The following is a 115343-nucleotide window of genomic DNA, read 5'->3' as shown; positions in this document are numbered from 1 at the left end:
ATTATAGAAGAGGTGTGACCATTTTGAGCTAACCACTCGTCATCTCTTAGCTTTTCTACTGGTGTAGCAGAAGAAGCTCCCATGTTATGTCTCAAACCCAAAGTATGGCCTACCTCGTGAGAAGAAACGAAGCGAATTAATTCTCCCATTAAATCATCATCAAACTCCATTTCTCTCGCCCTAGGGTCTACTGCTGCGGTCTGAACAAAGTACCAATTTCTGAGTAACCTCATGACGTTATGATACCAGCCAATATGGCTTTCTAATATCTCGCCACTTCGAGGGTCATGAACATTTGGTCCATAGGCATTTGAAATAGGTGAAGCAAAGTATCTGACCACCGAAAAACGAGCATCTTCCAAACTCATGGTAGTATCTTCTTCTGGCCAATATTCCCCGCTAATTGCATTCTTCCAGCCCGCCTCTTCAAAAGCCACATTCCAGTCATCAATTCCAGCTTTGATATACGACTTCCATTTTACAGGGGTCGCAGGGTCTACATAATACAAAATGGGCTTAGCTGGTTCTATCAATTCTCCGTTCTTCTGTCTTTCAGCATCTTCTGCATTTTTGGGCTCTAACCTCCACCTCACCGCAAAAACATCGGCATCAGACTTTTGGGACTCTTCTTTAAAAACTCCGTATTGATTAGCAAAGTATCCTACCCTTGCGTCAAAAAGTCGCTTTCTCATAGGTGTCTTTGGTAGCACCAAAAATGAAGTGTTAAACTCCATGGTCACCACCCCGGCATCTTTAGAAGCGGGCAAATAATTACCAACAGAAGGTGTTGGCCTTAATTCAACACGTTCTGGCGAAACGCCAAAAGTTTTAACCGTTCTAATTTCCGTATTAATAGGATACGTTTTAATGCTCTTAATGAAAGATCTATCCTTTTTAATGCTGGTAATATTTAATCTTTGCTTATCAACAGAGCCCAAAGAAAAAATCTGCTCGTCTCCATCAAAAGTAGATGTCATGTCAATCACATAGGATTTAAAACCCGTTAAAGTATCATTCTTTATCGCCTTAATTTCAAAAGCTGCAATGATAGGGTCGGCACTTGAATTTCGCACCGCTGTGGCGATAGGCTTAGTGCTATCTGGACTCATGATGATATATGAAATAGACTTAAGAAAAAGTTGGTCTTTAGGCCCTTTTTCAAATTTTACTACCTGCCTATTGACCAATTCTCCTCCATAAATGGACCCTCCTGCTGCCGTTTGAGAATATCTAGAAACGGTCATAATTTCTCTACCCAACAAGGTATCAGCAACCTCAAAATACCACTTGTCATCTTTTAAATGAACGTTAAAAAGACCTACTTGGCTAATGGCTGTGCTATCAATAAAGTCTGAGAATTTTTTGGGACCCTTTTTCTCTTCTTTTTTCTTTTCAGGCTCCTTTGCTTTTGATAAGCTATCGGAAAGGGCTTGAGCGGCTTGCTCTTTTTTCTTTTTCCTTTGGGCGTCAGCCGCAAAAAATACAAAGAAGCACATGACAAAGAGCACTACTTTTTTAATTTTCATTATTATCTGGTTCTAGATTTGTTAGATTTTTTATTGACACATTATCCATACCTTTTGCTGCGTCATTCATTAATTTTCGCAATATAATTTACTGCCTTCACGCTTTCAATATTCTCATAATTTTATAACGCATTATTTATCAAGAAAACGGAATATGAGAATTAATCGTTATCTAATATCAAGCTTCAGGTTTGGTTTTTTTAATTTTTTTAAAGCATATTGCTTTTTCAATTAATCGACCCTATACAATCTCGTTTTCTATGAATGATCTTTTAGCCAAAAGTAAAACAAGTGCCCTTTCTCTGATTGACAAAAATCGTATTCATTCTGAGCAGACATTGAGCTATCTGGATAAATACAATTTAAATACTTTTGGAGATCTGGATTGCGTCAATTCTAAATGCTACTTTGAAGGAATCGACAAAGACTTTTATTTACACTCAAAAGCTTATGAACTGGATTACGATCTAGAAAAAACATGGAATGGATACCTTAGTATTCCTCCAAACAAATCTTGGTGCGGAAGCAATCTCACCTTCTCTTTCGCCTACGACAATGACCCCAGAAAAGTATCTTATGCCGATGATACGTATTCTGGCATGAAAGATAATCAACTGATTTTTATTGTAATAAGATTAGTATTTGGATTATTTAAACTTGCTGTCACCCATTACGTGAGTAAAGTTTCCCATGAGAATAAAACCGTAAAACTGTGTTATGTAGATGGCGGAAAATCATCGGGCTCGCAGATCATAAAGTTTGAAAAGATATCTGAAAACAAAACACGTGTGACGCATAATACGCACTATAAAAGCGACTCAAAGTTTAGGGATGAAAAGCTTTACCCATTTCTTCACGAAATGATCATCAATCAGTTTCATAAAAACGTAAAAAAATATTTAGATTCTAAATAACGGAGCCGAGCTGGTCAGCAAGTTTTTGAACCAGCTTTTTCACTTTCATAGCATCCAAAATAAGAGACTCCTGTTCATCGGCATCATCTGAATTTATCATTTTCTCTGTGATGGCCATGTACTCACCCTCAAAACGTTCCTTTTTAATTCTCAGAATATTCTTATAGCTGAGTTCATCAAGACGTTCTACATAGGGTGGCACAAAAATCTCGAACTTTTGCCAGCTCTCACTTAATTCGTATAAGGGAGAGAGCCAGTTTACGACTTGTTGCTGTATCTGCTCGTCGGGATGAGAGGTAAAAAAAGACGTCGATGGAAGTCTTCCAGCATCATATTCCGCTCTATATAATTCTAATATTTTATTGAGTTTGGCAGACTGAAACTTAGTATCACCAATCTCATGCAGCACGTAATCTGCCAAACAAACCTCCTCGCCCGATTCTAAATCCTTTTCAATCACCTCTGTACCATGACATACCAAATCTTTAACAAATAACTCTTCTTTAAAAGAAATAGCGGTGAGTATATTGGCTTGCTCGGCAACAGCGGTAGATGGGGACTCGTCTGGAGAGCCCATAAAAAATTCTGGAGGAGGAAAATCGTTCTCATCAATTGGAGGCGGAAGGCTGTTATTCCTACTTTTCTGAGCGTCATTACTCCTTTTCCTGCCGATTTTATTTCCTTCCGTAATTAGAATTTCTTCGTCAATCTGAAGTAATGCAGCCACCTCCTGATAAAAAACTGCCCTTTTTATGGCATCAGGAATCTTGGTGATGGTACCTACCAAATCGCTTATTAAACCTGCCTTAAGAACGGGGTCATTCCCTACTTTCTCTAGACTTAATTCTGTCTTAAACCTGATAAAGTCTTTAGATGTTGTCTCTACATATTCCTTAAATTCCTCGTAGCCGACTTTTTGAACAAAGCTATCGGGATCTTCTCCATCTGGGAAAACCACAACCCTTACATTCATATCTTCCTCTAAAATGAGGTCTGTCCCTCTTAAAGAAGCGTTTATTCCAGCAGCATCTCCATCATAAAGTACGGTAATATTATTACTAAACCTCCTAATCAGCTGAATTTGCTCTTTGGTAAGAGATGTACCAGAAGAAGCTACCACATTCTCAATACCCGCCTGATTCAAGGAAACGACATCTGTATAACCCTCCACCAAATAACAGTTATCCTCCTGGCGAATGCTATTCTTTGCCGTATAAATACCATATACTATTCGGCTTTTATGATAGATATCAGTCTCTGGAGAATTGAGGTATTTAGGAGACTTGGGATTAACTTTTAAGATTCTAGCCCCAAAAGCGATCGGCTTGCCTGCTACATTATTAATAGGAAAAATTACACGTCCTCTAAACCTATCTATGGGGTCTTTATCTTCTCTAACAATGGTAAGACCAGCCTTTTCTAAAATAGAAAGTGTAAATCCATGCTTTATCGCATGATTTGTAAAACCATCCCAAGCTTCTAAACTGTAACCTAGGTTAAATTTGGCAATAGTGGCGTCATTATATCCTCGCTCCTTAAAATAACTATAACCAATGCTTTTTCCTTCTGAAGAGCTTAACTGATCCACATAATATTTCTGAGCGAACTCAGAAACTATAAAAAGACTATCTCGCTCGTTTTGAGCTAAAAGATCTTCATCAGTGTATTCTTTTTCCTGAATTTCAATGCCGTACCTTTTCGCCAACCATTTTAAGGCTTCTGGATAACTAAGTCCCTCCAAGTCCATTATAAAACGAACGGCGTCACCTCCTTTACCACATCCAAAACACTTATAAATCTGTTTTGTAGCAGATACAGAAAAAGAAGGGGTTTTCTCATTATGAAAAGGACAGCATGCTATCATATTGGCACCTCGTTTCTTTAACGAAACGAAATCTCCAACGACATCCACCACATCTGTGGCTTGAAGAATCTGCTGTATAGTCTCCTGAGGAATCATACCCAAAATTAATGCTTCCAAAACTATTTAGACCATATCAAATCTATAAAGTTATTCGTATAGCACCAATTGAAGTTAGCTTTAGCTCAATTTGGCAAGGTTATTGAATTATTATAGGTGAATTAAAACGGTAGTCTAATGACTAAAATATTATCAATCCTTATCATAGGGCTGACAGCAGTGCTTACAATCTCCTGTAGTAAAGGCACAGACGAAGTAAACCCTACACAGGAAGAACTATCCACAGAGGTTTCTAAATATACAGCAGGAATCTTAAACGATTACGCAGGTTTACAATTAGAACTTATTAAAGCGACTCCAGGCTACGAAGGTCCTGTAGCCGCCAGGTCCATGGCATATTTAGCCCTAGCGGCATACGAAACCGCCGTATCTGGCATGCCAACAAGCCAAAGCTTAAAAGCAAGCATTGAGGGTTTGGACAACTTACCAGAAATAGATAAAAGTCTGGAATACAACTGGCCACTTGCCATTAATTCCTCTCAACATACATTGATGAAAAACCTTTACGGAACCACCAGTGATGTTTATAAAACAAAAATGGATACGCTTAAAAAGAAATATGAGCAAATCTATAAAGTCGGTGTAGGAAGCGATGCCGTAGAAAGATCTATCAGATATGGAGCGGAGGTGGCTCAAGTCATTTGGACGCTATCTCAAAAAGACGGCGGCCATAAAGCATACGATAATAATTATCCTTTAAGTAATTCTGTTTTTAATTCGGCGGCATCTTGGAAACCTACAGGTGAGAAAACGAGACCGCTATTACCCAAATGGGGAGAAGTGAAAACCTTTACTTCGGCCAATAAATCACTCAAAGCCGCCGCACCAGAACCCTTTTCTTTTAAAGAACATTCTACCTTTTTTGATGAAGCTTATGAAGTTTATTTAACGTCTTCAAACTTAAATGATGCTCAAAAAGAAATAATGAATTTCTGGGAAATGCCTCCAAGCTCTGTAACGCAGGCTGGTAACCAGCTGGCCTTGGTGTCGAATCTTATTACAAAAGAGAACTACAAACTGGACCAAGCTCTAAAATTATACCTTAAGGTTACATTTGCCATGCACGAATCATACATCAGTTCTTGGAAAAGTAAGTTCAGCAATAATCTTATGAGACCTGTAACCTATATTAATCAGGCGATAGATCCACATTGGGTCGCTAGGCAAGTAGAGAATGCGGTCCCAGACTATACCTCAGAACAGGCCGCCGTAGTATCGGCCGTGGCTACTATTCTTGCGAACGAATTTGGCGAAGTGTATACTTTTGAAATTACTTCTCAGCACAATAAAGCCTTAAAAAGAGCCTATAAAAACTTTACCAACTACGCAAAAGAAGCAGAAGTGTCACCTGTATATGCGGGTATACATTATAGAATGTCTGTTAAAAATGGTGCTAGCACTGGCAAGGAGATTGCTAATAATGTTTTAAAATTAGATTTAAAAGCCCCAATTTCTGACAGTACCACTGTTTCTATAATGCGGTACTAAGCTTTCTCTGTAAATCAAAAACCTTTGGAAGCAAGACTTCATCTTCAATGATGGCGTGCTTCTTTAGTTCAGTTTCAAACTGAGATATTTGATTTAGAAAAATACGGAACGGCATCGGTAATTCGCTTTGGCTTGAATGTTTAAAAAGAATCTCATTCACCTCTGAAAGTTCATCTTCAATGGCATCATGATTTTCTTCAAAATGCTGAAGCGTATTTTTAGCTAATACTTGTTTAATTTTTTCTTCCGAATTTTCTGGTTCTATCAGCTCCTCTATATAAGGAAAGAGTATGTCATCTTCCATCCTCATGTGTTTAACGAGCTTATTTTTATACCCACTAAAAAAGTAGGCTAGACTGGATAGTACAACATGAGATTCACTATATCTAGAAGTGATATGAAGTAGAGATTGCTCAATTTCCGGCAATTTCTTCTTCAAATAATATTGATGAGAAACTTTCAAGAAACTGAGCAATTCTTTTATGGAAAAGCCCTCCATCTGGGCTATGATATCCGATTTTTCAAAATACTCGTGGAGTACTTCCTTTTTTTGAACACCCGTTTTATAGAAAGAAAGCTGGTCTGAATAAAAACTTTGTGAAATCATAACGCTGTTATTTTTTTACAAATATCCCCAGCCTTTCAAACTATAAATATGACGGTGAATAGGTTTTAGTTATAATTTACCCCAAACCTAAAAGCAGCAGGTCTGGAATTGTAACCATATATCTCCGTATACTTTTTATTAAAAACGTTTGTTGCAGATGCAAAAACACTCCATTTTTTTGTAAACTGGTATCTAGCGTTAATATCAATTAAAGAATAAGAATCTAGCGTAACATCCACTGTTTGATAAAGCTCAGAATCAAAGAACCCATCAGTTCTTTCTCCTATAAACTGATAATCTACCCCAAGAGTCAATTTCTTAGTTACCGTTACACCTGCACCTAAATTTATGGCGTGTTTCGGAATCCTGTTCAAATTATACTTTTGCTCTTCTTTGGATAACATGCTGTTATAACCATCTAAATAGGTATAGTTGCCCGTAATATTCACTATACTTATTTTCTGACCAATAGATACTTCCAAACCACTCGTTTGCTGCTCGTCAATGTTGTTATATTGACCATAAGGTGGTTCCTGTAGACTTAAATAGGTGACCTTATTTTTGTTCTTTCGATCAAACCAAGCCAACTGTGCAGACGATCCTGTGCTGGTATTATTGACTTTTAAACCTATCTCCAAATTTCTTGAAGTTTCTGGCTTTAAATCTAAATTTCCGTATGGTGAGTAAAGCTGATAAAGTGTTGGATTTTTATAACTTGTAGCTAAAACTCCATAGACAGTCATTACTTCATTAGGCCTATAAAATGGATTCAGTGAGTATGAAAAATTGCTTTTATACTCCGAGTGAATGTTTAGTCTTCCACCAATCTCAATACCAAGTTTATCGTTTGCCGCAAGTTCCACCGCTGAATAAGCACTGAAATTATTAATGCTAGCGTCGTCATGTAATAAAGGGACGTCCTCAAACGGCCCATAAGAACTTACAGAATAGTAAGTCTGAGCAATACTTTGGGCTCGGTAGTCTATTCCTAGCAATACCTTAATATTGTCGGATGGAAATAACTGAGAATACAGATCAAAAAAGGAAGATTTACTTTCGTAAGTGGAAAAAGAGTATTTAGCAAAAGCGGAGGCAGGAACATCTGTGGAGTCATCTTCAAACTCTCGTTTAACATTAGAAGCGTTGATATTTAAATGAACTTGAAATTTCTCTTTAATCCAGTCTGCTCCAGTTCCTAATTGAAAGTTTTTTGAATCAAAAACATAATCCTTATCATCTACAAAGGCTCCTGCATCTAAATCGGCCGTGTAATTTGTTTGTCTAGCAAAGGCTCTAATATTAAAATCTCCAAACTTTTTAGACAGCTGAGCGTCAAAATTAGTTTTGTCAAAACCATCATTTTCGGGATCTGGCGAATCCGAATTAGCTGAAGAAAAACCGTCGCTTTTTATTTTAGTAAGGCCGATATTGTATCCAATGCCAGCCAACTCTCCTCTAGATCCTACCCCCAAGTCTAGGGTATTGAAACTACCATAACTAAGTTTACCATAAAGAGATACTTTCTCTGTAGATTGTTTTTTGGATATGAAATTTATGACACCAGCCACAGCATCTGACCCATAAAGTGTGGACTGTCCGCCCTTTAAAATTTCTATCCTTTCAATATTTTGAAGATTGATTAGGTTTAGATCAAAGTTTCCTTCTGTAGATGAAGGGTCATAAAGCGGTGCTCCATCCATTAGAATAAGTGTTTTACCTGAACTGGCCCCTCTTAAAAAGATACTCTGAATACTTCCGAGAGTTTGGCCTGCACCTACTACATTTAGTCCCACTTGTTTTTGTAGTAAATCTGAAACAGACCAGCCAGCATGAGCTTTTATGAGAGAATCGTTTATTATGACCATTGACTTGGTCAATTGGGAGGTTTTCTGCGGCAACTTTGTAGTAGTCACAGTGATTTGTTCCAGCGTTTCCTGTGCCATCACAGAGCTAGAAATTAAGCATACGATAAGTACGCTTTTCTTTAAGAATTTAAACATTGATAAAAGTTTTGCTCAATCTATCGATTGAAATAAAAAATTGACTTCCGCTCATCAACAGCTATCTACCGTAGCAGTATTGAAAAGAATAATTTTAGGCAGGTCTCCTGGCTCGGGGTCACTTGATTTTTCCTTCCCAATACGCCATTTTGGTATCAGTGGATAGTGGTCTCAAGTATTGACTCCTTACAGTTGCGGTAACAGCTCATGCATTGAACATGATTCCCTATTAAGCGTCTTGAACTTTGGATTCAAAAGCACCAAAAACTGCCGCAAAACTACGCTAATTAATATCAATGCTCTCAATAAATTCTAAATGTTTTGTAATAGCAAAAACCCTTGTATATCTTGTTCATTATTTTCATTAAAACGCCAATTAGAAATGCTCGAAGAACTAAGTTTAGACAAAACCGCAGAAAAAAACATCAAAAAGTGGCTGAAAGGAAAGTATGACGACGAAACTAAGGCCACTATTCAAAAATGGATTGAAGAGAAAAACATCAATCAACTGACAGATTCTTTTTATAAGAATTTAGAATTTGGAACAGGTGGAATGCGAGGCGAAATTGGCGTAGGATCAAACAGGATGAATAAATATACTGTAGGTGCTGCCACTCAAGGATTAGCAAATTACCTCAACCAATGCTATCCTGAAGGTGATATTAAAGCCGCTATTGCTTTTGACAGTAGAAACTTTTCGCCTGAGTTTGCTCAAATAGCCGCCGACATATTTTCTGCAAACGGCATCACGGCATATCTCTTTCCAGAACTAAGACCTACGCCGCAGCTGTCTTTCACTGTGCGTGAACTAGGCTGCCAAGCAGGATTGGTAATTACGGCTTCTCATAACCCTCGAGAATATAACGGTTATAAAGTATATTGGAATGATGGCTCTCAAGTAGTGGCTCCACATGATAAGAGCATTGTGGAAGAAGTAAATAACATCACGACCGTTAGCAAAATTAAATTCCGAGGGGTAAAAAAACGCATTAAAATTATTAAACCTGCCTTAGACAAAAAATATCTTAAAGCCGTAAAAAGTATAAGCGTCTCTCCTGGCATTAACAGAAAACAATCTGACCTTAAAATTGTTTTCTCTTCTATCCATGGCACTGGAATTACCATGGTACCAGCGGCATTAAAACAACTGGGTTTTGAGAATGTCCACATTGTGGAAGAACAAGCAAAGCCTGATGGTAACTTTCCAACAGTAGTTTATCCAAACCCTGAGGAGCAAGAAGCCATGAGCCTATCCCTGAAAAAAGCGAAAGAAATAGATGCCGATTTGGTTATGGCAACTGACCCAGACGCTGATAGAGTAGGAATGGCTGTGAAAGACCCTAGCGGTGAATGGCAATTATTAAATGGTAATCAGGCAGCTAGCTTAATTATTTACTACTTACTAAAAGCATGGAAGAAAGCTAAAAAACTGACTGGAAATGAATTTGTGGCTAAAACCATAGTGACCACGGAACTAATTGATGCCATGGCTGCCAAGTCTGGCGTTAAATGCTATAACACCCTAACCGGATTTAAGTATATCGCTCAGGTTATAAGAGAGACTGAAGGTAAGGAAACGTTCATTGGCGGTGGTGAAGAGAGCTATGGTTATCTCATTGGAGACAAAGTAAGAGATAAAGACGCGGTGGCTTCTTGTGCTATTATAGCAGAGTTAACGGCTTATGCCAAACACAATGGCAACAGCTTATTTGACTTCCTTTCAGAAATGTATTTGCAATACGGATTCTTCTACGAAGGTCTTATTTCTGTTACAAAAAAAGGTAAATCTGGAGCTGAAGAAATCCAGCAAATGATGGCTGATTTTAGAGCTAATCCTCCGAAAGAATTAGCTGGTTCTCCAGTTATCAGGATGGATGATTATAAAGCTTTAACCAGAACTAATTTTGTAACCAAAGGAATTGAAAATATACAAACGGGTCTTGGAATTGAGAGCTCTAATGTACTTCAATTCTTTACAGAAGATGGCACTAAATTTACCTGTAGGCCGTCTGGAACGGAGCCCAAAATTAAATTTTATGTGGGCGTAAGAACAGAGCTAAAGCGTAAAGAACTTTATAATGAAACGCTTGAGTCCTTAAAAAAGAAAGTCAACGACATTAAAGAAGAACTTTCTCTAAACTAAAATGACTAAATGGCTTCTTAGTATTTTCTTTTTATGGCCTTGTGTAAAATTGGTCGCACAGGAATCTAAGAAGCCTCCTAGTTTTTATATTGCAAAAATAGAAATATCAGGAGAAGCAGTCTTTCTGGACTCTATCCTCAATACCGATTATTACCACAACAACCTAAAAGTTATTTTTCAGGATAACAACCTTAATTCAGACTGGAAATATCGTCTTTTTAATATGGAGGTGGTCAGTGCCCAAAGCACGGAATGGAAAGCCATCAAGGACTCTGAAGTCAACATTCTCAACCTTTATCCTGGAAAATATGAATTTCAAATATCAAAACTATCTGATGGTATCCTTAAAAAGGAAATGAGTCTTAAAATCATTGTTGACAAGCCGTGGTACAGAACTTGGTGGTTTTGGGCTTTAGGTTTTTTTTGCGTTTTTGCTATTTTATATAGTCGAGAAAAAGCCATTAAGAGTCAAGAAGAGGAAGAACAGGAACAGCAAAAAAGAATTATTGAACTAGAATTAAGGACACTCCAGCTACAAATGAATCCTCATTTCATATTTAACGCACTGAATTCTATTCAGAGTTATATTATGAAAAAAAACACTTTTCTAGCCAACGACTACTTGACAAAATTTGCTCTTCTTATTAGGATGTTTTTAGACTCCTCTAGAAACAAATATATAACCATTTCTGAAGAGCTTCATCTTCTCCAACTTTATATAGAAATGGAGAAACTTAGATTCGAGAATAGTTTCGAGTATCATATTTATGTAGACCCCGATTTAGATAAACTTATAGAAATACCGACCATGGTACTTCAGCCCTTTGTAGAAAATAGTATCAATCATGGACTTAGATATAAGAAAAAAAAGGGTACCTTAGAAATACGCTTTGAAGAGTCTGAAAATATCATTACCTGTACCATAAAAGACGATGGCGTGGGAAGAAAAAGATCCAAAGAAATACAAACAACATCAAGAAAAGGCTATATTTCTCAAGGCCTAAAAATTACAGAAGAGCGTTTGGAAACCTACAACAGAATTAATGAAACGAATATTGAATTTTCATTAAACGACGTAGAAATACCAGATGGATTAACAGATATAGACCTCGGCACAATAGTTACTATAAGATTTCCTAAAACAATGGAATAATGCACACTTGCGTACTTATTGATGATGAAAACAGGAGCTTAGACACCTTAAAAACTATTATTGATAATTACCTTGAAGATAATTTAAAGATTCTAGGCACTGCCAATTCTGCAGAAGAAGGATTTAAACTCATTTCTGAAACCAATCCACAAATAGTTTTTCTAGATATAGAAATGCCTCATAATACTGGCTTTGATATGCTAGAAATGTTTGACGAAACCAATTTCGAAGTCATTTTCACAACTGGTTTTGACCAATACGCCATTACAGCCATAAAATTTAACGCACTAGACTATCTTTTAAAGCCTATAAACATCACAGAGTTACAGATGGCTGTAAAAAAAGCCATTGAAAGAATTAATACCATCTCCAGTGCCAGTCAAATTCAAAATTTACTGAGCAACATGAAAACACCTAAAGATCTTACCAATAAAATCCCTTTGCCTATAACTAACGGTCTTGAACTGGTACAGGTAGGTCACATTATACATTGCGAAGCGGCCCAGGACTACACTATAGTTTCTTTGGTTGACAAAAGAACCGTTTTAGTTTCTAAAAGCATCAAGTATTTTGAAGAATTATTAAGCGAGTATAACTTCTTTCGAATCCATCATTCCCATCTTATAAATAAAATATATATAAAGAAATACATTAGAGGAGATGGTGGGCTTATCCTTACAGATTCGGGAAAAGAACTACCGGTATCTCGAAGAAAAAAAGCCGAATTTCTGGAATGGCTTAGTACTTAAAAAAAACAAAAAGGCAAATAAGTCCACCACTTATTGTTCAGACACTACCAGTTATCGAATCACCCTTGATTTAGTCGATGTTCCGCAATATATTGGAGACGTATTATAAAAACACGTCTCACAAACTTGAAGATTAAAAGTTCAGGAAATAAATTGCTACCTAATGAATAGGCTCTTACAAATAAAAAAAATTTCACCGACAACAAGCAAAAGTACTAATCCTCTAAATACTAAGGATAAAGGTACTTTATCATCACAGAATGATATGCATATAAGAGTGGCTGGTCGTAAAAAAATCGTCAATCTTAATGACATTATCTATTTACAAAGTGCTAAAAACTATACGGTTTTTAGGCTAAAAAATGGAAATGAAATAATTAGTAGTAAAACGCTAAGAATTTTCGAAGAAGAATTAGAAAATGTGGTAAACTTTGTAAGACCACACCGATCATTTATGGTAAATTTTGATCATGTAAAAGATTTAAGATTTAACTGTCGAGGAGGAGAAATATACTTGAAAGACGAAGTCATAGAAATATCAAGAAGAAAGGCTGCGGATTTCAGAAAACAATATAGGAGATTTTTATCTGCCAGCGGTTTAAATGCAGGCTCTACTATAAGAATGAAAACGAAGAGAAAGATCTCCGTTTAAAAAATCATTAAAGACAATTTTTACTTTTTGGGTTACGAATAATGAAGTACTGTATAATTCAGTACTTTATTTTTTTTATAATAGTAAAAACTTATTGAGTGGCATTACCAGCTGAAAAACAGTGATTCCACAACAATTTTTCATATCTATCAAAGCCTCTTTAATACGCTTATTTAGGGGAAATCATTGCTATATTCAATTCATTCGCTTATTTTCGTAGTCTAATTTAGAATTTAACTAATAGTTTATAAAGATTTTTTTCCTGACAAATTTAGCGAACAAATAGACCCGACAGCTTGTTGGGTTTTATTTTGTCAGAGGAAGTTTTTTTTATATTATTCCAAGAAGCTCGTTGGTCTAATTGTCTATTGCTATAGATTCCTCTAATTTTGAATATCTCAGAAAAAATATGTCAGAAGTAAGTATCATTAAATACAATGCTGGAAATGTTATGTCTGTAATGTACGCCCTTGATAGAATAGGAGTATCTTACAGATTGACAGACAACCCAGAAGAACTTTCCTCAGCAGAAAGAATTATCTTTCCTGGTGTAGGCGAAGCGTCAACGGCTATGAAAAGTTTAGTTGACAATGGATTAGACAAACTAATACCTACACTTAAACAACCATTCTTAGGAACATGCGTGGGCATGCAACTACTCTGCAACTACTCAGAAGAAGGAGACACTAACTGTCTTGGAGTTTTTGATGTAGACATTATAAAGTTCCCTAAAAAAGAGCATCATAAAATTCCCCAAACCGGCTGGAATAATATTTTTGATTTTAAATCTGAATTGCTTTCTGGCATAGAAGAGCATAAACATGTTTACTACAATCACTCTTTTTATGCTCCTTTATGTAAAGATACGGTAGCTACTACTGACTATATTTTGCCTTACTCTGCCATTTTACAAAAAGATAACTTTTATGCCTGTCAATTTCACTCTGAAATAAGTGGAGATGTAGGTGAGCAGATTTTTCGAAATTTTTTAAACATAAAGAAATAAATGTTTCAGATAATTCCTGCCATTGATATTATAGATGCCAAGTGTGTCAGACTGACCAAAGGAGATTATGGCACAAAAAAAATATATAACGAGAATCCTTTAGAAGTAGCCAAAGAATTTGAAGACAATGGCATTACCCGCTTGCATCTTGTAGACCTAGACGGAGCTAAACTAAAGAAAGTTGTTAACTATAAAGTTCTAGATCAAATAGCCACTCATACCAAGCTAACCATTGATTTTGGTGGCGGGGTGCAGTCAGACGCTGACCTAAAAATGGTTTTTGATTATGGAGCAGCTCAAGTTACTGGAGGCAGCATTGCGGTTAAAGACCCCGACTTGTTTAGCTCTTGGTTAGAAACTTATGGAGGAGATAAGATTATTCTTGGTGCTGACGCTAAAAACGAAAAAATAGCCATAAGTGGTTGGGAAGAAGACACACAGATGGATATATATAAATTTGTTAAAAGCTATATCTCTTTAGGTGCGAAATACATTATAAGTACAGATGTAGATAAGGATGGTCTTTTGGAAGGGCCTTCCTACCAACTATACAAGAACCTTAAACAGCAATTTTCTGAGACTCTTATAATTGCTAGTGGTGGTGTTGCAAATTTCGATGACATTGAAAAACTAGCAGCTCAAAACCTGTATGGAGTCATCGTTGGTAAAGCCATCTATGAAAACCGTATTTCGCTCGCCCAGATTAAGTCTTTTATTCTTCGAAAACATGATACAGTTTGAAAAAAGGAAGAATGATTTATTGTTAAGTAGCCAAAAAGACTTGCTTGATATTGATTTAATTCATGACTTTCTAAGCAAATCCTACTGGTCGCCAGAAATTCCTAAAAAAACTGTTTTAAAAGGGATAGAAAACAGTCTTTCTTTAGGATTATACAAATCTGAGATGCAGATTGGATTCTGCAGAATAATAACTGATTATACTACGTTTGCATATTTAGCAGACGTATTTATACTTGAATCTGAAAGAGGGAAAAGATACGCCAGATGGATGATGGAAAGCATTTTGGAAATTCCAGAATTAAATGGATTAAGAAGATGGTTACTGGCCACTAAAGACGCCCACAAACTTTATCATAAAGTGGGTTGGAATGAGGTAGAACATCCTGATTTCTTCATGGAAATAGTTAACAAAAACGTCTATAAAAACAAAGATTAGAAGATGCTCACCAAAAGAATAATACCTTGTTTAGATATTAAAGAAGGACGGACCGTTAAAGGAACTAACTTCGTAAACCTAAGGGATGCTGGAGACGCAGTGGAACTGGCAGATATGTATGCCAAAAGCGGTGCTGACGAACTTGTTTTTTTAGATATTACCGCCACTGTAGACGGAAGAAAAACGCTTTTAGACTTGGTAAAAAAAGTGGCACATACTATCAACATCCCATTTACTGTAGGCGGTGGTATTAGCTCAGTAGCCGATGTTTCTGCACTTCTTAATGCTGGTGCAGATAAAATTTCAATAAATTCTTCCGCTGTAAAAAACCCTACGCTTATCGGAGAATTGGCACAGGAATTTGGTTCTCAGTGTATCGTTGTGGCTATTGACACAAGACATGTAGATAAAACCAGACATGTGGTTCACACTCATGGTGGCAGAACTCCTACAGACCTTGAAACCATTTCATGGGCTAAAGAGGTGGAAGAAAGAGGGGCAGGAGAAATACTTTTAACCTCAATGGATGCAGATGGCACAAAAGATGGTTTTGCCATAGCACTGACTTCTACTATTTCTAGAAATGCAGGAATCCCCATAATAGCATCTGGAGGTGCGGGTAATATGGAACACTTCTACGACGTTTTTACAGCAGGATATGCGGATGCCGGCCTAGCCGCCTCCATTTTTCACTTTAAGGAAATTGGGATTCCAGAACTTAAATCATATTTAGATACTAAAGGTATATCTATGAGGCTTTAAGTATGACAAAATAGCCGATACATATAGCTTGGCATTAAGCTTGACCTTTTAAGAGTCCATAAGATATTTGAATATCAATTGCTTTTTTGTACATTAATTAATGACAGAGTGGCATGTGAGGCATAAGAAAAATTACTGAATGAATAAAGATTTTGAACTATTGGAACAATTTGCCAATCGTGATACGGATTTGGAAAACGTAGAGATGATTGAGATAGCTTCACCAGACGAAGTGATGGAAAGTGATGAAAACCTTCCAGAGAACCTGCCTTTATTACCCTTAAGAAATACCGTACTGTTTCCTGGCATTGTTATTCCAGTTACAGTTACTCGAACAAAGGCCATAAGGCTTGTTAAAAAAGCATATAGGGGGGATAGAACCCTCGGGATAGTATCTCAAGTTAAACAAACCAAAGATGAGCCTACCGGAGACGATCTTTATAAAATCGGCACAGTAGGAAATATCCTTAAAATGATAGTGTTGCCAGATGGCAATGTGACCATTATAGTACAAGGACGAAGAAGGTTTAAGATTACAGAAATCCTAAAGACCAACCCGTTCTTAACAGCCTCTGTAGCATATATAACTGACACATTTCCGAATGCTAAAAAGAAAGAGACCAAGGCATTGATCTCTACTTTGAAAGATACTGCAGCCAACATCCTAAATCTTAATCCAGAGATTCCTAGAGATGCCCAAATGGCTATTAATAATATAGAATCGCCTATTTTTTTAACTCACTTCCTATCTTCAAATCTAAATATTAGTATTGCTGAAAAGCAGCTTCTATTAGAAACATATGATGGCGGAGAGCAAGCTCATAAACTTTTAGAGCACATGCTCAAAGAAGTAGAAGTTCTTGAAATAAAGAAAGACATTCAATCAAAGGCTAGTTCAGATATAGACCAACAGCAGCGGGAATATTATTTAAGACAACAAATCAAAGTACTTCAGGAAGAACTAGGTTCGGATTCTCCCGATCAGGAGATTGAAAGACTTAGAATGAAAGGAGCCAAGAAAAAATGGCGTCCAGAAATCAACGAGCATTTTAATAAAGAACTTAATAAAATTCAAAGGCTAAACTCCATGGCTCCAGAATATAGCATGTCTGTAGGATATGCTGAACTTCTATCAGACTTGCCTTGGAATGAAACCAGTGGAGACAACTTTAACCTTAAAAGAGCGTCTAAAATTCTTGATGATGACCATTATGGACTAAAGAAAGTTAAAGAGCGTATTATTGAATACTTAGCTGTATTGAAGTTAAGAAATGACATGAAGGCTCCTATTCTTTGTTTTTATGGCCCTCCTGGTGTTGGAAAAACCTCTTTGGGTAAATCTATAGCAAAAGCACTTGGGAGAGAATACGTAAGAATGGCACTCGGTGGTATTCATGACGAATCAGAGATTAGAGGACATAGAAAGACTTATATCGGAGCTATGCCTGGTAAAGTCATTCAGAACATCAATAAAGCGAAAAAATCAAATCCGGTTTTTGTTTTAGATGAAATTGATAAAATTTCCAGGGACCACAGAGGTGACCCTTCCAGTGCATTACTAGAAGTGTTAGATCCTGAGCAAAACAGTGCTTTCAAAGACAACTATCTAGAAGTAGATTTCGATCTTTCTAAGGTGTTATTCATTGCCACAGCCAATTCTCTTGACACCATTCAGTCTGCTTTGAGAGACCGAATGGAAATCATTGAATTAACCGGTTATACAGTCGCAGAAAAGGTAGAAATAGCTAAGAGACATTTACTTCCTAAGCAGTTAGAAGAGCATGGCTTAACGTCAAAAGATTTGAAGCTCAATAAAGATGCTTTTGTAACACTAGTAGAAGGTTATACTAGAGAGTCGGGTGTAAGAGCCTTGGAGCAGAAAGTTGGAACGGTAGTTAGAAAAATAGCTAAAGCCATAGCTCTGGATGAAGAATACAAAACCAACTTAAAAGGTGACGACATCATTGAGCTACTAGGACAGCCTATTTTTGACACAGACCTCTACGAAGGAAACGAAATGGCGGGTGTAGTAACAGGTTTGGCTTGGACTCCGGTAGGTGGAGACATTTTATTCATAGAATCCAATTTAAGCCGAGGTAAAGGAACGCTAACCCTTTCTGGTCAGCTAGGTGATGTCATGAAGGAATCTGCTATGACAGCCCTGTCTTATCTTAAGGCTAACTCTGAAGAACTTAAAATAGATTACAGAACTTTCCAACATTACGACCTCCACATACATGTCCCTCAAGGTGCAGTTCCTAAAGACGGGCCTTCTGCTGGAATTACGATTTTAACGTCAATGGCTTCCATTTTTACGCAAAGGAAAATAAAAAATAACTTAGCCATGACGGGAGAAATTACCCTTAGAGGCAAAGTGCTTCCTGTGGGTGGTATTAAGGAAAAAATCTTAGCGGCCAAAAGAGCCAATATTAAGGAGATAATACTTTGTTATAAAAACAGAAAGGATGTAGAAGAAATTGGTGAGGAATATACTACAGGTCTAACTTTCCATTATGTAGACATCGTGGATGATGTTCTAGAAATAGCTCTGTTAAAAACCAAGGTTAAAAATCCAATCCATTTTATATTACCTGCCGAAAAGCAAGAGAAGTAATTTTAGCAAAAGATTAAAACAAAAAAATAGACTTCTCATTAAATGAGAAGTCTATTTTTTTTAATCGGATTAGGCTATCTTTTATTCTTGAAAAGCTATCAAATCCATTAGGATTTTTTGTGCCTCCACAAGGTATAGATCATTCGATCTGTCGTCGCCTTCTTTCGTTTTTCTTAATTTCTTGATGGCCGAAATCACTTCTTCGTTATCTGTCTTTTCTTTGAGCCTTACTTCATAATTAAGGGAATACTCTTTTATTTCTCTTTGCCTTTTATAAATCTCTATATCCTCTATAAGAAGTTTCATATCTTCATCATTTGCCAGCCTACTATTATATTTCTCCAACACCGCTGCCAAGACCTTATTCGTTATCACGTTCTGATTCATAAATGTAGAACTCGAAATCTGATCATATGGAAGAGCACTTTCCATGCTACTTTCACCCATTTCATCAGCGTTCCATGGAGTTGGTAAGGCGATGTCTGGAACAACCCCCTTGTTTTGGGTGCTATTTCCAGTAATTCTATAGAATTTCTCCGTAGTTAATTTTAACTGCCCATATCGTTCCTCTTCCTCTAGACCGTTAGTAGAAGCACCTTTTCTAGAAGCTACTTTTGGCGATAATAAAAATTGATCAAGATTTACCAATTGCTGTACAGTTCCTTTTCCGAAAGATTGCTCTCCCACAATCAAACCTCTATTATAGTCTTGAATAGCACCTGCAAAAATCTCAGATGCCGAAGCAGAGCCTCTGTTTTGGAGGACAAGTAATGGTCCAGCATAAGAGACCGCTGAATTTTTATCTTCTTCCACATCTATGCGTCCTCTACCGGTTCTTCTCTGCACTACTGGACCATTCGTGATAAAAAGTCCTGTGAGCTCAATAGCCTCTGTTAATGAACCTCCTCCATTATTTCTAAGGTCAATAATAACACCATCTAACCCTTCTTTGTTAAAGTCATGAAGAAAAGCATCTACATCCTTTGTGGTACTCTGAAAATCAGACCCGCTTCTTGCTCCATCAAAATCTCTATAAAACATAGGGATATCAATGAGTCCCATTTTAAATTTCTTGCCATTCTGCTCTAGCTCTAGAATTTCAGAAGAAGCCACAGCCTCTTCCAATTTAATTTTATCTCTTACTATTCTTACCTCTCTAGGTTCAGAGTTTACAGGAGCATTCTTGGCTTTTAAGAGCAATCTTACGACAGTTCCTTTTTTCCCTCTGATAAGATTTACGGCGTCGTCTGTTAACCAACCTACGATATCCTGAAAGTCACCATCATCTCCTTGTGCCACTGCAAGTATGTAATCATCCTTATTAGACTCTTGAGTTTTAAATAACGGTCCTCCAGGAATGATATCCATTATCATGACATAATCATCACTATTTTGAAGTCTCGCTCCAATTCCTTCTAAAGACTGGCTCATATCAATGTTAAACTGGGCAGCAGTACTTGGAATCATATAACTCGTATGAGGGTCAATAACTCTTGTAAAAGAATTCATGTAGGTCTGGAAAACGTCTTCTGACCTCCATTTACCTACTCTAGACTCATATCTTTCAAACCTCTTCTTAAGCGTACTTACTATCGCACTATCAGAACTACCACTCAATTTTAAGCTCAAAGCCTGACTTGTAATGATCTTGTCCCATTCCGCATTCAATTCCTCTTTAGAAGAGGCCCAGGTTTTGCCTTCTTCGTCTACATTATAAGTAGCGTTTGATGTAAAGTCAAAAGGTTTATCTAGGTAAGTCATCACATAGTCAAACCGCTCTTTATATACTTTCCTATAGCTATTAAATACCGTAAATGGAATATCAAGATCACCAGATAGAAGTGCATCATCAATGAGGTATCTATATTTCTCAAATTCATCCATCTCTGACTGTGTAAAGTAAGAATGTCCACCATCTATACTTTCAATCATGTTATCAAAAACCTTAGAAGACAATTCATCGTCTACCTTAAATTTCTGATAGTGGTAATTATTTAAAAATTGTGTAACAAACTGCTCTACCTTATGCTGCGTTTCCGAAGGTGTTAAATCTTCATATCCATACTTATGGGAAGTTTCTTGACCAAAAACAAAAGCACCTAAAAGAAGCACTCCGCATGTTAAAAAAATCTTTTTCATTCTTTTTCTTAATAGGTTGAATAAGAAAACATCATCTCTTATTTAATAATTTCTAATAACTCCACTTCAAAAATCAAAGCAGAATTAGGGCCAATTTTTCCTTGCCCTCTTGGACCATAAGCTAAATCCGAAGGAATAAATAGTTTCCATTTAGAGCCTTCTGGCATTAATTGTAGTCCTTCTACCCATCCTTGTATGACCTGAGTCACACCAAATGTAGCAGGAGAACCTCTCTCCACCGAACTATCAAAGACCGTACCGTCAATAAGCGTTCCGTGATAGTGTACTTTGACCTTTTCCGTACTTAAAGGTTTCATGCCTACTCCTGCAGTAATAATCTCATACTGGAGCCCGCTAGGTGTAGTAACCACTCCTGCCCTAGCTTTATTTTTTTCTAAAAAGGAATTTCCACTTGCTAAGTTTTCATTTCCAATTTTAGAAGCGGCGTTTTGAAAATAATTCTGAATAAATGCTCCGCAATCTGGAGATGGTATCATTAATTCATTTGATTTCAACACATCCTCTATCGCTTTTGATAAGAACGCCATATTAGGTTGTAAGTTCTGAGATTTTAAGCTTTCTCCAATATTAACACCTATGGCATAACTCAAAGAATCTAATTCTGAATTTAATTTAACCTGTGCGTTAGAAAACACGCTTTGAAATAAAAAGAATGTTACTAATAGAACTACGAGTGGTTTACTCATTTTAATAATTGAATTGGTTTATTTTATTTTTTGAATCTATAGATTTACTATTACTTAACACAATAAATGGCCTAAAAATTACGCTATCACAAAAATACTTTTAAGGTATTCATTAACATTTTGGTACAGTTTTTGAATTTTCTTAATCAATACAAATGCAAATTCATGATAAAATCAATTTTAAGTTTTCCTGTGCAAGTGTTTCAGTATATCTCAAATACTTTAACTAAAATTAAAACGACTAGCAAGAACCCCTTACAGCTAAATGTTCTTTCTTTCAGGAGTTTAATTAACGCTGTAATAGTAGCTTCTGTTATATATGCCTTGTACTACTTCATGGAGCCATTTGGCATAAAAGAGTATGCATCGCAAAATAAAACATTGCTCCTTATCATCTCTGCTTCCGCTGGGTTTTTAGGCTTTCTAATTGCAGATTTCTTCCTTCCAGCCATATTTAGGAGCTATTTTAAGATTTCAAAATGGGATATTTCAAAAGAAATATCACTCCATATATTGAGGTTTTTCTTTGTGGGCTTGCTCGTAATGGTTATAGGAAATCAAACAGGATTAACAAATTTTAACTTACCACTCTTTCTTTTGCAGTTTACTGGCATTGGTGGACTTATAGGAATTGTTCTTGCTTTCACCAGAGAAAAATTCCTCAGAAATCTTTTCCAGACCAAAGCTGATGCCGTGAATGAAAGAATTCAAAACTATACCCCAATACAAAACAATGGAAATGCATTTCCAGTTATGGTATTCTCAGGGTCAAATGATAAAGTTAGTTTAGTACCAAATCAGCTTATTTCTGTTAAAATGGATAAGTATAAATCTGATTTAGTTTATCAAAATATTATTGGGACAGTAAGCAAAACATTAGATATAGCCTCTACCGATGTTCTAAAAGAAATATCTTCTTATGGTCAATTTATACAGTTAAGACAAAATCACTTTGTGAACGCTCAAGCTGTTTATAGAGCAGAAGCCAATGCGGCAGGATATTTTGTGCATATAGCCAAGTACGCTCACCCTATGAGCATTCCTAAAAAGTATCAAAAAGTGTTAGAAAAAATATAATTTCTTGTTGTCACAGTAGAAAGAGGCTGTCTCATAAATATGAGATAGCCTCTTTCTTTTGTTTAAAACACTTTCATCCACTTTCCTTGTACCTTCATTACCAATTTTATTACGTCGCGTACCGCTCCGGCTCCTCCATTAAATGGTGATATGTAGTCTGCTATTTCTATTACCTCAGGCTCCGCATCTGAAGGACAGGCCTTGAGTACGTTCCATCCTTTCATTAAAAGTAAATCTGGAATATCATCTCCTATGTATAAGATTTCTTCAGGCTTTAAAGACCAATCCTTTAATAGTTTTTCAAAAACCAAAGGCTTGCCGTCTGTATTTACAGAAAGATGTATTTCATGAATACCCAAGCCCCCTAACCTTGTTCTAATATTTTCTTGCTTGCCGCCAGAAATTACGGCTGTTTTATATCCCGCTTTAATGGCCATTTGAACGGCATAGCCGTCTCTAACATTAAATACCCTGTCCACACCCAAATCTGTAACAATAAGCCTAGCGTCAGTGAATACACCATCCACATCAAAGACAAAGGTCTTTATTTTAGAAATCTTACTTCTTAGTTTTATATCCATAGCCACAAATATGACATTTTAATCGCTTATTCTTAAATTACATTTCACACTCATATACAAAAAAAGGTCGCCTCAATCGTGAAGCGACCTTTCTTTAAAATAACATTAATATTAATCTTCCAAAGCTGGGATTCTTAACACTTGACCTGGATATATTTTATCTGGATGTGACAACATTGGCTTATTAGCTTCAAATATCACAGGGTATTTCATGGCGTTGCCATAAAAAACTTTAGCAATTTTACTCAAAGAATCTCCCGAAACTACCGTATGAAACTTAGCTTCTTCTTTTGGCACTTCAACTTCAAGTAAATTATTCACAGAAGCTACTCCTTCTACGTTTCCAACCGCAATAGCGATCTTCTCAGCATCCACTTGCTCTGCCACCAAGCCCTCCAGAGTTACTACATCATCAGAAACTTTTACACTTAATTTCTTAAAAGGTAATGCTAAACCTTGAACGTGTGCTAGCAAAGCAGCCGCCTTTACTTCAGGTTCTTTCGCAGTTGAAGGAAATATTTTTTCACCTACGCCTTTAAAAAATGACATCAATCCCATAGTTTTTTGAATTTAGATTTATTAGTTTGAATATTACAAATATAAACTATTAGACGACAAAAAAAAGTTTGGTCACTGTAATCTCAATTGAAATATCGAAGTTTAACAATTCGTTATAATCCTTATAAAAAGAAAGAATATGAAAAACCTTAAATTCCTCATTGTATTACTATGCTGCTCTACACTTTCTTATGCCCAAAGCGATGAAGAAGGTATTCTAACTGCTGTCAACGATTACCTTAATGGCGGCACGAATGGAGACGTTTCACAATTTAAAAATGCCTTTGTTTCAGATGCTATCCAGCGTTCTATAGGTAAGAATGGAGCTGTCATAGGTATGTCCGTAGAAAATTTAGCTTCTAAGATTACACCGGGAAAAGCCATGTCTAGAGAAACGAGCATCCTTTCTTGGAGCTATGCTGGAATCGCTGCTACAGCCATCACTGAAACGGTATATCCATCTTCTAAAATCATTGACTTATTGAATCTTTTAAAGATAAACGATGAATGGAAAATAGTCAGTAGGGTATATTCTAGAATTGAATCTGATGAGGATCTAATTTCTTCTGCCGCAAACAACAAACCATCAAAAACTACAGCTACTGCAGCCAAACCTGCTGTTAAGAAGAAAGTTCAGGCTGTAGTAGATGATGGATGGTGAGAAATTACTTCAGAATATTCAGAAGATATTGTCCATAACCGGACTTCACTAAAGGTTGAGCAATATCTTCTAATTGTTCTTTAGAAATAAAACCCATTCTATAAGCCACCTCCTCTATACTTCCTATTTTTACTCCTTGGCGTTCTTCTATTACCTGAACAAACTGTCCAGCCTGCATTAAAGAGTTAAAAGTGCCTGTATCTAACCATGCGGTACCTCTATTCATAACACCTACATTAAGCTTACCTTTTTCTAAATAAACCCTATTAATGTCTGTAATTTCTAGCTCGCCTCTTGGAGAAGGTTCTATGTTTTTTGCAATTTCCACCACACTATTGTCGTAGAAATACAGCCCAGGCACGGCATAATTACTCTTAGGCTTTTCTGGTTTTTCCTCAATAGATACCGCTCTGAATTCTTTATCAAACTCCACTACACCATATCTTTCAGGATCATGCACTCTGTAGGCGAAAACAGTCCCTCCATCTGGTTCTGCACAAGATTGTAAGAGTTTGCTTAAACCGGAACCATAAAATATATTATCCCCAAGAATAAGAGCTACGCTATCCGTACCAATAAAATCTTCACCAATAATAAACGCTTGGGCCAAACCATCTGGACTAGGCTGGTCTGCATAGCTTAGCTTGCAACCAATCTGAGAGCCATCGCCCAATAATTTCTCAAAATGTGGGAGGTCATGAGGTGTAGATATAATCAAAATTTCCCTTATGCCAGAAAGCATCAAAATAGACAAAGGATAATAAATCATTGGTTTATCATACACTGGCATGAGTTGTTTACTCACAGCTAGTGTTAAAGGGTGCAAACGTGTTCCAGAACCTCCTGCTAATATTATTCCTTTCATTATTTCAATTTAATAGTGTTGATGAATTAGTTATACATTTCTTCATAATACTTCTGATAGTCACCAGAGGTAATATTTGAAATCCAATCCCAGTTATTTAAATACCATTCTACCGTTTTATCCAGCCCTTCTTCAAAGGTAACAGAAGGTTCCCAGCCTAATGTATTCATCAGCTTGGTGGCGTCTATGGCATACCTTAGATCATGACCAGCTCTATCTGTCACATAAGTTATTAATGCTCTAGAACTGCCCATTTCCTGTCCTAATTTCTTATCCATGGTGTCACACAAAAGATGTACTAAATCAATATTAGTCCACTCGTTATTCCCACCTATGTTAAAGGTCTCTCCCACTGCACCATTATGATAAATCATATCAATGGCTCTAGCATGATCTAAGACATAAAGCCAGTCTCTCACGTTTTCACCTTTTCCATAAACAGGTAAAGGCTTCTTATTTTTAATGTTATTAATCATCAGCGGAATCAATTTCTCAGGAAAATGATTTGGCCCATAATTATTAGAGCAATTTGAAATGACTACTGGTAAACCATAAGTACTGTTATACGCTCTTACAAAGTGGTCAGAACTTGCTTTTGAAGCAGAATATGGAGACCGAGGGTCATAGCTGGTATCTTCAAGGAAAAATGTTTCAGGGTCATGCAATTCACCATAAACTTCATCTGTAGAAACATGGTAGAACAACTTATCCTCAAAATTACCTTTCCAACTATTCTTTGCCGCGTTTAGAAGATTAACTGTACCAATGACATTAGTCATCACGAAAGCCATTGGGTCCGTTATAGACCTATCTACGTGAGATTCTGCCGCTAAATGGACCACTCCGTCAAAGGCATACTTTTCAAAAAGACTATCGATGTAACTCGCATCCACAATATCTCCCTTTTCAAAAATATAGTTTGGAGCATCTTTCAAATCTTTCAAATTCTCAAGATTACCAGCATAGGTCAACTTATCAAGATTAACAATGGTATAATCTGAATATTTATTCACAAATAATCTGACTACATGGCTACCAATAAAACCAGCTCCTCCGGTTATTAAAATACTTTTACTCATTTTTGTTTAGCTAGTTTGCACTCCCACCTCCATGCATCTCTTAATGCATCTTCAAGAGTTTTTTCAGTTTTCCAGTTTAATACTTTATTAGCCTTAGAGACATCACCGTAGATTTTAACGGTATCACCGTCTCTTCTATTTCCGATCGTATAATTAAGTTTTAAATCATTAACTTTTTCAAAAGTCTTAACCAATTCTAAAACGGAATTGCCTTCTCCTGTTCCGATATTAAAAAAGTCGAAGAAGTTATCCGGAGCAACATTTAAATATTCAAATGCTGCTACATGGGCTTTCGCCAAATCCACCACATGAATAAAATCTCTTACATTCGTTCCATCAATGGTATCGTAATCATCTCCAAAAATTGTCAAACTTTCTCTCAAACCTATAGCTGTCTGAGTGATATATGGCACTAAGTTTCCAGGAACACCACTTGGCAACTCCCCTATCTCGGCAGATTCGTGTGCTCCTACAGGATTAAAATACCTCAAAGCTACAAATTGAAAGTTTCCACCTGAAATTACGGCATCTTTTAAAATATCTTCTCCTATTGATTTAGTATTACCATATGGCGAGGTGGCAGGCTTTCTTGGAGTTAATTCTGTAACTGGCACTTCATCTGGCTCACCATAAACAGTACAAGAAGATGAAAACACCAACTTAGAAACCTTATGAGATTCCATAACCCTAATCAACTTGATGAGAGAGCCTAAGTTCATTTCATAATACTTTAAGGGGTTTTGAACAGATTCTCCCACAGCCTTAGCGGCCGCAAAATGAATTACGCCATCAATCTTATGTTGTTCAAAAACATTATTTAAGAAGGATTCTTCATTACAGTCTCCTTGTATAAAATCCACATCATAGCCGATAATATTCTTCAAACCAGCCAACACAGACTTATTTGAATTACTAAAATCATCAATAATAATGGGCTTGTGACCAGCAGCCACTAATTCAACAACAGTATGAGAGCCAATAAAACCAGTACCACCAGTTACGAGTATATTCATTAAAAAAACGTTTTGGCAAAAATAGGAAAGTTTTGAAATTAAGTTTGTTGTTTTCCGAAGACTTACTAAATTTCATCATCTAATAATCAGCTTATGTCAGAAAATGAAATCAACGCCCTAGTATCTCTCCTAGAAGACTCCGACGAAGAAGTTTCTTATCTAGTTGAAAAAGAGATCAAAAACCTCGGAGACGAAATTATTCCTTTTTTGGAAGAACATTGGGAAAAGAATACGCTTGACTCCCCAATTCAAAAAAAAATTGAGGACTTAATTCATGAATTGCAGTATGAGAATTTCTCTAGCCAATTATTGGAATGGAAAAAGTTCAGAAAGCATGATTTGCTAGAAGGGATGTGGCTAGTAGCCAAATATCAATACCCTGACCTTCAGTTTGAATCTTTAAAAATGGAAATAAATCAAATATACTTTGAAGCTTGGCTCCAACTTAGAGATGAAATGCATCCCGACGATTCCATTAAAATTCTTAATCATATTTTCTTTGAGAAATATAAATTCTCTGCCAATACCAAAAACTTTCATTCCCCATCCAACTCCTTAATAAATCAAGTTTTGGAGACAAGGAAAGGCAATCCTATTTCTTTATGCGTAATATACCTTTTGGTGGCTCAGAGGCTAGGCTTACCAATTTTCGGTGTCAACCTGCCTAGCTTGTTCATTTTAACATATAAGTCTTCCAACCTTAAATTCTACATCAATGTATTCAATAAAGGGCTAATTTTCTCAAAGGAGGATATTTCAGCTTACCTAAAACAAATGAAAATTGAAGAACAAGAAATGTTTTACGAACCTTGCTCAAATATTGAGATTGTTCGCCGTTCATTGCTAAACTTAATGGTGTCGTTTAAAAAGAATGCAGAATCTCAAAAAGTAGAGGAGATTAAGAACGTGTATGATCAACTGTTGGATTAAAATTCTAATTCAGAATTTCTTTAACCTTTACGATATTAAAAACAGGATGACTCTTTAGAAGATCTGTAAGGATTTGGGCATGTGCCGCACCAAAAATTATCAAAATCTTCTTATCTGTCCTTTCTAGTTTACTGTAAAGGTTTTGAAGAATTTTAAGATTTCGATGGTATTCCATAGATGTTAATTCTGCTCCTACACCATTGACGTCATTATCCATCCATGCCAGTACGTTAAAATATTGAAGAGCCCTTAAGCTTTCCTCTTCATTCATTTTAATCAAATGTTCATTAAGAGATAATTTCTTCCAAGAATCGTGTTCTTCAAGAAAGCCATGGAACGTAGCGGAAGCCAAAGTATTTGACTTGAAGAATTCCTCAAACTCTGGTTTTTTTAGGTTGACTTGGTTAGCATACTCCTTCCATTTACGCTCTACCATATCTGATGGCCACTGACCCAAAGCATCTGGATTAATGTAATTTATACAAATAACCCCATGTTCATTCTTTAATAAACTGGCGGTTCTTATACCAATTTGAAAAATCTCATTTTGAAGTATTGAAAGGCTTGAAGGAAAAACTTTCCGCTGATAATCCGTATAGACCTTATCCCAAAAATCTTGTGCCTCCGGAGTATTTTCAACAAAAATCTTGTCCGGTCTATAATCCGCTAACTTTTTCACCAAAGCTTTTAATTCCCGCTGCCGTTTGGGTTTTAGAATGTCATCATACTCACTGCTTTTAAAATCTGGGGTTTCTCCAAAGTGAAAGGTACCTAGTATCACAGCATCAATCTTGTTATGAGACTGAGCGTTCAAGAACTTAGGCACTGTCATTAAAAGAATAAAAATAATTCTTGTCATGGACATGAATTAACGTAAAAAAGCTGCCAAATGACAGCTTTTTTAAAATTTATGATTTGAATTTTTTAACCTACTGAACCTTCTAAAGAAATCTCAAGAAGTTTTTGAGCTTCAACAGCAAATTCCATTGGTAACTGGTTCAATACTTCTTTGGCATAACCATTGACAATTAATGCCACAGCAGCCTCTGTATCAATACCTCTTTGGTTACAATAAAAAAGCTGGTCTTCACCAATCTTAGATGTGGTAGCCTCATGCTCTACAGATGCCGTTGAGTTTTTAACCTCAATATATGGGAAGGTATGTGCTCCACACTGATCTCCTAGCAACATAGAATCACATTGAGAGTAATTTCTAGAATTGATAGCTCGTTTTGATATTTCTACCAAACCTCTATATGAATTTTGGCTTTTTCCAGCTGATATTCCTTTAGATACAATCCTACTCTTGGTATTTTTTCCTAGGTGAATCATTTTCGTCCCAGTATCCGCTTGCTGATAATTATTGGTAACGGCTACGGAATAAAATTCTCCAATAGAGTTATCACCTTTTAATATAACAGAAGGGTATTTCCAAGTAATAGCGGAACCCGTCTCTACTTGAGTCCATGAGATTTTGGAATTATTCCCAAAACACAGCCCTCTCTTCGTTACAAAATTAAAGACACCGCCAAGACCATTTTTATCTCCAGGATACCAGTTCTGAACCGTAGAATATTTCACTTCTGCGTTCTCTCCCGTGAAAATTTCTACCACAGCTGCATGAAGCTGATTTTCGTCTCTTTGAGGAGCAGTACAGCCTTCCAGATAACTAACATAAGAATTGTCATCTGCCACTATAAGCGTCCTCTCAAACTGACCCGTTCCCGCCGCATTTATCCTAAAATAAGTAGATAGCTCCATAGGGCATCTCACACCTTTAGGTATGTAACAGAAAGAACCGTCAGAAAAAACAGCCGCATTTAAAGCTGCATAAAAATTATCTTTAACAGGAACCACAGATCCTAAATACTTCTTTACCAATTCAGGGTGATCTTGGATCGCCTCTGACATGGAACAGAAAATAATACCTTTCTCTCCTAACTCTTTTTTGAAAGTTGTGGCTACAGAAACTGAGTCTATAACAGCATCCACCGCTACACCAGAAAGTCTCTTCTGCTCGTTTAAAGAAATCCCTAATCTTTCAAAAGTTTTTCTTAATTCAGGATCTACCTCATCCAAGCTATCAAGCGTCTTTATCTGTTTAGGAGCGGAATAGTACTTTATGGCCTGAAAATCAGGTTTTGTATAAGTTACATTAGCCCAATTAGGCTCAGTCATTTGTTTCCAAATTTCAAAGGCCTTCAAACGCCAATCTAACATCCATTCTGGCTCGTTTTTCTTCGCAGAAATAAACCTCACAATACTCTCATCAAGCCCTGGAGGAGCTTCATCTGCCTCTATATCCGTATAAAAACCGTACTTATAATCCGTGCCGGTAATCTCTTCCAGTAACTCTAAATCTTTTCTCATTCTTACTTGCTTAATGATATCACTCAGCAACTTAACATAAGCTTCGAGTAATATGTTCTCTAAATTAGAATTATTCTAACTAGAAATTTAAATTACTTGTCCAAATATCACATTGAGGTTAAATACCTCTCCTTCAAAGGTAATGGTAGTGGTTCCAGAAAAAGTTGCTTCTGTAACTTCCGTCAACACAAAAGATGGCTTATCAATAGTTCTACCTAGAAATATGAACTTATCAATCGTGATACTAGAATTATCTTGTGATAAGCTCCAAGTTGCTGCCAATATCTGATCAGGGTCACTTGGGTTACACTTTGTGGCTCCTTCCAAAAATTTATACGAAAAATCAGCCGATAAAACGATAACATTGTCCGTTATACAAGGGTTTTGGGAGGCTATAAGGTTTACTTCCAAACCACTTTGAGATTTCGCCGTCCCATCCTTTACCTTCCAAGATTTAGAACTATTATTGGTTAATAATTCAATTGTAGGTCTAGTCTCGGCAGGAACATCCGAATCTTTTTTACAACCCAAAATGAAAAGACCAACTAACAATAAAGCAAAAAATGTAGTTCTCATTATTTTAATTTAAGATATTCTAAAATATTATTGACAGCCACTTTTGAAGCATTTTCATCTCCAATAAGCAGCTTAAGTTTCTGATAATACTCCAACTGTTTTTCTTTCTTTTTAGTATCAAAAAGCAGCTCTTTTAAGTGACTTTTTATCATTCCAGAATTAAAGTTATCCTGAATTAACTCCGGCACAGCAGGCTTATCCAAAATAAGATTCACCAATGATATATACTTTATTTTTACCATCCTGCTTCCAATAAAATAAGTCAGTTTGTCAGCTTTATACACCACTATTTGAGGCACTCCAAACAATGCGGTTTCTAGTGTTGCCGTTCCGGATGTGACTATGGCAGCATCCGCATTTTGAAGAATCGAATATGTTTTATCGTAAACCAAAATTGAATTTGGGATGCAATCAAAGCATTTATAAAGCTCTTCATCAATCTCAGAAATAGCGGCCACCACAAAAAGCGTATGCTTAAACTGCCTTGCCACTTTCTTTAGTTCTGCGGATACCCTTTCAATCTCCTTTCTTCTACTCCCTGGCAAAAGTGCAACAATAGAATTATAACCTTCAGGAAGCTCATTTTTGAAATTCTCCTCAGACACAAAAGCATTTATTCTTTCAATCAAAGGGTTTCCTACATACTTTGTATTGATTTCCCTTTCGCTAAAATAGGTCTCTTCAAATGGCAAAATCACCAAAAGCCTATCCACATATTTCTTTATAGACTTATTTCTAGAAGCATTCCAAGCCCAGGTCTTAGGAGCAATATAATATATGACTTTAAAACCTTGTTTCTTAGCCCATTTAGCTATTCTAAGATTAAATCCACTGTAATCTATGAGTATCAAAACGTCCGGAGAAAAATCTAATATTTGCTCTTTGCAACCCTTAAATAGATTTCTAATCCGTCCAAAATGCATTAAGAAATCAAGTCCCATATAGGCTAGTTCGGCGTAGTTTTGGGTAACCTCTACCCCGGCATCTTGCATATCTGAGCCACCCCACCCTCTTATTAAAGCAGTGGCATCCTTACGCTTAAGCTCCTTTGCCAAATTGCCGCCATGGAGGTCTCCAGATTTTTCTCCCGCAATTATGAAATATTTCATAATACTACTCGCCAAAATATTGAGCGTAGTGATTTTCTGTTTCGTGAAGCTTAACTTCAAATAGTTTCACACCATACTTTTCTGAGAGTATGGGTTCTAATTGAGCCCAAATTTCTCTCGAAAATATTTCTGTGCTCGGCAGCTTGCCTTTTAAGAAATCGACATCCTCATTGAGATAGCTGTGATCTACCTTGTCTATAACCACTTCCCTCACAAGATCTTTTAGTTTCTTGAGATCCATTACGAAACCAGTATCTTCATCAATTTCACCAGTAACGGTTACATAAAGCGTCCAGTTATGACCATGAAGTCTACTACAAGGTCCAAAGACCTCGAAATTCTTCTCTTCCGACCACTTAGGATTAAAAAGCCTATGTGCCGCATTAAAATTCTCACGTCTTGTAATTCGAATCATTTCCACCTGAATTTCTGCAAAAGTAGCACTATTTTCCTATAACCCTTTTCACTATCGTATGTCAAAAAGACATTTTTATTCCAGCACTTGCCCATCTCCCCGGCTGTTCCACAAAACCAAACTCATAGTATTGATAATTGAGAATGTTATTTATGTCCATAAAAGCACTAAACCATTTCCTTTTATAATCAATTCTTGTATCCAAAAGATTTACTGGTTTGTAGCTCTGCACCTCTGATTTAGCATCCAAAGCAAAATCCCCCTCTCTCATTTTATAGGTATAATAAAGAGAAACATTTATGGATTTTGAAATACGATAAAAGGTACCAACTCCAAACTTATGTTTAAGAAAATTCAAGGTATAAAAAGATTGAAAGTTATCCTCTTTTCTATCCGCCACAAGATAAGCATAGTTTAATTGAACCTTCTGGAACCAGTTATTAGTATCCCCAAGCCTTTTAGCCACATTAAATTGACTTACCAATTCCAAACCGGCCATATTGATATTATCGATATTCTCCATGGTTGGCACATCTACATTTGGCCTTTTTATTTTATCAATAGCGTCCGTGGTTTTTTTATAAAAAACGGAGGCTGTCAAATTACTCCAACTATTAAACCTTTTAATTCCTAGTTCATAGTTAATCGCTTTTTCTGGAAGTAAATCTGGATCTGCTTTAACGGTAGATGTATTCAAGTAAAGCTCCGTAAACGTGGGGAAGCGTAACGATTTATTTGCCGTTCCATAAATGGAGACATTATCGAAAAGGGCGTAAGAAACATCAATTCCCGGATATATTTCAGTACCAAACTGCGAGTTGAAATTTATCAATGCACCACCCGAAACCAATAATTTATCCCAAGACTTTTGTTGCTCAAAATAACCACTGACATTTCGACGTGTCTTGGATTTAGAATAGAATATACCCGAATAATTTTTCACTTCTTTTGGGTTGGATAATTCATCGCCTAATCTATTACTTAAAATACCTTCCTCTCTCCATTCTACCCCTACTGAAGTGGCTCCAAAGTCAGACAAGTACCTCATTTTCCATTCCAAATCTATAACATTAGATTTATGAAAATTTACACTGTTTAGGGTCGTTGGGTCATCTAAATAATTATTGAAATCATATAGATCCTTCAGGTCTCTAATGGACACTATCAATGTCCCTGCTAAATTGTTTGAGAAATTATGTGTTTTGGTCAAGGCCAAAAATTTCGTATTGGTCTCTTCATATTGATCGTAAAACTTAGGGTGATAAAAGTTAGAAGCTCCAAACTCATTACCCATTATACCACCTTGTAAGGTCAAAAACCCATATTTATCCTGAATACTCGTTTTTGCATAAAGCGTGTTTCGGTTAAAAGCGGTATTATGTATAAATCCATCCGAATGAATTTTGGAAACAGAAATAAAGCTATCCATCCTCTTGCCTGAAAACCCTAGATTAGCATCCAATTTATACAATCCATTTTCGCCTCCAGCAATACCGACGCTAGAGACATTTTTCGCTGATTCTTTGGTAATGATATTTATAAGACCAGAAAAAGCATTGGGTCCATAAACCCTAGAAGCCCCACCTTGAACCACCTCTATTCTTTCAATCAACTCTATTGGGATTGGCAAATTAAGTGCATGATGGCCCGTTTGCGGGTCATTCATTTTAACGCCATCTATCAAAACCAAAGTTTGATCAAAGTGACCACCTCTGATACTTACATCGGACTGAACCCCAAAAGGAGACCTAGATCTTACATCTACATTAAGAGCATATTGTAGAATGCCATCTATCGTTTTCACAGGTGAATGTGATATTTCTTCAGCTGAAATGATAGAAACATTCCTAGCCGTTTTAATTATTTCAGACTGATGTATATTGGCAGAAACTTTTATTTCGGATAGATCAAGTGTTAAACTATCCTGACTAAAAGCATATTGACTCAAGAGAGTCATAAAAAGTATTTTACGAATCATAAAAATGTATTAAGTGAAATTTTAAAATCAAGAAACAACGTCTCGATTCCTTTCTTCACTACACATTTTACTCAATGCACGAAAATCAACCTTACCCGCCTCTGAATGCGGGATTTCATCCAACTCCTTAACAAAATTTGGAACCTTTGAACTTGGCAAGCATTCCCTAAGAAAAGCCGTCAATTCCTCCTCATTATTCCCTAAAGCAAATTTATTGGCCGTAAAATATAAGCTGAGCCTTCTATTTATCTCATCCTCCACCAATACCGCTAACTCTACAGAACTAAACGATAGGGCTATATTTTCAATCTCTTGGGCATAAATATTTAGAGCCCGCCTATTGAACATTCTACCAGCTCTACCTTTTAATATTAGTCTATCTCCCTCGTCAAAGTATCCTAAATCATCTACAGTACCTTTGTTTTTATATTGTCCAGATACATAAGGACTTTCTACTGTAACCTTTTCATCCTTAACGCTCACTTTCACTTGAGGAAATGGCTTACCTACCGAATGGGGATAATTATAAATATCACTACCTTGATGATAAGTAATATGACCTAACTCGGCAGCACCATAATATTCCGTCAATTTGGCATTTGGAAAAACATCTACTAGTTCCATAGCGGTTGTAGAATTCAGTTTTTCGCCAGCGGTAACAATAGATTTTATACCATTATTTGCTCCGCTATCTTTTACCAATAGCCTGCAGTGAGAAGGAACAAGAAAACAGGAAGTAACGCCCTCATTTAAAAATTGGTTACGCCATTTTTTTGCACATTTTAACTGGCCCAAAACCAGCGTACCCCCCAACCACAAAATATGCAAAGCAGCGTTAAGATTAGCAGAATAGGACAAAGCATCCAACACAAATACTTTATCTGAAGCTGAAATCCCAAATACCGAACTTTGATATTCAAATGCTTTCTCCCAATTATCGTTGGTCTTCCAAACTCCTTTTGATTTACCTGTACTACCTGAAGTTAGTATTCCTATAAAGGATTTTTCGGGGATATCTTGGTCTCTAATTTCCGAAACTCTGCTTTCTGGAAAATCGTAAGGCATGACTAAAACTGGTTCATTAGAAAGGTTTTTAGCCAATACCTGAACTATCGTTTCAACTGGATTATCATTAAAAATAAAAGTGGCGTTTTCTGAGCCACTTTCATTACTCCTTCTTCTTATGGCCATCGCAAGTTCCCGATAAGACAGAGCTATCCCATTAAAGATGATCGCATCTTTTTCTGGGAATAAATCTGAAACTTTTAAGACCTTGTCTACTATCACATTACATTCTCTATCAAAACTGCGGCACCGTATCCTCCGGCTATTCCAGCAGAAACTAAACCATATTTCTTTCCTGTAAGTTTCAAACCGCCTATTAAATTAATGATATTCAATGCACCTGAAGCTGCAAAAGGGTGTCCCATTGCTAAATTCCCACCCATAATATTTACTCGATTAGGATCCAAACCAAAATGGCTTATTAAAGATAATGGCTTACATGCAAAAGACTCATTAATTTCAAAGAGGTCTATATCGCTGGAACTCAAAGCATTTTCATTCATTAAATTTTCTGCCGCTAAGATACATCCTTCTGGTGCCATATTAGGATCAAGTCCTATGATATGAACGTCCATAACTTTTGCCAAAGGTTTCTTTCCTGTGCTTTGGTCTATTCCCCCTAAAAGTAATATGCCAGCCCCGTCATGATAATCTGCGGTATTTGTTCTGTCTATTAACTTATGGGTTTCCAAAGTCTTAAAAAAGGACAAATCCAATCCCTTCTTTATGGTTTGATCTATTTCCAAACATTCTTTAAAGGGAAGAACATGTGCTTTATAAAAATTTGATTCACTAAACTTAAGGCTCTTTAAATGACTCTCTACGGTCCATTTCGTCATGTCATCCTTACCAATATGGTATTTTCTCGCCAGGTTCTCAGCTGCCTTTCTAAGCCCTATTTCGTTTCTTGGAGAAAAATTAGCCGTACCTATATGCTTTTCTTCTATGAATCGAGGATCTCTATGATGATATGTTCTAAATGGCATAAGAGAATTGCTCTCTATTCCGCCCACTAAAACCATGCTATCTGAAGAACTTAACATAATCTTTCCCAAACCCTGTTTAAGGGCTTGATATGAACCGCCACATTGTAAGTCCACTGTAGAGGCTAGCACGGAGTCTGGCAACAAACTTTCCAATGCCGCGTATCTGGCCATATTACCCATGGTACCAATACTGTTCCCCAAAATCAGTTCTAATTCTATATTCCTAAGACTATTTCTTTCAATCAAGTTGTCAATTAGAAAAGCAGCCAAACTTTCACTTAAAACATTTTTATACATCCCCCCCTTTTTTCCAGAGGGGACTCTTACTGCATCATAAATGAAAAAATCTCTTTGCATATTTCAAGCGAATATAGGGCATAAAAAAAGGCCGACCATTTGGTCGACCTTGATTTTCTTTAAGTACAATTAATACTTGTAAATCTTTTTAGATATTTTTTGGTCCCCCGTAAATATCACTACTTGGTAAGCACCAGGTGCAAATCCAGACACATCTAAAGTTAATTCTCCATTTTGGAAATCAACACTTTTGCTAAGGATTCTTCTGTTGCTCTGGTTATAAATAGAAACTGTTCCCTGCTTAGCGTTATCTACTCTTAAATTAATAGCGTCAACAGTAGGGTTAGGATAAACATTAACCACACCTACAGTACCACCATCAGTTGCTGCAGCTATTTTGAAAGAAGCCTTAGCTAAATCTGAGTTTCCAGCACTATTTACAGATCTTACTCCGTACCAATACGTTTTACCTGCTACCACACTAGCGTCAGTAAACATAGTTACATTCATTCCTGTCTCACCTATTTTAACCCAAGTAACACCTGCGTCTTCAGATTTTTGAACCTCAAAACCACTCTCATTATTAGAATCATCTAACCATGTTAAATACGCTGCTCCATCTTTATTTACAGCATTTAGGTTAGAGGGTGCATTAGGTTCAGAAGTAAAACCTGGAGTTACCGTAGCAGACTCAGAATAATCAGAATCACCATAAACATTAAAAGCTTTTACTCTGAAAACATACGTTACGCCAGCTTGAGTGGGCTTGTAATAAAATATAGCAATGTTTGGTTTTATTTTACCAATAATTTTATAATCACCAGCACCTACTTTCACTTCTACTATACTTCCATCTTCGTCATTAGCATACTCATTCCAAGTCACTAAGATTTCATCCAATCCTAAATGGTCTTTCTGTGCTTTAGCTCCTAAGTCTACAGGTGTAATAGGAGGTCCTAAAGTGGTTGCTGAAACTTGTCTTTCACCATAACCACGAAGCTTATGAAAATCATTATAAGCCGACAGTGTAATCGTCACTTTGGCCTTCATAGGAAGTCCCGTAATGGTGTAAGAAGTGGCATCTTTATAAGTGGCAAATATTTTATTCTCAACGGTACCGTCTCTTTTCTCGATTTGAACGAAAAGATTAATTTCATTACGAATCTTATTCAAACAAGGATAATCTTCTTGACCATTCAGCCATGACACCGTCATAGAGCTAGAAGTAATATCGTAAGGATCTGTAATATTATAAGGACCATCAGGAGCTAGATAAGCAGGTGTTCTGATGTTTAATGCCTCAGAATTTCTTATTCCAGTCTCATTTCTAGTAAGAATTACGAAACTATAATTTACGCCTGGATTTAATCCAGTTATTGTAAAAGTTCCTGTACCTGGTAATCCCGTTCTTATTATAACACCGTTCATCTTTAACTCTAATTCGTCAAATTGACTTATATCAGCAAAAGTAAAATCGACAGTCACTTTTTCAGGACAAAGATCTCTGTAAGTAAAACTTGTTGGTTGTGGCGGTAAAGCTCTATTCGTTTTAACGGTAATCGTATTACTTACTTTGTTATTATCTCCATTATATGCTTGTACGTAAATCTGATAAAATGAATTAGCATCCAGACCTAAAATATTAACCACTTGTTCTGGAGACGACAATGTCAACGTTCTATTAAGTGTAAAAGAACTAGCTCCAACTTTTTTAATGTAAATTTTATATCCATCTTCTCCTGTTACAGCATCAACAATATTAATGGTAATAGAACTTTGAGTCTTATTTTGCTCTGTTATTGAAGTTGATCCTGTTAATGCAGTATATGTATATGTAGAACTCATTGCAAATGGCGACTCTTCTACAGTAGATATAATCTTGACCCTATATTTATAGGTAGAGCCATCAACTAAACCTGTAACAGCTAGCGTATAATCCGTTTGACCTGTTGTAGCATAAGCCACATCAGCTCCCGCTGACACCCAGCCACCTCCATTAACACTTACCTCTATAACAAATTTAGCAGTCCCTTCACTTAGCAGTAAGGACGATTTACCGTACACCCACGATACTTTTCCATCCACACCAGTTCCATTTGTTTGGAAACCAATCTGAGTCGGGGGATCAGCAAAAGTAGCTGCAGCCAAGGCAAGTGAGCTTGACCAAGCAAAAAGAGCAAGGAAAACCAAGGTTATTCTCTTGGTTAACACGTAAGTATAATTTTTCATTTAAGAGCTTTTTATTTTATGGATATTGTAAAGATATATGTTTTAAATGGGCTTGTAAAAGCTTTTCTCACTAAAAGTACGGAAAATTATTTTACGGTTTAAACCGCAACTTCAATTCATCCAGCCATCAGTAGTTTACGTGACTCTACGGCGGCTCTTACATCATGCACCCTAAGTATACTAGTACCACTTAATAACGCAACTGTATTTAGAATGGTGGTACCATTTAAGGCTTCTTCTTGAGTTATGCCTAACTTCTTCCAAATCATACTTTTTCTTGACAAGCCGATTAAAATTGGAAGTTCTAGTACTTTAAAAATATCTAATTCATCCAATAAATCATAATTCTGACGTACTGTTTTTGCAAAACCAAGGCCAGGGTCTATAATAATATCTTTAATGCCTAAACGGTTTAATTGAACGCACTTCTTTTGCAATTCTAAAAGAACCTCCTTGGTGAGGTTGTGGTATTGGGTTAAATTATTCATGGTTTGTGGGGTTCCTCTCATATGCATTAATATGTAGGGCACATTTAAAGCGGCCACTGTTTCAAACATATTTTCGTCCAAGTTCCCTCCCGAAACATCATTAATAATGTGAGCACCTGCCTTTACCGCTACCTTCGCCACTTCAGCCCTAAATGTATCTATTGAGATAATAATGTTTGGGGCAACGGATCTTATGTTTTCAATAACAGGTAAAACCCTATCAATTTCTTCCTGAACACTCACTTCTAAAGCCCCTGGACGAGTAGAATACCCCCCAACATCCAGCATGTCGGCCCCTTCTTCATACATTTTAGAAATTAAGTGGTCTAAAGCATCCTTAGAAGACACCCTGCTCTTTTCATAAAAAGAATCTGGCGTTGCATTTATTATCCCCATTATTTTAGGAATACTAAGGTCTATGATACGATCTCCCGCATTTATCCAGTTTTTCATTTTGATAAAGAAAATGGCTTCGCAATATTCAATTTAGAGACATTTATTTGCCTTATTTTTATAGCTTTGCAAAGCAACAAAAAAACGCTCCAATACCAAAACATGCAAGAAACTCAGAAAGAATACAAAAGCATTATTACCAAATGCCAAGATATATTTTCAAAGAAAAACCTTGATTATGGTACTTCATGGAGAATACTCCGACTGCCTTCCATAACCGACCAGATTTTCATTAAAGCACAAAGAATTAGGACGCTTCAAGAAAATGGGTTCTCAAAAGTAGACGAAGACCAGGTTTCTGAGTTTATCGGAATCATAAACTACTGTGTTATGGCTTTAATTTTGATAGAAGAAAATGGGACTAGCTCTTCGGACTTGCCATCTGCCTATCAGAAGGAGATAGATCAAGTTATGGAGCTTTTATTTAACAAGAATCATGACTACGGCGAAGCTTGGAGAGATATGCGTGTAAGTAGTATGACCGACATCATTTTGATGAAACTTTTAAGAATAAAGCAAATTGAAGACAATGAAGGTAAAACCTTGATTTCTGAGGGCGTTAAAGCCGGCTATCAAGATATTATCAACTATGCCGTTTTCTGTTTAATACACTTACAGAACAAAACAAACAAAGCATGAAATTAATTGCAAACATTGCAAGAGTCCTTGTGGGCTTAGAATTTATATTTTCCGGATTCGTAAAGGTGGTAGACCCCTATGGCACCGGCCTTAAATTTCAAGAGTATTTTGAAGTATTTGCTGCAGATTTACCGGCATTCTCTGGTTTGTTTGAAATCTTAGCCAGCCAAAGTCAAATACTATCCCTTATTTTCTGTGCATCAGAGTTGGTGCTTGGGGTTGCTCTTTTGTTTTCATTCAAAATGAGAAAAACAGCTTGGATAGTGTTGGCACTCATGGCATTTTTCACATTCCTTACATTCTATTCTGCTTTTTTCAATAAAGTAACCGACTGTGGTTGTTTTGGAGATTTCTTAAAGCTGAAACCATGGCATTCTTTCTATAAGGATATTATAAGCTTAGCGGTTATTTTGGTTATCTTTTTTAATCGTAAGCGTTATAGAACAGCACCTTTTGCCAAAACCGCTACGATAGTTGCCACAGTTGTGGCGTTCGGAATAGGACTTTATGCCAAAAGATATCTTCCGCTCTTAGATTTCCTTCCTTATGCTAAAGGCTTAAGCCTTCCTGAGCAAATGAAACCTACTGGAGTAAAACCAATCATTTCCTACAAGTTTTATGACAAGGTAAATGACGAAAAAGTGGAATCTCTTGAATATATTATGGATACCACTCGGTATAAATATGTCTCTTCTGATGTTCTTAATGAAGATCAATTGAGGCCCAAAATCACAGATTTTGGCGTTACCGATATGGATGGAAATGAGTTTACAGAAGATGCTTTTATGGGTAAAAAGCTTTTTATTATCATTAAGAAATTTGACAAAATCAGTACCGAAGAACTTAAGGAAGCCAAAATGTTGAGTGAAAAACTCAAAGAAAATGACATCCAAAGCATGCTGTTAACTTCAGCAATTATATCGGACATAAAAAGTAGCTTTAAGGAAAACCTCCTTCCTGCTAAACTTTTTAATACGGATGAGAAGGTTTTAAAAGCTATGGCCAGAACAAATTCCGTTTTGATTTTGTTGGAAGATGGCGTGGTAAAAGGAAAGTGGAGCAGCCACAATATTCCTAACCAAAACAAGGTTTTAGAATTATTAAACCATTAATCAAGTACAACGACAAAGATTTAAAGAATGACCACTAATATTTATATGTTAGGAATGCCTTCGTCAGGCAAAAGTACCTTAGGAAGAAATTTAGCGAAAGAACTCGATTACGATTTTGTAGATTTAGATCGAAAGATAGAGGTAAGTGAAGGAAAACTAATTGAAGAAATCTTCAGACTAGAAAGTGAGGAGTATTTCAGAAAAAAGGAATCGGAGCAGCTAAAAAAAATTCCCCGAGATAGCAAATTAGTTATAGCCTTAGGAGGTGGCACTCCTTGTTACTTCGACAACATGGCTTATATAAAAGAAAGTGGTATAAGCATATTTCTTAATGTATCTCCTGACAAACTAGAGGAAAGAATACGTACTTCCAGAAGAAATAACAGACCCATGTTTAAGCTGGAGAATGAGAATCTTCTGGATACTTTAACAGCAACCTATAACGACCGGATAGACATCTATAAGTCTGCTTCCATCATCATAGAAGGCGATACAGATGCCCATACTATTCTTTGGATACTGGAAGCCCAGTTTCCAAGAAATCAAAACTAGATCGGGTTTCAAAAAAAGAGCCGTTTTCATTGAATGAAAACGGCTCTTTTGCTTTTATATTCTATTGAACTCACTGACGACCTTTATTTAACTCGTCTTGCCAATTTTTCAATTCATCCCATTTTCCATCCCGAGCCAAAGCTGCTTGAGTTGGCCAAGTAGTAGGATCATGCATCTGAAACCTAGAACCTGCTTCTGAAAGGATATTTCTCAAAGTATCTGACGAGGCCGCAGCCAGATCCGCAAACGTATAAATGCCTGCATTATGACACAAGCCTTCTATTTTAGGGCCAATACCTTCAACCACTTTAAGATCATCTTTCTTAGTAGGCTTAGGAGCCATTGAGGCCACTGGCGTGCTTACACCCACCGCTGCCGCGGCACCTGCCGCAACTCCAGCAGTAGCCGCTGCAATTTTAGCTTTTTTGCAGTCTGCCAAATCTGTTTCTAACTTAGCTATCGTAGTTTTATAACCATCTACATTAGCACTTCCAGAAACCTTGCTTTTCCTGCATGCTTCAAGCTCTCCTTCCAAGAAATTTATTCTATCTTGAAGTTCTGAGGCATGTGATTTATATCTGTTTATCTGATTCTGAAGCCACCACCATAATAACAATAATGGTATTATACAAAGTAAAAATATATCCCAAGGGAAATTTGTAATTAAACATTCAATATTTTCCATCTCTTTATTCTGATTTTTAATTCGTGATTATTCTGCCAATCTGATGGTGGCTCTTCTATTTTGTGCTCTACCCTCAGGAGAATCATTAGAGGCTATTGGGCTTTTCTCTCCCATTCCAGAGGTAATGATCTGCGATGCCTTAAAGCCTTCTGAGACCAACATTGTCTTCAGTAGTTCTGCTCTTTGTACAGAAACACGTTGATTGGTTTCATCGCTACCTTCACTGTCGCTATGTCCAACAATACTCAGGCGTTTATCGGGGTAAGATGCCAAATACTTTTTAGACGTGGCTAGAAAATTATCAATTTCCGCCGTTCGAGAAATGCTTGATTTTGCAGTTTCGAAATAAACGTCTAGCGGAGTAAAAAGAAGTTTTTCTTCTTCTGTCATCTTCATCTGTACAGTATCTTCTGCCAATTGGGCAGTATCATCATCAGTCAAGCCATCGGATGATTCCATGGGAATCACTATCGCGGTACTATGACCGTCATAATCTCCTACAGAACAATGGGGTTTACGCTGACAATTCCAAAACCAACTATACAGAAGAGCCCACAACAAAATAAGAAGTGGAATCAAGAATCTGTTCATGATTGTCAAGGGGTTTAAGGTTTTAAAAAAAAGCCAATGGTGAAAGCTTCACTATCAGGCTTATAAATATACAATTATCACGGACAAAATGACACCCACCTAAAAAAAAACAGGTCAAATTCTCGTGAATGGAGAATTCGACCTATAAATTTTATGAATAAGATAATACTTATCTATTCATTGTCAACAAAAACTCTTCGTTGCTCCTTGTTCCTCTCATTTTACCTAAGAGAAACTCCATAGCCTCCATAGCATTCATGTCTGCAACATATTTTCTTAGCAACCAAACCTTATTCATTTCATCTTTATGCATCAGAAGGTCTTCTCTTCTAGTACCAGATGTCATAATATCAATAGATGGGAAAACACGCTTATTAGCCAATCTCCTATCTAATTGAAGCTCCATATTACCAGTACCTTTAAATTCTTCAAAGATAACTTCATCCATTTTTGACCCAGTATCTATAAGAGCCGTAGCTATAATAGTTAATGAACCTCCATTTTCAATATTTCTGGCAGCACCAAAAAATCGTTTCGGCTTGTGAAGTGCTTTAGCATCTACCCCTCCAGATAATATTTTTCCAGAAGATGGCACCACTGTATTATGGGCTCTAGCCAGTCTTGTGATAGAGTCAAGAAGAATAACCACATCATGACCAGACTCTGTCAATCTTTTGGCTTTTTCGAGCACCATTCCTGAGACTTTAACGTGCTTATCCGCAGTTTCGTCAAAAGTAGAAGAAATAACCTCCGCTCTTACGCTTCTAGCCATATCTGTTACCTCTTCAGGACGCTCGTCTATTAATAAAATAATAAGATATATTTCTGGATGGTTTCTTGTTATGGCATTGGCTATCTCTTTTAAAAGTACCGTTTTACCAGTCTTAGGCTGTGCCACAATCATTCCTCTTTGTCCTTTCCCAATTGGAGCAAAAAGATCCAACACCCTCGTAGACATAATATCTGGCTTGGTGCTCAACTTAATTTGTTCCTCAGGAAACAAAGGTGTTAAATACTCAAAAGGAACTCTATCTCTTATTTCTTCAGAAGTTTTTCCGTTTACAGAAATGACTTTCAACAGAGCAAAATACTTCTCACCATCTTTCGGAGGTCTTACGGTTCCATTAATGGTGTCTCCAGTTTTAAGGCCAAACAATTTTATCTGAGATGGAGAGACATAAATATCATCTGGGCTAGCCAAATAATCGTAGTCTGGAGATCTTAAGAAACCGTAGCTCCCTTCAGACATTATTTCTAATACCCCTTCATTATCTATAAGACCGTCAAATTCTTTAATCAAATTATTGAACTGACGTTTTATTCCTTTAGAATAGTCATCTCTCTTTTTCTTTTCTACAGGATCTATTTCTTCCTCTTCCTCATCGTCGTTAGATAACCCTAGATCCTCATCTGTAATATCTGGAATTTCTTCCTCTAAATCCGAAAGGTCTATATCATCATAATCATCGTTAGAGCTCGAGTTAGAAATATCAGACTGGTGGTCTCTTGAGTCTTTCTCTGAGGGAGCAGAAACAGGAGCTTTTCTATCCGAAACGGGTCTATCTGAAACAGGATTCTTATCTGGGGTTGGCCCATCACTCCCCCCTCTCTGAATTCTTTTTCTAGTTCGTGGCCTCTTTTCAGATGTAGCTTCTTCACTAGATCCATCGTTAGACGCTGGAGTAGCTTTTGAATCCGAGGAATTGCTTTCTAGAATTTTATCAACTAAACTTTTTTTATTTAAGCCCTTGATATCTATTTTCAACTCCGTGGCAATAGTCTTAAGCTCTGGCAAAAGCTTCACCTTTAATTCCGATTCTTGGTACATGTAAATGATTTTAAAATAAGACGGGATGGTATATCAGTACAAACTGACCCAAACACATTCTTTGAAACTTAAGTTAAATTTGATTTCAAATTAATTTGATGATATCGGTTATTGCTGAAATTGATTTTAAGAAAAAATAGCAACTCCCTAATTCTTGAGACGAAACCTCCGAGGTCTTTTGGATTCCGTTGCAATGTTAAAACGAAAAAAAATAGAAGTCAATATATTTCTATAAAGATTTTCATTAATATCCATAAAAATCATAAAATTCCCTCAAAAACTCTTTTTGCAGGACCTTTTAAGAAAATCTCACTGAAGCTCTCATCATCATTAATGCTAAAAGATACATTTAGCTCCCCTCCTAGAGTAAGGATATTAATAGGTGAAGAACACCCATCTTTCACATATCTGTCTAACGCACATGCCGTAACTCCAGTACCGCAGGAGTAAGTTTCTGCCTCTACTCCTCTTTCGTATGTACGTACTTTGATACTATTCTCGTCCAGCACTTCCACAAAATTCACGTTAGTGCCTCCTTCCGAAGTCCAAAAAGTATTATTCCTTATGGCCGCACCTTCCATGTCTACATTATAAGCATCTAGCTGGTCTATATATTTTACGACATGCGGAGAGCCTGTATTATAAAAACGAAGTCCATCCTTTAAAGTTACCTTCATGGTATCGGTCATTTTTAATGATACCACTTCCTCCTCCACAGAAGCTTCATGCACACCATCCACTGCCATAAAAGTAGTTTGTTCCTCAAAAACACCTAAATCATGAGCAAATTTAACAATGCACCTTCCGCCATTACCACACATACTTCCTTCTCCTCCATCTGCATTATAATAGACCATTTTGAAGTCATAGCCTTCTTGGTTCTGTAACAAAATCAAACCGTCTGCTCCAATACCGAACCTTCTATGGCAAAACTTTTCAATTTCCGCTTTAGAGAAGTTAAATGTCTGCTCTCTATCATCTATTAAAATGAAGTCATTTCCAGTACCCTGATATTTATAAAATTTCATAATGCTAAATTACGATTCTCCCCTAAATAAATTACAAAAAAAGCCGCCTTATCAAGGCGGCATTTTCCAACACAAATTATGAAAAAGCTATTACTTATATTCTTAAATATTTTATTTCTGTTCTCTAATTTTAGCCGCTTTACCATGCTTACCTCTTAGGTAATAAAGCTTAGCTCTTCTCACTTTACCTCTTCTTAGTACCTCAACTTTCTCGATACTAGGTGACAAGATAGGGAAAATTCTTTCAACACCAATGCCATTAGAAATTTTTCTAACAGTAAAAGTTTCACCATTTGTTCCGTAATTCTTTCTCTGAATTACAGCACCTTGGAATACCTGAATACGCTCCTTGTTACCTTCTGTGATACGTACGTGAACATTAACTGTATCTCCTGCTTTGAATTTTGGGTGCTCAGTTTGTTCTCCGGCGAGCTCCTGCTCAACCATTTTAATTAAATCGCTCATTGTAATCTTTTATTATTAAATTTTTACATCTAAAGAAAGAGGCTGTTGATCAGGAATAATTACAGCGTAACTAGAAATAGGCTGCAAAGGTAATCTTATTTTCGATATTTTCAAACGCCTAACTCAAAGAATATTAAGCTTTTCACGATAAACAAGGGAAGAATTACTTCAATTATCTAATAACATCAAACTATCCTTAATTTTACGGTTTCATAAACCATAAAGTATGATAAGTTTCCCGAATGCCAAAATCAACATCGGACTGCATATTACCGAAAAAAGAGATGATGGCTTTCATAATATTGAATCTATTTTTTATCCTATCGACTGGAAAGACGCCCTGGAGGCCACTCCTGCCCCAAGTATAAAACTTGACAGTTCAGGTTTAGCTATTCCCGGAGCTGAAGAAAACAACCTTATCATCAAGGCTTTTCATATATTAAAACCATTGATAAAGACGGGTACCGAAGTTCATTTTCATTTACATAAGGTCATTCCTATGGGAGCTGGCCTAGGTGGTGGTTCGTCCGATGGAGCATTCGCTTTGAAGTTATTAAATAACATTTTTGAATTAGGTCTAAGCGTTGAAGATCTAGAGCATAAAGCAAGTCTATTGGGCAGCGACTGCCCATTTTTCATAAAAAACAAACCTGTTTATTGTTACGACAGAGGTATAAAGTTCAAAGACATTGATCTTAAGCTATCCGATTACCACATTTACGTAATCAACCCAAACATTCATATTAGCACCGCAGAAGCATATAGCTCCATTACTCCTTCTAAGCCTCAACATCATTTGATGGATTCCATAAATCTGCCTATATGTGAATGGAAGCATATCATTCAAAATGACTTTGAAATCCCATTGGCGAAAAAATATCCTAAAATAAAGGATATAAAAAAAGAACTTTACGAGATGGGAGCTGCTTATGCCGCTATGACCGGGAGTGGTTCTACCGTTTATGGGATTTTCAAAAACGAAATAATAGCCAACTCTTCTTTCAAAAACTTTAATACCTGGCAGGGTAAAATGCTCTAATGCTTCATAAAACCAAAGGTATTGTTATAGGTTATATTCCTTATCGGGAGACCTCCATCATTGTCAAGCTTTATACAGAACTGTTTGGTATACAGAGCTATATTGAAAACGGTGTAAGAACCGCAAAGGGAAAAAACAAGGTAGCCTTATTTCAACCCATGACTTTGCTAGACTTGGTGGTTTACCATAACGACAAAAAAGACCTTCATAGAATTTCTGAAATCAAATGCCACACCCCCTTACTCTCCATCCCATATGACATCAGGAAGTCCAGTATTGCTATATTTTTGAATGAAGTGCTGCATAAAACACTCAAAGAACATATTGACAATGAGTCTATGTTCTTCTTCTTGTATCAGGCCATCTTAACACTAGATTCCCTTGAAAAAGGCATAGATTCCTTTCACCTCACTTTCTTGGCAAAGTACTCGTATCATTTAGGGTTTGCTCCGCAAGATTCCGCCGAAATAGAAAGGCAGTTTAAAGAGTTTGATATTCACATTCCGGTGGAAACGGAGACAAAAAAGTATTTGAATCAGCTTTTCAAGTCCGAATTAACTGACCCTATTTTTGTCAATAAAGCATTTAGAAACCATCTATTAGATGTGCTTTTGGCATTCTACAGGATTCACCAAGAGGAATTTGGAGAACTTAAATCACTCCAAGTTTTAAGGCAACTGGTAAGTTAAAGCCTTTGTTTTAAAAGAAGAGAAACGTATTTCTTGGTATTTCTTACCTTTTCACCTGACTCGTAAAAGGAAATATACCCTGAGCCAGCTTCCTTCAAACACCCCTCTTGCTCTAATACTCTTTTTACCTGACTTGCTGTTCCTTTATTCCCGTCAATCGTTTTGAGGTACCCAAACATCTTTTCAATGAGGCTCTCATAAAAAGTAAAATGGGTACAACCCAAAACCATGAAATGAAATTCTGGTGTATTAAAAGGACCTATCTTCTCCTTTAGATAAGCTTCTACCTCCACCCCTTCGAAAACGCCACGCTCGGCAAATTCTACAAGCTTTGGAAGAGCTACATTAGTTATCCTGTCTCCAATCCCCAATTGATTAATCAGCCTTTTATATCTATCGGCTGCTAAAGTTATGGGGGTGGCTGCCGCCAAAATTCGCTTTGTATTTTCACTGAAATCAGCAGCCACTTTCACAGCAGGCTGGATGGCCACTATTGGGAAATCATATTTTTCTCTAAGATATTCCACAGCCACATTGGTAGCGGTATTGCAAGCCAAAACTATCATTTTGGCTCCTTTTTCCCTTAAATAGAGTACGGCATTTTCTACAAAAACTAGGATTTCCTCAGGCGTTTTATACGAATAAGGCACATTTTTAACATCTGCATAATATGCAAAATCTTCATTGGGCAACTTTTTAGTCAGCTCATGAAGTAATGTTAATCCGCCAATTCCTGAATCAAAAACACCTATCAATTTTTATGGGTTTAGACAATTTTAAAATGATATGAATCGGCTCAAAAATAAACCATCAATTTTCATCTTCCAATTGATGGCTTAAATTTGAAAAAAATTATCCCATTTTAGCCAAGGCTTCTTCTAAGGCTTTAATCTTAGATTCGGCATCTGCCAATTTATCCCTTTCTCTTTGAACCACGTCTGCTTGGGCATTATTCACAAATCGCTCATTGCTCAATTTCTTTTCTACTGACATTTTGAAACCACGGGCATATTCCAGCTCTTTAAGCATGTTTTCCTTCTCCGCTTCTTCGTCTAGGTTATCTCCTAGGTCTAAACCATACTCATCTGCCTTTAGCACCATGGTTAGTCCTGTGGCTTCTGTGACGTAACTAATCTCTGAAAGGTTACCCAACTTTATCAAAAGGCCTGCTAACAATTCAAATTTTGCTTTGTCTTCCGTTTTAATATTTAAATCCAAAACTTCTTTAGGCGATATCTGCTTCGATTGGCGAGTGTTTCTAATCCAAGAAACCACTTCAAAAAGTTCTTCAAATTGACCCAACAAAGTTTGGTTTACATCGCCACCTTCTGGGAAGCTCGCTAAACATATTGATTCCTTTTCTCCCCTTTCCTGTAAGTTCTGCCAAATTTCCTCTGAAATAAAAGGCGTCCAAGGGTGAACCAAACGCATCAATTCATCAAAGAAAGTAATGGTAGCCTCAAAGGTACCTTTGTCTATTGGCAAGCTTTTACCATCTACATATGCTGGCTTAGCCATCTCTAGATACTGCGAACAGAAGTCGTTCCAGATAAGATTATAAGTACTTAAAAGAGCATCAGACATACGATATTTATCGTAATGGTCTTTCACTTCGGCGATGGTTTGATTGAGTTTTGACCTAAACCATTTAATAGCTGGATTTTCAACTGCTGTAGCAGTATCTGTCACCTCCCAACCCTTCACCAACCTAAATGCATTCCACATTTTGTTAGAGAAATTACGGCCTTGTTCACAAAGTTTTTCGTCAAATGGTAAATCGTTTCCGGCTGGCGAACTGAAAAGCATTCCTGTTCTTACGCCATCGGCACCATATTTTTCCATCAACTCAATAGGGTCTGGAGAGTTCCCTAAAGATTTTGACATTTTACGCCCTTGCTTATCTCTTACAATACCTGTCAAATAAACATTCTCAAAGGGTTTGTCTCCTCTATATTCATAACCTGCTATAATCATTCTAGCTACCCAAAAGAATAATATTTCAGGGGCTGTAACCAGATCATTGGTTGGATAATAGTAATTAACGTCTTCGTTTTCTGGCTTTCTAATGCCGTCAAAAACGCTGATAGGCCATAGCCAAGAGCTAAACCATGTATCTAAAACATCCTCGTCTTGTGTCAAATCTTTCTCGCTAAGAGCAAACAGCTGATACTTATCTCTGGCTATCCTTAAAGCTTCTGTTTTGGTTTTGGCTACAATACACGTTCCATCTTCCATGTAGAAAGCTGGGATTCGGTGTCCCCACCAAAGCTGGCGACTGATACACCAGTCACGCACATTCTCCATCCAGTGACTGTAAGTGTTTTTAAACTTACCAGGAATAAGTTTGATGGTATCGTCCATCACGTTTTTCAAAGCAGGGTCACTTAATCGCTCCATTTTCAGGAACCATTGAAGAGATATTTTAGGTTCTATCACTGCACCCGTTCTTTCAGAAGTACCCACATTAGAAGTGTATTCTTCTACTTTTACCAAATGCCCAGATTCCTCAAGCATCTTCATGATCTTCTTTCTCGCCACAAACCTATCCTCCCCTACTAAAATCTGAGCATTCTCATTGAGTTTAGCGTCATCCGTCAGTAAGTCTATAACTTCTAAGTCATGCTTTTTCCCTAGTTCAAAATCATTTTGATCATGAGCTGGCGTTACTTTTAAGCAACCCGTTCCAAACTCCATCTCTACGTATTCGTCGGCTATTACTTTTATCTCTCTATTGATAACCGGAATCTTAACCGTTTTCCCAATCAGTTTTTGGTAACGTTCATCTTCAGGATGAACACAGATAGCAGCATCTGCCATGATAGTTTCGGGTCTTGTGGTTGCTATTACCACATCGCCATCAGCACCTTCATATCTAATATAGACCAGCTTCTGCGGTTTTTCTACCGTGATTACCTCCTCGTCCGAAACCGTAGTTTGAGCTTGTGGATCCCAGTTTACCATTCGGTAGCCTCTGTAAATATCTCCTTTTTGATGAAGGTCCACGAAAACGTCCATCACAGACTCATACAGAGCCTCTTCCATGGTGAAACGGGTTCTATCCCAGTCGCATGAAGCTCCTAGTTTTCTCAACTGACTAAGAATGATTCCGCCATATTTTTCGGTCCACTCCCAACAATACCCTATAAACTCTTCTCTGCTAAGGTCTGCTTTGTTTATGCCTTTTTCTTTAAGCATGGCCACCACTTTGGCTTCTGTAGCTATAGAGGCATGGTCTGTTCCAGGTACCCAGCAGGCTTCTTTCCCTTCCATTCTGGCCTTACGAATAAGCACATCTTGAATGGTGTTATTCAGCATATGTCCCATATGAAGCACTCCTGTGACGTTTGGCGGAGGAATTACAATGCTGTAAGGTTCCTTGTCCGGATTAGGTTTTGAAGAGAAAAACTTGTTTTCAATCCAATACTCATACCACTTGTCCTCAATTTCTTTGGGATTATACGTCTTTGAAATTTCCATTCCTGCTGCTTATTTATAAGACCGATTAAAGGGTCATTAAATGAAGCCGCAAAATTAGGGAATTTGGATTGCTTAGGAAGCAGAATTTTCAATGTGTATAAATTTTTCTACTTTTGGTGTATAGATTATCATATTATGAGAACCAACATAGAAATAGACGAAAAAAAAATAGATGCCTTGAGAGAACTCACTCATTTAAAAACAAAGAAAGAGATTGTTGACGTCGCTTTGGAATCCTATATCGCCAAAATGTCAAAAATGGCTTTATTAGACATGAAAGGAAAGATAGATTGGGAAGGAGACCTAGCGGAATGGCGAACGCCAAAACAAGAACGAGAGCTAAATGACTGAGCCAATTTTAGTAGACACATCTGTTTGGATAAACTTCTTCCAGGGTAAAGAAAATGCATCCACCAAGACGCTGGAACATTATTTAGCCCATGATGGGGTAATATGCTACTGCCCTACAACACTTCAAGAAATACTACAAGGCTGTAAAAACCAGAAACAAATGGCAGCTATTTATGAACAATTCGTGAGATTAACTTGTCTTGAATGCCGCCATTATGAAGCTAGCGTGGGAGCTGCTCAAATGTACTTTAAGCTAAAGAAAAAAGGAATTAGCATTAGAAAACCAAACGACTGCCTGATAGCGTGGTATGCCATTAAAAACAATGTCACCTTAATTCATAACGACAAAGACTTTGAGATGATTAAACGAGAAGAACCTTTGAAAACGTCAATTGGAATAAAATAATCATTTGTCACAATTTTGGTTTCAATGGCCCAAATCTCACAAATGCACCCATGACACTACTTCTGTTTCACTAGTTCTACCAATATTTCGTCCCAAAAGGGACTTTTCTTAATGGAAATAGCCAAAAAACTTTTTCAACCCACTTCCACAGCCCAGTTTCTTTCAAAACTTTGACCTGCATCCAATTCATTTATGCCTTCTTTATCGGAAAGCTCTTGGTTATGGCTCACGCTGTCTGCAATACCGCACCATGGTTCCAAGCAAACGAATTTGGCATTCTTTGCCGCCCAAATACCAAAGAAAGGGAAATCGCTAAAAGTAAACCTAAGGTAATGCTCCGACCTGTCGGATTTTAGCAGAATGGCCTCCGATTTAAGATTTTTAAAAACCAAAGCGTCTTCATTAAAAAGCTCTTTGGTGAGCGGCAGTTTGTTGTCCTCAAGCGGTAAATCTGCAGGTTCTGTTTTTATTAAACCCTCTGAGCTCAGTGGCCAGCGTTTCAAATCTTCTTGCGTATCAAATTGAAGTGCGTAATTTTGATAAGACTCTCCCTCTATAAACGGAACCGCAAAAGCCGGATGAGCCCCTAATGAAAATAGCATCTTCTTTTCTCCCTTATTTGACACCTTATAATTAACGCTTAAAGACGCTCCTTTTAAAACGTAGGTGATGAAGAAATCAAAATGAAAAGGATATACCGCTAAAGTATCTGCCGATGAAGAAAACCTAAAAGTAACCTTCTCCTTATCTTTACTTACCGCCTCAAACATATAATCTCTAGCAAAACCATGCCGTGGCAAAGTGTAAGACGTTCCCTCATATAGATAGGTATTATCCTTTAAACCACCCACTATCGGAAAAAGAACAGGAGAACTTTTTGCCCAGTAGGCTGGGTCCGAATCCCACATATGATCAATCCCTGTTTTTTTATTAACAAGACTTTTCAACTCTGCACCTTTAGGTTTTATCCAAACTTTGAGGTAGTCGTTTTCTAGTGAAATCATCTTTGGGATTTTATTTTGACTCGAAATAACCTGATAATTGTTCATTTAACCATAACAATTTTTGCTTTTCATCATCATAATATCAAAACTTCAAAGAGTCACATTGTTTAATTATAATTTTAGAAGTACTTTTGCAGCCCAATTATACCGAGCTGGAGTGAATGGTTCTTTCGGCGGCGGCATTTGTAACAAACAAAAAAGCAGAACCTGATGGCACAAAAAATCAGAATTAAACTTAAGTCATTCGACCACAATTTGTTGGACGGATCGGCTGAGAAGATTGTAAAGGCAGTTAAATCAACTGGAGCAGTTGTTAGCGGTCCTATTCCTTTACCAACACGTAAAGAGAAATTCACAGTACTTCGTTCTCCACACGTTTCTAAGAAATCTAGAGAGCAGTTCCAATTATGTACTTACAAGAGATTGATTGATATCTTCTCTGCAAGTCCTAAAACGGTAGATGCTTTAATGAAACTTGAACTTCCTTCTGGAGTTGATGTTGAGATCAAAGTATAATCTTCTTTAAGAAAGATATTGAAAAGCCTTTTAGAGAAATCTGAAAGGCTTTTTCATTTTATACCTTTTTACTTTCCACCAATTCTCTAAACGATTTCTTATACGAATCGCTTATTGGAAAATACTGATCTTGAATTTTTACTTTATCTCGCTCTATTTCTTCTATCGCATCAAAAGCAATGATGGTAGAGTTATGGATTCTTATAAACATATTGGAGGGTAAAGACTCCTCCAAAGACTTCATGGTTTGAAGACTCACTATCTGTTTAGTATCCGTTTTTATTTTGACGTAGTCTTTTAAGCTCTGGATATATAGAATATCCTTTAATCTAAGTTTCAGCAGCTTGGTTCCGTCTTTTATGAAAATAAACTCATTAACAGGAGGAACTGGAGCTTGCTCTATTTTCGTCGTTATTATTTGTTCTTTTTCTTTAAATCGCTGACTCACCTTTTCTACCGCCTTTAAAAAACGTTCAAACGTGATGGGTTTTAGCAGATAGTCTGTTACATCTAAATCAAAACCCTCTAAAGCATACTCCGAATAAGCCGTAGTAAGCACTACCATCGGTTTTACTTGTAGAAGTTTTAGAAGCGTTAATCCGGTAATTTCTTTCATCTGAATATCAGAAAAGAGCAAATCCACTTTTTCTTCCCTCAGAAACTCCAAAGCCAAAAGAGGGTTACCAAAAGATTTTAGCAACTGAAGAGATGGCGTACTACTCACGTAATCTTCCATTAACTTTCTAGCAAGAGGCTCATCCTCTACAATGACGCATTTGATTTTCATAAATCAATCTCTAGTTTGACTTGATAGGTATTATCATCTTCCAAAATATCTAAACTATGTTGATTTTCATAACTAAGACTTAATCTCCTCCTAGTATTTCTAAGTCCAATACCAGATTTCTCGTTGTCTATCAACTTATCGCTCTTACTATTGGTCACTTCATAATAACAATGGTTACCCTCAAATTTAAAAACAACCTTCACCCAAGACTTATCAACGGAATGATTGGTGCCATGCTTAAATGCATTCTCTAGGAAAGTAATGAAAATAAGAGGGGCAATTTGTAGCCTGCTATAATCACCTTCAATGCTTATTTCTAAAGGGAAATTATCTTCTAATCTTAATTTTTCTAAATCTATATAATTTTGAATGTATTCAATTTCCTTCTCAACAGGAACTTTCTCATGATTGGCTTCATAAATCATGTACCGCATCATTTGCGACAGTTTGGCTATCACCTCTTTGGTATTGGGCGAATTACTATGAGCCAAGTAATACAGATTATTAAGGGTATTAAAAAGAAAATGTGGGTTAATCTGTTCTTTCAAAAACCTGAGCTCTGTGGTCAGTTTTTCATTCTCAATTTCCTTCCTTTTCGCTTCCAGCTCAAACCAATCTTTAAGAAAACGCAATAAGGACACGAAGGAAACAATAACCAAGGTGCTGAAAATATGCTGAATGATAAACCTATTGGATTGTAAGAATGAATAGCTTTTTTCGTAGCTGTCTTTGTAAATTGCTCTTTTAAACAAGATTTGAATAGATACAACTAGGGCCAAACTTAAAACCAATGCCAGAATATATCTCGTTACTTTTTTCTCCTTTAGCAATCGCGGTAAAAGGATAAAATAATTAAAATAACTAATAATGGCCATGGTAGACACCTGCATGATGGCATCTATAAAAGCTCTGGCATAGTTAGGCTCAGTTCCCCTTTTAGGCCAAGAAATAACATAAAAAAAGAAAGAAAAATATACACACCAAAACACTAAGTGTAATAGGAATAATCTGTTCTTTCTGAATACTTGCCCTGTCATAGTCTATTAATATTAGAATGCAATGTAAACTAGTTTTTAAATACCAAACCCCTTAACTCTACTTCTCCTTTCTAATTAACGATAGATCCCTACATATTTTCGATAAGTGCAATAAGTTCATAAAATGCCCGATTGTCGATTTTTTAAGCCTAAGTATATAATTAAAAATATGAAGTGATAAATGTGCTATTGTTTTGTATAGTCAAAAACAAATAAAACATGAAACAGCAAGTATTACTTTTGAGTTTTTTAACGCTATTAGGTTTGAATAGTGTTTATGCACAGTTTTCGGGTGGTAGGCCACAGGGAGACGGTAATGGTAGAGCCTCGCGAACCACAGAGCAAACACAATCTTTCGACCTAGAAGACGGTCCAAAGGGAAATTCAAAAATCTTTGGTTACGTGATAGACTCCACGGTAACACTGGCTGTAGAATATGCTAACATCGCTCTTATAAATGAGCTTACTTCAAAAGTAGTAGATGGCACCATGGCGGACGAAAACGGTAAATTCCAATTCAATAAAATTGCCCCTGGTACATACTCGCTTAAAGTTAGTTTCATCGGTTATACTGAAAGCTTGATTCAAAAAGTTAAAGTAAAAAAAGGCGATGATGTCGATTTAGGTATTATTAAGCTGGCCATTTCTTCAAAAGTACTTGATGAGGTTACCGTTACAGGTTTAAAATCACTCATTGAAGAAAAGGTTGATAGATTGATTTATAACGCAGAAAATGACCTTACTTCAAAAGGTGGTGACGGTGCAGATATTCTAAGAAAAGTACCGATGCTTTCTGTTGACCTAGACGGAAACGTATCTTTAAGAGGAAGCACAAATATCAAAGTTTTGATTAACAATAGACCTTCTACGATTGTCGCTAGTTCTGTAGCTGATGCCCTGAAGATGATTCCAGCAGAACTCATAAAAAGTGTAGAAGTTATTACTTCTCCTTCTGCCAAATACGATGCGGAAGGGACTTCTGGAATTATAAACATTATTACCAAAAAATCTAGTATTCAAGGGTTCAACTTAAGCTTAAACTCTGGTGTTGGCGTTAGAGGTTCTAACCTAGGTTTGAACGGAAACTTACGTGTTGGTAAAGTAGGGTTTTCTCTTGGTGGTTTTGGAAGATCATTTTATAACAAAGCAAGTAACACGCTAGACCAAACTACAATTGCGGGCTTAAATACCTTTAAAACAACGCAAACAGGTGACTCTAAAGACTTCGGAATGTTTGGAAGGTATAATTTAGGTATGGATGTAGAATTGAGCAAATCTGAATTCCTTAATGGTTCTGTGTCTTTTGGTACAAGGAATTTCAATAAAGACCAAGATATGATTATCTCTTCGTTTCAAAATTCTAGTTTAATTTCTGAACAGAATAGATTAGTAAACACCATTGACAGATCAAACAACGTGGATGTAAACCTTGACTATATCAAGATATTTAAACCAAGCCATGAATTGTCTGTTTCTACCCAGTACTCTCAAAACAACTTGACCAATAACTTTGATGCCGACATTTATTCATCTTTAAATGAAATCATTAATGGTCAAAAAAACATAAACGAAAACGTTAATAGAGAAGTCACTTTACAAACCGACTACATGGTTCCTATTAGTACCAACCAGCTTTTTGAGGTTGGTGTAAAGGGTATCTTTAGAGCAGTTAATAGCGATTATCAGTACCTATTCGGAACCTCTGGAAATTTAGCTGAAAGTGCCAATCAGCCATCTGGATTTCTTAACTACGACCAAAACATAAAAGCAGGTTACCTTTCTTATACCTACTCTACCAAGAGCAAGTGGTCTGTTAAAGCTGGTGTAAGATATGAGCATACCAGTATAGATGCCATTGACAATAATTTACCACTAGAAATCTCTAGTTACCAGAATTTTGTTCCTAGTATAAACATCTCCAAAATATTAGGAAATGGTTTAACCATGAAGGTGGCTTATAATAATAGAATTCAGCGTCCTGGGTTGCAACAGCTTAACCCAAATTATAATGCTGCTAACCCTCAAAGTATTACCATTGGTAACCCTAACTTAGAGCCAGAGGTTTCCAATAATGTAGAATTCAGCTTAAGTAAAGCTATCAAAAAGAGTTATGTAAACGTTTCGTTCTTTGCCAGACAGACCAATAATTCTATCTTGAAATTAACTTCGCCTTCTGACACCGTTGCAGGTGCCTTGATTACGACTTATCAGAATATTGGTAAGCAGCAGGTTTCTGGAATAAACTTCTTTGGAAATCTTTTCCTAACACAGAAATGGAGCTTGAATGGTGGATTTGATGCCTATCTTAATTACCTAGAAGGTCAGGTTCAGACCACAGAAGGTTTTGCCTTGACAAGCAATAGCGGTATAGTAATAGGTGGTAGAATGATGTCACAATTATCTCTAAACAAAGGTTGGGGCTTACAGGCTTTTGCTGGATTTAGAGGAAACGACGTTTCTTTACAAGGAAACACCTCGGGCATGGGCTTCTACTCTTTGGGTGTTAAGAAAGACATCAATGACAAAAAAGGTAGTATAGGTATCGCCTTTGACAACTTCGTAAACGGGATGACCAGAACGTCTACAACCAGCTCTGAGCTCTTCAACCAAAGAAGTGTAAACTATATCTACAATCAGAACGTCAAATTGACCTTCTCTTATAAATTAGGAAACATGAGGTTGGTAGAGAAAAAGAAAACGAAATCTGTCAATAACACGGACCAAAAAAGTGGTGGTGGAGACGCTCAACAAACGGGATTTAATTAAGAACTGAATGAAGAAAAAAGCAAAAGGAACCCAAATGCGAATTATCCATAGATATTTGGGTTTCTTCTTAGCTGGAATAATGGCCATGTACGCTTTAAGCGGCGTGGTACTTATTTTTAGAAATACAGACTTCCTGAAAAAGGAAACGAAGGTGGAAGCCGTTATAAAGCCAGGTCTATCTGAAGATGCCCTTGGGAAGGAATTGCATATAAAAGGTCTAAAAGTAACATCCACAGAAGGTGCTGTTTTGAGCTTTAAAGAAGGAACCTACGACTCGGTAAGTGGAAAAACGTCGTATACCAAGACAGACCTTCCAATGATTATAGGCAAAATGACTAAGATACATAAAGCAACCTCCAATGACCCGCTGTATTTCTTAAATATTTTCTTTGGCGTATCGCTTTTGTTTTTTGTCATTTCCACTTTTTGGATGTTTAGACCCGAAACCAAAACCTTTAAAAAGGGCTTATATTTTACTTTGGCCGGTCTTGTTCTTACTTTCTTATTACTATTTATTTAATAACTAAATTTCTAAAAAAATGACTCTTAAAATAGCTTCTCTTGCTCTTTTGTTTTTTGCTTCTTTCGCCAGCTATGCACAGTCAGGACCTCAGGAAAGAATGGGTGCTGGAATGGCTGAAAGACCATCACCAGAACAAAAGGCAAAATTTGACACCAAGAAGATGACGAAAAAGCTTGAATTGGATAAAAATCAAGCCACGGCATTTTATGAAATCACACTAGAATATGCTCTTCAACAAGAAGAACTGATAAAAAAAATGCCTCAAGGTCAATTTCCCCCTTCCCAAGAAACCAGAAAGATGATAAAAGACGGGATGACCAATATCAACGTGAATAAAGATAAAGAAATGAAGGCCCTGTTGTCTGAAAGTCAATTTCAGATTTATACCGACATCAGAAAAAAAGAAATGGAAGAATTTAGAGGAGGAAGAGCTAGGGAATAAGCCCCACTTTTTAAAAATACAATAAGTTAATGGTTTAACTAAGTTTGAGACCTCTCTGAAATTTCAGGGAGGTTCTTTTTTTGGTAAATATCGGAAAAGCTATTCCTAATTTATACCAGATCTATAGGACACAAATAACCAACGTCCATGAATGAAGCGTTTCGCACGATTTTGGTGCAAAATCATACGAAACAAATTTCTGTGCTGTGTCATTTGCCAGATGGCTTCTATGAACATATCGCTCCGTTGGAGCTGGTAAGGCAGTTCTTATACCCATTAGTCCTACAAATAATCCTCGATAACCAACCTCCATCAACGAAGCGTTCCGCATGATTTCGGTGCAAAATCATACGAAACAAATTTCTTTGCAGTGTCATTTACCAGATGGTTTCTATGAACATATCGCTCCGCTGGAGCTGGTAAGACCGTTCTTATTTTACAATCTAAATCCTTTAAGCATTTAGAGATACCTTCAAAATGCCTTGCTTAAACAAGCATTATAATGCTCAAATACATCATTAGAATTTAAAAAAACGGCCGTGGCTTCACGTTTTAGGGCTATTACTTAAATAATGTTAAAAACCTTATTTCTTAAGCCGCGTTTGCATCACGCCTAGCGTAGAGAAAAGTAAAGAAATATAACGTAAATAATGCAAAACAAACTTTCAATTTTATCTCTACTTCTACTTTCAATTTTTGGCTTACAAAGCTGTGACACCACTGATGTGGATGCGGCAAACGGCGACTGGTTTAAGCTTTCTGATCTTGACGGCTTAGCACGTTATTCTGCCGTAGGTTTCTCTATAGGTGAGTATGGATATTTAGGCATGGGTGCAGATGAGGACAACTACAAACTAAGCGATTTTTGGAAATTCGATCCTATTAAAAACACTTGGACACAGGTGGCAGACTTTCCTGGAGCAGCCAGAACTGCGGCGGTAGGACTAAACATTGGTTCTAAAGGTTACATAGGAACGGGTTTAGACTTAGAAGACAATAAACTCAACGATTTCTGGGCATATGACCCTACTTCTAACACATGGGAACAAAAAACCGATTTCCCAGGCTCGGCAAGAAGAAACGCGGTGGCTTTTACACTTGCAGACAAAGGATATCTAGGGACTGGACACGACGGAAGCTATACCAAAGACTTTTATGCTTATGACCCATCAAACGATTCTTGGTCGAAAATCACAAGTATTGGAGGTTCTAAAAGAGTGGGAGCTGCTTCTTTCGTGATTAATAACAAAGCATACGTAGGCACAGGAAACAATAACGGTCTTAACCTCTCTGACCTTTGGGAATATGACCCTGCGGGAGATATCTGGACAGAAATGTTGGATTTTGACGAAACCACCGTGGCAAGGTCTTATGGATTTGGCTTTTCGCTAAAAAACAAAGGTTATTTTTTCGGTGGCTCCTCTAGCAATACCGTTTGGGAGTTTACTACAGGTGGTGAAGATGGCATTGGCGAATGGAACGAAGTAACGAGTTTTGAAGGAAGTGCTAGAAACTATCCAGTGGCATGGTCTATAAACGACGAAGGTTATATAGCCACAGGCTCAAATGGCCTATCAAGATACGATGACCTTTGGAAGTTCACCCCAGATATTGTTCAGAATGAAGACTAAAACATTTATCAATAGCTTAAAAATCCTACTTCTTGGAGTAGGGTTTTTAAGCTGTAAAACGCCATCTTCAACATACACCTACGATTTGTTTGAATCCACTGAAACACAGTTTGGGTTTAGAATATTAAAAGACGGAAATGCTCTTATAGAACAGGCATTTATCCCTGGCGTAGCCGGGAACAAAAGCTTTTCAAGTCCAGAGCAAGCTAAAATGACAGCGGAGATAATGGTCAGTAAACTAGAAAAAGGGATTTTCCCACCTACCGTTTCTCAACAAGAACTGAGTTTAGACCAGTTATCTAGCGAATAATAACAGACACAAAAAATGAAAAAAGTAATTGCCATATTAATGGCTCTCGGAGCTATAACTATGTCTTGTACAGAGGGTAGTATGGACATAGGTTTAGACCTAAGCGGTGCTATAAATCAGGGTACCGTTATGGTGGATACCCTACGCTTAGATACCTATACCGTTAAAGAAGACAGCACCATAACCTCTTTATCAAACGAGCTTCAAGTGGGTGCTTACCGCATGAACAATATGCTTAACATTAGCTCTGAAGCCTATTTTCAGGTGACACTACCCAACACAAATTACGGGGCATATAACATTACGCAGAGCATCGTTTTAGACTCGGCAAAACTAGAGTTAAGACTGTCGGACTATATTGGAGATACCACAGACTACCAAACCATTACATTGCACGAAATGCTGACCGATCTGCCGACCAATGTTGACCAGTCTAGCAGTTTTTATTACCCTTATCAAGAAAACAGCATAGCAGAGAAAACATGGAAATTAAGACCCAACAAAGATTCATTAATAGAACTAAGTCTTAACCAGGATCTAGCGGCTCGTTTATGGGAATATTATAAAATAAGCTATAGAACCGACAACCCAAACCTCTTAAAAGTACTGAAAGGATTAGTGCTAAAAGGAGGGGCAAATAACAAAGCCATTGCTATTTTCAATTCTGCCAACAGTAATATTAGGTTATATACCCATTTAGAAAACACGTATACTCAATACAGTTTCAACTTTCCTTTATCCATTAACAAAGCACAGTTTAACCATTATACCCACAGCTCCATTTATGAGGGCATAAATAATCTCACCACTGCTGGACAGCAAATAAAGGCAACGGAGACAGGGAACGAATTTGTTTTAAACAACGCTCTCGGCTTGTCGGGAAAAGTGATTATCCCGGGTATAGCCAACTTGAAAGAAATATCCGATTTAACGGGCATACACAAAGTAGAAATGATACTTTTTTCTACCCGTAAAAACTTAAAGCAAATACCCATCCCGCCTAGTTCTCTGGGTCTTTTTGTGATTAATAGAAATAACGAAATAGAATCAGCACTCACAGATCTATATGGAACGCAAGTATCGGGCGTCTATACTTACCACCCCGAAGACCTTGTTTTTAATAGCTATTATAGCTTTGACCTCACCGCCTATTTCAAAAATATCCTTTTTAGTAGTTCCGAAAATAAAGGTTTCAAAATCATCCCAACGGATGATGGCACCGCCAATGGCTCTTTTGGTGGGGTAAATTTAGGCAATTACGACAACAGCTCTTTCAAAGCCATTTTACGCGTTTATTACGGCAAATAATATAATTCCCATTGGGTCCCCTAAAAGGCTCAATGGGATTCGCTTTTCTCAAGCTTCAAAAGTCAATTGATTAATTTATTTACCCTAAGAATATACATCCAACCATGCTATTAAAACTTAAGCTTCTTATATTGCTTTCGCTTTTTTAGTCAACGCTCATTTTTTATCATTTAGCTCCATGTATATTCTTGCCGAAACCAGTTCTGTTGCCAATAACTTCTTAGCTCAAATAAGAGATGTCAATATTCAGAAAGACCGACAGAAATTCAGACGAAACATAGAACGCATAGGAGAAATATTGGCCTATGAAATTTCAAAGAATCTACATTTTGAAAACAATAAAATTACTACACCTTTAGGGGTAAAAGAAACCAAAACACTAAAAGAACAACCCGTTTTGGTCACCATATTAAGAGCAGGTTTGCCACTACATAATGGCATGTTAAACTATTTTGACGAAGCCGACAATGCTTTCATTGGAGCCTACAGGGGCGTTCATAATGCCAAAGACGATTTTGATATTGAAATGGATTATATCACCAGTCCTGATATACAAGGCCGTACTTTAATTATTTGTGACCCCATGATAGCCACTGGGAAATCTATAGAAAAAGCTTACCACGCCATGTTACGTTACGGCATCCCGAAAAAAACCTATATAGTAGCCGCCATAGCTTCTGACAGAGGAGCCAGATTTGTACAAGCCAGAATGCCAGAATGCAGGCTCTACTTGGGCGATTTGGACAAAGACATGAACAGTAAATCTTATATAATCCCAGGTTTAGGAGATGCAGGAGATTTAGCCTATGGCGATAAAAGCTAATAGATAAATTATCTATTTTTATGCCCAAATAAACCATAACCCTATTTTATGTTTCTAAAACTATCTGCCGCCGACTGGAAAAAGCTATTCAGTCTGCCAGTAATTGTAGCTGCCCTTGGGTATTTTGTCGATATCTATGACATGCAGCTTTTTGGTATTGTGAGAATACCCAGTTTGCAAAGTTTGGGGCTTTCAGAAGAAGAAGTTTCCTCCGTCGGTAGCTCCATTTTGAGTTATCAGATGTACGGCCTACTTCTTGGTGGCATTTTATGGGGTGTTTTGGGCGATAAAAAAGGAAGGCTATCCGTTTTATTTGGTTCTATTATCACGTATTCATTGGCAAACATAGCCTGTGGACTAATTCCTCAAATCGAATTTATGAATCAAGCCGAAGCTTATAAATGGCTAAGATTTATAGCGGGTGTGGGGCTTGCAGGTGAACTAGGTGCTGGCATAACACTAGTATCAGAAAGTTTACCAACAAGGCTGAGAGCCATAGGTACCTCATTGGTAGCAGGTATAGGCCTGATGGGTGCTGTAGTAGGTAATTTCACTGTTCGTCTTTCTGGCGACTGGACCATCGCCTACTTCATAGGTGGAGCCATGGGATTTGCCCTTTTGCTACTGAGAGTAGGTGTCATAGAATCTGGGATGTATACCAATATAACTACAGACAAAAAAATAATCAAAGGAGATTTCTTCTCTTTTTTCACCAACAAAGAACGGTTTATCAAATATTTAAAATGCATTGGAATAGGTATACCAACCTGGTTTTGTATAGGAATTTTGGCCTATTTTAGCAATGAATTTGGAGCGGCATTAGGCATAACAGAAAAAGTGGAACCAGGTATGGCCATCATGTGGGCCTATGTCGGAATTTCGGCAGGTGACTTTTTAAGCGGGTTTTTAAGTCACAAATTAGCTTCCAGAAAGAAAGCGATTTTCTATATGATGTTGTTTTCTTTGGTAGGTGTAATTCTTTTTCTTTTTGCAGGCATAAAATCTGCAAACGGCATCTATGCGGTTTCCTGCATGCTGGGGCTTGGAACAGGCTACTGGGCCATGTTTGTCACCGTTGGTGCAGAGCAGTTTGGCACAAATTTACGTGCCACAGCGGCCACCACCATTCCAAATATGGTAAGAGGTGCATTGCCAGGAATGATATTGATTTTTTCTTATTTCAAATCTTCCGAAGGCGTTATTTGGGCAGGTGCCATAACGGCGGTCATTGCTTATGCCATTGGCTTTTATTCTACCCTTACCATTCCAGAAACGCACGGTAAAGACCTGGACTATTTGGAGGAATAAAAACCATTTAATAATATTTGATAAGACCTTGATATCAAATCTATTAAAAATCTCTAAATTTGATATAAGTTTAAAGCCTTGAAGATTTCACAAAAAAGCCTTCCCTGATAAGAAGGTTTTTTTTATGCCCTTGGCTTAACTCCACCACCACAAAATAGGCCGTCACTAGGGTGGAAAGAAAAAAGTAAGCCAATACCGCATAATTCAAAATGCTATTTACAGCAGAAAGTCCAAACCAGTCTCCTTGACGGAGCAACAAGAAAAGTCCAAAGCCATTTTTTAATAGCTCCTGCCAAAAAGACAACGGATTTTTATCCATCAACTCTGTATAAGCATATACCGATAGAAAGATGAACAATCCATATAAGGCCATTCCTGAGACCGACATGCTATCTATGGCCGAGAAGAAATACATGAGGAAAAAGAAGGTCATAAAGAACTGCACCCAAGCCCATGCTGCTAGTCCTTTAGATACTTTGGGATAATACTTTTCAAAATGATACGGGTCTTCAATTTTATCCAGTGGGTATTTCTCCTCCATATCCGCCGGCCTCCAACCTGTAGGCATAATCCAAATTCTGAGACTATCTAGCCAGTTGTTAGTTCTTACGGCATCTTTGACGAGTAGCCAAAAATGTTGGAAATTTATTTTTATAGGATTCCAAGTTCTCACAGGAACGGTAATGCCATATACAGGAGGAACGTCATCTAGCTCTTCTTGGAAAGTGCCAAACCACATATCCCAGAAGATGAAAATCTGCCCCATGTTTTTATCTAAGTACACCGGATTAATGGCATGGTGAACCCGATGGTGCGAAGGCGTCACAATGACCTTTTCTAAGAAACCCAATTTCCCAATATACTCGGTGTGATACCAAAACTGAGCAAATAAATGAATGGGAGCTATGATAGCGATTATCTTAAAATCAACGCCTATAATGGCCGCTGGCAATAGAAAAATAGTAAAAAAACCTATGAGCGAAGATATGCTTTGACGCAAGGCACAGGCTAAATTAAACTCTTCTGATGAATGATGAATGAGATGCTGATTCCAGAAAAAATTCACCGAATGATTTATCCTATGTCCGATATATCCCGACAAATCTAAAACCAGGAAGGCTATCAGCACATTTAACCAAGTATATTCTATTTTCATAAGAGCCCAGTGCTGCACCATCCACGTATAGCTTAATAAAGAAACACCTATTCCCAAAACATCTTTTAGGATATTGGTATACCCAGAACTTAAACTGGAAATAACGTCCATGGATTTAAAGGCATCGCCTTTTGCGAAGTAACCGTAAATTTTCTCTGCCAAAACAAAAAGAAAAAATACCGGTGAAGCTATCGAAAGTATTTGAGCGTAAGTGTTCATAGGTTAGTATGCTTGCAGCGTATTATCAAATATAATACAATAAGCTATTTAGAAAAAAACAATAATTTCTTAAAACTCAATTATTGACCTTTTGGCTTAAATTTTGCTAGTTGAAACCACTGAAAACTAAAAAAATCCGCATGTTAAAAAAACTACTATTCCAGCTAGTGTTGGTCTTACTGAGTTTCAACCTCTTAGCTCAAAAAGATAACGTAAAATTTGGAGATGTCAAGGCCTCCGACTTTCAAGACACCTACACCGATTTAGCCACAGACCCTCACGCCGTTGTACTGTACGACAGAGGCGACGTTACATTCCAGTATAGAACTGGAAGAGGTTTTGAGATTCAAACCGTATATCATATGCGGACACATATTTTAAATAAATCTCAACTAGATAAAGGAAATATTTCCATAAGATACTTTTCTGAGAAAAGCAGCAATGCTGATCAAATCTATGCCATAAAGGCCGTAACACATAACCTTGAAAACGGAAAAGTAGTAAGCTCGGAAATGGACAAAAAAAGCATTTTTAGAGAACAATTAAATGATGACTATTCTTCCAATACTTTCTCTCTGCCCAATGTTAAGGTAGGCTCAATAATAGAATATACCTACACCAAAAAATCTGCCATGAGCCATACCAATAAACCTGGTGGCTGGAGATTTCAGGGTGAAAATCCGGTAAGGTGGAGCGAAATAAACGTAGAAATCCCCAATTATTTTTATTATCAAATAATGATGGGCGGTTATCTTCCCTTAGCCATTAATGAATCCAATACCACATCATTTTCTGTATCTGGACTGAACTTAAGAACCTCTGCCACGGTATACCGCTTTGCCGTTCAAAACGCCCCAGCTTTTAAAGATGAACCCTTCATCACCACCGAGAAGGATTATATTTCTAGGGTAGAGTTTGAGCTTTCCTCTGTAGACTTCCCAAATCAGCCCGCAGAGAATTATAATACGACCTGGAGTGAACTAGACGCCACACTTTTGAAATCAAACTCATGGGATGACTTCCTTAACGGGAGAGCAGACTTCGACAAACTGGCCGCTCCTTTTAAATCTATCGTGAATAAAAGAGAAAGAGCAGAGGCTATCTACAACTACATGATTAAAAACTTCTCTTGGAATAACTATGTAGGTGTCTTTACCGGAGATAAATTAAAAAAGGTTTTAGATGATAAAATTGGCTCTGTTACGGCATTGAACCTTATTACCTTTAGGCTGATGAAAGAAGCAGACTTAGAAGTCTATCCGGTTATTATGAGTACCCGAACCAATGGGAAAGTCAATAACATATATCCGCTTCTCGACAAATTCAACTATACCATTCTTAGTTTATATTTAGATGATGAAAAGCTATTTATTGACGTAACAGACCCCCTTTTACCTATGGGCGTTTTGCCAAATAGAGCTCTATCCAATGAAGGCAGAGAAATATCCAATGGAATCGGCATGTTTGTTCCTCTTACTTCTACGGGGTCTTATTCGGAACTGGAAGAAATCTCTGTGGCATTTGACCTTGAAAATGGTCAGATAAAGGGATCCATAAAAAGTATGAGTGACGGCTACCCCGCCAAAGACCTGAGAGAATCTATCAAAAAAATGGGAGAGGCCGACTTCAAAAAAGGCTTTCACGCAACATTCGCAGATTGGGAAATCTCCGAAATAAATATTGAAAACACAGAGCATACCGCTAGACCCATCACCACCTCGTTTAACTTCACTAAAGATGATGTAGGTGTTATGGTCGACATGATTTACCTCAATCCACTTCTTGTTGGCAAAATAAACGAGTCTCCATTCAAAACTAAAAAAAGAGACTTCCCTATTGATTTTGCTCATAAGACCAACCAAACGGTCATGGCTAAATTTGAAATCCCTGAAGGTTTTGAAGTAGAAGAAATGCCAAAACCGTTACACTTAGCCCTCCCAGATAATGGCGGAAAGTTCTTGTATCATACCGCTGTTTCTGGAAAAACCATCACGGTGGTATCTAGAATATCGGTCATGAAATCTTACTTTTTTGCCGACCAATATCCTTATCTCAAAGAGTTTTATGATATGATAGTGGAAAAACATGCGGAACAAATTGTCTTATCTAAAATTGAAAACTAAAATGAGCTATTCAAAAACAGTCCTATCAATTTTAACATTTATCCTTTTAACCCATTTTGGAAGGGCTCAAAATTTGGCAGTATCAGAAATCCCAGAGGAACTCTTGGTGGGTGCGAACGCCGTGGTAAGGTTTGATAAAACCATTTTTGAAATAGAAAGCCCCAGTTCTTCCTACATTAGGAAACATTGGGCTATCACTATTTTAAATGATAGATCTACAGAAGAACATGCCTCATTCAGAGCCTTTTACGACAAATTCTCAAAAGTCAAGAAAATAGAAGGTATTCTTTATGATTCTAACGGCGAGGTCATCAAGAAACTGCATTCAAAAGATATGCAGGATTACAGCATGAGTGCGTTTTCTAATGGCGTCTTTGATAATAGAGTGATTTTGGCTCAGTTCTCCACAGAAAACATAAGCTATCCGTTCACGGTAGAATTCAGTTTTGAAAAACAAGATAAAAACATGATGTTTTTTCCCAGCTGGTCTCCTATCTCTGAAGAAAACTTGGCAGTGATGGCGTCCACCTTTGAAGTAAACGCAAACAATATCCCTTTTAGAGTTTTAGAACAAGGCATTGACAGGCCAGAAATTAAAAAGTCTGTAACGCACCCTTTCAAAAAAAGCTGGTCTGCTCAAAATCTAAAACCAGAAACCTTTGAAAAATACTCTCACTTTGAAAATCTCCCCTTGGTACTAACCGCTCCAACGGTATTTGAAATTGAAAAATACCAAGGTCAAATGAACAGCTGGAGTGATATTTCCAGTTTCTATGCAAAACTCAATGAGCACAGAGACCAACTTCCAGAAGAAACCAAAAAACAACTCGCCAGCCTTATAAAGCCAGGCATGACGCAAAGCGAAAAGGTGAAAATCACCTATGAGTTCATGCAATCTCACACCCGATACATGAGTATTCAGTTAGGCATAGGTGGCTGGCAAACCATGGAAGCCTCTGAAGTAGCCAAAGGCGGCTATGGGGACTGTAAGGCATTGACCAATTACACCATAGCCCTATTAAAGTCCATTGACATTCAGGCCTTTCCTGTACTCATCATGGCCGGAAAAAGCCACGCCAAAAACAGAGAGAACTTTCCAAACATGAGTTTTAATCATGTGATAGCCTGCGTACCTTCAGAAAAAGATACCATTTGGCTAGAATGCACCAGTCAAACAGAGCCCATGGGTTTTTTAGGCAGTTTTACGGGCAACCGTAAAGGTCTTCTTATTAAGCCTGAGGGTGGGCATTTAGTAAACACAAAATCCTATTTGGCTCCAGAAAATTTCCAAAAACGTACAGCAGAAGTTTGGCTAGAGGAAGACGGAAATGCAAATGTCTCTATTCGCTCAAGCTACGGCGGCATTCAACAAATGACCAGAACCGGTATGGTTCTTAACGGAACGGAAGACGAGAAAAAGGAATATTTAAATAATAATATCAAAATATCGAGCTTTGAACTGGGCGAATTCGATTACAAAATTCACAAAAAAGTCCTTCCAGAAATAGAGGAGAACATTAGTCTGAAGGCCAGAAAATTGGCTTCCGCCAGTGGGACACGGCTATTTTTCAAAGCAAATATTTTAAGCGGATTTTATAGTACACCTATAGAGAAAAAAGAAAGAACCACAGCACTGTTCCTTAATCCGAACGTCTATACCGTAGAAGACTCTGACGAAATCCTTTTTCATATTCCTGAAGGTTATAAAACAGAAAAATCTCCTGATGAGATCCTATTGGAGAGCCCATTTGGAACGTACACCTCAAAGGTCTTAAGAGAAAATAATGACATCAATTATTACAGAAAAGTAACACTCACGGGTGGCACTTATGACAAGGCACTCTATCCAGAGTGGGTTAACTTTATCAAATCCATCAATAAATCCGATAATCAGCGGATAGTTTTGGTCAAGAGCGGCACTTGATAAAAAAGACACACCCTAGGACGCTGTTCAAATGGGTAGCGTGGTGTGTACTGTTGATACAAAATCAACAAATTTCTTCCTTAGTGTAATTGTTATAAAGTGGTAATTCAATTTTAGGAAAAGCTCATTTCCAAAACGCCTCTTTTTGCCAATTTTGAGGGAATCCCATTTCCTTTTCTTGTAATAAAGGACAGCCTTTCATTAATGTGAGCAAGTTCTGTTTAAAGCTATGATTCGGACTTATAATATTCAAAATAAACACCATATTGCAGATATAGGCGTAAATCTTATTTGCATGAAAACTTCTATCTCTTACGTACGCCCCAGAGGTTTTTCTTGGAATCACAGTTTTCATTAATCTACGGTTCCATATTCGCCCATGATGTGCACATATATTCCTCAAAACGCTAAAACAATACATCCAATTTTCTAAGATTCCCGCACTTGGGAGTCCAAAATGTTTAGATACATCCGATTTACATTTATCCTTTCTCAAATTGGCAAACATTTTTGAAAGCAAACCCATACTACTTACTTCCAAGCTCATCCAACTGGGTGGATATTTCGGAGTTGTATATTTTGATTTATAATGTTTTATAAAAGTTTCATTGCTTCTATCCACTTCTTTGTGAAGCGATGCTATCTGCTCAGCAAAAAACACGGAATTATAAAATAAACTAGGATTTAAGTGCAAGTGGCTTCCGTATTGCAACGCATAATTATAAATTATTTGCGTTCTGAGGGCAATCTCAATCTTCTCAATAGCATTGAAAATCAATAACCTTAATTGCCTATCAAAAACATAAAGCTGAATGATTTCTTCGAAATTTACTGTCCTATAAAAAGGATGATTCTCAGAGCTATTATCTTGAAAAAGATATGTATAAGCCCTTAATCTATAATAACTTATATTTGATAAATAATGAGCGGCTTTCTTTTCATCACCTATCTTCAAACCTCTTTCCTTAAGCACCTCAATCTGCTTTTGTATGCTAAATGGTAATTTAGTGTATTTCATCTGTGTAGCATTGTAAGGTTTGAGAACCCTATAAAATCGAAAACCTGCCGAAGTGAGCATCGTAGAGAGGCCTGGCAGGTATTATTGGTTACAAAACAACTATTTAAAGTATCAAGTTCCTAATTTCAGTTTGGTAATTTTCTTAGCATCTTGAATGAAATAAGCTACTATGTTCTTGTTAAGTGATAAGCGAGCTGACTTTTCGCTAAAAAAAATAAATCTAAATAAGAAATGAAATTTGGTTCTAAACAACATTAAGGCCAAAGCCCTTCCACAAAAAAGCCACTGAGAATTATCCCTCAGCGGCTTAAATATTCAAAATCCGTCAATTAAAGTCTCGTCACTTTAAGGTTCTTCCACTCCACTTTGATTCCTCCGCCATCATGGATTTGAAGAGCTATAGCACCTTCTGCTGCTCCTATTTTATCGTCGGTTAGGGTAATCATTTCATGACCATTTAACCAAGTAGTAATGGTAGGACCTACTACTTTCACTTTCATGGTATTCCACTCGCCCATTTTAAGATACTTATCTTTTGCTGGATCTGGTTTAATCAACCAACCTCTTCCGTAAGACTCGTAAACACCACCCGTATCATGTCCTGGAGGGGCTACTTCTGCCTGCCATCCAGAAACCTTAGTACCATCTATAGACGAGCGAATAAAAATACCGCTGTTTCCATTCGCTTGCTGACGAAAATCTACCGTTACTTCAAAGTCTTTGAAGCTTTCGTTGGTTCCTAAATAACCATAACCTTTATCTGGACCACTTTCACAGACTAAAAGTCCATCTTCCACAAACCATTTTTCAGTACCATAAATGGTCCAACCCGTCAGGTCTTTACCATTAAAAAGAGATGTCTTTTTTCCTTTTTGAGCTATGCCTTCAAAGCTCATCAAAAAACAAAAAGAGGCTATAAGAATAAGCGACTTCTTCATAATTTATTATTTCGATTTGGTTTTGTTTAATTAAATCCTGTGACCAATATAATTCAATAATATTACTCTTCCGTTTCTGAACTCCAAATTTGGCTAGAAAGTCGACTATCTGCCTAAGTAACCTTAAATATGTATACATTGAGAGTCTGTTTGTTCTCTGAAAATTCTGTTTTCGAAAATGAAACTCTTTGACTAATTTCAGAAATGTGTCTAAATTGTAATAAAAACAATCTTATGAAAATATTAACCGTCCTTATTTCCATCCTATCGTTTGCAGCATCAGCTCAAACCAGTCAGCAGATAAAAGATGCCCTTTTGCCCTTAGATGAAAGTGACCGTGAAAACGCCACAGTAATGGCCTATAATTCTAAGAATGTCTTGGAAGTAGCAAAAAAAGGAAGCAATAGCCTTATATGTTTGGCAGACGACCCTTCTGCTGATGGCTTTTCAGTGGCTTGCTATCACCAAAACCTAGACCCATTTATGGCTAGAGGCAGGGTACTCAAAGCAGAAGGCAGAAGCCGAGATGAAATAGAGCAAATAAGAGAAAAAGAAGCTGCAGCTGGCCAACTAAAAATGCCAGAAAAAGCCTCTACCCTATATGTATTAAGTGGAAAAACCAAAGAAGATGCCAATCTGAGATGGGTGGTTTATATTCCTTGGGCTACCGCCGAAAGCACAGGACTTCCTATCAAACCATTATCTGCAGGTGCTCCTTGGATTATGTTCCCTGGAAGTTATAGAGCACATATCATGATCACACCAGCTCCTTAAAAATCTTACCCTTACAAAACCCTATTCAATGACCCTGACATTAAAAAAACAATCTATTCTTAGTCTGCTCGTCTTTTTACTCTTTTCTAATTACATGAGCCGTGCTCAAAGTCTCGTAAAAGAAGGGGCGACACTCCAGTTGGTTTCCGACCAATTTGCTTTTACGGAAGGTCCTGCCGTGGATAAAAAAGGAAACATTTTCTTTACCGATCAGCCCAACGACAAAATTTGGAAATATTCCAATAAAGGTGTTTTGAGTCTGTATATGGACAAATCTGGCCGAGCAAACGGTTTATTTTTCGATAAGCAAGGGAATCTCATTGCCTGTGCCGATGGCGATAACGAACTCTGGAAAATAGATAAGAAAAAAAACGTAACGGTTTTAACTAAAAACTGGGAAGGAAAAAGGTTAAACGGCCCCAATGACCTCTGGATAGATGAAAAAGGAGGTATGTATTTCTCCGATCCTTTTTACAAAAGAGACTATTGGAAACATACCGAAAGCGAGCAAGATGAACAACGCGTCTTTTACAGAAGCCCAGACGGAAAGGTGACTATTGCAGCCGATGGATTTGTGAGACCAAACGGACTTGTTGGTGATAAAAAAAACAAGAAGATCTATTTGACAGATATTGGCGACAAGAAAACCTATGTTTATGATATCGCTACAGATGGCACTTTGAGCCAAAAGTCGCTTTTCTGCGAGCAAGGTTCAGACGGTATGACGCTAGACGAACATGGCAATGTTTATTTGGTGGGCAAAGGCGTCACTATCTATAATCCAAAAGGTGAAATTATAGAAAAGATAGATGTACCTGAAGGGTGGACGGCCAATATCACCTTTGGTGGTAAAGACAGACAAACGCTTTTTATCACCGCCTCGAAATCTGTTTACACCATCGCAATGAATGTAAAAGGAGCTCAATAATATAACAAAAAACAAAATCACTTAAATGACCCATTTTAGAAATCTTAAAATTGCCGCTGCCTTATTTGCCAGCATGACCCTGATTCAATGCAGCCCAAAAGCAGATGCGGAAACTACCGAAGAAACAGACGCTGTCACTGAAAGTGTAGCCTTAGGCGTGGGAGCCACAGCCATAGAAGGTGCAGAAATGTACATGGATGGCACTAAGGAAATCCTTTTTGATAAATGGGAATACTGGAAAGGCCCTGGCTTCTTGGCAGAAGACCCTATCAAATGGTTGCCCGTAGAAAACCAAGAGACGGGGAAGTATGCCATAAGCAGTAATGACCCTGCCAGTAAAGGTGGAAAATACGGCTCTAGTGATATTGTTACCAAAAAGAAATTCAACGACTTTAGAGCACACGTAGAGTTTTTTATTGCCACAGAAGGTGGAAACTCAGGCGTTTACCTTCAAAACAGATTTGAAATACAGGTATTAGATGGTGATACCACCTCACATGGTATGGCCGCCGTTATCAACGAATCAGAATCTCCATACCATTTATATAAAGGTGTGGGCACATGGAACGCCTACGATATACAATTTAGAGCCGCAAGATTTGATGCCGATGGCAAGCTTACCGAAAAACCGGTAGTCACCTTATATTTCAACGGAGAAAAAGCCCATGAAAATGTGACGATTAATCAAGTTTGGGGTGGCGAGAAATCTGGTTTAGACGGTGGAAATGATGGTGGCAAAGGCATCACTAATGTGCCTGGAGGATTGAAGCTTCAAGCCGAAGGCCATGATGTACTTTACAGAAACATCTGGATTAAAGAGATGAATTTTGAAAACGCCGATACCAACTTCTAGCATCTACTGGCTCAGCTACCGTTTCGACACAATTCGACGGGGTTGACACTTCGACCCAGGAAAGATGTGACTTTAGGTGAACACGAGGTCGTCGTTGAGATGATCATGTGGTTTTAAATTTTTTAGGGGACTTATAAATGTGTTTTCGGCTAAGTGAATGAAAGCTGCTTACTTAGTTATTCTTATAATAAACATTAAAAATGAACAGGAGAGATATTATAAAATCTACTTTAGCCACGGGTGCCGCCTTGGCTTTGGGTAGTCAGCAGGACTTAATGGCCGCCAGCGGATCAAAGAAAAAACATAATTTCAGTTTCTGCTTGAATACAAGCACCATCATGAAACAGAATCTTGGCCTGATGGCGGAAATTGAAACCGCTGCCAAAGCTGGTTTTGATGGCATTGAAATATGGATGAAAACTTTAGAAGCCTATGTTAAAGCAGGCGGAAAACTGTCTGATGTTAAAAAGAAAGCCTCCGATCTGGGCATCGTGATTGAAGATTCTATAGGCTTTGCCGAATGGGTGGTAGATAATGACGAGAAAAGAAACAGAGCTATAGAGCAAACCAAAAGAGAAATGGACATGCTGGCTCAGATTGGTTGCAAAAGAATTGCAGCACCGCCCTTTGGTGCCACCAAAGAGCCGGGCTTAGACCTTAAAAAAGCAGCGGAACGCTTTAACGTTATCTGTGATTTAGGAGATGAAATGGGTGTTTTGCCGCAACTAGAACTTTGGGGTTTCTCTCAAAATCTTCACCTTTTCGGAGAAACACTTTTTGTAGCGGCGGAGTCTGGACACCCTCGTGCGGTTATACTGCCAGATGTTTATCACCTAAGAAGAGGCGGATCGCCGTTTCAAGCCCTAGAAATGATCAATGGCAGTAAAATACAGATGTTTCATATGAACGACTACCCTGGAAACATCGAAAAGAATTTGTTGACAGATGCCATGAGAGTCATGCCTGGCGATGGAGATGCTCCGTTTAAAGAGATTTTGGGTATCTTAAATGCCAAAAATGTGCCTATTGCTCTCTCTCTAGAGATCTTTAATGAAGACGTTTGGAAGATGGATGCCTTAGAAGCCAGTAAACTGGGACTCGCCAAGATGAAAGCGGTGGTGGCTCAAACGATTTCTTAAACCCAATTAAAAAACCTCATAAAAGTAAAAATTAACATCACCTAACCAATCACTATAAGAGGTGCGATGACCTCACCACATAAGACAATAGTTTGCCCTCTTTGAGGGCAAACTAGCTCTTAGCAAACATTTTATTGGATTCATGTAGAGGAGAAAGGCTATAAAGGACCGACTTTCTTGACTATAAAATTGACCGTAAACTAAGAATAACATAAAATATCATTCCATTTGATAACACTATGATTAGTTTCCGTTTCTGTGTTTCAAAGATGGGCATTTAAGAAAACAACTATATACCCTACCCTAGGGTGAAAAGTATTTGATATGGCAAAAAAAAGTTTTGAAGATGAATTTATTGATATCCAAAAGTTTGTAAAAGAGCTTTACGGTGACTTAGATAGCCACGAGGGCATCATCCCTGAAAGTCAACAAAATGAAGAGCTGGAGAAACTGAAAATTGGTAGAAGACAAGAGACCTTTTACTTTGTGGTGGACTTTCTAAAACTAGAACTGACAGGCATTAACGGATTGGAAGAACTAGGCTTTTCCGAAAACCAATTTACCTATAAAGACTACCTCCGTTTACTTCCAGAAGGCTCCATGAGGCAGCTCATTTTTTTACTGGGCAAGCAAACTTTCAGAATGGCAGATAAAACTTTTATCAGCTTTATGAAGCCTAAGTTTGTGGCATTGGTACCCATCAGAAATAAAGATGGAGAAACGCTACTCTGCAAAAGAACCATTTCCGTTTGGCAGATGTCGAAGGAAGGGAAAATCCTTTCTTACTTGTCGGAGTTTGTGATTGTAAAGCCTTTTGAAAACGAAGCTCCAAATCCTAGGTTTTATGATGTAGACTTAGGCCTAAGAGAAATCTTTGATGGATTGGTTAAGAGTATCTTTAACAACCTCCCGCAAAAAGAAAATCCCTTTACCACAAGGGAACTGTTATTGCTCAATTTATATGTGAAGGCTTCTGGAAAACCCATGACCGCCAAAGACGTTGCAGAAAAGGAAAACCTTTCTATTCAGACGGTACACAGCTATAATAAAAACATTCTGAACAAAGCCAGACTTTTTTTTAATGACACCCAATTTAAATCGGCTGCCGATGTGGCTGTTTTTATGAAAAAATCGGGTTTATTGACCTAATTTTCACAACTTAAAAACATATTTCTTCACACCTGTTTTAAAAACATTATACCACAGCGTACTTAATTTACAGTAGTACAACTCTAGCATTTCCATTTCCGAATTGACGTTTAAGCCGGCATGGATAATAGGGCCGTGGAAAAGCGTATAACGCATCACATCATTCTGCACCCACTTTATCTTATTGGTGATAGACCCTCCGAGCAAATAAGGTTTTTCAAACTTTCTGGCCAATTGATAGGCTGTCCAAAACATATACCCATAGTACATCATCTCTAGTGTGGCAGACTTTTCTGTTTTATAATTGCAGGTAATCTCCATAATTTGAGCCTCCGTGATGCGGTGTTCGTTATGGTCAAGAATCCTTTGCTTTATGGGCTCCTCAAAAAAATGAAAATACCTGAGTGGAGACAGCTCTACCATATTCAGCACAAAACCCGCTACCGGTTTTTCGGCATGGTAAAACTGAAAGACATAGGCTTTTTCCAAGCAGGCTAAATCCACTTCAAAACCAGAGGCGTTGAAATAATTATGGCTGAAATTTAGAAGTTCGTCGGGTGCGGTAACCCGACGAAAAGTATAAGGTGATAGTTTCATGGTATGAAGTGGTGGTTTATACTTATAAAAGTAACAAAACCAAACCATAAAACTATCAAGCGGCTACAAAAGTCTATTGGCCAAGTTCGCCAATTCAGAACGTTCTCCTTTCGCCAACTTTATATGAGAAAAAAGATGATTCCCTTTCAATTTATCAATCAGATAGGTCAGTCCGTTAGACTGCTCATCCATATAGGGCGTGTCTATTTGGGCAATATCCCCTGTAAAAACAATCTTAGTGCCCTCCCCTGCCCTGGTAATAATGGTTTTGACCTCATGCGGTGTTAAGTTTTGAGCTTCGTCTATAATAAACATGACATTAGAAAGGCTACGCCCTCTTATAAAAGCCAATGCCGTGATAGACAATTTGCCGTTTTCCTGCATTTCATCAATGGCCTTGCTCTTCTTCTCCGTTTCCTTAAACTGCCCTTTAATAAACTTCAGGTTGTCAAAAAGTGGCTGCATATAAGGAGACACCTTTTCTTCCGCACCGCCTGGTAGAAAACCAATTTCCCGATTACTCAATGGAACAATAGGCCTCGCCAAAATAATCTGATGGTATTTATTTCTTTGCTCCAAAGCCGCCGCTAAGGCCAACAGCGTTTTCCCGGTACCCGCCACGCCTTCTATGGCTACCAGTTTTATCTCATCGTTGAGCAGGGAATCTAAAGCAAAAATCTGCTCGGTATTTTTGGGTTTTATACCATAAGCATAACTGCTCTCTACCCGATGAAGCATATCGGTATTTAAATCATACCGTGCCAAAGCCGACTCCGTTCCATTCTTTAAGGTGAAATAGGCATTGGCTGATTTAGATTTACCTAGCATTCCGTTTTCTTCCACCACACCTTTCACATAAAGGTTATGTATAAACTCAGAATCCAGTTTCTCAAAAGCCTGATAACCCTCCGACAGATTGGCCATGTCTTTGACCTTACCCGTGAGGTAATCCTCCGAACGCAGCCCTATGGCCCTAGCCTTTATTCTTAAATTAATGTCTTTGGTGACCAAAATGACATTCTCCTCAGGAGAATTCACCTTTAAAGACAAGGCCGCATTGATGATGCGGTGATCATTCTTGTCACTTCCAAAAACCTCTGAAGCATCTACCATCAACTTCTCCGACTTCATTAAGATTTTCAACCTGCCCTTACTTTTGCCTAAGGCCACCCAGTTGTCGATTCCTGAAATGGTAGAAAGCTTATCCAAAAACCTGATCACCGCCCTGGCCTCAAAGTTATTGGTATCGTTGCCCAGCTTAAAATTATCAAGCTCTTCTAAGACCGTAATGGGAATGGCGACGTCGTTGTCTTCGAAATTGCGGATGGCGTTGTGGTCAAATAATAAAACAGATGTATCTAATACAAATATTTTTTTTGATGATTTTTCTCCCATGTTGACTCGTTTAGAAAGCGTTGGATCCGAAGAGTGTATCCTTATAAAAGTTTAAATGACGATAAATCCAGCACTTAAATTCGACGTGCATAGCATCGCTATGTTTAAAGTGACTTATTTAAAGGCCTTTAGAATTTATAATTGGTTTTCTAATGCACTTTTCGGGTTAATAATACATCAATATAGGGTGAAGCATAAGGACCAGACAAGTAAATGCCTCAGTTTATATTATCATAACACCGTATCATGGGTTATTTCATTAAAATTGTGCATCACAGGAGTAAAATCATCTTATTTAAGATGAAACATCGCATTTCAAAAAACTTAACTAACCGAACTATTTCACCAGCTCTTTCGGTTTATAGGAGCATATGAGTACAACTATGCTTAAGGCAATTGCTGGCCTGTTTTTATTGACCTTATTTTCCTGTAATCCGGAAGAGAACAAAATAGAAGTAAAATACTTCTTCGATTTGGAAAGCATCATCCAGCAGGAAATAGCTTGGCTAGATACGCATAAACCAGAAGTTCAGAAGTTTGTCAAAATAAACGACAAAACGGAAGCGTTTCAAACCAAGGACATCGACTGGAAAAAGGAGCTGGAAATCATACTGCAGTCTGACATCAACAAGGCCGCCTACCGCTTAAGTTATGATACCAAAGAGACCGAGAATGAAATTAGCTACCAGCTCAAAGAGGGTGAAAACCTACCGGTAAATTCATTGACTATTTTAAAGAACGAAAAAGGTGAGGTGATTAAAGTCACTTCAGAACACACCTCAGACAACTACCTGTACAGTTCTCACAAAAATATTATTGCACTATTCCAAGACGGACATCTTTCTTTTTATGACATCAAAGGCTACCAGATGCTTTTTGTGGGCGGTAAAAAAAACTTTGAAATTAACGGAAAACTGTGATACCCGCTACCATGAAATAAGCCCGCTACCATAGCACTTATTATTCTTTTTTCCTATTCTCTCTTGTCGTCATCTGCCAAAAAAATACTTACATCAGTATCAACTTCCCTTTTAGCATATCCATATACGATAATAAGCGTATGACCCGAGGGAAAACCTTTAAAATAATTTAACATCAAGGCTTTTGGGCTCTAGGAGAATGATACTTTGGTCAAAAGTATAGACCACCATACAAAATTTCGATACCTAGAGAACCGTTTTTGATTTTTCTCATATAAAGTTATACTATCAGACGAACCTTTGACCGAATAATAAAAAACGGGTACTTATTTTTTTGTTCATAAACCCAAAATCCCATTCTTGCCGCTACAAAGGAGAACAGCGAATATCTTTTTTCAGGTACTCGCTTCTCTTTAGATTGAAAACTAAAAAAATACGAATGAAAAAGGCACTGATTACCGGTATCACCGGTGAAGAAGGGGCGTATATCGCCGGGTACTTATGTAATCAAGAACAAGTCATCAATAGTATTAAAACAAGAATTCATTTCCCTACAAAAAAGGCAAACGCCATCCAAAATTTTCTAGAAAATACTCTTTCTGTATAGCATATGCTATCAGAGATGGTTTTGACTGTTTGCACGATAAAAAGAATTTTAAGAGATCGTTTCTACAGAACCTTTCTCTACACGGCATAAAACCCGAAAAGAAAAGAGCACCATTCCTTATTTAAGTGCTCTACAAAAAACATAAAGACTGGAAGCAAGGTTTTAAATGATTCTTCCAGCCTGAAAATAAAATTAGAAGTCCAGCATAAATGGGACTGAAAGGGCGGAGCCGTATCCTAAGGCGTATTCTGAAGAGAAAAAAATAACACATTAAGAATTTAGCTATAAACCCAAAGGCTGTTAGAAAGGATAAAAGATAAAGTATTCCTCTTTATTTTTGCCTCCTTAATCATAAACCCCATAAAATGAAGACCTTCTCAAAACTGTTCTTTTTAAGCGTTCTGGCCCTGACTACAAGCTGTGTCAATACCAGCAAGTTCGTTTATTTTCAAGGCGGCGTCACGGCGGCAAATCCTACGTATTTAGAAACCATAGTGGCACCCGTTTCTAAAATAAGCCAAGGCGACATTCTGGCCATCACCGTGAGCAGTTTAAACGAGGAATCCAACGAAATACTTAATTTCCTCAACATCAACACCCTACAAATGTCAACCTTTCCTGGGCAAAGTGGGGGTATAATGGGTTCTAGACAACCTTTGGGTTATAGGGTAGATTCCTCTGGGTCTGTGGTTATCCCGTTTATAGGAAAACAATATTTGAAAGACTTGACCCTGATGCAGGCCAGCGACAAAGTAAAACTAGAAATAGAGCAGTATCTAAAAAACCCTGCGGTCAACGTTCGATTCTTAAATCATAAATTCTCCGTCTTGGGTGAAGTCTCTCAAGTGGGGACGTTTAATTTACTTGATGACAAAACCACCTTACCAGAAGCTTTGGCCATGGCTGGAGATCTAACTATATACGGTAAAAGAGACAGCATCACCATCATTAGAGATGCCCATGGTATCAGAGAAATAGGAACAGTTAACTTACTCAATCGTGAAGTTTTCCAAAGTCCATATTATTATATTAAGAACGGCGATGTGATTTATGTACAACCCATTAAAGGTAAAGTGACCAGTACCGAACAGCGTGTACAATTAGTTCCCATATTTACAGGTATTGCTACCACTATAGCCGTACTACTCAACATCTTTTTGAAATAGTAATTCTCCACAGAAACCTTAATTACTATTAAAACAAAACCCCTCAGTAAAAATGAACAACGACCAAAATATCTGGCAAGAACAAGAAGACGATTTTGACTTACGTTCTTTTGTCTTTAAATACGTACGTTATTGGTATTGGTTTGCTATCTCAATAGTCATCTGCTTGACCGCAGCTTTTTTATATCTCCGCTACAGTACACCCATCTATGAAGTTTCCTCCACTTTATTGGTGAAAGATGAAGACAAGGGTATGAGTTCTGGCATGGAAATGATGGAGGAACTTGACATCATGGGAGGCAGCAAATTGGTAGAAAACGAAATTGAAGTTTTACGCTCCCGGGCATTGATAGAAAAAGTAGTGGATGATTTAAACCTTACTGTGAGCTACTGGAATGAAGGAAGTGTAAGAGATGTTGAGTTATATGATCACTCTCCCCTTAAAATTAATGCGACGGAATTAACAGGATATGCCTTTAAAAACCCGTTATATATTAAGATATTGGATAGCTCGAGATACGCCATGTTGGACGAAAGCAAAGCCCTCATGGGAGAATTTCTTTACTCCGACAGGGTAGACAGCCCCTATGGTTCTATAAGGGTATTTCAAGCGGATAGTTCAACCAAACATACTAGCGACTTTGATTTTAGTAAAGAGCCGATCAAAGTGGTGTTTCAAGATAGAGACGCTTTGGTATCTGATATGATTGAAGGCCTAAATACGGAACTTATTAATCAGAAAAGTACCGTTATTAAACTGAGTTCTGAAAATGCCTTACCCCAAAAGGGAAAAGACATTATGCGTAAATTGTTGGATGAATATGCTTTTGCTTCTTTAGAGGATAAGAACAGAGAGGCTACCAGTACGCTTAACTTTATAGAAGATAGGCTTAAACTCATTACTTCTGAGCTTGGGGATGTGGAACAAGATGTAGAACAATACCGACGCTCTGCAGGCATTACAGACTTAAGTACCGAAGCCAACCTTTTCTTGGAAAAAGTAAAGGACAATGATACCAAACTGAATGAGGTAAACATACAGTTAAAGGTGATGGAAGGGGTGGAAAGATATTTGTCTTCTAACCAAATCGGAAACATCTCACCATCTACCTTGATGGTGAGCGATCCTGTATTGACTTCCTATATCTCGCAATTATCTAATTTGGAAATGGAACGTGAGAAGCTAGCTAGAAGTACAACGGCCTCCAACCCCTTTTTGGAAACCGTCAATACGCAAATGACCAACATCAAACAGGCCATTAAGGAAAATCTAAGAAATCAAAAGTCAGGTTTGCAAGTGACTCAAAATAGCCTTCAAGCTTTAAATGCTAGGTTAGAAGGAGCTATCAGCACCATACCTAGAAAAGAAAGGGAGTATGTAGAAATAAAAAGACAGGCGAGTATTAAAGAAAATTTGTACCTCTTACTACTAAAGAAAAGAGAGGAGACCGCTCTTTCTTATGCAAGTACAGTAACTGATAGTAGGGTGGTAGATTTCCCATACACTTCCAACGAACCCATCAAACCTAAAAAGAAAATAGTTGCTCTTTTAGGACTTTTACTAGGACTGATAATACCTGCAGGAATTATTAACATTAAAGATCTATTAACCAATACCGTTCAATCTAAAAAAGAAATCGAAGATAAAACAGGCTTAACAGTTTTTGGTGAGGTAGGCAGAAAATCGAAAGAAGAAGAAGGTGAAATCTTAGATGTCAACAGTAGATCTTTTATTTCTGAGCAGGTGAGAATGATACGCTCTAATATGCAATACCTCTTTGCAGGAGACAAAGCGAATGAATGCAAAACCATCCTAATTACTTCTTCGACAGGAGGAGAAGGAAAAAGCTTCATTACCACCAATATTGCGGCTTCTTTAGGTTTATTAGACAAGAAGGTTGTTATCCTCGGTTTAGACCTAAGAAAACCAAAGATCAATGAATATTTGGATGTCTTGAATCATAAAGGGGTATCCACTTATCTGATTGGCCAAGAGACAGAGTCAGAATTGATTCAAGCCACCATGATGAAGAACGTTTATATTATACCCTCAGGACCCATTCCTCCCAACCCCTCCGAACTCATAGCTAACGGAAAACTGGATGAACTCATTCAAGTTTTAAAACCCTCTTTTGACTTTATTCTGATAGATACGCCACCGACCACACTAGTGACGGATGCCGAATTAATGGCACCTCTAGCCGATGCGTGTTTTTATCTGGTGCGACATGAAAGTACGCCAAAAGCCTATTTGCAACATATAAAAACACTTAAGACAAAAAACGTTTTCAAGTCTCTTAATCTCATATTCAATGCCGTGAATTACAAGAATTCAGCAGACTATGGCTATGGCTATGGCTATGGTTATGGCTATGGCAATACTTACTATGGAGAAAAGAAAGGAAAAAATACATTAGATAAACTGAAAGATAACTTCAAAAAAATCTTTAAATCATAAATTCATTAAAAAACATACGGAGTATGGAAAAATCGGAAAATGTAGTTTGGGAATGCGATTATTTAGAAAAAAAAGACTTCAATAGTCTTTTAGGCCAAAAAGGGTGCGTCTTATGGTTTACAGGTCTGAGCGGTTCAGGCAAATCTACATTGGCCAAGGCTACTCAAAAAGCTCTTTTTGAACTACAAAAATATGCAGTAGTATTGGATGGTGATAATATACGTCATGGTTTAAATAAAAACTTAAGCTTCTCGGAAGATGATAGAAACGAAAACATAAGACGTGTTAGCGAAGTTTGCAGGCTATTCACAGACCATGGAGCCATTATAGTAACAGCTTTTATATCACCATTTCGTCAAGACAGAATAAATGCAAAAAATGTCATTGGAGACGATAATTTCATAGAAGTCCATGTAGCCACTCCCCTAGAAGTTTGTATCAAAAGGGATGTCAAGGGATTATATGAAAAAGCAATAAAAGGAGAGATAAAGAATTTTACGGGCATTTCTCAGACTTATGAGGAGCCTGCAACACCTAAAATCACCATTAATACAGATTCAGAAAGTCTTGATGATTCCGTAAAAAGAGTTATCGCATTTTTAAAAGGAGAAGGATATATCTAGAATGGATATCAACTTAGTTTTAGTTTTAGCAACCTTAGTTGCAGTAACCATCATACTTATCCTTGGCTTAGCAGACATAGCCATGACCGTTATCAGTGGATTACTCTTTCTGATGCTCACCAGCGTTATTACCGTAAAAGAAGGGCTATCTGGATTTGCCAACGAAGGCATGTTAACTATAGCTTTGTTATATATTATTGCCAATGCAGTCAAACAAACAGGCATATTGGATCGATTCTCGAACAGTTTAATGGGAGATTTTAATGGCAGTTATTCCAAATCATTGGCAAGAATAGGCCTTCCTGTTGCAGGAATTTCTGCTTTCATGAATAATACCCCAGTAGTAGCACTTCTTATTCCCATTGTTAAATCCTGGTGCCGAAGCAAAGGAATATCCGCCTCCAAGTTCCTTATACCTATCTCCTATTTTACCATAGTAGGTGGTACCTGCACCTTAATAGGAACCTCTACGACCTTGATTGTTCATGGAATGCTTCTTGATGCTGGAGATATCGGATTTACCTTTTTTGAACCCTTCAAGATTGGCGTATTTTTAGTTCTATTTGCCTTTCTATACATCATCTTTATAGCTCATAGAATACTACCTAATAATGAAGACAACATGGTCACGTTAGACCATACCACCAGAGATTTTGTAGTCTCTCTAAGAGTAACCGAAAGCTTTAAGAGCTTGGGTAAGAGTATTGAGCAAGCAGGACTAAGAAAACTAACCGGTCTCTATTTGTTCCAAATTTTAAGAGAACGCAATTATATAACCGCTGTAAATCCTGAAGAAAAGCTTATTGTTGGAGATAGACTTTTCTTTACTGGCATACCAGCTACCATCTTCGAACTTCAAAAAATAGATGGATTGGAGCTTATTGATGAAAACGAAGCCGCATTTGGCAAAGACGGCTTTCAATGCTTTGAAGCCGTGATATCAAATGGCTCTCCCCTTTTAGGAAGACTAGTGAAAAATAGCAATTTCAGAGAAATGTACGACGCCGTCATTTTGGCCATACACAGACACGGACATCGATTAAACGAGAAAATAGGTGCAGTTACCTTAAAAGAAGGAGATACTCTTTTGATTCTTGCCAAGTCTAATTTTGCACATAAATGGTATCACTCCAAAGACTTCCTATTGGTGACAGAAGCCGAAGATTTTGGTCAAAAAAGTCAAAAACAAAGCTGGTTAATCATTCTGGTTCTTCTCTCTGTAGTTCTTTTAGCCTCCTTAAATGTACTACCTATGTTTTTGGCCGCTGCTTTAGGAGTTGCTACCTTATTTGGCACTAAAGTCATTAATCTTTTGGAAGCCATTAAATCTATTAATTGGAAAGTACTTTTAGTCATTGCTTCTGCATTTGGCATTTCTAAAGCCGTAACTAATGTGGGTATACCTCAGGCTCTGAGTGATTCTTTGATAAGTCTTTCTGGAGATCTAGGCCTATGGGGTTTATTGATTTGCCTAATTGCAGGCACCATGCTACTCAGTGAATTTATTAACAATGCAGCAGCCGCAACCATATTATTTCCCATCACCATTTTCTTGGCAGAAAGTACAGGATACCCTTTACATGCCTTTGCTCTTGCCCTTCTTTTTGGGGCTACCTCTTCTTTCTCCACGCCCATCGGCTATCAAACCAACATGATGGTACAGGGGCCTGGGAATTATTCTTACAAAGATTATATCAAAGTAGGCTTACCACTAAATCTTATCTCTTGTTTGGTAGCCACTACTTCCATTTTTTATTGGTTTAAATAATATATAGATGACAACAACACTTGACACTAATAGAAGCTTCCCAAGACAATTAGAAGACGAAGCCATATACATTATGAGAGAGGTAGCCGCTCAGTTTGAAAAGCCTGCTTTACTTTTTTCTTGTGGAAAAGACTCCATTACTTTGGTGAGATTAGCACAAAAAGCCTTTCATCCAGGGAAAATACCTTTCCCTCTTTTACATGTAGATACGGGACATAACTTCCCAGAAACCATTGAATTTCGAGACAAATTAGTAAAGGAGTTAAACTTAGATCTGCTGGTAGGCAGTGTGGAACAATCCATCAAAGAAGGTAAGGTAAAAGAGGAAACCGGTAAATACGCAAGTAGAAATGCTCTTCAGACCGTTACTCTTTTAGAAGCTGTTGAATCCAATAAATTTGACGCTTGTATGGGTGGAGCCAGAAGAGACGAAGAAAAAGCAAGAGCTAAAGAAAGAATTTTTAGTGTAAGAGATGATTTTGGACAGTGGGATGCTAAAAAACAAAGGCCAGAAATGTTTGATATGCTTAACGGCGATATTGAAATAGGAGAAAATGTAAGAGTATTCCCCATCTCTAACTGGACAGAACTAGATGTTTGGAATTATATCAAAGAAGAAAAAATTGAAATTCCTTCGGTATACTTCGCCCATAAAAGAAAAGTATTTGAAAGAGATGGTATGATTTGGTCAGACTCCGAATTTGTAAACAGAATGGACGATGAAGAAATCTTTGAGGAAACCGTAAGATTTAGAACATTAGGAGATATGACTTGTACAGCCGCAGTGAAGTCCACAGCAGATAACATTGATACCATCATTGATGAAATACTCAGTGCGGAAATATCTGAAAGAGGAGCAAGAATAGACGACAAACGCTCGGAGGCAGCGATGGAAAAACGTAAGCAACAAGGTTACTTTTAATAAAACCTATTGTCAGTGCAAAAGGGAAATGTCAGTCTGAGCGAAGCGACGGGCGTTCCTGTTGAAGACAGTTCTAATTGTTGAAGATGGCATGAGGTTCTCGACTACGCTCGAACTGACATAAAGGGAAAAGAAGCTCTTGGATAGCTTGACCTAGAAAAGATTTTAGATTACTAAGAAGAAACAAATGGATATTTTAAAAATAGCAACGGCAGGTTCGGTAGATGATGGTAAAAGTACTTTAATAGGACGTTTACTTTATGAAACCAAGTCTATCACCAAAGACAAAATAGAAGCACTAGAAATGGCTTCTAAAAGAAAAGGTTTAGATTTTACTGACCTTTCTCTCCTTACTGATGGCTTGATAGCTGAGCGTGAGCAGGGTATAACGATAGATGTGGCTCATATCTATTTTAATACCCCAACTCGTAAATATATTATTGCAGATACACCTGGTCATTTAGAGTATACCAGAAATATGATTACCGGAGCCAGTAATGCGTCTGTTTCCATTATTCTTATTGACTCTAGAAATGGCATTTCAGAACAAACCAAAAGACATTATTATATCAGCCAACTTCTTCGCATAGAGAATGTAGTAGTGGCGGTCAATAAAATGGATTTGGTAGATTACTCCGAAGAAAAGTACAATGCCATTAAAACGGAATTTGAAAACACCGTAGGAAAGGCGGGATTTGAAGGTCAGAAAATTACCTTTATTCCTATATCCTCTTTATACGGAGACAATATGACACTCAAATCCGATAAAACACCTTGGTATAACGGCGACGCTCTACTTGGAATTTTAGAGAACATAGAATCTAAAGTAGCCAGATTTAGTGCAGAAAACATTCCTGCACGCTTAGGTGTGCAATATGTCATAAGACCAAAAACAGAAGCTTATCATGATTTCAGAGGATATTCTGGTAGAATTAGCAGTGGAGAATTCAAAGTAGGCGACCAAATAACGGCCTTGCCTAGTGGGAAAACCTCTAAAATAAAGACTATAGAACGCTTTGAAGAAAAATTAAATACAGCCCCCGCTGGTTTTTCGGTTAATATAACTTTAGAAGATGATATTGACATTAGTAGAGGAAACATGTTGGCTAAAAGCTCAAACATTCCAGACAGTCTAAAAGAAATAACCGCCAGAATATGCTGGATGGATAGCACTGCCTTGACCGCTGGAAAAACCATGCTTCTTCAGCACGGCGTAAATAAACAAAAGGCTAAAATTCTTTCCATTGAAAGTGTATTAGATATCACCATTTTAGAAGAAGCTCCAGAAAGAAACGACATAAAACTTAATGAAATAGGTGAAGTAAAAATCAAACTAGCAGGTGAAATTTTCGTGGACAAATATGTAGATAACCCTGCTAATGGAGCCTTTATCCTCATTGACCCTATGACAAACAATACTTCTGGCTTGGGCTTTATACTTTAAACCAATATTTAATGACTAATACAGAACTTTTAGACATCGCCATTAAAGCATCCTTAGATGCCGGAAAGGCCATCATGACCATATACAATTCTGATGATTTCGGTATTGAAACCAAAGGAGATAATTCTCCTTTAACCAAGGCCGACCTTGCCGCTCATAAGGAAATAGTGGCACAGTTGTCTTTAACCAACATCCCTGTACTATCTGAAGAAGGAAAAAACATTCCTTATGAAGAAAGAAAAAACTGGGATAGACTTTGGATAGTTGACCCTATAGATGGTACCAAAGAGTTTATCAAGAAAAATGGAGAGTTTACGGTTAATATTGCTTTGATAGAAAATCAAATTCCAATATTGAGTGTGGTTTATGCACCTGCCACAGGAGAGCTCTATTTTGCTGAAAAAAGTATCGGCTCTTTTAAGGCACTGTTGAATAATACCAGTACAGCCTCATTGGTAGATATTAAAAGTAAAGCCAAAACATTGCCCATACATAAGGGACGTATAAGCTATACCGTTGTCGCCAGTAAATCTCATCTTTCTCCTGAAACTGAAGACTATATAGCTGACCTAAAAAAGGAGCATGGAGAAATAGAAGTCATTTCAAGAGGGAGTTCCTTAAAACTATGCATGGTGGCAGAAGGTTTAGCAGACTGCTACCCAAGATTTGCCCCAACCATGGAGTGGGATACCGCAGCAGGACAAGGTATATGTATATATGCGGGTAAAAAAGTAATGGATTGGCAAACGAAAGAGCCTATGCTTTACAATAGAGAAAACCTACTTAATAATTGGTTTTTAGTAAGTTGAGCAATGATAAAAAAACTAAAAGATAAAGTTCTAAGCCTTGATGAACATACCCTCGAGGTTGTTCGCAAATCCTCCGCCTCTATGGTTGTGAAGATTAGTGGCTTGGTGGTTGCTTTATTAGTAAGTATTTATTTAGGTCGTACCCTTGGTCCTGAAGGACTTGGTATTATAGATCTATCCATTCGTATAGCCAGCATTATGCTTGTCTTTACACTTTTCGGCATGAATAATGTCTTAATTAAAAATATCGCTATTGCCCATGACCAAAATCAACCGAAAAATATTGCAGATAATATATATACCTCTCTTGTTTTTAATGGTGCTTTAGCTTTTTCCTTATCTCTTACTATTTATTTCCTAAGCCCATTGATTTGTAATGAATGGATGAACATGCCAGAACTACTCATACCTCTAAGAATAGCCACTCTCATGGTAATCCCGCAAACATTCTCCAGAATCTTTGCTTCGGGTTTAAATGGTTTTAAAAAAGTATGGCAGAGTAATTTGGTTAACGAGTCTCTAAGTCACTGGGTAGCAGGCTTAGGCTTTTTGACTTTATACATTCTTAAGACAAATATAGATGTGGTCTTAGTGGCCATGATCTACGCCATTGCTAGGATTATAGTTCTTTCCAGTATTTTTATCTATTGGAAAACTCTTTTTAAGTATACCGCTAAGAGAACTTGGCATTTAAAACAAATGTTCAAACCGGCCTTAGCATTATTATTGGTAACGAGTACTAGTGTTTTAGCTTCCAATGCCGATGCCGTGATGCTGGGTTGGTTAAGCGATGCAAAGGAAGTCGGGATTTATTCAGTAGCAGCCAGATTGGCCACCTTAATGATTTTCTTTTTAGTAGTTACCAACTCCGCTGTTTCTCCAAAACTAGCGGCCCTATATGCTAAAAAAGATATTTCAGGTATGCAAATAATGGTTTCTAGAATTACTAAATTTTTATTAATTATAGCTCTAATTTTCCTATTAAGTTTTGTTCTGGCTGGGCATTTTCTTTTAGGTTTCTGGGGAAATGATTTCCAAGCGGCCTATTATGTGTTACTTCTTTTGGCTATTGGACAATTTATCAATATCTCCACTGGTTGCTCAGGTATGCTCCTTATTATGTGTGGATATGAAAATATTCACGGTTATATTTCACTTGGCACTCTTCTTATAAACATTTTACTTAATTTCTTTTTAATAAATGAATATGACAGTATTGGTGCCGCGATGGCAACTGCTATATCAGTAATTCTAGAGAATTTAATGAAAGTCTATTACGCAAAAAGTAAGACAGGAATCTTAACATTGCCAATGAATTAATTGATATCTTTATTACAAGTGCTCAAAAAGTAATATCCTGAATTTACTTGCTCCCTAATAGGTTATAAATAGCATTATCATAAAACATTAAAATTTTAACCCGATATGGTTCATATAGACTAAGATAATTTAAATGAATATTCTATAATTTAACTGCCGGCTATTTCTCATCCAAATACATTAAAATAGAACTCTGAAATATAGGATTATGTAAATACGAGTAAGAAAATAGTTATAATTGCGAAAAGCACAACAATAGATAGAAATAAAAGTTGACGCAGAAATCCCAATTGTACGCGACTTTACTGCCAAACTCAGAAATCTATAGTGGAACTCTAACATAATGCATCTGACCATTCCCTTAATTTCTATAATAAATATTGCACCTTAAATTAAACCTATTTTTAGTCATAATAATCACGAATTCTTAGTCAATTCGATTCTTCAAATTCTAAAACTAAAACTGACAAATTTCTAAATATGATAAATTTTTTAGGTCTTGGTGTACAAAAATCTGCCACAACAACAATACATGATGTATTGAGGCATCACCCAGAAGTTTTTCTGCCTAATCAGAAAGAGTTGCACTTTTTTGATATGACTAAGAACTATATACTTGGAAAAGAATGGTATTTCCATTCTTTCTTTAAAAATGTTGTAGAAGATAAACATAAAATCATTGGTGAAATAACACCAGACTATATTTATTTCCCACATTGTGCTCAGCGTATATATGAAACTTTAGGCGATAAGGTAAAGTTTATTGTAGTTTTTAGAAACCCTGTTGAAAGAGCTCTATCTCACTATAACATGTCCGTAAGATTAGGAATTGAAAAGAGAAATTTTAAAGATGCTTTTAATCACTCTTTCAACAGTTTAAACGCAGAAAAAGAATGGGATAAAATGAGTTTTGACTACAAAGAAAAAGGGAAGTACTTTAATCAAATAATGAATTTTTTTGAAATTTTCCCAAAAGAAAACTTCCTTTTTCTTACTTATGAAAAAGACATTAAGGGAGATAATTTAAAAGAGAGTTTAATAAAAATTCAAAGGTTTCTAGGCATTACAGAGATCCCTTTACTTACGAATAAAAAGAGTAATACGGCATTTACTCCAAAATATCTTTGGTTAAATCGTGCTCTTCGCACAAAGAATCCTATTAAAAAAACTATTGGTTCTATCATAAGTAAAGAATCCAAAATAAAGATCATGAAATGGGTATATCGTTGGAACAAGGGCAAATCCACTTATTCCCATTCCTTAAGTAAAACAGAAAAAAATATCCTATTCGAAACCCATTACTTAGCAGATACTAAACAGCTATCTGATTTGTTAGCAATTAATTTTCTTGAAATTTGGCATGAAAAATAAATTACCAAACCTATTAATCATCGGCGTTTTCAAAGGCGGCACAACATCCCTTTTTCATTATTTAATATCTCACCCTGAAATTTTTGGTAGTACTAAGAAAGAAATTCACTTTTTTTCGCCTTTAGTTTATCAAACAAAAAAAGAATTAGGCACTATTGAATATTACTCTTCATTTTTTAAAGGACAAAAAAATGAACAATACCTTCTCGAGGCATCGCCTTCCTATTTCTATGGGAAAAGGGATGTCATTATGGAGATGAATAAAATATTAAATCCCAACCATAAGGTTATTTTAGTTCTAAGAAACCCACTAGAAAGATTATTTTCATATTATAAATTTATCAAAAGTCGATATCTTATTGATAGGAACGAAAGTTTTAAAGAGTTCATTGAAAAATGTAAGGAAGAGGACACCCTAGGTGACCAAATGGAAATTGGAACATATAAAAATGGAATAAAAGAGGGAATGTATAGTAAGTTTATAGACCCTTGGATCGCTTTCTATCAGGATAGACTTAAAATAGTTTTCTTCGATGATTTAAAGTCAAATCCAGAAGAAGTATTAAAAAATATTTGTAATTGGCTTCAAATTGACAATGACCATTTCAACAATTTCTCATTTGAAATCGAGAATAAAACAACAACTCCAAAAAACCGTATTCTTCAAACTTTTGCTTTACGTTTAAATCGACATTTTGAATCTTTCTGGTTAAAAAATAAAGCCTTGAAATCATGGCTTAGAAACAAGTACTATACCATAAATGGCAAAAAAACAGACCAAAATTCTGAAGAAGATCAAGCTAGTATAAAACAGAATGCTGACCTTTTCTTAGAATCAAATAATCTCTTGCTCAAACAATTAAAGAAATTTGATGACAATTTAATACTTCCCACTTGGCTATCACCAAAATAAAACTTAAAACTTCGCAAAGACTTCTTCTTTTCCTCTTTGTAATTCATCCCTTCTTAGGTGGGGATATGTTTACTCTTTTACTTTTACCCATACTTTTGATGTACTTTGAAAGCAAAAAAATTGATTTAAAACCAAAAGATTATTATTTAAAATACCTTTTCTATATTATTATTTTAGGAATAATAGTAGGTCTTGTTCAAGTGGAAAAAATTGATTTAAATTTTCTGAGAGATATCTGGTTATATACCAAACCCGTAATAATAATGATTGTAGCGATATCATTAATTAGAAGTTCCGTACCTTCCTTAAAATTCACAGAAATCCTAATAGTTTCAGGTGGGCTTTCTTCTGCACTCTGGCATTTTATAGAGATAGTTAACGTATCAGGTTTTAATAACATTCCACTTCATGAGATAAGAAACTCAACCAGGGCATCCAGTTGGATTGAGGTCATTGCCTTCTCATTGCTAATTTATAAACTAATTAAAATTAGGAGAAGCAAACTGTATCTTATACTTCTTTTGATAATTGGAATTTCTATTTTCCTTTTTGTTTCCAGAACAATGCTTTTACTTACTATAATATTTACTTTTTCACTTTTCAGCAATTTATTAAAAAAACGAAAATTTGCTGTTGGTTTTGTTATACTAAGCTGCTTTTTAGCAACCACAATTGTTCTTTCCACCTATTCTACCACAAAAAACCTATCTTTAGAAAGATTCATATTTAAATTAGAAAAATCACCTTCTGAACTACTAGTCACTTCAGATAACTTAACAAACGCTGAAATAAACGAAAGATGGAGAGGTTATGAGTCATTTAAAGCTTTCAATCAAACAAATAAATCTGGTATAATTACTACAATAATTGGCGAGGGCTTTGGCTCTTTATTGGACTTAGGTTTAACAATTAAATTGGGTAATAAAGATTTCAGATATATCCCAAAATTGCATAACGGTTTTGCTCAACTTTTTTGGAAAAACGGCATCATTGGAATCTGTCTATATTTACTTTTCATAGTCAGTTTATATTATCAAACTTTTAAAATTGAAATACCACAAATTAGAAGTCTCACCCAAGCAATTATAATTTGTATTACATTTTCGACTTTTACTATTGGCGGAATATACAACCAGCACACTCTAGATTTGTCCCTTATAGTTGTAATTCTATTTCTATCACTTCCAAACATAATTAAAAATGAAAGCCAAAAATAACTTGGATAAGATCAGATACTATCTGAAACAAAAGCTAAAGATAACCATATTGGGTTTAAGATTTGAAAGCATTAAGGGGCGAATAGATGGTGAAAAAGTTATATTAAATTCATTGCCAAAATCCGGTACTCATTTACTGGAAAACCTATTTTTCAATATTTCAAAATATAGACATTATGGATATAAAACACTCATGATAAACTCTCATGATAATAGCTTCGAGAGAAAAAAAAAGTATATTTCTAAACTTAAAAAAGGACATTTCGTACCTAGTCATATACAATACAATCCTTTAATAGAGAATATTCTAAAAAGTAATGACATTAAAGTTATAAATTTAATTAGAGATCCTAGAGATGTGCTTTTTTCACATCTTAATTACGTTACCAACATGGATAAATCTCATAAAAGCTATCCATTTTTTTCCAAACTTTCCAATGATGACGAAAGGTTTGAATTATTATTAAATGGCGAAGATCTTATTGTAGAACCATTCGAAAATGTTCTAAACAAGTTTATCCCTTGGAACCATATTGAAAATTGTCTTACAATCAAATTTGAAGATTTAATAGGTCCATCAGGTAATGGCACTAAAGTAAGCCAAATTGAAGAAATAAAAAGAATAATTCAATTCTTAAATATTGATTATTCTGATAATCGAATAACTGAATTGTCCGAAAAGGTATTTTCAAAGAACAGCTCAACCTTTAGTAAAGGAAAAGCTGGAGGGTGGGAATCTAAAATCTCAAGTCATCAAAAGGAATTAATTAAAAAAACTTCAATACAAAAATTTTTAGTTGACTTTAAATATGAAATTGATGACCAGTGGTAAGAAACACGTTAATTTAGTTTATATCATTATTGTAAATTACAACTCATGGTCTGATACCATTGAATGTGTAGAGGCAATCATGAACTCAGAATATCCGAACTACAAAATTATTGTTATAGACAATAAATCACCAAACAATTCTGTCAATGAAATTTATAACGGCCTTACAATTAAATATAAAACTTCTTGCTGCCCTGATTTTTCAATCAATTTATGTCATAAAAACGATATTTCTTCCATAGACAGGCATTTGATTTCCATTGTACGCAATGATGAAAATACAGGTTTTGCTGCGGGAAACAATATTGCTCTATCTTTTTTGTTAAATAAAGATGGGTTTGCTTTTCTACTAAACCCAGACATGATTATTGAACCCAATACCTTAACTAAATTAATTAAGACGGCTAAATCTTCAAACCCTAAAACCATATTGACTTGTAATATTTATGATTACTTTGATAAAAAAAGAAAAATATATTCAGGTCTTGCTAAGTTCAATAAATTAACTGGAACAATTAAAGAACTTTCTAATCAAAAAATGTCATCAGCTGATTATGTCTGTGGAGGAGCATTATTTACAGATATAAGGTCTTTTAAAATCCTCGGACTTTTGCCACTTGACTATTTCTTATATTGGGAAGATACAGATTGGTGTTATAAGGCAAAAAATATGGGATATTCTCTTATGACTGTTTCAGAAGCCAAATCATTTGATAAAGGTGGAACCTCAATAGGTAGAGGCTATTTAGCCGAATATTACTACACAAGAAATGCTTTAATTTTTTTTAAAAAAATTAAAAAACAATATTTAACTATTATTATTTCAAACTTATTTTTTAGGCTACCTAAAAAGCTACTCCTTTTCCAGTTTTCACGAGCTAAAGCAGTAGTTAACGGTACTCTAGATTTTCTATTAAAAACACCATAATAAAACAATTTTGACTAAAATCAAATTACTCGTTGATGCTCACATTTTTGATAAAGAGCGGCAAGGAACAACCACATATATTAAGGGTTTTTACAATTCTTTTATTGAAAATTATTCAGATTCTTATGATGTTTACTTTTGTGCTTCAGATATAGAGGCCTTATCTTATCATTTTCCTAAGGTAAAACCCAGTAGATTTATAAAACTACGATACAAAAATCAATATCATCGGTTACTTTTTGAGGTTCCTCGAATTATAAAAGAGTATAAGATTGACTATGCTCATTTTCAACAAATAATTCCATTTGTGAAAAATTGTAAATTTATAATTACTATTCACGATTTACTCTTTATTGACGTACCTGATAAGTTTTCATTTTCATATAGGCTTTCTAGAAATTTTCTTTTTAAACGAGCTCTTTTAAAAAGTGAAATTAAGTTAACCGTTTCTGAATATTCAAAGAATTCTATTCGGAAACATTATGGGATCAATCAAGTTCTGATTACCCCGAATGCCATAAATTCAGAATTTCGACGTACTATTAATCTTGAAAAGGCTAAGAAAATAGCAAAGTCAGAATACGGACTTGATAAATATATACTATATGTCTCTCGTATAGAGTCCAGAAAAAATCATTTGGCATTATTAAAGGCATTTGATGAATTGGATTTGTGGAGTCAAGGATATCAATTAGTCTTTATTGGAAGGAATGATATAAAAGTTAAAGAACTGGAATCTTACATAGAAGCTTTAGATACAGTAAAACGAAATAAGTTTATTTGGCTTCAGAATGTTGGTGATGAGCAAATACTTCAATTATATAAAGCAGCTGAGTTATTTGTCTATCCAAGCTTGGCAGAGGGTTTTGGAATCCCACCTATTGAGGCCGCTGCACTTGGTGTAAATGTAATTTGTTCCAATTTAACTGCTATGTCTGATTTTAAGTTTTTAGAAGAAAACTTATTCAATCCTTTAATTTGGGATCAATTTATTAAGGTATTAAAAGAAAATACTTTTAATAGACCCGCAAAGGAATTATTAGAGAAAAGAAGTGAGTATGTGCTAAAAAACTATGATTGGAAAGTTGGTGCAGAAATTCTTCATAAAGAAATTCAAAAAATCAATAAGTGAAAATAGCAATACTAGGAACAAGAGGAATCCCAAACAACTACGGTGGTTTTGAACAGTTAGCGGAAAATCTTTCTGTGTATTTAGTTAAGAAGGGGCATTCCGTTACTGTCTATAATTCTCATAATCATCCTTACCAAGAAAAGGAATGGAATGGGGTTATTATTCAACACTGCTATGATCCCGAAAACAAATACGGAACTATAGGCCAGTTTATTTATGATTTAAATTGTATTAGACATATACGCAAAAGTAATTTTGATATAATACTCCAGTTAGGATACACTAGCAGTACTATTTGGGGCTGGTTATTGCCATCTAAAGCAATTACTACCACTAATATGGATGGTTTAGAATGGAAGAGGAGCAAGTATTCTAAACCTATTCGTAAATTTCTTGAATTTGCAGAATTCCTGGGTACTAAATTCAGTGATTATTGGATTTCAGATTCCATAGGTATTCAAAACTATTTGAAAGAGAAATACAAGATAGACTCTACGTATATAGCATATGGTGCGACACTTTTTAGCAATCCAGATAAAAAAGATTTAGACCAATATGGTTTGGAAGCTTTTCAGTATGATTTGATAATAGCCCGTATGGAACCGGAAAATAATATCGAGGCTATTGTGGATGGTTACCTTAACTCAAATAGGAAGAGGAAACTAGTTATCATAGGAAGGACTAATACCAGTTTAGGGCAAACCCTAAAGCATAAATGTAAAGACCATAAGGCTGTAATGTTTCTGGAAGCCATTTATAATATTAATATTCTTAATAATTTAAGATATTTTTCGAACCTATACTTTCATGGACATTCCGTAGGAGGAACTAACCCCTCCCTACTGGAAGCTATGGCCTCTAATGCTTTAATATGTGCCAATGATAATATTTTCAATAAGTCTATCTTAGAAGAAGATGCCTTCTATTTTTCTTCCTCACAAGAAATTAGCCGTTATATTGATAGTACCGAAAAAGAAAATCATGAAATGATGATTAAAGGAAATAGTAAAAAAATAGCCATGAAATACGACTGGGAAATTATAAACCAACAGTATCTAAACCATTTAGAAGAAATATTTTCACAAGGAAAACTAAAATAAAATGACAGAAAGTAAACTCAATAATATTCTCATATTTAAGCCACGTAAATTTGAAGATGAAAGGGGGTATTTTTTTGAATCCTATAACCCTCAACTATTTATAAATGCGGGAACAAAGGCTCCGAATTTTGTACAAGACAATCAGTCCTTTTCAAAAAAAGGAGTATTACGAGGTCTTCATTTCCAAACCGGAGAATTTGCACAAGGTAAACTTGTGAGAGTAATTCAGGGCAAAGTATTGGATGTTGCGGTAGACTTAAGACAAAATTCTAGCACTTTTGGTCAGTATGAGTTTTTTGAACTAGATGGCCTGGAAAACAAAATGGTTTATATCCCTGAAGGCTTTGCTCATGGCTTTTTAACCTTGGAAGATGATACCATATTCTCCTATAAATGTACGGCTAGCTATAATAAGGCGTCTGAAGGAGGGCTTATTTGGAACGACCCCACGCTTAATATTCAGTGGCCAGATATAGATACCATTGTTTCAGAAAAAGATCTAATTCTTCCAAAATTTGATAAAAACACCAAATACTTCTAATTTTTACCATGAAAAATAAAACTATTTTAATAACCGGCGGAGCAGGTTTCATTGGAAGCCATGTGGTGCGGCTTTTTGTAGAAAAATACTCAGATTACCAAATAGTTAATCTTGACAAGCTAACCTACGCAGGTAATCTAGAAAATCTAAAAGACCTTAAAGATGCCCCAAATTATACTTTTGAGAAAGGAGATATTGTTGATGCAGCGTTTATTGATAGCCTTTTTTATAAATATAACTTTGACGGCGTAATTCATTTGGCGGCAGAGTCTCATGTAGATAGATCTATTACGGATCCCATGGCTTTTGTGATGACAAACGTTATAGGAACAGTAAATTTATTAAATGCTGCCAAAAGAAGCTGGAAAGACAATTATGAAGGTAAAAGGTTTTATCACGTTTCTACTGACGAAGTTTACGGAGAATTACATGATCCTGAAACCTTCTTTTTAGAAGATACCAGTTATGACCCAAGGTCTCCATATTCGGCTTCTAAAGCGAGTTCCGATCATTTCGTGAGAGCATATCACAGTACTTATGGTTTGCCCGTAGTTATTTCAAACTGTTCTAATAATTACGGCCCAAATCATTTCCCAGAGAAACTTATTCCACTGATGATAAACAACATCAAGAATAAGAAGCCATTACCAGTATATGGTAAGGGAGAAAATGTAAGGGATTGGCTATATGTATTGGACCATGCTAGAGCCATTGATATGATATATCATAATGGAGCAGTAGGAGAAACTTTTAATATTGGTGGAAATAACGAATGGACCAATATTGACTTGGTACATCTACTTTGCGACACCATGGATAAGAAATTAGGTCAGGAAATGGGTAGTTCTAGAGCATTGATAACGTATGTTACAGATAGAGCTGGTCATGATTTAAGATATGCTATAGATGCGACCAAGCTAATGAATACACTGGGTTGGGAACCTTCCGTTACTTTTGAAGAGGGTTTAGACAAAACAGTAGATTGGTACCTGAATAACTGGGCGTGGATATCTAATATCACTTCTGGAGATTATCAGAAGTATTATGAAAAAATGTATAACTAAATTCACTCTTAACAAATTAAAATTATGAAAGGAATAATATTAGCAGGAGGTTCAGGAACACGTTTACACCCTTTAACACTTGCTGTAAGTAAACAGTTAATGCCGGTTTATGACAAACCCATGATTTATTATCCTTTGTCTATCTTGATGCTTTCTGGGATTAAGGAGGTTTTGATCATATCTACTCCGCACGATCTTCCTCATTTTGAAAAACTATTAGGAGATGGTTCTCAAATAGGCTGTAAGTTAAGTTACGCAGAGCAGCCAAGTCCTGATGGTTTAGCTCAAGCATTTATTATAGGCGAAGAATTTATTGGTAAGGACAGTGTGGCATTGGTATTAGGTGATAATATCTTCTACGGCTCAGGCCTAAGTAAACTATTACAATCTTGTGCCGACCCATCTGGAGGAATTGTTTTTGCATACCCTGTACACGACCCAGAAAGATATGGCGTTGTGGAATTTGATGACACACTAAAAGCCATCTCTATAGAAGAAAAGCCAAATAAGCCTAAAAGTAATTATGCCGTACCAGGTTTGTATTTCTATGACAACAGCGTAGTAGAAATAGCCAAGAATATAGAGCCATCTCCAAGAGGGGAACTAGAAATAACGGATATCAATAAAGTATATCTTAAAGAAGGAAAGCTAAAAGTTGGGGTGATGGATAGAGGCACCGCTTGGCTAGATACAGGTACTTTTAATTCTTTAATGCAGGCAGGTCAGTTTGTTCAAGTCATTGAAGAAAGACAGGGTTTAAAAATTGGCTGTATAGAAGAGGTGGCTTATAGAATGGGTTACATTTCTAAAGAGCAGCTAAAAGCCATTGCTGAGCCCTTGGTTAAATCTGGATATGGTGAATATTTAAATAACATATTAAAAAACTGATGAGCATTTTAGTTTTAGGCGGTAAAGGCCAATTAGGCCAATGTTTACAAAAAATTGCTGCAGAACAGGGGCTATTGGATATCCATTTTTTAGACGAAGTGGAAGGAGACATTCTGAATACAGCACTGTTAAGAGATTTAGTAAAGCAAAGAAACATTTCTTGGGTAATTAACTGTGCGGCATATACGGCAGTGGACAAAGCTGAGGAGCAAGAAGAAATAGCCCGAAAGATAAATAAAGACGGGGCTCTCAACATAGCCAAGGTTTGTAAAGAATTTGGAGTTAAACTTATTCATATTTCTACCGATTTTATCTTTAAAGGAAATTCTCCTAAACTATTGAATGAAACAGACCCAACTGTTCCTGTGAGTGTATATGGTTTAACAAAACTAGAGGGAGAAGAAAGCATTGTCAATACCATGGAAGAATACTTTATTCTCCGTACAAGTTGGCTATATTCAGAGTTTGAGAACAACTTTGTCAAAACCATGCTCAAACTAGGCACATCTAGAACAGAACTAGGCGTAATAGCTGACCAAATAGGAAGTCCGACTTATGCCATAGATTTAGCTAAATGTGTGCTAGATATAATTAAATCTTCTGAAACAAAGTATGGTATATACCATTATAGTAATGAAGGTGCCATATCATGGTATGATTTTTCGAAAGCCATATTTGAAATAGCTGGCATAAATACTAATGTAAAACCTTTAAGAACAGACCAGTACCCAACAAAAGCTCAAAGACCCGCCTTTAGTGCTATGGATAAATCAAAAATAAAGGAAGTTTACCCAGAAGTTGAGGTTCCCTATTGGAGAGATAGTTTGAAGCGTTGTCTAAGTGCCCTTGAAATGCAATGACTCTTTGACACTCTCTGTAACCTTTTGAAAAAACACGCTTGATTAATGTTCGTAATCAAATCATCAGTAGAGGGCTCGTGACGGGAATTGCATTTCAATTGTATACCGTATCCCATTTTATCCGACTCCCCTCTCCTTTCCAAATGATTTTCTTAAAGGGCATATACCGAATCATATTGTGAGAAGCAGCATAACATTTCTAAGAATTGATTTTTTGAGAGCTCTCCAGCCAAAAGCATTTTGGGAAAAAGAAATTCTTAAAACTTTGGTTTTATGTTTATTACTGGCTGTCGCAGTAGAAGTTGATCAAATTTTCAAAGTGTTTAGAACTTTTGACTGGGCAGATATATTTTACGCTCTTCTTGGATCAATACTGGGCATCCTGCTTGGGTTCTTATGGCTTAAATTAAAAAAAGCATGCTATCGAGTTTAGAGAAATATCACATTTGAAATGTGATTATTCCAAGTTAAAATATTCGATAATTTAGTATAAAATACTCATTTTCACCGATTAATAAATAAAATTTAAAATCTTCTTAAAATACCATTATTTTTTTTAAGTTCGTACGTTAATACACTTACACATTTAACTATAGTCATTCAATTAAATCTTTTTAAATTATGTTAAGCAAAATGAATACACGTCTCCCAATTTTAGCCTTGTGCCTTTTCATGGCATTCGGTCTTTCTAATTGTAAGAAAGATCCTGTAGAAGAACCGATAGAATATAACTTTGATGATGATTTCAAAGATATTGAAGTAGAAGTGATCACTGAAACGGAACCTGCCCCTGTTACAAGTACAGCAGCTAGTGTTACAAACTCTGCTGCTACGGAAGCCGCAGCTCAAGCTTTGGCCTCTGGGACAGAAACTACAGAAGTCACTGCAGCCTCTTCAGCAGCAGCCAGCATTCTTACGGAAGACGAAGCCACTAGTTTATCTGCCGCCTTGGAAGCTGATGGCGAACTTACAGCAGCACAACAAACTGAATTAAATGCTTTATTGGCAAGCAGTTCCTTTGCCGCTTTCTTACCAACTTCTGTTGCCCCAACCGTGGACGGTGCTACCATAAGTGCAAGAAAGAGCAATACCTCTATGAATGAGGTGGTTGCTTTGAATTTGACAGAAATGCTTTTAGGCGTTTCTGATGCTTGTTCTGACGCTGTAACAGCCTCTTATACACCAGTTAAAACCAAGTTGGATGCTGCCAAAGCATCTGAAGAAGCAAAAGTAAATGCTACTTTTGCCAGCAAACAAACGGCCATTACGGCTGAACATACCGCTGCTTTGGCTGCTGTAGCCACCAAATGGACAACTGCCAAGGCTCAGGCTTTAGCATCTAGAACCGCTTTATTAGCGATAGTTACTAAGCCATATCATAGAGTGATAGTGAACATCATATACAAAATGACGATTGCTAGTATAAATGCTTCAGAAACTTTGGACAAAAAAGCAGTAGACACTGTACGCGACAAAAAAGTTACCAACGCTACTGCTGCTAAAAATACAGATTTAGCAAAAGCTTTAGCTAATTATACCACTGCATTAAACAAAGCAAAGGCTGCAGCAGCTGCTGCAGGAGCATCTTGCCATAACCAAGGTGGTTCTATTTAATTTTGTTAGACTTTTCAACTTATTATTATTAAAAAAGGAGGCCCTGCCTCCTTTTTTATACCATTCTGGGTCATTTTTATGACAAAAAGATACCTCTTCACCTTATTGCTCCTCTCCTATGCTTTCTATACGCATGGGCAAAGAAACCTTTCAGGTAAGAAAGGGCTTATCTATATTCCTACGGCAGAAGAGAGCCAAGATGGCGAATGGAGTATGGGATACAATTACAACCCTATAACTTATAGCTTAAGAGGGAACGGTAAATGGGCAGAGCAAATCCTTTATACAAACATTAACCTTTTACCTCGGCTTCAAGTCTCTTTCTTGCTTTTACAGCAAAGAGCAGACGGAGAAAGAAGAAAGAGAGATGGCATTGGCGATAGACAGCTGGATCTTCGCTATCAAATCCTTAAAGAAGGCGAAATCAAGCCGAGTTTAGCCCTTATACTTTCCTCGCCTTTTACTATAAACGCAGCCTTGCAAACGCATATTCTGGTAGCCTCAAAGACTTTTTCTAAGGGACACTTCTCCATCGTACCAAGTCTTGGACTTGGAAGTCCCTATTATCTTTATAGAGACGAGGCTAACCTAAACAACGGCAACATTTTCTCCAATTTCAAATGGCAAGAAAAATCCGAGGATAAATTTGGCAACAACTATCTTACAGGCCTATTTGGAGGTTTCAAAGCTAGCTATAAAGACCAGCTCCATTTACTTGCAGAATGGGATGGTCAAAAACTCAACACCGGTATAAGTACGAAATTATTCAAGCATCTGGAAGCTCAGGTTTGCCTTCTAAATTTTGACAAGGCCTATTTTGGAGCTTCCTACACCATGAATTTAAGAAACGCTAAATGATACTTACTAGGCTACTCAAAAGAACAATTCCCTTGTTCGTTTGGCTGCTATTGGCCATTCAGCACTTGACTTATGCCCAAAATAAGGAAATAAAGTCCCTGGAGAATGTTCAAATGACAGACTCCACCCTATTTTATGATCAACGGGTACATAGAAATCAGTTTAAATACTTTGAAGCTCTCCGTGCAGAATACCCAGAAATTAAATATTTTACTCCCCTAATGCAAGGCGTACCCATAGGCACCTACGCTATCAATGAGGGAAACCTAAGCTTCACAAGTAAGGCTGCCAAGGCAAAAAACTTTAAGCCTTTGAGCAAGCACTATAAATGGGATTTCTGGATTCAGCCACAATTCGCTGCTATATATGGCAACCTAGATAAGGCCGTAGAAAGCAAAACCAGTATATTATTAAATACGCAATTCATGCTGGCCAAAGGACTGTCTTTATATACGGGGGTAACCTTTCCTATCGTTAACGACTTAGACCCGCAGCCCTTAAACATCAGACTGGCCCCTACTTATATCAACTATTTCCACCATAAAGATTCTCCTGATTTTCTATCGTTTTCTGCTGGCTTGTTTTATAACGACCGTTATGGCCTAAACGTAGAATATCAACACATGGATTTCAATAAGCCCCTTTCCTTTGGTTTTGAGGGTTCTTACTCTGGTTACTACTATTTATACCCCACATCTTATAAGTATACCGATCTACGTGATGTATTGCTACTGGCTAATGTGGCCTATCGATTACCTAAACATGATCTGACGCTTAATTTGATAGCCGGACAGTTTTTACATCAAGACAAAGGAGCCAGAATAGAGCTGATAAGACAGTATACCAAGGCAGAAGTAGGGTTCTTTGGCAGCTTTACCCAAAACGGGGCAACAATAGGTATAGAGTTAGCCTTTAAAATACCGCCAGCGGCCGCATTAGAAAATAAGCATATGAGATTAAGAACCTCGGATGAATTTAGATGGGAGTATGTATACTCCAGAGGTTTTAAGATAGCAGAACGTTACCGTTTAAATTACCGCTTAGACCAAAAACTGCGACAATATCATCGCAGCTTTTGGCAAAACGAGTTACAAGAAAGTAAATACAGTGACCAGAATTAAAATGGCCAAGACTATTAATTTTCCCCAATTATTTTCGGCGTTTATTTTGTGACTGTTCATGGCTGTAAAGTTTTGTTTTACGTATATGTAAAAATAAGCTTCCAAAACTAACTTTCACAACATTCTAGGGTCGTATTTTTCCAAGATTTATTAATCGGCCAATTAATGTTTACATACGCATATGATATTGCACTTTTCCTATACGCCTATATTAGAATTTAATTTCAGACCTATTATTTTCAATGTACCTGAAATTCAAAATATACCTGAAATATTAGCTTAATGCCTATTTTTAACTATTTAAAGTAGTATTCAGAAATTATATTCCGCTACGATGTTAAATGCCACATTATCATTATATTCCATTTTAATCCTCTCATTTTTGATGCCTACATTTGGACATTCCCAAGATATATCAAGGAGTGAAAATCAAAATTCAGGTATAGAAATCGGGGTAAAAGTTGGCACAAATGGCATACATGTTTTCACAAAAAATAAGCTCCAAAAAACGGACAATTTGAAGATAAATTCTGGTGTTTTTCTTTACCAATTTAGGAGACCCATAAACATCAATTTGGAAGAAGAAAGTAGACTCCAACTTCAGCCAAATCTCCTGTCTTTTGGGCTCAACCTAGACCTTGAGAAAAGCATTAAACCTTGGCTAAAAGTAAACCTAGGAACCAACGTGAATTTGAAGCAAAAATGGGATTTGAATTTAAGCACCGACAGACCCATTATGCTCAACGGCCTAAGTCTAACGGCGGAAGATTTTGGACAAATAGATGCTCAAATGAGGTGGCTACCGGTTCAGCCTTATTTGGAAATTGGCCTGGGAAAAACCAATCTTATGAAACGCTGGAATGTCCATACCAATATCGGAACGCGGTATATGGGCAGTCCAAAATTAAACCTTGAATACGAGGGATTTTTAGAAACGACGACCTTAAATCAGCGTATACCGCAGATAGAAAAAAACATGAAAAACTATAGTTTCTATCCCAGCATTAATGTGGAAATAACTTATAAAATAGCCTCAAAAAGACCTTGAAGCCCCTTTTCTATAAAATATTGCTTTTGACCACTATCGCTTTAACACAGCTTAGTTGTAGAAATCCATTTGAAGGGGTCTACCTTGCATTTAAGGAGCCTATTGAAAACGGGCGATACACTTTTTATATACGAGATTATGAAAACCAGGCACTCCCCAATGCCACTTTTGAACTACTAGGACAGGACGCAGATCTATTGGTCAACACGCTAAATGACCCTAAAATTACCGTTACCAAAGATGGGAATTTATCATTGGCTTTAAGAAAGGATATCACCCCTTCTTCCGACTCCATCCTTGCATTTTCTATCCTTATCAAAAGCGACGAAAACCATACGGAATACCTTAAAGAATTTAGGCTTCAAAATCGTTCCAATTATAGTGCTACCGTGCGTTTGGCTAATCTAGGAATAATACAAGAATTCAGTAAGGGTATCTACCTGAAAATAGGCAAAAATACTCAACTCTTAGATAATGGTACTATTCTAATAAATAGCACCATTCCAGAAAATCAAACTTGGACCACTTTAGCCAACGAAACATCGGCAGACTACCTAACCTTTCTATGTCATTATTACCTACCGTCAGGCAAAAAGTTTATCCCTGGCTCAGGTTCCGCTACCAGACCCTACGATAAAATGGGTCAAGCTTTAGACTATAGTTTTGATTTACCCAATATGATTGGTGGCCTTTACCTCCAAGGATTTTCAGGTATAAAGGAATGTAAGGCTTGGGATAAACCTGTCCGACTAGAACTCACCGTAGAAAGCGATGAGACACAAACAGACCTGATGCATTATGACACCTTTACGGGAAGGCTTACACATTTTGGAAAAACGGCTGTTAAAACAGATGGCAGCCGAAAGTATATCACCATAGAAATTTCTAAACCAGGGTTTTGGTATGCGGGCGACATCAGAGCACTTTGCCGCGAAGGGGCCACGTTTTCGGTCATCAGTAAATACAGAGATTTAGACATCCAATATCTCATCCGGGTGAAAGACGCTCAAACAAACAGCCTTATCAAGACCCTTTACAGCAATGTCAATTGGGAGAACAAAATCTATGTGAACTATCTACCGCAGGAGACACAAAACTATTATGTAGAGGCGTACGATTACTCCAACTATCATGGTGGAGATGCTTCAAAACCACTGTGGGTTTCTAAAACCTATGAAAACTGCAGCACCTATGATTCAGAAATCATGGACCTTTTCAAATTAGATGCTCCGGATTTTGTGGAAGTGGGCTTTAAACTGGTCTGCCCAAACGGAACCGAATTTGATAACACCTATTTGCCTAAAGAAATGCAAGCCCAATACAGCCCAGTGGGCGAAAACAACTGGCGTTCCTTGGTCACTTTCACAGCAGATACAAGAACAATAAAAACCTATAAACTTGAAATCAATAAGTCCTACGATTTCAGGGTGAGTACCGATGGCGGCGTGACATGGCCGTACAAACAAAACGATTATTTAATCAAGAATAAGCGATGGACATTCGTGATTTCTGCCGAAAACTATTGCAGTTAAACCTATGGGAAGAATAACAAAAGTGGGCTATCTCAAGCTCATCACCGACGGCCTTTTTCTAATCGCATGCTTTTTTATAGCCATGCAGTTTAGTAAAAGGGGAATTAGACAATCAGACATCATCATTTTAATGGTCATGGCTTCCGGCTGGTATTTCTCTACCAAAATTTCTAACCTCTATGATGAGTTTAGAACAGAAACCTTTGTAGGTGAGCTTCTGCTCATCTTGCAAAATGTGGTGATACAGATATTGATAGCGGGGCAGCTCTTCTTTTTACTCAATGAAAGCGAACTGGCGAGAACCTTCGTCTTGTATTTTTCGATATTCTTGGCGACCTCACTTATTATTAAGAATTATATCACCAAAAAGAGCCTAATCTACTATAGGCAACGTGGCGGGAACACCAGGTATGTGGTGTTTATTGGATATAATAACATCACCAACAACCTCATAGAGCGAATAGAAACCGCACCACATTATGGCATGAAAGTGCTGGGCGTAATTGCCAATGAAGAAGTGAGCAGTAGCTTTACTTATCTAGGCGATTTAAACCGTTTTTATAATAATAATATTGGAGTTAAACTGGATGACATTATTGTCACATCAGACGAGCTGAATAAAGATATGCTCCATGGTCTTTTCCAGTTTTGTGAAGGCAAGGGAATCCGTCTTAAATTCGTCCCAAACTTTAGCAATTTCTATCTCAACAGGGTGCAGTTCCAGCTTTTTGGCAACTATCCCTTGATAACGCTCAGAAGTGAACCGCTTCAGCAGAGCCATTGGCTGTTTCTTAAAAGAGCTTTTGACCTCTTGTTTGCTTCCGCCATATTCCTGTTGGTGTTCTCATGGCTGTTTCCTATTATAGCGATACTTATAAAAAGTAACTCAAAAGGACCGGTGTTCTTTAAACAAGACCGCTGGGGAGAAAATGGCAAAAAGTTTAAGTGCTATAAGTTTCGCTCCATGAGAACAGACAGCCAAGACGTAAAAGCCTCAGGAGCCTTTAATCAAGCCACGGCCAACGACCCAAGAGTGACCAAGATTGGGGCATTTTTAAGGAAAACCAACTTGGATGAGTTTCCACAGTTTATCAATGTCTTACAAGGAAACATGTCTGTGGTGGGGCCAAGGCCTCATGCCCATGAGCATAATATAAGAACCAAAGACTTGATAGATAAATACATGGTGCGGCACTGGGTAAAGCCAGGTATTACAGGCTGGGCACAGGTAAATGGTTACCGCGGTGAAACCAAAACCAATGATGACATGCAAAAGCGTATAGATTTTGATATTTATTATATCGAGAACTGGAGCTTTTGGCTCGATTTGAAGATTGTCTTCATGACCGCTTATAACATGGCTAAAGGGGAAGAAAATGCTTATTAAGTCTTATAAATCTGGATTCTTCCAGTCATAAGCTCTAAGTTTTTTCATGAGCCTTCTGTTTTTGGCTATGTCTTGGAGATGCATCAGATGTCTTTCGTGGTGCATATCTGTACCCAAATAAGAAACCAAGTGTTCCTCCATAAGCTTAAGGGCTAATTCTTGACTGGCAGGTCCATAATAACCAGAAAGTGAGTTGGTGTTCAGCTGTATTTCACAGCCAATCTGACGCAGCTTTTTGAATGTATTTAAATCATTGGAAAGATAAAGATAACGCTCAGGATGTGCTAAAATAGGCTTATAACCACGGGTCACTAAATCGAAAATAATATGCTCTATACGATGGGAATAACCCACAAAAGAAATTTCTAGTAGTATGTGTTTGTCAGAAAAGCTGAGGAGATTATCCTCCTCTATTTTCATCTCAAAAAATTCGTCGGCGAAGTACTCCGCCGCAAAGGAAAATTCGAGCGAAGGAAATATTTCACTTACTTTTTCATGAACCCTATCAAATGGTGGCGATAAGGTGCTTTTATCATTCTTATAAAAAGCCTCATAAATGTGAGGCGTGGTAATGATTTTCTGAAAACCTAAGTCCACCAAACCCGAAATAAGATGCATGGAGTCTTCTAAGGAAGTGCTGCCATCGTCCACATTAGGGAGCAAATGTGAGTGCATGTCGGTTTTTAAAAACTCAAAAGCGTTTTTAATATCCTTCTGTCTACTAAAAAAATTAAACATATTTTCTAACGGTATTAGAACGCAATAAAACACTTATTCCATTAGCTCAACAATGAGCAGGAGACAAATTGCAAAAAGATTACTCCCTAAGGATTAAAAAACTTTAAGAAAGCCATCGTGAACTGCAAAAAAGAACATTGATCAAAACACTTCACCAAATATCCACCAACACAACAATTTTACCTAAACCTATAAATACTCGTCTAAAACTAAATAATAGCCGACATGATAAAAAATACCCAAAAAAACCTATTGGTTTTAAGCCATGAATTGATTTATGTGGAAGCATTAAAAAGCCTTTTTAGTACGTCAAAAAATCAAAAAGCAGATGGATTATCCATTCAAAACCCTAAAATTCATAGTGAGATCAAAAAGCGAAATGCAAAGCTCATTTTGCTAGATACCGATAATTTCAACAAAAAGACATGGGACTTTCTTAAAGAAACACATGTTAAAAACCCCGCTTCAAAGATTGTTATTCTGGCTCATAATAATGAACCTAACAACATAGAACTGGCAAAAAACAATGGAGCTTTTGGCTTTGTTTTAAAGTCGTCTCCCATAGAACTTTTAATGGCTGCTCTAAAAATTGTAGAAAACGGAAGTCCATTTTATGATTCCGGTGATTATAACTTCTCCAAAGTATCGAATGAAATCACTTTTGACCAGAAGTATGGTTTAAGCAAGCGGGAAATGCAGATTGCCACTTTGATGATAGATGGCAGTTCAACAAGGATTATTGCCGAGCGGCTGGAGCTTAGCTTTCATACCATAGAAGCACACCGAAAAAACATCTACAAAAAGCTTAAAATCAATAAAATAACCCAACTCATTAACCTTTACGCTGAATTCAAAATGTAAAAAAAGAGGCTAGGAAATACGCCCTAACCTCTTTTACCCTGAATTATGTTATAACAGTTTATTTAGTTTAATTTCTAAATTTGGTCGCCTTAAAAGACCAACTTAATTACACACTTTTATTTCCGCTCTAAACACGGTAGAATGCTCTGTACTAAAGCCTGGATTTAATTCGATAGATCTGCCTGCTTCATAGATAACATTTGGAGCTGGCGTAAAAGTGGCATCACCAATTTTCTTAACAGACGTTATCTTCTCCGTTGCTTTAATTCTCGCCTTACCGGTAGTCATCACGCCAGATTCCGCCATATTGGTCTGTGCTACTTTAACATCTACCGAGGTAGAACCTCCAGTGCTACAGCTCACAAAATAAGAGGTGGTCACGGTCGGGCTTAAGCTTACCGAATTCCCAGTAACTGGGCTAGCTCCACTGGCATACCATGTTAGTGTACCGCTACATCCTGTAGCCGTTAGATTAATGCTTCCTCCCGGACAAATAGCCGGTAGCTCTGGAGTTACCGTAATGAAAGCTCCACCATCACAATTACTCTTCTCATTTATCACGAGGTTGGTGGTCTCACTGATACAGCCGTTCACCGATTCGCAATAGCCGCCATAGGTTCCGGCCTTCTCTACCGTTATAGTTCCTGTGCTTGATAAGCTTGAAACGCCACCTTGATTAAATCCAGGTGTTGTCCATCTGAAAATATCCGTATTGGAAGAGCAAGATCCCGTTAAGACCGCAGATTCTCCTTTACATATCTCATTATTATCTGCTGTTATGGTAGGAGCAACATTAGGGTGAACAGTCACCGAAACCGTGGCACTGGCCGTACAAGAGCTGGCATTGGTAATGGTCACCGAATATACGCCACTAGCACTCACCGTAGCCAAAGGAATCTGTGGATTTCGAAGTGCAGAAGTAAAGCCATTTGGCCCGCTCCAAGCATAACTCACACCCTCAGAAACCGTTAGATTCAAATTTTGACCTGCACAAATAGCAGGTACATTAGGCAACACAATGACAGGCAAAGCCTTCACAACCAATGTGGTGGTGTCTACTCCTGCAGGACATGGACCAGTTGGATCGTCAGATGTGATGGTCAACAAAATACTACCACTATAACCTGTAGGAGGCGTATAAACCGCTACGGGGTCATTAGCATTAGGAGTAAAAGTACCGCCTACGGCACCGTCTGTCCAAGTGATAGAAGTACTGGCACCGCTAAATGAACCTGCAAGCGTTACAGAGCTGTTGGTACAGATGGCTGCATAGGTGCTTGCTTCTACCTCCGCAGCTTCTTTAACTTCTACCGTAAAGCTACATAAGTTAGACACTACATTACCTGAAGAATCTTTAGCACTATAAGTTACAGTTGTAATACCTGTATTAAAGGTTTCTGTTCCGGAAGTACTACCGTCAAAGGCACCTGCTGCTATGGCGGCTGAAGTTGTGGCTCCGCTCAACTGATAAGTCAACTCAGACAATCCACCTTGAACCACACAATTATCAACTAACTTAACATGAGTCCAAGAATGTTCTGCTTCATCAGAGCATATTACCACATCGGTAGGACAGTCTGCGAAAACAGGAGCTTCCACATCGTTTACATTGACATCAAATGTACAGGTCGTAGCTACCGAACATGCATTTGTAGCAGAAACCGTTACCGTAGTTGTTCCCACTGGGAATGCAGTTCCACTGGCATAATCGGCCGTAGTAGGCAAAGCCTTTGCTTTCTTAAGGTTATCAATCCTCAGTTTTTCTGCAGTTATAAAAGTAAACCACATGTATCTATTACCACCTATTTCGGTATCTATAACATCCACGGCAGAATTACGCGTTTCGGTGAAGAGTACATTTCCCGAATTATCAAGAAGGTTCATGTCTACGGCTAAACTTCCATCTCCTTCATCTTTGAATAACCACTCGTAAGTGTACCATCCAGAGGCTGTTATTTCATAGTGATTTAATGTCGCTAAGTCGTTTCGTTTAGAACCCGTGCTACCATTATCTCCTGCTATCAAAATATTTCCAGAGGCATTTGAAGCCGCATGAAAGATAAAGTCTCTTCTATGATTCCCATCTTTTCCATTAGCCGCAGATGAAAGTGCCCATGCATAAGTATCTGCTGTTACTGTTGGATCTGTTTTGTCCATATAAACATCTAACCTATTTCTATATCCATCTCCGAATTCGGTGGAATAACCACCAATTCTAGAAAATACACCCGTCGTGGCATCTCCTGAAGTGTTAATTTCTCCATGCGAGGCACCTTCAGAAGAAGTGATACCGTCTGTTCCTGTAGCTACCTGTGTTATGCTACTGTTATAAGGAAGCCAAGTCCCTGAAGCGGCACTTTCGAATCCATCATAAAATACATTATCAAATGCCATTGGCAAATCAAAACTCACAACAGCTGAACACATGCCCACCTCATTGTCCATGACAATGTTTTCTGGACAATCCACCTCTGCCATTTCCTCATCTTGAACAGTAATCAAGAAAGTCTTAGATGTTCCAGAACATGTTTTGCCACCAAAAGTAAAGCTAGGCGTAACCGTTATATAGCCTGTCTGAGGTATCCCACTGGCATTGACCGCGGTAAAGTCAGCAATGTTTCCTGAACCAGAAGCCGTTAAACCAATACTTGTATTTGTATTTATCCAGTCGAAGCTGGTGCCTGTACCTGTAAAAGTGATTCCAGAAACGTTACCCCCTAGACACACATCTTGACTGCTAATAATATCTACAACTGGTTCTGGACTAATAGAAATGGTAAACGTTTGCGGCGTACCAGAACATCCATTCACGGTTGGCGTAACGGTTATCTCTGCCGTTAGTCCTGTTATACCCGTATTTGTTGCTGTAAAAACAGGAAGATTCCCTGCTCCAGAGGCTGCTAAACCAATATCCGTATTATTGTTTGTCCAATTATAAACGACACCTAAAAGGTTGTTTCCTGTAAATACCACTTCCGCTAGACTTTCACCTTTACAAGCCGCGATATCAGTTATAGCATCTACCGTAGGTGTAATCTCCGTCACAATGGTACCAGTTCCTCCACCAATCACTATCCTTTCATCCACCGTATTTCCAGAATGTACATTATCCGTTAAAGTCACATTACATAATTCTGGAGAGTTACCTCTTCCAAAATACAAGTCTGCTACATCGGCATCATTGCCATCGCCACTAGCGTTTTCCGTATAAGGCGTATGCCCGGCTTGCTGCTGAATACCTATATCATTATTGGTTAAAGTATTATTGCTTATGATGTGGTTGGTTCCTTCCACCACAATTCCGAAACCGTCACTATTGCTGCCTCCAACAGTCTGCTGATAGCCCGTAATACTGTTTCCAGAAATGGTTACACCATTAGGAATATTGGCATATCCTTGTCCTGCAAGATAACCTCTTCTAAA

At 37.1% G+C, this 115343-nt stretch carries 105 protein-coding genes and 1 riboswitch (2 of these 106 only partly in view); of the genes, 66 read left to right on the top strand and 39 right to left on the bottom strand.

Annotated elements, in window-relative coordinates; all coding sequences use genetic code 11:
• Nucleotides 1-1526, bottom strand: the 5' portion of a protein-coding gene (locus ACSBFT_RS23305) for a zinc-dependent metalloprotease (RefSeq protein WP_489602652.1). It extends 1045 nt beyond the left edge of the window; the window shows 1526 of its 2571 coding nt (coding positions 1-1526); its start codon is at nucleotides 1524-1526; the stop codon falls past the left edge of the window.
• Between the two features lie 260 nt (nucleotides 1527-1786).
• Between ACSBFT_RS23305 and ACSBFT_RS23300 the strand changes: the two genes are divergently transcribed.
• Nucleotides 1787-2440, top strand: a complete 654-nt coding sequence (locus ACSBFT_RS23300) for a hypothetical protein (protein WP_489602651.1) — start codon at nucleotides 1787-1789, stop codon at nucleotides 2438-2440.
• Here the strand turns inward: ACSBFT_RS23300 and dnaG are convergent.
• Entirely contained in the window at nucleotides 2433-4421 is a 1989-nt protein-coding gene (gene dnaG, locus ACSBFT_RS23295) for a DNA primase (protein ID WP_489602650.1), read from the bottom strand. The two genes, ACSBFT_RS23300 and dnaG, sit on opposite strands and share 8 nt — an antisense overlap.
• Before the next feature lie 117 nt (nucleotides 4422-4538).
• Here dnaG and ACSBFT_RS23290 point away from each other — a divergent pair, with 117 nt between their 5' ends.
• A complete protein-coding gene (locus ACSBFT_RS23290; protein WP_489602649.1) occupies nucleotides 4539-5909 on the top strand; it encodes a phosphatase PAP2 family protein in 1371 nt (456 codons plus the stop codon).
• Here the strand turns inward: ACSBFT_RS23290 and ACSBFT_RS23285 are convergent.
• Complete coding sequence (locus ACSBFT_RS23285) at nucleotides 5893-6516, bottom strand: hemerythrin domain-containing protein (protein ID WP_463048585.1); 624 nt, start codon at nucleotides 6514-6516, stop codon at nucleotides 5893-5895. The genes ACSBFT_RS23290 and ACSBFT_RS23285 overlap by 17 nt on opposite strands.
• Before the next feature lie 65 nt (nucleotides 6517-6581).
• Nucleotides 6582-8516 carry a TonB-dependent receptor plug domain-containing protein gene (locus ACSBFT_RS23280; RefSeq protein ID WP_489602648.1) on the bottom strand — a complete coding sequence of 645 codons (1935 nt, stop codon included), beginning with the start codon at nucleotides 8514-8516 and terminating at the stop codon, nucleotides 6582-6584.
• An 80-nt stretch (nucleotides 8517-8596) separates the two neighbouring features.
• Nucleotides 8597-8796, bottom strand: a riboswitch (cobalamin riboswitch).
• 102 nt (nucleotides 8797-8898) lie between these two features.
• Between ACSBFT_RS23280 and ACSBFT_RS23275 the strand changes: the two genes are divergently transcribed.
• From ACSBFT_RS23275 to lon, 9 genes are all read left to right on the top strand, one after another.
• The gene (locus ACSBFT_RS23275; protein ID WP_489602647.1) at nucleotides 8899-10659 is read left to right on the top strand and encodes a phospho-sugar mutase; all 1761 of its coding nucleotides are present in this window, start codon (nucleotides 8899-8901) and stop codon (nucleotides 10657-10659) included.
• A gap of 1 nt (nucleotide 10660) precedes the next feature.
• Entirely contained in the window at nucleotides 10661-11812 is a 1152-nt protein-coding gene (locus ACSBFT_RS23270; protein WP_489602646.1) for a sensor histidine kinase, read from the top strand.
• Nucleotides 11812-12561, top strand: a complete 750-nt coding sequence (locus ACSBFT_RS23265) for a LytR/AlgR family response regulator transcription factor (RefSeq protein ID WP_489602645.1) — start codon at nucleotides 11812-11814, stop codon at nucleotides 12559-12561. Before ACSBFT_RS23270 ends, ACSBFT_RS23265 begins: the two co-directional genes overlap by 1 nt.
• 163 nt (nucleotides 12562-12724) lie before the next feature.
• The gene (locus ACSBFT_RS23260) at nucleotides 12725-13213 is read left to right on the top strand and encodes a LytR/AlgR family response regulator transcription factor (RefSeq protein WP_463048590.1); all 489 of its coding nucleotides are present in this window, start codon (nucleotides 12725-12727) and stop codon (nucleotides 13211-13213) included.
• A 409-nt stretch (nucleotides 13214-13622) separates the two neighbouring features.
• Entirely contained in the window at nucleotides 13623-14219 is a 597-nt protein-coding gene (hisH, locus tag ACSBFT_RS23255) for an imidazole glycerol phosphate synthase subunit HisH (protein WP_489602644.1), read from the top strand.
• Nucleotides 14220-14960: a 1-(5-phosphoribosyl)-5-[(5-phosphoribosylamino)methylideneamino]imidazole-4-carboxamide isomerase gene (gene hisA / locus ACSBFT_RS23250; protein ID WP_463048592.1), complete on the top strand. Its 741-nt coding sequence runs from the start codon at nucleotides 14220-14222 to the stop codon at nucleotides 14958-14960.
• The gene (locus tag ACSBFT_RS23245; protein ID WP_489602643.1) at nucleotides 14947-15396 is read left to right on the top strand and encodes a GNAT family N-acetyltransferase; all 450 of its coding nucleotides are present in this window, start codon (nucleotides 14947-14949) and stop codon (nucleotides 15394-15396) included. Before hisA ends, ACSBFT_RS23245 begins: the two co-directional genes overlap by 14 nt.
• A 3-nt stretch (nucleotides 15397-15399) precedes the next feature.
• Nucleotides 15400-16158 (top strand): imidazole glycerol phosphate synthase subunit HisF, encoded by a 759-nt coding sequence (gene hisF / locus ACSBFT_RS23240; protein ID WP_489602642.1) that lies wholly within the window; start codon nucleotides 15400-15402, stop codon nucleotides 16156-16158.
• A 139-nt stretch (nucleotides 16159-16297) separates the two neighbouring features.
• Entirely contained in the window at nucleotides 16298-18772 is a 2475-nt protein-coding gene (gene lon, locus ACSBFT_RS23235; protein WP_489602641.1) for an endopeptidase La, read from the top strand.
• A gap of 81 nt (nucleotides 18773-18853) precedes the next feature.
• Here the strand turns inward: lon and ACSBFT_RS23230 are convergent, their stop codons facing one another.
• Both ACSBFT_RS23230 and bamJ read right to left on the bottom strand, forming a co-directional pair.
• Complete coding sequence (locus ACSBFT_RS23230) at nucleotides 18854-20911, bottom strand: carboxy terminal-processing peptidase (RefSeq protein WP_489602640.1); 2058 nt, start codon at nucleotides 20909-20911, stop codon at nucleotides 18854-18856.
• A 38-nt stretch (nucleotides 20912-20949) separates the two neighbouring features.
• Entirely contained in the window at nucleotides 20950-21618 is a 669-nt protein-coding gene (bamJ, locus tag ACSBFT_RS23225) for a BamJ family beta-barrel-assembly machinery protein (RefSeq protein WP_489602639.1), read from the bottom strand.
• 165 nt (nucleotides 21619-21783) lie between these two features.
• Between bamJ and ACSBFT_RS23220 the strand changes: the two genes are divergently transcribed.
• Nucleotides 21784-22695: a hypothetical protein gene (locus ACSBFT_RS23220; RefSeq protein ID WP_489602638.1), complete on the top strand. Its 912-nt coding sequence runs from the start codon at nucleotides 21784-21786 to the stop codon at nucleotides 22693-22695.
• 62 nt (nucleotides 22696-22757) lie between these two features.
• Here ACSBFT_RS23220 and ACSBFT_RS23215 read toward each other — a convergent pair whose 3' ends face one another.
• Together ACSBFT_RS23215 and lysM are read right to left on the bottom strand one after the other, a co-directional pair.
• On the bottom strand, nucleotides 22758-23276 hold the full coding sequence (locus ACSBFT_RS23215) for a KdsC family phosphatase (protein WP_489602637.1): 519 nt from the start codon (nucleotides 23274-23276) through the stop codon (nucleotides 22758-22760).
• Nucleotides 23277-23387: 111 nt separating this feature from the next.
• Nucleotides 23388-23834: a peptidoglycan-binding protein LysM gene (gene lysM / locus ACSBFT_RS23210; protein ID WP_463046584.1), complete on the bottom strand. Its 447-nt coding sequence runs from the start codon at nucleotides 23832-23834 to the stop codon at nucleotides 23388-23390.
• 139 nt (nucleotides 23835-23973) lie between these two features.
• Here lysM and ACSBFT_RS23205 point away from each other — a divergent pair, with 139 nt between their 5' ends.
• Nucleotides 23974-24495, top strand: coding sequence for a nuclear transport factor 2 family protein (locus ACSBFT_RS23205; protein ID WP_489602636.1), 522 nt, complete (start codon nucleotides 23974-23976; stop codon nucleotides 24493-24495).
• A 4-nt stretch (nucleotides 24496-24499) separates the two neighbouring features.
• Here ACSBFT_RS23205 and rfbA (ACSBFT_RS23200) read toward each other — a convergent pair whose 3' ends face one another.
• Genes rfbA (ACSBFT_RS23200) through galE form a run of 3 tightly spaced genes read right to left on the bottom strand, consistent with a single transcriptional unit; the run spans nucleotide 24500 to nucleotide 27452 of the window.
• Nucleotides 24500-25360 (bottom strand): glucose-1-phosphate thymidylyltransferase RfbA, encoded by an 861-nt coding sequence (gene rfbA, locus ACSBFT_RS23200; RefSeq protein ID WP_489602635.1) that lies wholly within the window; start codon nucleotides 25358-25360, stop codon nucleotides 24500-24502.
• Between the two features lie 26 nt (nucleotides 25361-25386).
• Entirely contained in the window at nucleotides 25387-26439 is a 1053-nt protein-coding gene (gene rfbB / locus ACSBFT_RS23195) for a dTDP-glucose 4,6-dehydratase (protein WP_463046587.1), read from the bottom strand.
• Complete coding sequence (gene galE / locus ACSBFT_RS23190) at nucleotides 26436-27452, bottom strand: UDP-glucose 4-epimerase GalE (protein ID WP_489602634.1); 1017 nt, start codon at nucleotides 27450-27452, stop codon at nucleotides 26436-26438. The genes rfbB (ACSBFT_RS23195) and galE overlap by 4 nt, the downstream gene beginning before the upstream one ends.
• Before the next feature lie 93 nt (nucleotides 27453-27545).
• Here galE and ACSBFT_RS23185 point away from each other — a divergent pair, with 93 nt between their 5' ends.
• Nucleotides 27546-28382, top strand: coding sequence for a transglutaminase-like domain-containing protein (locus ACSBFT_RS23185; protein ID WP_489602633.1), 837 nt, complete (start codon nucleotides 27546-27548; stop codon nucleotides 28380-28382).
• A 4-nt stretch (nucleotides 28383-28386) separates the two neighbouring features.
• On the opposite strand, the gene ACSBFT_RS23180 is transcribed toward ACSBFT_RS23185, so the two are convergent.
• From ACSBFT_RS23180 to folP, 10 genes are all read right to left on the bottom strand, one after another.
• Nucleotides 28387-29241 (bottom strand): DUF5694 domain-containing protein, encoded by an 855-nt coding sequence (locus ACSBFT_RS23180; protein ID WP_489602632.1) that lies wholly within the window; start codon nucleotides 29239-29241, stop codon nucleotides 28387-28389.
• A 65-nt stretch (nucleotides 29242-29306) separates the two neighbouring features.
• A complete protein-coding gene (gene sufB / locus ACSBFT_RS23175; RefSeq protein WP_463044915.1) occupies nucleotides 29307-30752 on the bottom strand; it encodes a Fe-S cluster assembly protein SufB in 1446 nt (481 codons plus the stop codon).
• A gap of 87 nt (nucleotides 30753-30839) precedes the next feature.
• Entirely contained in the window at nucleotides 30840-31328 is a 489-nt protein-coding gene (locus tag ACSBFT_RS23170) for a hypothetical protein (protein WP_489602631.1), read from the bottom strand.
• Nucleotides 31328-32437 carry a lipid-A-disaccharide synthase gene (gene lpxB / locus ACSBFT_RS23165; protein ID WP_489602630.1) on the bottom strand — a complete coding sequence of 370 codons (1110 nt, stop codon included), beginning with the start codon at nucleotides 32435-32437 and terminating at the stop codon, nucleotides 31328-31330. The genes ACSBFT_RS23170 and lpxB overlap by 1 nt, the downstream gene beginning before the upstream one ends.
• Nucleotides 32438-32441: 4 nt before the next feature.
• Nucleotides 32442-32852, bottom strand: a complete 411-nt coding sequence (locus tag ACSBFT_RS23160; protein ID WP_463044918.1) for a 6-pyruvoyl trahydropterin synthase family protein — start codon at nucleotides 32850-32852, stop codon at nucleotides 32442-32444.
• Nucleotides 32853-32913: 61 nt separating this feature from the next.
• The gene (locus tag ACSBFT_RS23155) at nucleotides 32914-34830 is read right to left on the bottom strand and encodes a TonB-dependent receptor plug domain-containing protein (RefSeq protein ID WP_489602629.1); all 1917 of its coding nucleotides are present in this window, start codon (nucleotides 34828-34830) and stop codon (nucleotides 32914-32916) included.
• A gap of 27 nt (nucleotides 34831-34857) precedes the next feature.
• The gene (locus ACSBFT_RS23150; protein WP_489602628.1) at nucleotides 34858-36117 is read right to left on the bottom strand and encodes an AMP-binding protein; all 1260 of its coding nucleotides are present in this window, start codon (nucleotides 36115-36117) and stop codon (nucleotides 34858-34860) included.
• Entirely contained in the window at nucleotides 36114-37238 is a 1125-nt protein-coding gene (locus ACSBFT_RS23145) for a thiolase family protein (protein WP_489602627.1), read from the bottom strand. The genes ACSBFT_RS23150 and ACSBFT_RS23145 overlap by 4 nt, the downstream gene beginning before the upstream one ends.
• Before the next feature lie 69 nt (nucleotides 37239-37307).
• On the bottom strand, nucleotides 37308-39407 hold the full coding sequence (locus ACSBFT_RS23140; protein WP_489602626.1) for a T9SS type A sorting domain-containing protein: 2100 nt from the start codon (nucleotides 39405-39407) through the stop codon (nucleotides 37308-37310).
• 116 nt (nucleotides 39408-39523) lie between these two features.
• Entirely contained in the window at nucleotides 39524-40348 is an 825-nt protein-coding gene (gene folP, locus ACSBFT_RS23135) for a dihydropteroate synthase (protein WP_489602625.1), read from the bottom strand.
• A gap of 102 nt (nucleotides 40349-40450) precedes the next feature.
• Here folP and ACSBFT_RS23130 point away from each other — a divergent pair, with 102 nt between their 5' ends.
• Genes ACSBFT_RS23130 through ACSBFT_RS23120 form a run of 3 tightly spaced genes read left to right on the top strand, consistent with a single transcriptional unit; the run spans nucleotide 40451 to nucleotide 42651 of the window.
• A complete protein-coding gene (locus tag ACSBFT_RS23130) occupies nucleotides 40451-40987 on the top strand; it encodes a DUF1599 domain-containing protein (protein ID WP_463044924.1) in 537 nt (178 codons plus the stop codon).
• The gene (locus ACSBFT_RS23125; protein WP_489602624.1) at nucleotides 40984-42099 is read left to right on the top strand and encodes a BT_3928 family protein; all 1116 of its coding nucleotides are present in this window, start codon (nucleotides 40984-40986) and stop codon (nucleotides 42097-42099) included. The genes ACSBFT_RS23130 and ACSBFT_RS23125 overlap by 4 nt, the downstream gene beginning before the upstream one ends.
• A gap of 27 nt (nucleotides 42100-42126) precedes the next feature.
• Entirely contained in the window at nucleotides 42127-42651 is a 525-nt protein-coding gene (locus ACSBFT_RS23120; RefSeq protein WP_463044926.1) for a shikimate kinase, read from the top strand.
• Nucleotides 42652-42721: 70 nt separating this feature from the next.
• Here ACSBFT_RS23120 and ACSBFT_RS23115 read toward each other — a convergent pair whose 3' ends face one another.
• The 5 genes from ACSBFT_RS23115 to rplS form a co-directional block, all read right to left on the bottom strand.
• Nucleotides 42722-43336 carry a hypothetical protein gene (locus ACSBFT_RS23115; RefSeq protein WP_489602623.1) on the bottom strand — a complete coding sequence of 205 codons (615 nt, stop codon included), beginning with the start codon at nucleotides 43334-43336 and terminating at the stop codon, nucleotides 42722-42724.
• 27 nt (nucleotides 43337-43363) lie between these two features.
• Nucleotides 43364-43927, bottom strand: a complete 564-nt coding sequence (locus ACSBFT_RS23110) for an OmpA family protein (protein WP_489602622.1) — start codon at nucleotides 43925-43927, stop codon at nucleotides 43364-43366.
• A 169-nt stretch (nucleotides 43928-44096) separates the two neighbouring features.
• Nucleotides 44097-45755 carry a transcription termination factor Rho gene (gene rho, locus ACSBFT_RS23105; protein ID WP_463044929.1) on the bottom strand — a complete coding sequence of 553 codons (1659 nt, stop codon included), beginning with the start codon at nucleotides 45753-45755 and terminating at the stop codon, nucleotides 44097-44099.
• Between the two features lie 260 nt (nucleotides 45756-46015).
• Nucleotides 46016-46783 carry a diaminopimelate epimerase gene (dapF, locus tag ACSBFT_RS23100; protein ID WP_489602621.1) on the bottom strand — a complete coding sequence of 256 codons (768 nt, stop codon included), beginning with the start codon at nucleotides 46781-46783 and terminating at the stop codon, nucleotides 46016-46018.
• A 111-nt stretch (nucleotides 46784-46894) separates the two neighbouring features.
• Complete coding sequence (gene rplS / locus ACSBFT_RS23095) at nucleotides 46895-47248, bottom strand: 50S ribosomal protein L19 (protein WP_463044931.1); 354 nt, start codon at nucleotides 47246-47248, stop codon at nucleotides 46895-46897.
• A 226-nt stretch (nucleotides 47249-47474) separates the two neighbouring features.
• On the opposite strand from rplS, the gene ispE reads away from it, so the two are divergent.
• Together ispE and recO are read left to right on the top strand one after the other, a co-directional pair.
• On the top strand, nucleotides 47475-48287 hold the full coding sequence (ispE, locus tag ACSBFT_RS23090) for a 4-(cytidine 5'-diphospho)-2-C-methyl-D-erythritol kinase (RefSeq protein ID WP_489602620.1): 813 nt from the start codon (nucleotides 47475-47477) through the stop codon (nucleotides 48285-48287).
• On the top strand, nucleotides 48287-48976 hold the full coding sequence (gene recO, locus ACSBFT_RS23085) for a DNA repair protein RecO (RefSeq protein WP_463044933.1): 690 nt from the start codon (nucleotides 48287-48289) through the stop codon (nucleotides 48974-48976). The genes ispE and recO overlap by 1 nt, the downstream gene beginning before the upstream one ends.
• On the opposite strand, the gene murI is transcribed toward recO, so the two are convergent.
• Entirely contained in the window at nucleotides 48973-49731 is a 759-nt protein-coding gene (gene murI / locus ACSBFT_RS23080; RefSeq protein ID WP_489602619.1) for a glutamate racemase, read from the bottom strand. The two genes, recO and murI, sit on opposite strands and share 4 nt — an antisense overlap.
• 97 nt (nucleotides 49732-49828) lie before the next feature.
• The gene (locus ACSBFT_RS23075) at nucleotides 49829-52453 is read right to left on the bottom strand and encodes a valine--tRNA ligase (RefSeq protein ID WP_489602618.1); all 2625 of its coding nucleotides are present in this window, start codon (nucleotides 52451-52453) and stop codon (nucleotides 49829-49831) included.
• 135 nt (nucleotides 52454-52588) lie between these two features.
• On the opposite strand from ACSBFT_RS23075, the gene ACSBFT_RS23070 reads away from it, so the two are divergent.
• Nucleotides 52589-52804 carry a type II toxin-antitoxin system VapB family antitoxin gene (locus ACSBFT_RS23070; RefSeq protein WP_463044936.1) on the top strand — a complete coding sequence of 72 codons (216 nt, stop codon included), beginning with the start codon at nucleotides 52589-52591 and terminating at the stop codon, nucleotides 52802-52804.
• Entirely contained in the window at nucleotides 52797-53210 is a 414-nt protein-coding gene (gene vapC, locus ACSBFT_RS23065; RefSeq protein ID WP_463044937.1) for a type II toxin-antitoxin system VapC family toxin, read from the top strand. The genes ACSBFT_RS23070 and vapC overlap by 8 nt, the downstream gene beginning before the upstream one ends.
• 134 nt (nucleotides 53211-53344) lie before the next feature.
• Here the strand turns inward: vapC and ACSBFT_RS23060 are convergent, their stop codons facing one another.
• Nucleotides 53345-54214 carry an aldose 1-epimerase family protein gene (locus ACSBFT_RS23060; protein ID WP_489602617.1) on the bottom strand — a complete coding sequence of 290 codons (870 nt, stop codon included), beginning with the start codon at nucleotides 54212-54214 and terminating at the stop codon, nucleotides 53345-53347.
• 210 nt (nucleotides 54215-54424) lie between these two features.
• Here ACSBFT_RS23060 and rpsJ point away from each other — a divergent pair, with 210 nt between their 5' ends.
• Complete coding sequence (rpsJ, locus tag ACSBFT_RS23055) at nucleotides 54425-54730, top strand: 30S ribosomal protein S10 (protein WP_111371182.1); 306 nt, start codon at nucleotides 54425-54427, stop codon at nucleotides 54728-54730.
• Between the two features lie 58 nt (nucleotides 54731-54788).
• Here the strand turns inward: rpsJ and ACSBFT_RS23050 are convergent, their stop codons facing one another.
• Both ACSBFT_RS23050 and ACSBFT_RS23045 read right to left on the bottom strand, forming a co-directional pair.
• The gene (locus tag ACSBFT_RS23050) at nucleotides 54789-55517 is read right to left on the bottom strand and encodes a LytR/AlgR family response regulator transcription factor (protein WP_463044939.1); all 729 of its coding nucleotides are present in this window, start codon (nucleotides 55515-55517) and stop codon (nucleotides 54789-54791) included.
• Nucleotides 55514-56554, bottom strand: a complete 1041-nt coding sequence (locus ACSBFT_RS23045) for a sensor histidine kinase (protein WP_463044940.1) — start codon at nucleotides 56552-56554, stop codon at nucleotides 55514-55516. The genes ACSBFT_RS23050 and ACSBFT_RS23045 overlap by 4 nt, the downstream gene beginning before the upstream one ends.
• A gap of 219 nt (nucleotides 56555-56773) precedes the next feature.
• On the opposite strand from ACSBFT_RS23045, the gene ACSBFT_RS23040 reads away from it, so the two are divergent.
• Genes ACSBFT_RS23040 through ACSBFT_RS23030 form a run of 3 tightly spaced genes read left to right on the top strand, consistent with a single transcriptional unit; the run spans nucleotide 56774 to nucleotide 60285 of the window.
• Entirely contained in the window at nucleotides 56774-59320 is a 2547-nt protein-coding gene (locus ACSBFT_RS23040) for a TonB-dependent receptor (RefSeq protein WP_489602616.1), read from the top strand.
• 7 nt (nucleotides 59321-59327) lie between these two features.
• Nucleotides 59328-59840, top strand: a complete 513-nt coding sequence (locus ACSBFT_RS23035) for a hypothetical protein (RefSeq protein ID WP_463044942.1) — start codon at nucleotides 59328-59330, stop codon at nucleotides 59838-59840.
• A 19-nt stretch (nucleotides 59841-59859) separates the two neighbouring features.
• A complete protein-coding gene (locus ACSBFT_RS23030; protein ID WP_489602615.1) occupies nucleotides 59860-60285 on the top strand; it encodes a DUF4890 domain-containing protein in 426 nt (141 codons plus the stop codon).
• Nucleotides 60286-60406: 121 nt separating this feature from the next.
• Here ACSBFT_RS23030 and ACSBFT_RS23025 read toward each other — a convergent pair whose 3' ends face one another.
• Nucleotides 60407-60616 (bottom strand): hypothetical protein, encoded by a 210-nt coding sequence (locus ACSBFT_RS23025; RefSeq protein ID WP_489602614.1) that lies wholly within the window; start codon nucleotides 60614-60616, stop codon nucleotides 60407-60409.
• A 319-nt stretch (nucleotides 60617-60935) separates the two neighbouring features.
• On the opposite strand from ACSBFT_RS23025, the gene ACSBFT_RS23020 reads away from it, so the two are divergent.
• From ACSBFT_RS23020 to ACSBFT_RS23000, 5 genes are all read left to right on the top strand, one after another.
• Nucleotides 60936-61916 (top strand): Kelch repeat-containing protein, encoded by a 981-nt coding sequence (locus tag ACSBFT_RS23020; RefSeq protein WP_489602613.1) that lies wholly within the window; start codon nucleotides 60936-60938, stop codon nucleotides 61914-61916.
• Nucleotides 61906-62226, top strand: a complete 321-nt coding sequence (locus ACSBFT_RS23015) for a DUF4907 domain-containing protein (protein WP_489602612.1) — start codon at nucleotides 61906-61908, stop codon at nucleotides 62224-62226. The genes ACSBFT_RS23020 and ACSBFT_RS23015 overlap by 11 nt, the downstream gene beginning before the upstream one ends.
• A 15-nt stretch (nucleotides 62227-62241) precedes the next feature.
• Entirely contained in the window at nucleotides 62242-63534 is a 1293-nt protein-coding gene (locus ACSBFT_RS23010; protein WP_489602611.1) for a hypothetical protein, read from the top strand.
• Between the two features lie 178 nt (nucleotides 63535-63712).
• Nucleotides 63713-64357 (top strand): uracil phosphoribosyltransferase, encoded by a 645-nt coding sequence (gene upp, locus ACSBFT_RS23005; protein WP_489602610.1) that lies wholly within the window; start codon nucleotides 63713-63715, stop codon nucleotides 64355-64357.
• A gap of 48 nt (nucleotides 64358-64405) precedes the next feature.
• The gene (locus ACSBFT_RS23000) at nucleotides 64406-65665 is read left to right on the top strand and encodes an MFS transporter (RefSeq protein WP_489602609.1); all 1260 of its coding nucleotides are present in this window, start codon (nucleotides 64406-64408) and stop codon (nucleotides 65663-65665) included.
• A gap of 70 nt (nucleotides 65666-65735) precedes the next feature.
• Here ACSBFT_RS23000 and ACSBFT_RS22995 read toward each other — a convergent pair whose 3' ends face one another.
• Nucleotides 65736-67040 (bottom strand): sterol desaturase family protein, encoded by a 1305-nt coding sequence (locus tag ACSBFT_RS22995; RefSeq protein WP_489602608.1) that lies wholly within the window; start codon nucleotides 67038-67040, stop codon nucleotides 65736-65738.
• Nucleotides 67041-67180: 140 nt separating this feature from the next.
• On the opposite strand from ACSBFT_RS22995, the gene ACSBFT_RS22990 reads away from it, so the two are divergent.
• Both ACSBFT_RS22990 and ACSBFT_RS22985 read left to right on the top strand, forming a co-directional pair.
• Nucleotides 67181-69163 carry a DUF3858 domain-containing protein gene (locus ACSBFT_RS22990; RefSeq protein WP_489602607.1) on the top strand — a complete coding sequence of 661 codons (1983 nt, stop codon included), beginning with the start codon at nucleotides 67181-67183 and terminating at the stop codon, nucleotides 69161-69163.
• A gap of 1 nt (nucleotide 69164) precedes the next feature.
• Nucleotides 69165-71087: a DUF3858 domain-containing protein gene (locus tag ACSBFT_RS22985; protein ID WP_489602606.1), complete on the top strand. Its 1923-nt coding sequence runs from the start codon at nucleotides 69165-69167 to the stop codon at nucleotides 71085-71087.
• Between the two features lie 124 nt (nucleotides 71088-71211).
• Here ACSBFT_RS22985 and ACSBFT_RS22980 read toward each other — a convergent pair whose 3' ends face one another.
• Nucleotides 71212-72105 (bottom strand): Abi family protein, encoded by an 894-nt coding sequence (locus ACSBFT_RS22980; protein ID WP_489602605.1) that lies wholly within the window; start codon nucleotides 72103-72105, stop codon nucleotides 71212-71214.
• 329 nt (nucleotides 72106-72434) lie between these two features.
• Nucleotides 72435-73043, bottom strand: coding sequence for a 3-keto-disaccharide hydrolase (locus ACSBFT_RS22975; RefSeq protein WP_489602604.1), 609 nt, complete (start codon nucleotides 73041-73043; stop codon nucleotides 72435-72437).
• 234 nt (nucleotides 73044-73277) lie between these two features.
• On the opposite strand from ACSBFT_RS22975, the gene ACSBFT_RS22970 reads away from it, so the two are divergent.
• The 5 genes from ACSBFT_RS22970 to ACSBFT_RS22950 all read left to right on the top strand — a co-directional run bounded on the left by ACSBFT_RS22970 (nucleotide 73278) and on the right by ACSBFT_RS22950 (nucleotide 77886).
• Nucleotides 73278-73817, top strand: a complete 540-nt coding sequence (locus ACSBFT_RS22970; protein WP_489602603.1) for a hypothetical protein — start codon at nucleotides 73278-73280, stop codon at nucleotides 73815-73817.
• Nucleotides 73818-73845: 28 nt separating this feature from the next.
• Nucleotides 73846-74745 carry an SMP-30/gluconolactonase/LRE family protein gene (locus tag ACSBFT_RS22965; protein WP_489602602.1) on the top strand — a complete coding sequence of 300 codons (900 nt, stop codon included), beginning with the start codon at nucleotides 73846-73848 and terminating at the stop codon, nucleotides 74743-74745.
• A gap of 25 nt (nucleotides 74746-74770) precedes the next feature.
• Entirely contained in the window at nucleotides 74771-75598 is an 828-nt protein-coding gene (locus tag ACSBFT_RS22960) for a 3-keto-disaccharide hydrolase (RefSeq protein WP_489602601.1), read from the top strand.
• Between the two features lie 200 nt (nucleotides 75599-75798).
• Nucleotides 75799-76737 carry a TIM barrel protein gene (locus tag ACSBFT_RS22955; RefSeq protein WP_489602600.1) on the top strand — a complete coding sequence of 313 codons (939 nt, stop codon included), beginning with the start codon at nucleotides 75799-75801 and terminating at the stop codon, nucleotides 76735-76737.
• Nucleotides 76738-77061: 324 nt separating this feature from the next.
• Entirely contained in the window at nucleotides 77062-77886 is an 825-nt protein-coding gene (locus tag ACSBFT_RS22950) for a helix-turn-helix domain-containing protein (RefSeq protein ID WP_489602599.1), read from the top strand.
• Between the two features lie 3 nt (nucleotides 77887-77889).
• Here ACSBFT_RS22950 and ACSBFT_RS22945 read toward each other — a convergent pair whose 3' ends face one another.
• Together ACSBFT_RS22945 and ACSBFT_RS22940 are read right to left on the bottom strand one after the other, a co-directional pair.
• Nucleotides 77890-78483 carry a hypothetical protein gene (locus ACSBFT_RS22945; RefSeq protein ID WP_489602598.1) on the bottom strand — a complete coding sequence of 198 codons (594 nt, stop codon included), beginning with the start codon at nucleotides 78481-78483 and terminating at the stop codon, nucleotides 77890-77892.
• Nucleotides 78484-78546: 63 nt separating this feature from the next.
• Nucleotides 78547-79878, bottom strand: a complete 1332-nt coding sequence (locus ACSBFT_RS22940; protein ID WP_489602597.1) for a PhoH family protein — start codon at nucleotides 79876-79878, stop codon at nucleotides 78547-78549.
• Nucleotides 79879-80261: 383 nt separating this feature from the next.
• Between ACSBFT_RS22940 and ACSBFT_RS22935 the strand changes: the two genes are divergently transcribed.
• The 28 genes from ACSBFT_RS22935 to ACSBFT_RS22800 all read left to right on the top strand — a co-directional run bounded on the left by ACSBFT_RS22935 (nucleotide 80262) and on the right by ACSBFT_RS22800 (nucleotide 110321).
• Nucleotides 80262-80798 (top strand): hypothetical protein, encoded by a 537-nt coding sequence (locus tag ACSBFT_RS22935; protein ID WP_489602596.1) that lies wholly within the window; start codon nucleotides 80262-80264, stop codon nucleotides 80796-80798.
• Between the two features lie 439 nt (nucleotides 80799-81237).
• Nucleotides 81238-81405, top strand: coding sequence for a hypothetical protein (locus ACSBFT_RS22930; RefSeq protein ID WP_489602595.1), 168 nt, complete (start codon nucleotides 81238-81240; stop codon nucleotides 81403-81405).
• Between the two features lie 365 nt (nucleotides 81406-81770).
• Complete coding sequence (locus ACSBFT_RS22925) at nucleotides 81771-82571, top strand: polysaccharide biosynthesis/export family protein (RefSeq protein WP_489602594.1); 801 nt, start codon at nucleotides 81771-81773, stop codon at nucleotides 82569-82571.
• A 52-nt stretch (nucleotides 82572-82623) separates the two neighbouring features.
• The gene (locus tag ACSBFT_RS22920) at nucleotides 82624-85029 is read left to right on the top strand and encodes a GumC family protein (RefSeq protein WP_489602593.1); all 2406 of its coding nucleotides are present in this window, start codon (nucleotides 82624-82626) and stop codon (nucleotides 85027-85029) included.
• 23 nt (nucleotides 85030-85052) lie between these two features.
• Nucleotides 85053-85652, top strand: coding sequence for an adenylyl-sulfate kinase (cysC, locus tag ACSBFT_RS22915; protein ID WP_489602592.1), 600 nt, complete (start codon nucleotides 85053-85055; stop codon nucleotides 85650-85652).
• A gap of 1 nt (nucleotide 85653) precedes the next feature.
• A complete protein-coding gene (locus ACSBFT_RS22910) occupies nucleotides 85654-87420 on the top strand; it encodes an SLC13 family permease (protein WP_489602591.1) in 1767 nt (588 codons plus the stop codon).
• Between the two features lie 7 nt (nucleotides 87421-87427).
• A complete protein-coding gene (gene cysD / locus ACSBFT_RS22905) occupies nucleotides 87428-88342 on the top strand; it encodes a sulfate adenylyltransferase subunit CysD (protein ID WP_489602590.1) in 915 nt (304 codons plus the stop codon).
• 187 nt (nucleotides 88343-88529) lie between these two features.
• Entirely contained in the window at nucleotides 88530-89786 is a 1257-nt protein-coding gene (locus ACSBFT_RS22900) for a sulfate adenylyltransferase subunit 1 (protein WP_489602589.1), read from the top strand.
• Nucleotides 89787-89797: 11 nt separating this feature from the next.
• Entirely contained in the window at nucleotides 89798-90595 is a 798-nt protein-coding gene (cysQ, locus tag ACSBFT_RS22895; protein ID WP_489602588.1) for a 3'(2'),5'-bisphosphate nucleotidase CysQ, read from the top strand.
• Between the two features lie 3 nt (nucleotides 90596-90598).
• A complete protein-coding gene (locus tag ACSBFT_RS22890; RefSeq protein WP_489602587.1) occupies nucleotides 90599-91915 on the top strand; it encodes a flippase in 1317 nt (438 codons plus the stop codon).
• 480 nt (nucleotides 91916-92395) lie between these two features.
• Nucleotides 92396-93286, top strand: coding sequence for a sulfotransferase domain-containing protein (locus ACSBFT_RS22885; RefSeq protein WP_489602586.1), 891 nt, complete (start codon nucleotides 92396-92398; stop codon nucleotides 93284-93286).
• Nucleotides 93276-94199: a sulfotransferase family protein gene (locus ACSBFT_RS22880; RefSeq protein ID WP_489602585.1), complete on the top strand. Its 924-nt coding sequence runs from the start codon at nucleotides 93276-93278 to the stop codon at nucleotides 94197-94199. Before ACSBFT_RS22885 ends, ACSBFT_RS22880 begins: the two co-directional genes overlap by 11 nt.
• Nucleotides 94181-95416: a hypothetical protein gene (locus ACSBFT_RS22875; RefSeq protein ID WP_489602584.1), complete on the top strand. Its 1236-nt coding sequence runs from the start codon at nucleotides 94181-94183 to the stop codon at nucleotides 95414-95416. The genes ACSBFT_RS22880 and ACSBFT_RS22875 overlap by 19 nt, the downstream gene beginning before the upstream one ends.
• Entirely contained in the window at nucleotides 95400-96248 is an 849-nt protein-coding gene (locus ACSBFT_RS22870; protein ID WP_489602583.1) for a sulfotransferase domain-containing protein, read from the top strand. Before ACSBFT_RS22875 ends, ACSBFT_RS22870 begins: the two co-directional genes overlap by 17 nt.
• Nucleotides 96235-97176, top strand: coding sequence for a glycosyltransferase family 2 protein (locus tag ACSBFT_RS22865; RefSeq protein WP_489602582.1), 942 nt, complete (start codon nucleotides 96235-96237; stop codon nucleotides 97174-97176). The genes ACSBFT_RS22870 and ACSBFT_RS22865 overlap by 14 nt, the downstream gene beginning before the upstream one ends.
• 10 nt (nucleotides 97177-97186) lie before the next feature.
• Nucleotides 97187-98308 (top strand): glycosyltransferase family 4 protein, encoded by a 1122-nt coding sequence (locus ACSBFT_RS22860; protein WP_489602581.1) that lies wholly within the window; start codon nucleotides 97187-97189, stop codon nucleotides 98306-98308.
• Complete coding sequence (locus ACSBFT_RS22855; protein ID WP_489602580.1) at nucleotides 98305-99408, top strand: DUF1972 domain-containing protein; 1104 nt, start codon at nucleotides 98305-98307, stop codon at nucleotides 99406-99408. Before ACSBFT_RS22860 ends, ACSBFT_RS22855 begins: the two co-directional genes overlap by 4 nt.
• A gap of 1 nt (nucleotide 99409) precedes the next feature.
• Entirely contained in the window at nucleotides 99410-99949 is a 540-nt protein-coding gene (gene rfbC / locus ACSBFT_RS22850; RefSeq protein WP_489602579.1) for a dTDP-4-dehydrorhamnose 3,5-epimerase, read from the top strand.
• A gap of 8 nt (nucleotides 99950-99957) precedes the next feature.
• Nucleotides 99958-101013: a dTDP-glucose 4,6-dehydratase gene (gene rfbB / locus ACSBFT_RS22845; RefSeq protein WP_489602578.1), complete on the top strand. Its 1056-nt coding sequence runs from the start codon at nucleotides 99958-99960 to the stop codon at nucleotides 101011-101013.
• 24 nt (nucleotides 101014-101037) lie between these two features.
• Nucleotides 101038-101901, top strand: coding sequence for a glucose-1-phosphate thymidylyltransferase RfbA (gene rfbA, locus ACSBFT_RS22840; protein ID WP_489602577.1), 864 nt, complete (start codon nucleotides 101038-101040; stop codon nucleotides 101899-101901).
• Entirely contained in the window at nucleotides 101901-102761 is an 861-nt protein-coding gene (gene rfbD / locus ACSBFT_RS22835) for a dTDP-4-dehydrorhamnose reductase (RefSeq protein ID WP_489602576.1), read from the top strand. Before rfbA (ACSBFT_RS22840) ends, rfbD begins: the two co-directional genes overlap by 1 nt.
• Before the next feature lie 178 nt (nucleotides 102762-102939).
• Nucleotides 102940-103194: a VanZ family protein gene (locus ACSBFT_RS22830; RefSeq protein WP_489602575.1), complete on the top strand. Its 255-nt coding sequence runs from the start codon at nucleotides 102940-102942 to the stop codon at nucleotides 103192-103194.
• Between the two features lie 200 nt (nucleotides 103195-103394).
• The gene (locus ACSBFT_RS22825) at nucleotides 103395-104375 is read left to right on the top strand and encodes a hypothetical protein (RefSeq protein WP_489602574.1); all 981 of its coding nucleotides are present in this window, start codon (nucleotides 103395-103397) and stop codon (nucleotides 104373-104375) included.
• Nucleotides 104376-104453: 78 nt separating this feature from the next.
• Nucleotides 104454-105233 (top strand): YjbH domain-containing protein, encoded by a 780-nt coding sequence (locus tag ACSBFT_RS22820; protein WP_489602573.1) that lies wholly within the window; start codon nucleotides 104454-104456, stop codon nucleotides 105231-105233.
• Nucleotides 105230-106354: a YjbH domain-containing protein gene (locus tag ACSBFT_RS22815; RefSeq protein WP_489602572.1), complete on the top strand. Its 1125-nt coding sequence runs from the start codon at nucleotides 105230-105232 to the stop codon at nucleotides 106352-106354. The genes ACSBFT_RS22820 and ACSBFT_RS22815 overlap by 4 nt, the downstream gene beginning before the upstream one ends.
• Nucleotides 106355-106739: 385 nt before the next feature.
• The gene (locus ACSBFT_RS22810) at nucleotides 106740-107402 is read left to right on the top strand and encodes a hypothetical protein (RefSeq protein ID WP_489602571.1); all 663 of its coding nucleotides are present in this window, start codon (nucleotides 106740-106742) and stop codon (nucleotides 107400-107402) included.
• On the top strand, nucleotides 107399-108934 hold the full coding sequence (locus ACSBFT_RS22805; RefSeq protein WP_489602570.1) for a hypothetical protein: 1536 nt from the start codon (nucleotides 107399-107401) through the stop codon (nucleotides 108932-108934). Before ACSBFT_RS22810 ends, ACSBFT_RS22805 begins: the two co-directional genes overlap by 4 nt.
• A gap of 4 nt (nucleotides 108935-108938) precedes the next feature.
• On the top strand, nucleotides 108939-110321 hold the full coding sequence (locus tag ACSBFT_RS22800; protein WP_489602569.1) for an undecaprenyl-phosphate glucose phosphotransferase: 1383 nt from the start codon (nucleotides 108939-108941) through the stop codon (nucleotides 110319-110321).
• Nucleotides 110322-110324: 3 nt separating this feature from the next.
• On the opposite strand, the gene ACSBFT_RS22795 is transcribed toward ACSBFT_RS22800, so the two are convergent.
• Nucleotides 110325-111059: a tyrosine-protein phosphatase gene (locus ACSBFT_RS22795; RefSeq protein WP_489602568.1), complete on the bottom strand. Its 735-nt coding sequence runs from the start codon at nucleotides 111057-111059 to the stop codon at nucleotides 110325-110327.
• Between the two features lie 225 nt (nucleotides 111060-111284).
• On the opposite strand from ACSBFT_RS22795, the gene ACSBFT_RS22790 reads away from it, so the two are divergent.
• The gene (locus ACSBFT_RS22790; protein ID WP_489602567.1) at nucleotides 111285-111920 is read left to right on the top strand and encodes a LuxR C-terminal-related transcriptional regulator; all 636 of its coding nucleotides are present in this window, start codon (nucleotides 111285-111287) and stop codon (nucleotides 111918-111920) included.
• 102 nt (nucleotides 111921-112022) lie between these two features.
• Here the strand turns inward: ACSBFT_RS22790 and ACSBFT_RS22785 are convergent, their stop codons facing one another.
• Nucleotides 112023-115343, bottom strand: the end of a protein-coding gene (locus ACSBFT_RS22785) for a right-handed parallel beta-helix repeat-containing protein (RefSeq protein WP_489602566.1). It continues 7119 nt past the right edge of the window; the window shows 3321 of its 10440 coding nt (coding positions 7120-10440); its start codon lies off the right edge, out of view; it ends in the stop codon at nucleotides 112023-112025.

The sequence above is a fragment of the Arcticibacterium sp. SM2516 genome (assembly GCF_057914865.1).
The sequence above is the reverse complement of the archived record's forward strand: the minus strand, read 5'-3'. Positions and strand labels throughout refer to the sequence as shown.

Coding starts and splice junctions, on each gene's coding strand:
- ACSBFT_RS23300 (WP_489602651.1), top strand. CDS start 1,787: ATGAATGATCTTTTAGCCAAAAGTAAAACAAGTGCCCTTTCTCTGATT.
- ACSBFT_RS23290 (WP_489602649.1), top strand. CDS start 4,539: ATGACTAAAATATTATCAATCCTTATCATAGGGCTGACAGCAGTGCTT.
- ACSBFT_RS23285 (WP_463048585.1), bottom strand. CDS start 6,516: ATGATTTCACAAAGTTTTTATTCAGACCAGCTTTCTTTCTATAAAACG.
- ACSBFT_RS23280 (WP_489602648.1), bottom strand. CDS start 8,516: ATGTTTAAATTCTTAAAGAAAAGCGTACTTATCGTATGCTTAATTTCT.
- ACSBFT_RS23275 (WP_489602647.1), top strand. CDS start 8,899: ATGCTCGAAGAACTAAGTTTAGACAAAACCGCAGAAAAAAACATCAAA.
- ACSBFT_RS23270 (WP_489602646.1), top strand. CDS start 10,661: ATGACTAAATGGCTTCTTAGTATTTTCTTTTTATGGCCTTGTGTAAAA.
- ACSBFT_RS23265 (WP_489602645.1), top strand. CDS start 11,812: ATGCACACTTGCGTACTTATTGATGATGAAAACAGGAGCTTAGACACC.
- ACSBFT_RS23260 (WP_463048590.1), top strand. CDS start 12,725: ATGAATAGGCTCTTACAAATAAAAAAAATTTCACCGACAACAAGCAAA.
- hisH (WP_489602644.1), top strand. CDS start 13,623: ATGTCAGAAGTAAGTATCATTAAATACAATGCTGGAAATGTTATGTCT.
- hisA (WP_463048592.1), top strand. CDS start 14,220: ATGTTTCAGATAATTCCTGCCATTGATATTATAGATGCCAAGTGTGTC.
- ACSBFT_RS23245 (WP_489602643.1), top strand. CDS start 14,947: ATGATACAGTTTGAAAAAAGGAAGAATGATTTATTGTTAAGTAGCCAA.
- hisF (WP_489602642.1), top strand. CDS start 15,400: ATGCTCACCAAAAGAATAATACCTTGTTTAGATATTAAAGAAGGACGG.
- lon (WP_489602641.1), top strand. CDS start 16,298: ATGAATAAAGATTTTGAACTATTGGAACAATTTGCCAATCGTGATACG.
- ACSBFT_RS23230 (WP_489602640.1), bottom strand. CDS start 20,911: ATGAAAAAGATTTTTTTAACATGCGGAGTGCTTCTTTTAGGTGCTTTT.
- bamJ (WP_489602639.1), bottom strand. CDS start 21,618: ATGAGTAAACCACTCGTAGTTCTATTAGTAACATTCTTTTTATTTCAA.
- ACSBFT_RS23220 (WP_489602638.1), top strand. CDS start 21,784: ATGATAAAATCAATTTTAAGTTTTCCTGTGCAAGTGTTTCAGTATATC.
- ACSBFT_RS23215 (WP_489602637.1), bottom strand. CDS start 23,276: ATGGATATAAAACTAAGAAGTAAGATTTCTAAAATAAAGACCTTTGTC.
- lysM (WP_463046584.1), bottom strand. CDS start 23,834: ATGGGATTGATGTCATTTTTTAAAGGCGTAGGTGAAAAAATATTTCCT.
- ACSBFT_RS23205 (WP_489602636.1), top strand. CDS start 23,974: ATGAAAAACCTTAAATTCCTCATTGTATTACTATGCTGCTCTACACTT.
- rfbA (WP_489602635.1), bottom strand. CDS start 25,360: ATGAAAGGAATAATATTAGCAGGAGGTTCTGGAACACGTTTGCACCCT.
- rfbB (WP_463046587.1), bottom strand. CDS start 26,439: ATGAGTAAAAGTATTTTAATAACCGGAGGAGCTGGTTTTATTGGTAGC.
- galE (WP_489602634.1), bottom strand. CDS start 27,452: ATGAATATACTCGTAACTGGTGGTACTGGTTTTATTGGCTCTCATACT.
- ACSBFT_RS23185 (WP_489602633.1), top strand. CDS start 27,546: ATGTCAGAAAATGAAATCAACGCCCTAGTATCTCTCCTAGAAGACTCC.
- ACSBFT_RS23180 (WP_489602632.1), bottom strand. CDS start 29,241: ATGACAAGAATTATTTTTATTCTTTTAATGACAGTGCCTAAGTTCTTG.
- sufB (WP_463044915.1), bottom strand. CDS start 30,752: ATGAGAAAAGATTTAGAGTTACTGGAAGAGATTACCGGCACGGATTAT.
- ACSBFT_RS23170 (WP_489602631.1), bottom strand. CDS start 31,328: ATGAGAACTACATTTTTTGCTTTATTGTTAGTTGGTCTTTTCATTTTG.
- lpxB (WP_489602630.1), bottom strand. CDS start 32,437: ATGAAATATTTCATAATTGCGGGAGAAAAATCTGGAGACCTCCATGGC.
- ACSBFT_RS23160 (WP_463044918.1), bottom strand. CDS start 32,852: ATGATTCGAATTACAAGACGTGAGAATTTTAATGCGGCACATAGGCTT.
- ACSBFT_RS23155 (WP_489602629.1), bottom strand. CDS start 34,830: ATGATTCGTAAAATACTTTTTATGACTCTCTTGAGTCAATATGCTTTT.
- ACSBFT_RS23145 (WP_489602627.1), bottom strand. CDS start 37,238: ATGCAAAGAGATTTTTTCATTTATGATGCAGTAAGAGTCCCCTCTGGA.
- ACSBFT_RS23140 (WP_489602626.1), bottom strand. CDS start 39,407: ATGAAAAATTATACTTACGTGTTAACCAAGAGAATAACCTTGGTTTTC.
- folP (WP_489602625.1), bottom strand. CDS start 40,348: ATGAAAAACTGGATAAATGCGGGAGATCGTATCATAGACCTTAGTATT.
- ACSBFT_RS23130 (WP_463044924.1), top strand. CDS start 40,451: ATGCAAGAAACTCAGAAAGAATACAAAAGCATTATTACCAAATGCCAA.
- ACSBFT_RS23125 (WP_489602624.1), top strand. CDS start 40,984: ATGAAATTAATTGCAAACATTGCAAGAGTCCTTGTGGGCTTAGAATTT.
- ACSBFT_RS23120 (WP_463044926.1), top strand. CDS start 42,127: ATGACCACTAATATTTATATGTTAGGAATGCCTTCGTCAGGCAAAAGT.
- ACSBFT_RS23115 (WP_489602623.1), bottom strand. CDS start 43,336: ATGGAAAATATTGAATGTTTAATTACAAATTTCCCTTGGGATATATTT.
- ACSBFT_RS23110 (WP_489602622.1), bottom strand. CDS start 43,927: ATGAACAGATTCTTGATTCCACTTCTTATTTTGTTGTGGGCTCTTCTG.
- rho (WP_463044929.1), bottom strand. CDS start 45,755: ATGTACCAAGAATCGGAATTAAAGGTGAAGCTTTTGCCAGAGCTTAAG.
- dapF (WP_489602621.1), bottom strand. CDS start 46,783: ATGAAATTTTATAAATATCAGGGTACTGGAAATGACTTCATTTTAATA.
- rplS (WP_463044931.1), bottom strand. CDS start 47,248: ATGAGCGATTTAATTAAAATGGTTGAGCAGGAGCTCGCCGGAGAACAA.
- ispE (WP_489602620.1), top strand. CDS start 47,475: ATGATAAGTTTCCCGAATGCCAAAATCAACATCGGACTGCATATTACC.
- recO (WP_463044933.1), top strand. CDS start 48,287: ATGCTTCATAAAACCAAAGGTATTGTTATAGGTTATATTCCTTATCGG.
- ACSBFT_RS23075 (WP_489602618.1), bottom strand. CDS start 52,453: ATGGAAATTTCAAAGACGTATAATCCCAAAGAAATTGAGGACAAGTGG.
- ACSBFT_RS23070 (WP_463044936.1), top strand. CDS start 52,589: ATGAGAACCAACATAGAAATAGACGAAAAAAAAATAGATGCCTTGAGA.
- vapC (WP_463044937.1), top strand. CDS start 52,797: ATGACTGAGCCAATTTTAGTAGACACATCTGTTTGGATAAACTTCTTC.
- ACSBFT_RS23060 (WP_489602617.1), bottom strand. CDS start 54,214: ATGATTTCACTAGAAAACGACTACCTCAAAGTTTGGATAAAACCTAAA.
- rpsJ (WP_111371182.1), top strand. CDS start 54,425: ATGGCACAAAAAATCAGAATTAAACTTAAGTCATTCGACCACAATTTG.
- ACSBFT_RS23050 (WP_463044939.1), bottom strand. CDS start 55,517: ATGAAAATCAAATGCGTCATTGTAGAGGATGAGCCTCTTGCTAGAAAG.
- ACSBFT_RS23045 (WP_463044940.1), bottom strand. CDS start 56,554: ATGACAGGGCAAGTATTCAGAAAGAACAGATTATTCCTATTACACTTA.
- ACSBFT_RS23040 (WP_489602616.1), top strand. CDS start 56,774: ATGAAACAGCAAGTATTACTTTTGAGTTTTTTAACGCTATTAGGTTTG.
- ACSBFT_RS23035 (WP_463044942.1), top strand. CDS start 59,328: ATGAAGAAAAAAGCAAAAGGAACCCAAATGCGAATTATCCATAGATAT.
- ACSBFT_RS23030 (WP_489602615.1), top strand. CDS start 59,860: ATGACTCTTAAAATAGCTTCTCTTGCTCTTTTGTTTTTTGCTTCTTTC.
- ACSBFT_RS23025 (WP_489602614.1), bottom strand. CDS start 60,616: ATGCGGAACGCTTCGTTGATGGAGGTTGGTTATCGAGGATTATTTGTA.
- ACSBFT_RS23020 (WP_489602613.1), top strand. CDS start 60,936: ATGCAAAACAAACTTTCAATTTTATCTCTACTTCTACTTTCAATTTTT.
- ACSBFT_RS23015 (WP_489602612.1), top strand. CDS start 61,906: ATGAAGACTAAAACATTTATCAATAGCTTAAAAATCCTACTTCTTGGA.
- ACSBFT_RS23010 (WP_489602611.1), top strand. CDS start 62,242: ATGAAAAAAGTAATTGCCATATTAATGGCTCTCGGAGCTATAACTATG.
- upp (WP_489602610.1), top strand. CDS start 63,713: ATGTATATTCTTGCCGAAACCAGTTCTGTTGCCAATAACTTCTTAGCT.
- ACSBFT_RS23000 (WP_489602609.1), top strand. CDS start 64,406: ATGTTTCTAAAACTATCTGCCGCCGACTGGAAAAAGCTATTCAGTCTG.
- ACSBFT_RS22995 (WP_489602608.1), bottom strand. CDS start 67,040: ATGAACACTTACGCTCAAATACTTTCGATAGCTTCACCGGTATTTTTT.
- ACSBFT_RS22990 (WP_489602607.1), top strand. CDS start 67,181: ATGTTAAAAAAACTACTATTCCAGCTAGTGTTGGTCTTACTGAGTTTC.
- ACSBFT_RS22985 (WP_489602606.1), top strand. CDS start 69,165: ATGAGCTATTCAAAAACAGTCCTATCAATTTTAACATTTATCCTTTTA.
- ACSBFT_RS22980 (WP_489602605.1), bottom strand. CDS start 72,105: ATGAAATACACTAAATTACCATTTAGCATACAAAAGCAGATTGAGGTG.
- ACSBFT_RS22975 (WP_489602604.1), bottom strand. CDS start 73,043: ATGAAGAAGTCGCTTATTCTTATAGCCTCTTTTTGTTTTTTGATGAGC.
- ACSBFT_RS22970 (WP_489602603.1), top strand. CDS start 73,278: ATGAAAATATTAACCGTCCTTATTTCCATCCTATCGTTTGCAGCATCA.
- ACSBFT_RS22965 (WP_489602602.1), top strand. CDS start 73,846: ATGACCCTGACATTAAAAAAACAATCTATTCTTAGTCTGCTCGTCTTT.
- ACSBFT_RS22960 (WP_489602601.1), top strand. CDS start 74,771: ATGACCCATTTTAGAAATCTTAAAATTGCCGCTGCCTTATTTGCCAGC.
- ACSBFT_RS22955 (WP_489602600.1), top strand. CDS start 75,799: ATGAACAGGAGAGATATTATAAAATCTACTTTAGCCACGGGTGCCGCC.
- ACSBFT_RS22950 (WP_489602599.1), top strand. CDS start 77,062: ATGGCAAAAAAAAGTTTTGAAGATGAATTTATTGATATCCAAAAGTTT.
- ACSBFT_RS22945 (WP_489602598.1), bottom strand. CDS start 78,483: ATGAAACTATCACCTTATACTTTTCGTCGGGTTACCGCACCCGACGAA.
- ACSBFT_RS22940 (WP_489602597.1), bottom strand. CDS start 79,878: ATGGGAGAAAAATCATCAAAAAAAATATTTGTATTAGATACATCTGTT.
- ACSBFT_RS22935 (WP_489602596.1), top strand. CDS start 80,262: ATGCTTAAGGCAATTGCTGGCCTGTTTTTATTGACCTTATTTTCCTGT.
- ACSBFT_RS22930 (WP_489602595.1), top strand. CDS start 81,238: ATGAAAAAGGCACTGATTACCGGTATCACCGGTGAAGAAGGGGCGTAT.
- ACSBFT_RS22925 (WP_489602594.1), top strand. CDS start 81,771: ATGAAGACCTTCTCAAAACTGTTCTTTTTAAGCGTTCTGGCCCTGACT.
- ACSBFT_RS22920 (WP_489602593.1), top strand. CDS start 82,624: ATGAACAACGACCAAAATATCTGGCAAGAACAAGAAGACGATTTTGAC.
- cysC (WP_489602592.1), top strand. CDS start 85,053: ATGGAAAAATCGGAAAATGTAGTTTGGGAATGCGATTATTTAGAAAAA.
- ACSBFT_RS22910 (WP_489602591.1), top strand. CDS start 85,654: ATGGATATCAACTTAGTTTTAGTTTTAGCAACCTTAGTTGCAGTAACC.
- cysD (WP_489602590.1), top strand. CDS start 87,428: ATGACAACAACACTTGACACTAATAGAAGCTTCCCAAGACAATTAGAA.
- ACSBFT_RS22900 (WP_489602589.1), top strand. CDS start 88,530: ATGGATATTTTAAAAATAGCAACGGCAGGTTCGGTAGATGATGGTAAA.
- cysQ (WP_489602588.1), top strand. CDS start 89,798: ATGACTAATACAGAACTTTTAGACATCGCCATTAAAGCATCCTTAGAT.
- ACSBFT_RS22890 (WP_489602587.1), top strand. CDS start 90,599: ATGATAAAAAAACTAAAAGATAAAGTTCTAAGCCTTGATGAACATACC.
- ACSBFT_RS22885 (WP_489602586.1), top strand. CDS start 92,396: ATGATAAATTTTTTAGGTCTTGGTGTACAAAAATCTGCCACAACAACA.
- ACSBFT_RS22880 (WP_489602585.1), top strand. CDS start 93,276: ATGAAAAATAAATTACCAAACCTATTAATCATCGGCGTTTTCAAAGGC.
- ACSBFT_RS22870 (WP_489602583.1), top strand. CDS start 95,400: ATGAAAGCCAAAAATAACTTGGATAAGATCAGATACTATCTGAAACAA.
- ACSBFT_RS22865 (WP_489602582.1), top strand. CDS start 96,235: ATGACCAGTGGTAAGAAACACGTTAATTTAGTTTATATCATTATTGTA.
- rfbC (WP_489602579.1), top strand. CDS start 99,410: ATGACAGAAAGTAAACTCAATAATATTCTCATATTTAAGCCACGTAAA.
- rfbB (WP_489602578.1), top strand. CDS start 99,958: ATGAAAAATAAAACTATTTTAATAACCGGCGGAGCAGGTTTCATTGGA.
- rfbA (WP_489602577.1), top strand. CDS start 101,038: ATGAAAGGAATAATATTAGCAGGAGGTTCAGGAACACGTTTACACCCT.
- rfbD (WP_489602576.1), top strand. CDS start 101,901: ATGAGCATTTTAGTTTTAGGCGGTAAAGGCCAATTAGGCCAATGTTTA.
- ACSBFT_RS22825 (WP_489602574.1), top strand. CDS start 103,395: ATGAATACACGTCTCCCAATTTTAGCCTTGTGCCTTTTCATGGCATTC.
- ACSBFT_RS22820 (WP_489602573.1), top strand. CDS start 104,454: ATGACAAAAAGATACCTCTTCACCTTATTGCTCCTCTCCTATGCTTTC.
- ACSBFT_RS22815 (WP_489602572.1), top strand. CDS start 105,230: ATGATACTTACTAGGCTACTCAAAAGAACAATTCCCTTGTTCGTTTGG.
- ACSBFT_RS22810 (WP_489602571.1), top strand. CDS start 106,740: ATGCCTACATTTGGACATTCCCAAGATATATCAAGGAGTGAAAATCAA.
- ACSBFT_RS22800 (WP_489602569.1), top strand. CDS start 108,939: ATGGGAAGAATAACAAAAGTGGGCTATCTCAAGCTCATCACCGACGGC.
- ACSBFT_RS22795 (WP_489602568.1), bottom strand. CDS start 111,059: ATGTTTAATTTTTTTAGTAGACAGAAGGATATTAAAAACGCTTTTGAG.
- ACSBFT_RS22790 (WP_489602567.1), top strand. CDS start 111,285: ATGATAAAAAATACCCAAAAAAACCTATTGGTTTTAAGCCATGAATTG.